The sequence below is a fragment of the Mesorhizobium sp. WSM4829 genome, from assembly GCF_055811475.1.
The window spans coordinates 55,276-166,116 of sequence record NZ_JBVVQJ010000006.1 but is presented as its reverse complement, the minus strand read 5'-3'; the positions used below and the strand labels follow the sequence as shown (position 1 = coordinate 166,116).

General features: G+C 62.8%; 116 protein-coding genes, 1 tRNA gene and 1 riboswitch (2 of these 118 cut by a window edge). Of the genes, 62 read left to right on the top strand and 55 right to left on the bottom strand.

The features are described from left to right. The 4 genes in view from pstA to phoB are tightly spaced (at most 35 nt apart) and all read left to right on the top strand, a layout consistent with a single transcriptional unit that may run on beyond the window. Positions 1–549, top strand: partial view of a phosphate ABC transporter permease PstA gene (pstA, locus tag AC0L17_RS08445; RefSeq protein WP_473515469.1) — the end only. 1,065 nt of this gene lie to the left of the window's left edge; only the last 549 of its 1,614 coding nucleotides appear in the window; its start codon lies beyond the left edge, outside the window; the stop codon is at positions 547–549. A 12-nt stretch (positions 550–561) separates the two neighbouring features. Next, positions 562–1,377, top strand: a complete 816-nt coding sequence (pstB, locus tag AC0L17_RS08440; RefSeq protein ID WP_091593253.1) for a phosphate ABC transporter ATP-binding protein PstB — start codon at positions 562–564, stop codon at positions 1,375–1,377. Positions 1,378–1,412: 35 nt separating this feature from the next. Continuing rightward, complete coding sequence (gene phoU / locus AC0L17_RS08435) at positions 1,413–2,120, top strand: phosphate signaling complex protein PhoU (protein WP_023797095.1); 708 nt, start codon at positions 1,413–1,415, stop codon at positions 2,118–2,120. Positions 2,121–2,136: 16 nt separating this feature from the next. Continuing rightward, a complete protein-coding gene (gene phoB / locus AC0L17_RS08430) occupies positions 2,137–2,826 on the top strand; it encodes a phosphate regulon transcriptional regulator PhoB (protein WP_031254097.1) in 690 nt (229 codons plus the stop codon). Between the two features lie 120 nt (positions 2,827–2,946). Here the strand turns inward: phoB and AC0L17_RS08425 are convergent, their stop codons facing one another. Beyond that, entirely contained in the window at positions 2,947–4,194 is a 1,248-nt protein-coding gene (locus tag AC0L17_RS08425) for an ROK family protein (protein WP_473515468.1), read from the bottom strand. Positions 4,195–4,460: 266 nt separating this feature from the next. Here AC0L17_RS08425 and xylF point away from each other — a divergent pair, with 266 nt between their 5' ends. From xylF to AC0L17_RS08405, 4 genes are all read left to right on the top strand, one after another. Then, on the top strand, positions 4,461–5,501 hold the full coding sequence (gene xylF / locus AC0L17_RS08420; RefSeq protein ID WP_473515467.1) for a D-xylose ABC transporter substrate-binding protein: 1,041 nt from the start codon (positions 4,461–4,463) through the stop codon (positions 5,499–5,501). Positions 5,502–5,642: 141 nt separating this feature from the next. Next, complete coding sequence (locus AC0L17_RS08415; protein WP_473515466.1) at positions 5,643–6,962, top strand: sugar ABC transporter permease; 1,320 nt, start codon at positions 5,643–5,645, stop codon at positions 6,960–6,962. A 93-nt stretch (positions 6,963–7,055) separates the two neighbouring features. Next, on the top strand, positions 7,056–7,850 hold the full coding sequence (locus AC0L17_RS08410) for an ATP-binding cassette domain-containing protein (RefSeq protein ID WP_236368827.1): 795 nt from the start codon (positions 7,056–7,058) through the stop codon (positions 7,848–7,850). A 113-nt stretch (positions 7,851–7,963) separates the two neighbouring features. Then, positions 7,964–9,607, top strand: coding sequence for a CHASE domain-containing protein (locus AC0L17_RS08405; protein ID WP_473515520.1), 1,644 nt, complete (start codon positions 7,964–7,966; stop codon positions 9,605–9,607). A gap of 124 nt (positions 9,608–9,731) precedes the next feature. On the opposite strand, the gene AC0L17_RS08400 is transcribed toward AC0L17_RS08405, so the two are convergent. From AC0L17_RS08400 to AC0L17_RS08375, 6 genes are all read right to left on the bottom strand, one after another. Then, complete coding sequence (locus tag AC0L17_RS08400) at positions 9,732–9,974, bottom strand: YMGG-like glycine zipper-containing protein (RefSeq protein WP_027153471.1); 243 nt, start codon at positions 9,972–9,974, stop codon at positions 9,732–9,734. Positions 9,975–10,055: 81 nt separating this feature from the next. After that, entirely contained in the window at positions 10,056–10,382 is a 327-nt protein-coding gene (locus tag AC0L17_RS08395; RefSeq protein WP_473515465.1) for a hypothetical protein, read from the bottom strand. A 199-nt stretch (positions 10,383–10,581) separates the two neighbouring features. Beyond that, complete coding sequence (locus AC0L17_RS08390) at positions 10,582–10,764, bottom strand: hypothetical protein (protein ID WP_473515464.1); 183 nt, start codon at positions 10,762–10,764, stop codon at positions 10,582–10,584. Between the two features lie 176 nt (positions 10,765–10,940). Next, positions 10,941–12,005 (bottom strand): sensor histidine kinase, encoded by a 1,065-nt coding sequence (locus AC0L17_RS08385; protein WP_473515463.1) that lies wholly within the window; start codon positions 12,003–12,005, stop codon positions 10,941–10,943. A 150-nt stretch (positions 12,006–12,155) separates the two neighbouring features. After that, entirely contained in the window at positions 12,156–12,323 is a 168-nt protein-coding gene (locus tag AC0L17_RS08380) for a DUF1328 domain-containing protein (protein WP_023797107.1), read from the bottom strand. Positions 12,324–12,553: 230 nt separating this feature from the next. Continuing rightward, positions 12,554–13,348: a response regulator gene (locus AC0L17_RS08375; protein WP_473515462.1), complete on the bottom strand. Its 795-nt coding sequence runs from the start codon at positions 13,346–13,348 to the stop codon at positions 12,554–12,556. 235 nt (positions 13,349–13,583) lie between these two features. On the opposite strand from AC0L17_RS08375, the gene AC0L17_RS08370 reads away from it, so the two are divergent. After that, entirely contained in the window at positions 13,584–13,781 is a 198-nt protein-coding gene (locus AC0L17_RS08370) for a NepR family anti-sigma factor (RefSeq protein ID WP_027153467.1), read from the top strand. A 3-nt stretch (positions 13,782–13,784) separates the two neighbouring features. Beyond that, the gene (locus AC0L17_RS08365) at positions 13,785–14,336 is read left to right on the top strand and encodes an RNA polymerase sigma factor (protein WP_023797110.1); all 552 of its coding nucleotides are present in this window, start codon (positions 13,785–13,787) and stop codon (positions 14,334–14,336) included. A 68-nt stretch (positions 14,337–14,404) separates the two neighbouring features. Here the strand turns inward: AC0L17_RS08365 and AC0L17_RS08360 are convergent, their stop codons facing one another. Further along, positions 14,405–14,725 carry a response regulator gene (locus tag AC0L17_RS08360; RefSeq protein ID WP_473515519.1) on the bottom strand — a complete coding sequence of 107 codons (321 nt, stop codon included), beginning with the start codon at positions 14,723–14,725 and terminating at the stop codon, positions 14,405–14,407. Between the two features lie 260 nt (positions 14,726–14,985). Here AC0L17_RS08360 and AC0L17_RS08355 point away from each other — a divergent pair, with 260 nt between their 5' ends. From AC0L17_RS08355 to AC0L17_RS08345, 3 genes are all read left to right on the top strand, one after another. After that, positions 14,986–15,747 carry a Crp/Fnr family transcriptional regulator gene (locus AC0L17_RS08355; RefSeq protein ID WP_128175417.1) on the top strand — a complete coding sequence of 254 codons (762 nt, stop codon included), beginning with the start codon at positions 14,986–14,988 and terminating at the stop codon, positions 15,745–15,747. 126 nt (positions 15,748–15,873) lie between these two features. Then, on the top strand, positions 15,874–16,200 hold the full coding sequence (locus AC0L17_RS08350) for an ElaB/YgaM/YqjD family protein (protein WP_091593226.1): 327 nt from the start codon (positions 15,874–15,876) through the stop codon (positions 16,198–16,200). An 11-nt stretch (positions 16,201–16,211) separates the two neighbouring features. Beyond that, positions 16,212–16,676, top strand: a complete 465-nt coding sequence (locus AC0L17_RS08345; protein ID WP_473515461.1) for a hypothetical protein — start codon at positions 16,212–16,214, stop codon at positions 16,674–16,676. 108 nt (positions 16,677–16,784) lie between these two features. On the opposite strand, the gene AC0L17_RS08340 is transcribed toward AC0L17_RS08345, so the two are convergent. Continuing rightward, positions 16,785–18,317, bottom strand: coding sequence for a sensor histidine kinase (locus tag AC0L17_RS08340; protein WP_091593222.1), 1,533 nt, complete (start codon positions 18,315–18,317; stop codon positions 16,785–16,787). Between the two features lie 182 nt (positions 18,318–18,499). Between AC0L17_RS08340 and AC0L17_RS08335 the strand changes: the two genes are divergently transcribed. Continuing rightward, on the top strand, positions 18,500–18,700 hold the full coding sequence (locus AC0L17_RS08335; RefSeq protein WP_023797117.1) for a hypothetical protein: 201 nt from the start codon (positions 18,500–18,502) through the stop codon (positions 18,698–18,700). Between the two features lie 29 nt (positions 18,701–18,729). Here AC0L17_RS08335 and AC0L17_RS08330 read toward each other — a convergent pair whose 3' ends face one another. Next, positions 18,730–19,650, bottom strand: a complete 921-nt coding sequence (locus tag AC0L17_RS08330) for a diacylglycerol/lipid kinase family protein (protein WP_473515460.1) — start codon at positions 19,648–19,650, stop codon at positions 18,730–18,732. Between the two features lie 284 nt (positions 19,651–19,934). On the opposite strand from AC0L17_RS08330, the gene AC0L17_RS08325 reads away from it, so the two are divergent. After that, entirely contained in the window at positions 19,935–21,452 is a 1,518-nt protein-coding gene (locus tag AC0L17_RS08325; protein ID WP_473515459.1) for a PRC-barrel domain-containing protein, read from the top strand. Positions 21,453–21,501: 49 nt separating this feature from the next. Here the strand turns inward: AC0L17_RS08325 and AC0L17_RS08320 are convergent, their stop codons facing one another. Next, the gene (locus AC0L17_RS08320; RefSeq protein WP_473515458.1) at positions 21,502–23,079 is read right to left on the bottom strand and encodes an alkaline phosphatase family protein; all 1,578 of its coding nucleotides are present in this window, start codon (positions 23,077–23,079) and stop codon (positions 21,502–21,504) included. A 232-nt stretch (positions 23,080–23,311) separates the two neighbouring features. Between AC0L17_RS08320 and AC0L17_RS08315 the strand changes: the two genes are divergently transcribed. The 6 genes from AC0L17_RS08315 (at position 23,312) to AC0L17_RS08290 (ending at position 28,579) form a co-directional block, all read left to right on the top strand. After that, positions 23,312–24,244 (top strand): VOC family protein, encoded by a 933-nt coding sequence (locus tag AC0L17_RS08315; protein WP_473515457.1) that lies wholly within the window; start codon positions 23,312–23,314, stop codon positions 24,242–24,244. A gap of 9 nt (positions 24,245–24,253) precedes the next feature. Next, positions 24,254–24,877: an alpha/beta hydrolase gene (locus AC0L17_RS08310; protein ID WP_473493779.1), complete on the top strand. Its 624-nt coding sequence runs from the start codon at positions 24,254–24,256 to the stop codon at positions 24,875–24,877. Between the two features lie 3 nt (positions 24,878–24,880). Next, entirely contained in the window at positions 24,881–25,180 is a 300-nt protein-coding gene (locus AC0L17_RS08305) for a GNAT family N-acetyltransferase (RefSeq protein WP_023797123.1), read from the top strand. A 245-nt stretch (positions 25,181–25,425) separates the two neighbouring features. Next, positions 25,426–26,484, top strand: coding sequence for a dipeptidase (locus tag AC0L17_RS08300; RefSeq protein WP_023797124.1), 1,059 nt, complete (start codon positions 25,426–25,428; stop codon positions 26,482–26,484). A gap of 132 nt (positions 26,485–26,616) precedes the next feature. Further along, positions 26,617–27,903, top strand: coding sequence for a flavin monoamine oxidase family protein (locus tag AC0L17_RS08295; RefSeq protein ID WP_473515456.1), 1,287 nt, complete (start codon positions 26,617–26,619; stop codon positions 27,901–27,903). 265 nt (positions 27,904–28,168) lie between these two features. After that, a complete protein-coding gene (locus AC0L17_RS08290) occupies positions 28,169–28,579 on the top strand; it encodes a hypothetical protein (RefSeq protein ID WP_091593207.1) in 411 nt (136 codons plus the stop codon). Between the two features lie 130 nt (positions 28,580–28,709). Here the strand turns inward: AC0L17_RS08290 and AC0L17_RS08285 are convergent, their stop codons facing one another. After that, on the bottom strand, positions 28,710–30,794 hold the full coding sequence (locus tag AC0L17_RS08285; RefSeq protein WP_473515455.1) for a GAF domain-containing sensor histidine kinase: 2,085 nt from the start codon (positions 30,792–30,794) through the stop codon (positions 28,710–28,712). Positions 30,795–30,860: 66 nt separating this feature from the next. Beyond that, positions 30,861–31,643: a response regulator gene (locus AC0L17_RS08280; RefSeq protein WP_473512176.1), complete on the bottom strand. Its 783-nt coding sequence runs from the start codon at positions 31,641–31,643 to the stop codon at positions 30,861–30,863. Between the two features lie 46 nt (positions 31,644–31,689). On the opposite strand from AC0L17_RS08280, the gene AC0L17_RS08275 reads away from it, so the two are divergent. Next, a complete protein-coding gene (locus tag AC0L17_RS08275; protein WP_473515454.1) occupies positions 31,690–32,376 on the top strand; it encodes a winged helix-turn-helix domain-containing protein in 687 nt (228 codons plus the stop codon). 30 nt (positions 32,377–32,406) lie between these two features. Here AC0L17_RS08275 and AC0L17_RS08270 read toward each other — a convergent pair whose 3' ends face one another. Together AC0L17_RS08270 and AC0L17_RS08265 are read right to left on the bottom strand one after the other, a co-directional pair. Next, the gene (locus tag AC0L17_RS08270) at positions 32,407–32,574 is read right to left on the bottom strand and encodes a hypothetical protein (protein ID WP_473515453.1); all 168 of its coding nucleotides are present in this window, start codon (positions 32,572–32,574) and stop codon (positions 32,407–32,409) included. Positions 32,575–32,598: 24 nt separating this feature from the next. Further along, on the bottom strand, positions 32,599–32,898 hold the full coding sequence (locus AC0L17_RS08265) for a hypothetical protein (RefSeq protein WP_473515452.1): 300 nt from the start codon (positions 32,896–32,898) through the stop codon (positions 32,599–32,601). A gap of 322 nt (positions 32,899–33,220) precedes the next feature. Between AC0L17_RS08265 and AC0L17_RS08260 the strand changes: the two genes are divergently transcribed. Beyond that, positions 33,221–33,706, top strand: a complete 486-nt coding sequence (locus AC0L17_RS08260) for a L,D-transpeptidase (protein ID WP_473515451.1) — start codon at positions 33,221–33,223, stop codon at positions 33,704–33,706. An 84-nt stretch (positions 33,707–33,790) separates the two neighbouring features. On the opposite strand, the gene AC0L17_RS08255 is transcribed toward AC0L17_RS08260, so the two are convergent. Further along, entirely contained in the window at positions 33,791–36,874 is a 3,084-nt protein-coding gene (locus AC0L17_RS08255; RefSeq protein WP_473515450.1) for an efflux RND transporter permease subunit, read from the bottom strand. Beyond that, on the bottom strand, positions 36,871–38,136 hold the full coding sequence (locus AC0L17_RS08250; RefSeq protein WP_473515449.1) for an efflux RND transporter periplasmic adaptor subunit: 1,266 nt from the start codon (positions 38,134–38,136) through the stop codon (positions 36,871–36,873). The genes AC0L17_RS08255 and AC0L17_RS08250 overlap by 4 nt, the downstream gene beginning before the upstream one ends. Before the next feature lie 151 nt (positions 38,137–38,287). On the opposite strand from AC0L17_RS08250, the gene AC0L17_RS08245 reads away from it, so the two are divergent. After that, positions 38,288–38,824 (top strand): TetR/AcrR family transcriptional regulator, encoded by a 537-nt coding sequence (locus tag AC0L17_RS08245; protein WP_091593200.1) that lies wholly within the window; start codon positions 38,288–38,290, stop codon positions 38,822–38,824. Between the two features lie 148 nt (positions 38,825–38,972). Then, on the top strand, positions 38,973–39,188 hold the full coding sequence (locus AC0L17_RS08240; RefSeq protein ID WP_473515448.1) for a hypothetical protein: 216 nt from the start codon (positions 38,973–38,975) through the stop codon (positions 39,186–39,188). On the opposite strand, the gene AC0L17_RS08235 is transcribed toward AC0L17_RS08240, so the two are convergent. The 16 genes from AC0L17_RS08235 to AC0L17_RS08160 form a co-directional block, all read right to left on the bottom strand. Next, positions 39,163–40,284 carry a Gfo/Idh/MocA family protein gene (locus AC0L17_RS08235; protein WP_473515447.1) on the bottom strand — a complete coding sequence of 374 codons (1,122 nt, stop codon included), beginning with the start codon at positions 40,282–40,284 and terminating at the stop codon, positions 39,163–39,165. The genes AC0L17_RS08240 and AC0L17_RS08235 overlap by 26 nt on opposite strands. Before the next feature lie 79 nt (positions 40,285–40,363). Then, positions 40,364–41,128, bottom strand: coding sequence for an ATP-binding cassette domain-containing protein (locus tag AC0L17_RS08230; RefSeq protein WP_473515446.1), 765 nt, complete (start codon positions 41,126–41,128; stop codon positions 40,364–40,366). Continuing rightward, positions 41,125–42,126, bottom strand: a complete 1,002-nt coding sequence (locus AC0L17_RS08225) for an ABC transporter permease (RefSeq protein WP_473493790.1) — start codon at positions 42,124–42,126, stop codon at positions 41,125–41,127. Before AC0L17_RS08225 ends, AC0L17_RS08230 begins: the two co-directional genes overlap by 4 nt. Continuing rightward, the gene (locus AC0L17_RS08220; RefSeq protein WP_473493791.1) at positions 42,123–43,112 is read right to left on the bottom strand and encodes a sugar ABC transporter substrate-binding protein; all 990 of its coding nucleotides are present in this window, start codon (positions 43,110–43,112) and stop codon (positions 42,123–42,125) included. Before AC0L17_RS08220 ends, AC0L17_RS08225 begins: the two co-directional genes overlap by 4 nt. 434 nt (positions 43,113–43,546) lie before the next feature. Next, on the bottom strand, positions 43,547–44,584 hold the full coding sequence (locus tag AC0L17_RS08215) for an ROK family protein (RefSeq protein ID WP_473515445.1): 1,038 nt from the start codon (positions 44,582–44,584) through the stop codon (positions 43,547–43,549). Further along, positions 44,584–45,306 carry a ribulose-phosphate 3-epimerase gene (locus tag AC0L17_RS08210; RefSeq protein ID WP_473515518.1) on the bottom strand — a complete coding sequence of 241 codons (723 nt, stop codon included), beginning with the start codon at positions 45,304–45,306 and terminating at the stop codon, positions 44,584–44,586. Before AC0L17_RS08210 ends, AC0L17_RS08215 begins: the two co-directional genes overlap by 1 nt. 11 nt (positions 45,307–45,317) lie before the next feature. Then, the gene (locus AC0L17_RS08205; RefSeq protein WP_473515444.1) at positions 45,318–46,151 is read right to left on the bottom strand and encodes an alpha/beta fold hydrolase; all 834 of its coding nucleotides are present in this window, start codon (positions 46,149–46,151) and stop codon (positions 45,318–45,320) included. Further along, positions 46,151–46,969 carry a sugar phosphate isomerase/epimerase family protein gene (locus tag AC0L17_RS08200; RefSeq protein WP_473515443.1) on the bottom strand — a complete coding sequence of 273 codons (819 nt, stop codon included), beginning with the start codon at positions 46,967–46,969 and terminating at the stop codon, positions 46,151–46,153. Before AC0L17_RS08200 ends, AC0L17_RS08205 begins: the two co-directional genes overlap by 1 nt. After that, positions 46,969–48,045, bottom strand: a complete 1,077-nt coding sequence (locus tag AC0L17_RS08195) for a Gfo/Idh/MocA family protein (RefSeq protein WP_473515442.1) — start codon at positions 48,043–48,045, stop codon at positions 46,969–46,971. The genes AC0L17_RS08200 and AC0L17_RS08195 overlap by 1 nt, the downstream gene beginning before the upstream one ends. A 10-nt stretch (positions 48,046–48,055) precedes the next feature. After that, entirely contained in the window at positions 48,056–48,871 is an 816-nt protein-coding gene (locus tag AC0L17_RS08190; RefSeq protein WP_473515441.1) for a sugar phosphate isomerase/epimerase family protein, read from the bottom strand. A 188-nt stretch (positions 48,872–49,059) separates the two neighbouring features. After that, entirely contained in the window at positions 49,060–49,902 is an 843-nt protein-coding gene (locus AC0L17_RS08185; RefSeq protein ID WP_023797144.1) for a carbohydrate ABC transporter permease, read from the bottom strand. A gap of 5 nt (positions 49,903–49,907) precedes the next feature. Next, the gene (locus AC0L17_RS08180) at positions 49,908–50,804 is read right to left on the bottom strand and encodes a carbohydrate ABC transporter permease (RefSeq protein ID WP_027153440.1); all 897 of its coding nucleotides are present in this window, start codon (positions 50,802–50,804) and stop codon (positions 49,908–49,910) included. 139 nt (positions 50,805–50,943) lie between these two features. Further along, complete coding sequence (locus AC0L17_RS08175) at positions 50,944–52,188, bottom strand: ABC transporter substrate-binding protein (protein ID WP_473515440.1); 1,245 nt, start codon at positions 52,186–52,188, stop codon at positions 50,944–50,946. Positions 52,189–52,305: 117 nt separating this feature from the next. Next, the gene (locus AC0L17_RS08170; RefSeq protein ID WP_473512084.1) at positions 52,306–53,451 is read right to left on the bottom strand and encodes an ABC transporter ATP-binding protein; all 1,146 of its coding nucleotides are present in this window, start codon (positions 53,449–53,451) and stop codon (positions 52,306–52,308) included. 90 nt (positions 53,452–53,541) lie between these two features. Further along, a complete protein-coding gene (locus AC0L17_RS08165) occupies positions 53,542–54,492 on the bottom strand; it encodes a PfkB family carbohydrate kinase (RefSeq protein ID WP_473515439.1) in 951 nt (316 codons plus the stop codon). A 3-nt stretch (positions 54,493–54,495) separates the two neighbouring features. Beyond that, entirely contained in the window at positions 54,496–55,296 is an 801-nt protein-coding gene (locus AC0L17_RS08160; RefSeq protein WP_023797149.1) for a beta/alpha barrel domain-containing protein, read from the bottom strand. Between the two features lie 158 nt (positions 55,297–55,454). Here AC0L17_RS08160 and AC0L17_RS08155 point away from each other — a divergent pair, with 158 nt between their 5' ends. From AC0L17_RS08155 to AC0L17_RS08145, 3 genes are all read left to right on the top strand, one after another. After that, complete coding sequence (locus tag AC0L17_RS08155; protein WP_473515438.1) at positions 55,455–56,216, top strand: DeoR/GlpR family DNA-binding transcription regulator; 762 nt, start codon at positions 55,455–55,457, stop codon at positions 56,214–56,216. Between the two features lie 267 nt (positions 56,217–56,483). After that, the gene (locus AC0L17_RS08150) at positions 56,484–57,632 is read left to right on the top strand and encodes a Gfo/Idh/MocA family protein (protein WP_473515437.1); all 1,149 of its coding nucleotides are present in this window, start codon (positions 56,484–56,486) and stop codon (positions 57,630–57,632) included. 16 nt (positions 57,633–57,648) lie between these two features. Further along, positions 57,649–58,626, top strand: coding sequence for an alpha/beta hydrolase (locus AC0L17_RS08145; RefSeq protein WP_473515436.1), 978 nt, complete (start codon positions 57,649–57,651; stop codon positions 58,624–58,626). Here AC0L17_RS08145 and AC0L17_RS08140 read toward each other — a convergent pair. After that, on the bottom strand, positions 58,614–59,636 hold the full coding sequence (locus AC0L17_RS08140; protein WP_473515435.1) for a LacI family DNA-binding transcriptional regulator: 1,023 nt from the start codon (positions 59,634–59,636) through the stop codon (positions 58,614–58,616). The two genes, AC0L17_RS08145 and AC0L17_RS08140, sit on opposite strands and share 13 nt — an antisense overlap. Before the next feature lie 130 nt (positions 59,637–59,766). Here AC0L17_RS08140 and AC0L17_RS08135 point away from each other — a divergent pair, with 130 nt between their 5' ends. From AC0L17_RS08135 to AC0L17_RS08100, 8 genes are all read left to right on the top strand, one after another. Continuing rightward, positions 59,767–60,711: a sugar kinase gene (locus AC0L17_RS08135; RefSeq protein ID WP_473515434.1), complete on the top strand. Its 945-nt coding sequence runs from the start codon at positions 59,767–59,769 to the stop codon at positions 60,709–60,711. Further along, positions 60,708–61,994, top strand: a complete 1,287-nt coding sequence (locus AC0L17_RS08130; RefSeq protein WP_473515433.1) for a D-tagatose-bisphosphate aldolase, class II, non-catalytic subunit — start codon at positions 60,708–60,710, stop codon at positions 61,992–61,994. Before AC0L17_RS08135 ends, AC0L17_RS08130 begins: the two co-directional genes overlap by 4 nt. Before the next feature lie 149 nt (positions 61,995–62,143). Beyond that, positions 62,144–63,028: a dihydrodipicolinate synthase family protein gene (locus AC0L17_RS08125; protein WP_473515432.1), complete on the top strand. Its 885-nt coding sequence runs from the start codon at positions 62,144–62,146 to the stop codon at positions 63,026–63,028. 23 nt (positions 63,029–63,051) lie between these two features. Then, positions 63,052–63,711 carry a GntR family transcriptional regulator gene (locus AC0L17_RS08120; RefSeq protein ID WP_473515431.1) on the top strand — a complete coding sequence of 220 codons (660 nt, stop codon included), beginning with the start codon at positions 63,052–63,054 and terminating at the stop codon, positions 63,709–63,711. Between the two features lie 63 nt (positions 63,712–63,774). Beyond that, complete coding sequence (locus AC0L17_RS08115; protein ID WP_473515430.1) at positions 63,775–65,112, top strand: ABC transporter substrate-binding protein; 1,338 nt, start codon at positions 63,775–63,777, stop codon at positions 65,110–65,112. Further along, on the top strand, positions 65,112–66,050 hold the full coding sequence (locus AC0L17_RS08110) for a carbohydrate ABC transporter permease (RefSeq protein WP_473515429.1): 939 nt from the start codon (positions 65,112–65,114) through the stop codon (positions 66,048–66,050). Before AC0L17_RS08115 ends, AC0L17_RS08110 begins: the two co-directional genes overlap by 1 nt. After that, the gene (locus AC0L17_RS08105; RefSeq protein WP_023797160.1) at positions 66,051–66,872 is read left to right on the top strand and encodes a carbohydrate ABC transporter permease; all 822 of its coding nucleotides are present in this window, start codon (positions 66,051–66,053) and stop codon (positions 66,870–66,872) included. A gap of 44 nt (positions 66,873–66,916) precedes the next feature. Further along, positions 66,917–67,975, top strand: coding sequence for an ABC transporter ATP-binding protein (locus AC0L17_RS08100; protein ID WP_473515428.1), 1,059 nt, complete (start codon positions 66,917–66,919; stop codon positions 67,973–67,975). A 147-nt stretch (positions 67,976–68,122) separates the two neighbouring features. Here AC0L17_RS08100 and AC0L17_RS08095 read toward each other — a convergent pair whose 3' ends face one another. Both AC0L17_RS08095 and AC0L17_RS08090 read right to left on the bottom strand, forming a co-directional pair. Further along, positions 68,123–69,217, bottom strand: a complete 1,095-nt coding sequence (locus AC0L17_RS08095) for a helix-turn-helix transcriptional regulator (protein ID WP_473515427.1) — start codon at positions 69,215–69,217, stop codon at positions 68,123–68,125. Between the two features lie 115 nt (positions 69,218–69,332). After that, positions 69,333–71,078 (bottom strand): alpha/beta hydrolase, encoded by a 1,746-nt coding sequence (locus AC0L17_RS08090; RefSeq protein WP_473515426.1) that lies wholly within the window; start codon positions 71,076–71,078, stop codon positions 69,333–69,335. Positions 71,079–71,476: 398 nt separating this feature from the next. Between AC0L17_RS08090 and AC0L17_RS08085 the strand changes: the two genes are divergently transcribed. From AC0L17_RS08085 to AC0L17_RS08070, 4 genes are all read left to right on the top strand, one after another. Beyond that, positions 71,477–72,136: a hypothetical protein gene (locus AC0L17_RS08085; protein WP_473515425.1), complete on the top strand. Its 660-nt coding sequence runs from the start codon at positions 71,477–71,479 to the stop codon at positions 72,134–72,136. Continuing rightward, positions 72,136–72,615 (top strand): hypothetical protein, encoded by a 480-nt coding sequence (locus AC0L17_RS08080; protein WP_473515424.1) that lies wholly within the window; start codon positions 72,136–72,138, stop codon positions 72,613–72,615. Before AC0L17_RS08085 ends, AC0L17_RS08080 begins: the two co-directional genes overlap by 1 nt. A gap of 121 nt (positions 72,616–72,736) precedes the next feature. Next, on the top strand, positions 72,737–73,555 hold the full coding sequence (locus AC0L17_RS08075) for a sterol desaturase family protein (protein ID WP_473515423.1): 819 nt from the start codon (positions 72,737–72,739) through the stop codon (positions 73,553–73,555). Then, positions 73,539–74,204, top strand: coding sequence for a methyltransferase family protein (locus AC0L17_RS08070; RefSeq protein ID WP_473515422.1), 666 nt, complete (start codon positions 73,539–73,541; stop codon positions 74,202–74,204). The genes AC0L17_RS08075 and AC0L17_RS08070 overlap by 17 nt, the downstream gene beginning before the upstream one ends. A gap of 427 nt (positions 74,205–74,631) precedes the next feature. Here AC0L17_RS08070 and AC0L17_RS08065 read toward each other — a convergent pair. Beyond that, positions 74,632–74,708, bottom strand: a tRNA-Arg gene (locus AC0L17_RS08065). A gap of 150 nt (positions 74,709–74,858) precedes the next feature. On the opposite strand from AC0L17_RS08065, the gene AC0L17_RS08060 reads away from it, so the two are divergent. Together AC0L17_RS08060 and AC0L17_RS08055 are read left to right on the top strand one after the other, a co-directional pair. Further along, positions 74,859–75,158: a hypothetical protein gene (locus tag AC0L17_RS08060; RefSeq protein ID WP_473515421.1), complete on the top strand. Its 300-nt coding sequence runs from the start codon at positions 74,859–74,861 to the stop codon at positions 75,156–75,158. 72 nt (positions 75,159–75,230) lie between these two features. Beyond that, entirely contained in the window at positions 75,231–75,377 is a 147-nt protein-coding gene (locus AC0L17_RS08055) for a glycine zipper domain-containing protein (RefSeq protein ID WP_236368745.1), read from the top strand. Between the two features lie 102 nt (positions 75,378–75,479). Here AC0L17_RS08055 and AC0L17_RS08050 read toward each other — a convergent pair whose 3' ends face one another. After that, positions 75,480–76,643, bottom strand: a complete 1,164-nt coding sequence (locus tag AC0L17_RS08050) for a M20 aminoacylase family protein (RefSeq protein WP_473515420.1) — start codon at positions 76,641–76,643, stop codon at positions 75,480–75,482. A gap of 230 nt (positions 76,644–76,873) precedes the next feature. On the opposite strand from AC0L17_RS08050, the gene AC0L17_RS08045 reads away from it, so the two are divergent. Then, positions 76,874–78,040, top strand: a complete 1,167-nt coding sequence (locus tag AC0L17_RS08045; RefSeq protein WP_473515419.1) for a D-alanyl-D-alanine carboxypeptidase family protein — start codon at positions 76,874–76,876, stop codon at positions 78,038–78,040. Between the two features lie 4 nt (positions 78,041–78,044). After that, positions 78,045–79,157 carry a CobW family GTP-binding protein gene (locus AC0L17_RS08040; protein ID WP_473515418.1) on the top strand — a complete coding sequence of 371 codons (1,113 nt, stop codon included), beginning with the start codon at positions 78,045–78,047 and terminating at the stop codon, positions 79,155–79,157. Positions 79,158–79,326: 169 nt separating this feature from the next. Here the strand turns inward: AC0L17_RS08040 and AC0L17_RS08035 are convergent, their stop codons facing one another. The 5 genes from AC0L17_RS08035 to AC0L17_RS08015 form a co-directional block, all read right to left on the bottom strand. Further along, positions 79,327–79,608: a sulfurtransferase TusA family protein gene (locus AC0L17_RS08035; RefSeq protein ID WP_473515417.1), complete on the bottom strand. Its 282-nt coding sequence runs from the start codon at positions 79,606–79,608 to the stop codon at positions 79,327–79,329. Between the two features lie 5 nt (positions 79,609–79,613). Further along, positions 79,614–80,942, bottom strand: coding sequence for a L,D-transpeptidase family protein (locus tag AC0L17_RS08030; protein ID WP_473515416.1), 1,329 nt, complete (start codon positions 80,940–80,942; stop codon positions 79,614–79,616). A 293-nt stretch (positions 80,943–81,235) separates the two neighbouring features. Beyond that, the gene (locus AC0L17_RS08025) at positions 81,236–82,186 is read right to left on the bottom strand and encodes an acetyl-CoA carboxylase carboxyltransferase subunit alpha (protein WP_287235647.1); all 951 of its coding nucleotides are present in this window, start codon (positions 82,184–82,186) and stop codon (positions 81,236–81,238) included. A 117-nt stretch (positions 82,187–82,303) separates the two neighbouring features. Next, positions 82,304–83,221: a site-specific tyrosine recombinase XerD gene (locus AC0L17_RS08020; RefSeq protein WP_473515415.1), complete on the bottom strand. Its 918-nt coding sequence runs from the start codon at positions 83,219–83,221 to the stop codon at positions 82,304–82,306. A 22-nt stretch (positions 83,222–83,243) separates the two neighbouring features. After that, a complete protein-coding gene (locus tag AC0L17_RS08015) occupies positions 83,244–83,396 on the bottom strand; it encodes a histidine kinase (protein WP_091593135.1) in 153 nt (50 codons plus the stop codon). A 274-nt stretch (positions 83,397–83,670) separates the two neighbouring features. Here AC0L17_RS08015 and AC0L17_RS08010 point away from each other — a divergent pair, with 274 nt between their 5' ends. The 4 genes from AC0L17_RS08010 to AC0L17_RS07995 all read left to right on the top strand — a co-directional run bounded on the left by AC0L17_RS08010 (position 83,671) and on the right by AC0L17_RS07995 (position 87,236). Beyond that, positions 83,671–84,276: a shikimate kinase gene (locus AC0L17_RS08010; RefSeq protein WP_027153418.1), complete on the top strand. Its 606-nt coding sequence runs from the start codon at positions 83,671–83,673 to the stop codon at positions 84,274–84,276. Continuing rightward, complete coding sequence (gene aroB, locus AC0L17_RS08005; RefSeq protein ID WP_473515414.1) at positions 84,273–85,457, top strand: 3-dehydroquinate synthase; 1,185 nt, start codon at positions 84,273–84,275, stop codon at positions 85,455–85,457. Before AC0L17_RS08010 ends, aroB begins: the two co-directional genes overlap by 4 nt. After that, positions 85,454–86,347 (top strand): HlyC/CorC family transporter, encoded by an 894-nt coding sequence (locus tag AC0L17_RS08000; RefSeq protein WP_473515413.1) that lies wholly within the window; start codon positions 85,454–85,456, stop codon positions 86,345–86,347. The genes aroB and AC0L17_RS08000 overlap by 4 nt, the downstream gene beginning before the upstream one ends. 85 nt (positions 86,348–86,432) lie before the next feature. After that, entirely contained in the window at positions 86,433–87,236 is an 804-nt protein-coding gene (locus tag AC0L17_RS07995; protein ID WP_473515412.1) for an alpha/beta hydrolase, read from the top strand. A gap of 129 nt (positions 87,237–87,365) precedes the next feature. Here the strand turns inward: AC0L17_RS07995 and AC0L17_RS07990 are convergent, their stop codons facing one another. After that, a complete protein-coding gene (locus AC0L17_RS07990) occupies positions 87,366–87,668 on the bottom strand; it encodes a BolA family protein (RefSeq protein WP_091593128.1) in 303 nt (100 codons plus the stop codon). Between the two features lie 191 nt (positions 87,669–87,859). Between AC0L17_RS07990 and AC0L17_RS07985 the strand changes: the two genes are divergently transcribed. The 4 genes from AC0L17_RS07985 (at position 87,860) to AC0L17_RS07970 (ending at position 92,567) form a co-directional block, all read left to right on the top strand. Further along, a complete protein-coding gene (locus AC0L17_RS07985) occupies positions 87,860–88,489 on the top strand; it encodes a J domain-containing protein (RefSeq protein ID WP_127211936.1) in 630 nt (209 codons plus the stop codon). 117 nt (positions 88,490–88,606) lie between these two features. Next, positions 88,607–89,593, top strand: a complete 987-nt coding sequence (cobS, locus tag AC0L17_RS07980) for a cobaltochelatase subunit CobS (protein WP_128246076.1) — start codon at positions 88,607–88,609, stop codon at positions 89,591–89,593. A gap of 47 nt (positions 89,594–89,640) precedes the next feature. Further along, a complete protein-coding gene (gene cobT, locus AC0L17_RS07975) occupies positions 89,641–91,539 on the top strand; it encodes a cobaltochelatase subunit CobT (RefSeq protein WP_473515411.1) in 1,899 nt (632 codons plus the stop codon). After that, the gene (locus AC0L17_RS07970; RefSeq protein WP_473515410.1) at positions 91,536–92,567 is read left to right on the top strand and encodes an esterase-like activity of phytase family protein; all 1,032 of its coding nucleotides are present in this window, start codon (positions 91,536–91,538) and stop codon (positions 92,565–92,567) included. Before cobT ends, AC0L17_RS07970 begins: the two co-directional genes overlap by 4 nt. 32 nt (positions 92,568–92,599) lie before the next feature. On the opposite strand, the gene AC0L17_RS07965 is transcribed toward AC0L17_RS07970, so the two are convergent. The 3 genes from AC0L17_RS07965 to rpmB all read right to left on the bottom strand — a co-directional run bounded on the left by AC0L17_RS07965 (position 92,600) and on the right by rpmB (position 94,446). Then, entirely contained in the window at positions 92,600–93,301 is a 702-nt protein-coding gene (locus tag AC0L17_RS07965) for a spermidine synthase (protein WP_473515409.1), read from the bottom strand. A gap of 30 nt (positions 93,302–93,331) precedes the next feature. Next, positions 93,332–94,012 carry a queuosine precursor transporter gene (locus AC0L17_RS07960; protein ID WP_287329162.1) on the bottom strand — a complete coding sequence of 227 codons (681 nt, stop codon included), beginning with the start codon at positions 94,010–94,012 and terminating at the stop codon, positions 93,332–93,334. 137 nt (positions 94,013–94,149) lie between these two features. After that, entirely contained in the window at positions 94,150–94,446 is a 297-nt protein-coding gene (gene rpmB, locus AC0L17_RS07955) for a 50S ribosomal protein L28 (RefSeq protein ID WP_023797188.1), read from the bottom strand. Positions 94,447–94,700: 254 nt separating this feature from the next. Here rpmB and AC0L17_RS07950 point away from each other — a divergent pair, with 254 nt between their 5' ends. The 3 genes from AC0L17_RS07950 to AC0L17_RS07940 are packed head-to-tail and all read left to right on the top strand — an operon-like array spanning position 94,701 to position 97,073. After that, entirely contained in the window at positions 94,701–95,489 is a 789-nt protein-coding gene (locus AC0L17_RS07950; protein WP_128246078.1) for a DUF3108 domain-containing protein, read from the top strand. A gap of 28 nt (positions 95,490–95,517) precedes the next feature. After that, positions 95,518–96,405, top strand: a complete 888-nt coding sequence (gene yddG / locus AC0L17_RS07945) for an aromatic amino acid exporter YddG (RefSeq protein WP_473515408.1) — start codon at positions 95,518–95,520, stop codon at positions 96,403–96,405. Beyond that, a complete protein-coding gene (locus AC0L17_RS07940) occupies positions 96,405–97,073 on the top strand; it encodes a lysoplasmalogenase family protein (RefSeq protein WP_473515407.1) in 669 nt (222 codons plus the stop codon). The genes yddG and AC0L17_RS07940 overlap by 1 nt, the downstream gene beginning before the upstream one ends. Before the next feature lie 139 nt (positions 97,074–97,212). On the opposite strand, the gene AC0L17_RS07935 is transcribed toward AC0L17_RS07940, so the two are convergent. From AC0L17_RS07935 to AC0L17_RS07925, 3 genes are read right to left on the bottom strand one after another with little or no spacing between them, the layout of a single operon-like run. After that, entirely contained in the window at positions 97,213–97,641 is a 429-nt protein-coding gene (locus AC0L17_RS07935) for a cupin domain-containing protein (RefSeq protein ID WP_473515406.1), read from the bottom strand. Between the two features lie 40 nt (positions 97,642–97,681). Then, on the bottom strand, positions 97,682–98,449 hold the full coding sequence (gene gloB / locus AC0L17_RS07930; protein ID WP_419694887.1) for a hydroxyacylglutathione hydrolase: 768 nt from the start codon (positions 98,447–98,449) through the stop codon (positions 97,682–97,684). Then, positions 98,439–98,669: a hypothetical protein gene (locus AC0L17_RS07925; RefSeq protein WP_473515405.1), complete on the bottom strand. Its 231-nt coding sequence runs from the start codon at positions 98,667–98,669 to the stop codon at positions 98,439–98,441. Before AC0L17_RS07925 ends, gloB begins: the two co-directional genes overlap by 11 nt. Here AC0L17_RS07925 and AC0L17_RS07920 point away from each other — a divergent pair. From AC0L17_RS07920 to AC0L17_RS07910, 3 genes are all read left to right on the top strand, one after another. Next, positions 98,668–99,444, top strand: coding sequence for a class I SAM-dependent methyltransferase (locus AC0L17_RS07920; RefSeq protein ID WP_091593108.1), 777 nt, complete (start codon positions 98,668–98,670; stop codon positions 99,442–99,444). The two genes, AC0L17_RS07925 and AC0L17_RS07920, sit on opposite strands and share 2 nt — an antisense overlap. Positions 99,445–99,559: 115 nt before the next feature. Beyond that, positions 99,560–101,386, top strand: coding sequence for an ABC transporter ATP-binding protein/permease (locus tag AC0L17_RS07915; RefSeq protein WP_473515404.1), 1,827 nt, complete (start codon positions 99,560–99,562; stop codon positions 101,384–101,386). Between the two features lie 194 nt (positions 101,387–101,580). Next, entirely contained in the window at positions 101,581–102,351 is a 771-nt protein-coding gene (locus tag AC0L17_RS07910; protein ID WP_245277581.1) for a DUF1194 domain-containing protein, read from the top strand. Positions 102,352–102,422: 71 nt separating this feature from the next. Here the strand turns inward: AC0L17_RS07910 and metW are convergent, their stop codons facing one another. Both metW and metX read right to left on the bottom strand, forming a co-directional pair. After that, complete coding sequence (metW, locus tag AC0L17_RS07905) at positions 102,423–103,037, bottom strand: methionine biosynthesis protein MetW (protein ID WP_023797197.1); 615 nt, start codon at positions 103,035–103,037, stop codon at positions 102,423–102,425. 172 nt (positions 103,038–103,209) lie between these two features. Continuing rightward, entirely contained in the window at positions 103,210–104,379 is a 1,170-nt protein-coding gene (gene metX, locus AC0L17_RS07900) for a homoserine O-acetyltransferase MetX (RefSeq protein WP_473493832.1), read from the bottom strand. Between the two features lie 120 nt (positions 104,380–104,499). Continuing rightward, positions 104,500–104,577, bottom strand: a riboswitch (SAM riboswitch). A 172-nt stretch (positions 104,578–104,749) separates the two neighbouring features. On the opposite strand from metX, the gene hisC reads away from it, so the two are divergent. Together hisC and AC0L17_RS07890 are read left to right on the top strand one after the other, a co-directional pair. After that, a complete protein-coding gene (gene hisC, locus AC0L17_RS07895; RefSeq protein WP_473515403.1) occupies positions 104,750–105,859 on the top strand; it encodes a histidinol-phosphate transaminase in 1,110 nt (369 codons plus the stop codon). Between the two features lie 6 nt (positions 105,860–105,865). Continuing rightward, the gene (locus AC0L17_RS07890) at positions 105,866–106,801 is read left to right on the top strand and encodes a prephenate/arogenate dehydrogenase family protein (RefSeq protein ID WP_419694883.1); all 936 of its coding nucleotides are present in this window, start codon (positions 105,866–105,868) and stop codon (positions 106,799–106,801) included. 36 nt (positions 106,802–106,837) lie between these two features. On the opposite strand, the gene AC0L17_RS07885 is transcribed toward AC0L17_RS07890, so the two are convergent. Both AC0L17_RS07885 and AC0L17_RS07880 read right to left on the bottom strand, forming a co-directional pair. Further along, a complete protein-coding gene (locus AC0L17_RS07885; RefSeq protein WP_473515402.1) occupies positions 106,838–107,761 on the bottom strand; it encodes a sugar kinase in 924 nt (307 codons plus the stop codon). Between the two features lie 53 nt (positions 107,762–107,814). Beyond that, positions 107,815–108,813, bottom strand: a complete 999-nt coding sequence (locus tag AC0L17_RS07880; protein ID WP_473515401.1) for a DUF2125 domain-containing protein — start codon at positions 108,811–108,813, stop codon at positions 107,815–107,817. A gap of 117 nt (positions 108,814–108,930) precedes the next feature. Between AC0L17_RS07880 and AC0L17_RS07875 the strand changes: the two genes are divergently transcribed. Continuing rightward, complete coding sequence (locus tag AC0L17_RS07875; protein WP_473515400.1) at positions 108,931–109,494, top strand: gamma-glutamylcyclotransferase; 564 nt, start codon at positions 108,931–108,933, stop codon at positions 109,492–109,494. A gap of 51 nt (positions 109,495–109,545) precedes the next feature. Here the strand turns inward: AC0L17_RS07875 and AC0L17_RS07870 are convergent, their stop codons facing one another. Beyond that, positions 109,546–110,526 carry a quinone oxidoreductase family protein gene (locus AC0L17_RS07870; protein ID WP_473515399.1) on the bottom strand — a complete coding sequence of 327 codons (981 nt, stop codon included), beginning with the start codon at positions 110,524–110,526 and terminating at the stop codon, positions 109,546–109,548. Between the two features lie 170 nt (positions 110,527–110,696). Here AC0L17_RS07870 and AC0L17_RS07865 point away from each other — a divergent pair, with 170 nt between their 5' ends. Continuing rightward, positions 110,697–110,841, top strand: the start of a protein-coding gene (locus AC0L17_RS07865; protein ID WP_473515398.1) for a GlxA family transcriptional regulator. 824 nt of this gene lie beyond the right edge of the window; 145 of the gene's 969 nt are visible here — the first part of the coding sequence; its start codon is at positions 110,697–110,699; its stop codon lies off the right edge, out of view.

Sequence of the window (110,841 nt, the reverse complement as noted above, 5' to 3'; positions counted from 1 at the left end):
ATGATCGAAGTGAATATCAACAATCTGGCGGCGGTGCCTTCGATCGTCTTCGGCCTGCTTGGACTTGCCGTATTCCTGAATTTCTTCGGCATGCCGCGCTCAGCCCCGGTGGTCGGCGGCATGGTGCTGGCGCTGATGACCCTGCCGATCATCATTATCGCCTCGCGCGCTTCGCTGCGTGCCGTGCCGCCGTCGATCCGCGAGGCGGCGCTTGGCATCGGAGCGTCCAAGGTCCAGACCGTATTCCATCACGTCCTGCCGCTGGCGATGCCGGGCATCATGACCGGCACCATCCTCGGAATGGCGCATGCGCTCGGCGAAACCGCGCCGTTGCTGATGATCGGCATGGTCGCCTTCATCGTCGACATTCCCGGCGGCTTCACCGATCCCGCAACGATCCTGCCGGTGCAGATATTCATGTGGGCGGATTTCCCGGAAGCGGGGTTCCAGCAGAAGACTTCGGCGGCGATTTTGATTTTGCTGGTGTTTTTGGTCATCATGAATGCCATCGCGGTGATACTGCGCAGGCGCTTCGAGCGGCGCTGGTAAGGAGTAGAGGATATGAACATCATGACGGAAGCCGGCGTCGAGCAGAAACTGAGCAGCGCAACCAACGCCCCTTCGATCAAGATGAAGGGCGAAAAGGTCTCCGTTCACTACGGCGAGAAGCGAGCACTGTTCGACGTCGATCTCGATGTCCGCGAGCATCAGGTGACGGCGTTGATCGGCCCATCGGGCTGCGGCAAGTCGACGTTCCTGCGTTGCCTGAACCGAATGAACGACACCATCGATATCGCGCGGGTGAGCGGCAAGATCACGCTCGACGGCGAGGATGTCTACGACCCGAAAATCGATGTCGTCGAGCTGCGAGCTCGCGTCGGCATGGTGTTCCAGAAGCCGAACCCGTTTCCGAAGTCGATCTACGAAAACGTCGCCTACGGTCCGCGCATTCACGGCCTGGCCAGGACCAAGGCCGAGTTGGACGGCATCGTCGAATCGAGCCTGAAGAAGGCCGGCCTGTTCAACGAGGTCAAGGATCGCCTGCTCGAGTCGGGAACCGGTCTGTCCGGCGGACAGCAGCAGCGTCTGTGCATTGCGCGCGCCATCGCCGTGTCGCCGGAAGTGATCCTGATGGACGAGCCCTGTTCGGCGCTCGATCCAATCGCCACCGCTCGCGTCGAGGAACTGATCGACGAACTGCGCCAGAACTATACGATCGTCATCGTTACCCATTCGATGCAGCAGGCGGCGCGCGTGTCGCAACGCACGGCGATGTTCCATCTCGGCTACCTAGTCGAGGAGGGCGCGACCGACAAGATGTTCACCAACCCCGACGACAAGCGCACCCAGGACTACATCACCGGCCGGTTCGGCTGAGCGGTCCGGCGAATTTCGAACACGAGGACAGCACCATGGGTGAACACACCGTCGCATCTTTCGACGAGGAACTGGAGCACATCGACCGGCTGATCCGCGACATGGACGAGCTCGCCGCCGCGATGGTCGCAGCCTCGATCCGCGCGTTGCTTGCGTCGGACAATGCGATGGCGCAGCGCGTCGTCTCGGACGACGCCATCATGGATGCGCGGCAGCGCGAGCTCGACGACAGCGCCATCACGCTGATCGCCAAGCGGCAGCCGATGGCGCAGGATCTGCGCGCCGTGGTTGGCGCAATCCGCATGGCGGGCGATCTCGAGCGCATCGGCGATCTGGCCAAGAACATAGCTAAGCGGGTTAGCGCAGTCGGGCAGAGCGCGACGCCGCGGAATCTGTCGCACGGTATCGATGCGATGGCGGATCTCGTTCTTGTGCAGCTGCGCGGCGTGGTCGAGCACTATGTGTCGCGCGATGCCGGCGCGTTGAAGGAACTGCGCGCCGACGACCAGAAGATCGACGTGAAATACACGGCGGTTTTTCGCGAGCTCCTGACCTACATGATGGAGGATCCGCGCAACATCACCGCCTGCACGCACCTTCTGTTCTGCGCCAAGAATCTCGAGCGTATCGGCGATCACGTCACCAACATCGCCGAAAACGCCTATTTTGTCGTGACCGGGCAGCAATTGCCGGCGGATCGCCCGAAGCTCGACGAAACGACGATGTCGGCGCCAGCGACATGACAGGAGTGACCGGCCGATGATCGCGCCGCGCATCATGGTGGTGGAGGATGAAGAGCCGCTGGGCGTCCTTCTCCGTTACAATCTTGAATCCGAAGGCTATCAGGTCGAGGTGGTGACGCGCGGCGACGAGGCCGAAATCCGGCTGCAGGAAAACGTGCCCGATCTTTTGGTGCTCGACTGGATGGTGCCGGCGGTTTCCGGCATCGAGCTTTGCCGGCGCCTTCGGGTGCGCCCCGAAACCGAGCGGCTGCCGATCATCATGCTGACCGCGCGCGGCGAGGAGAGCGACCGGGTGCGCGGCCTTTCGACCGGAGCCGACGACTATCTGGTCAAGCCGTTCTCGACACCGGAATTCATGGCCAGGGTCAAGGCGCTGCTGCGCCGCGCCAAGCCGGAAGTGCTGTCCAGCGTGCTCAAGGTCGGCGACATCATGCTCGATCGTGAATCGCACCGGGTCTATCGCAAGAAGAGCGAGATCCGGCTCGGGCCGACCGAATTCCGGCTGCTCGAATTCATGATGCGGCACCCGGGCCGGGTCTTCTCGCGCAGCCAGTTGCTCGACAATGTCTGGGGCGAGACGATCTACATCGACGAGCGCACGGTGGACGTCCATGTCGGCCGGTTGCGCAAGGCGGTCAACAATGGTCGCATGCCCGATGTCATCCGCACCATCCGCGGCGCCGGCTATGCGATCAGGGAAGACTAGCTGATACCTGCGCTTCCGGCGTACCCCAAAGTACGCTCCGCTCCGGATCTCGGAACCCACCATTCTCGACTCGGCCTGACCTGAATCTCAACACACCCCAAGTCGCGACCCGGGAATCCTTCAAGCCACGTTCTTTCCGACCGAGCCGGCTCGTGCCTGGATGCTCGGCGCGAAAATCTCCTGGTCGACGAAGCTTAGCGCCCGCATGGCGCAGCCTTCGCGGATCAGCGGCAGCTCGTTCGGCTCGGTGTCGAAGGAAATCGAACCCGAATGCTGGCCGCCGGCGGTCTGGGCGATGGCCTCGCGCAGCGCCGGCTCGATCAGGTCGAAGGCGGTAGCGCTGGCGCCGACCATGGCCACCGGCGCCGGATCGATCAGCGCAAACAGGCTGCCGAGCCCGAAGCCGAGCGCCTCGCCGGCCTTGCGGTAGGCTTCGCGCTCCGGTCCGTCCGTCTCGCGCGCCCGGGCCGCCAGTGCCCGCATCTCGGCGTCGCTGACATCGGCGACCGGCTCGGCGTTCTCGCTCAACAGCCTTGCGTTGCGCCAGATGGCGTAGTTGCCGGCATAAGCCTCGACGCAACCGCGCCGCCCGCAGCGGCAAAGCGCGCCACCCGGCCGATGGATCATGTGGCCGAATTCGCCGCCTGAGGAGTGGGTGCCGGTGAACAGCTCGCCCTTCAGCACCAGCCCCATGCCGATGCCGTGCGAGAGCAGGATGGCGATGAAGTCATCGCGGTAGCGATCCGGGTGGCGCCAGCGCAGCGCCACGGCCATCATGTTGCAGTCGTTCTCCATGATGGCCGGGATGCCGAACTCGCGTTCCAGAATGTCGGCGAAGGCGATGTTCGTCTGCGGCGTGATCGGCGACCACAACATGGCGCGCGCGTGGGAATCGGTGATGCCCTGGATCGCCAGCGCGATGCGGGCGACGCTTTGGACATCGAGGTCGGGATCTTCGAGCCGGCGCCGGACGATGGCGACACATTCGCCGATCAGCGCGTCGCGCGACATGGTCAGCGTGTCCAGCCGGCGCTGGTCCTCGGCGACCACTTGTCCGGCATAATCGATGACGGCGACCGACAGGAAATTCAGCGACAACACGACGGCCAACACCGCAGCGGCTTGCGGATTGAGGCTGAGGCCGACCTGCGGCCGGCCGCGTTTCAGCGAAACCGTCTCGCTCGCCTTGCTCTCGGCCAGGATGCCTTCCTGGATCAGGTCGGCAGAGATCGCCGATATGGTCGAATGGCTGAGGCCGGTGGTCGCGGCGATCTCGGTCCGCGACGGCTGGCCTGCCCGGCGCACGGCCGAAATCACCATCGCCCGGTTGCGCCGGCGCAGATCGTCATGACGGATTCCCACCGACATTTTTGTTTCCTCCTCATCGCCGCGGCCGCTCATGAATCGGAAGCCGTCGGTAATGTGCGACAAATACTGGCAGAAGCAGAAGGGGCTGTCATTATTTATTCCGAGGCTCGAAAAAAAGCCCCGACAGGACGTCAAAATCCCTCAGAATTGGTGTTGACAGTGCTTCGGCGTTGGACCAGTATTTTTTCGAGGCTCGAAAAAATAGAGCCTTTGTGCCGGCCTTCGGGCCAGTTGGTCGCGCCCTACGCGGCGCAGGGAGGAATATCATGAAGAGATTCGCAGCCGCCATTCTGGCGGGGGTCGCCATGTCGCTGACGCTCGCGTCGGCCGCTCAGGCCAAGGACAAGGTCATTGGCGTCTCGTGGTCGAACTTCCAGGAAGAGCGTTGGAAGACCGACGAAGCCGCCATGAAGGCGGCGATCGAGGCCGCCGGCGACAAATATATTTCCGCTGACGCACAGTCCAATCCCGGCAAGCAGCTGACCGACGTCGAGAGCCTGATCTCGCAGGGCGCCAACGCGCTGATCATCCTTGCGCAGGATGCCTCGGCCATCGGTCCGGCGGTGCAGAAGGCGCTGGACGAAGGCATTCCGGTCGTCGGCTATGACCGGCTGATCGAGAACAAGGACGTGTTCTATCTGACCTTCGACAACCAGGAAGTCGGCCGCATGCAGGCCCGCGAAGTGTTCAAGGTGGCGCCGGAAGGCAATTACGTCTTCATCAAGGGCTCGGGCGCCGACCCGAATGCCGATTTCCTGTTCGCCGGCTCCATGGAAGTGCTCAAGGATGCCATCGACAGCGGCAAGATCAAGAATGTCGGCGAGGCTTATACGGACGGCTGGCTTCCCGCCAACGCCCAGAAGAACATGGAACAGTTCCTGACCGCCAACGACAACAAGGTCGATGCGGTGGTTGCCGCCAATGACGGCACCGCCGGTGGCGTCGTCGCGGCGCTGACGGCGCAGGGCCTGGCCGGATCCGTCCCGGTTTCGGGCCAGGACGGCGACCATGCCGCGCTGAACCGCATCGCGCTCGGCACACAGACCGTATCGGTGTGGAAAGACGCGCGCGAGCTCGGCAAGAACGCCGCCGAGATCGCCTCGCAGCTGGCCGACGGCAAGCCGATGACAGACATTGCCGGCGTCAAGGATTTCACCACGCCGGGCGGCAATGTCGTCAAGTCGCTGTTCCTGACGCCGATTGCCATCACCAGGGACAATCTCAACGTCGTCATCGACGCCGGCTGGATCAAGCAGGAAGAGGTCTGCGCCGGCGTGGCGGCGGGCACCGTCGCGGTCTGCAACTGATCCGCCTTCGCCAAAAAAACCTGAAACGCCGCGGCTTCACGCCGCGGCTTTTTTTTCAAAAGAGTTGTTTTTCCGCGTCTCGCGGGTAATTTCTAGGCTGCTTCCGGCATCCGCGGCAGACGGCAACGGTGGGAGGACATCATGACCGACACGACTTCCAACACGCCGGCTGCCGATCGGGCGCGTGAATCCGAGCTCAGCCCCTTCGGCCGCTTCCTCAAGGCAACCGAGCTCGACATACGCATGTTCGGCATGGTCGGCGCGCTGCTGATCATCTGGGTTGGAATCCACATCCTGTCGGGTGGGCTTTTCCTCACGCCGCGCAATCTCTGGAACCTGTCGGTGCAAACTTCCTCGGTCGCGATCATGGCGACCGGCATGGTGCTGGTCATCGTGATGCGCAACATCGATCTTTCGGTCGGCTCCGTCGAAGGCGTGATCGGCATGGTGATGGGCGTTGCGCAGGCAGAATTCCTCATCCGCGTCATGGGATTCCAGCTTGGAAATCCCTGGATATGGGTCATCGCACTGGCTGCCGGCGTGGTGCTCGGCCTCATGATCGGCGCGCTTCAGGGCTTCATCATCGCCTATCTCGAGGTCCCGGCCTTCATCGTGACGCTGGGCGGCCTGCTGATCTGGCGCGGCATGGCGTGGCTGATGACGAGCGGGCGCACCGTCGCGCCGCTCGATGCCACGTTCCAGCTCATGGGTGGCGGGCCGCGTGGCTCGATCGGGGCGACCGCGAGCTGGATCGTCGGCATTCTCGCCTGTGTGGCCGTCGCCTTGATGCTGCTCAACGGCCGGTCGCAGCGCAAGCGCTTCAAGTTTCCGTTGCGCCCGGTCTGGGCGGAGAGCCTGCTTGGTGTTGTCGCCTGCGCCGCCATCCTCGGCGCCGTCTGGATCGCCAATTCCTATCCGTGGCCGATCGGCATCGTTCGCCAATATGCGCAGCGGACCGGCATCACCGTCCCCGAAGGCGGGCTGTTCATCGCCCATGGAATCGCCATACCGGTGCTGATCGCGGTCGCAGTCGGCATCGTCATGACCTTCATCACCCGGCGCACCCGTTTCGGCCGCTACGTCTTTGCCATTGGCGGCAACCCGGAAGCGGCGGAACTCGCCGGCATCAACACGCGCTGGGTGACCATGAAAGTGTTCATGATCATGGGCGTTCTGGCCGCGATCAGCGCGGCAATTGCTTCGGCCCGCCTCAATGCGGCGACCAATGCGCTGGGCACGCTGGACGAGCTCTTGGTCATCGCAGCAGCCGTCATCGGCGGCACGTCGCTGGCCGGCGGCTCCGGCACGGTGCTCGGTGCCATGCTGGGCGCGCTTCTGATGCAGTCGCTGCAGTCCGGCATGGTGTTGCTCGGCATCGATTCGCCGCTTCAGAGCGTCGTCGTCGGCGCCGTGCTGGTTGTCGCCGTCTGGCTCGACACCGTCTACCGCAAGCGGGTCTGAGCATGATCCCGAGCCGAAGGTCTGCGTCAGCGAAAAGTGGACATCCGTTTCGGTCCAACATCATGTTCGGCAAAACCATAGAGAGGAACGATCATGGCTGACACGACTGCTCCCACGCCACTGATCGATATGCGCAACATCTCGATTGCCTTCGGCGGCATTCGCGCCGTCGACGATGCGTCGATCGATCTTTTCCCGGGCGAGGTCGTGGCGCTGCTCGGCCACAACGGTGCCGGAAAGTCGACGCTGATCAAGATCCTGTCCGGCGCCTACAAGCGCGATTCGGGCCAAATCTTCGTCAATGGCGAGGAGGCTTCGATCGCCAATCCGCGCGACGCCAAGAAATACGGCATCGAGACGATCTACCAGACGCTGGCGCTCGCCGACAATGTCGACGCCGCCGCCAACCTGTTCCTCGGCCGCGAGCTGATGACCGGCTGGGGCACGCTCGACGATGGCGCCATGGAGGCCGAGGCGCGCAAGGTGATGGGCAGGCTCAATCCCCGCTTCCAGCGATTCAAGGAGCCGGTGGTCAAGCTTTCGGGCGGCCAGCGGCAGTCGGTGGCGATCGCGCGCGCCATCCTGTTCAACGCCCGCATCCTGATCATGGATGAGCCGACGGCGGCGCTGGGACCGCAGGAAACGGCGCAGGTCGGCGAACTGGTCATGCAGCTCAAGGCCGACGGCATCGGCATCTTCCTGATCAGCCATGACATCCACGATGTGTTCGAGCTTGCCGACCGCGTCTGCGTCATGAAGAATGGTCGGGTCGTTGGCACGGCGCGCACCGGCGACGTGACCCAGGACGAGGTGCTCGGCATGATCATTCTGGGCAAGTGTCCGCCAGGCGCCATTCCGGGACCAGGCGCGCTGAAGATCGCCGCCTGAAGCGTCAAATACCTGTCACGTGATATGCCAGCCGTCATGATGGTTTGGCCGCGCCATTGTGTTGCCACGGGGACTTGCCCATAAGATGGGGAACCATGGGTCGCAGCCGCAGCTTGAAGAAGTTCTTCCCGATCGTCGCTTTCATCGCCGTCGCGCTGATCAGCCTGACAATGGCGGGATTCGCCTATTTCGCCACGCAGGAAGCGGCGCGCATCAAATTCGAGGCGACGGCGGACGACGCCCTCAACCGGATCGATAGCCGCATCGACCTGCATCTGTCGATGCTGCGATCGACACACGCACTGTTCGAGGCTCGCAATGGTGACATTTCGCGGAGCGAGTTCAAGGCGTTCTTCGATGCGCTGGGTATCAACGACAATTTCGCCGGCCTGCGCGGCATCGGCTTTCTCCGGCTGGTGAGAGCCGGCGACGAGGCAGCGGTCGAGCGTGCCATCCTGCACGACTATGGCGTCAGCGATGCGATCTATCCGGCCACGACAACGCTGCCATGGCGTGCGCCCATCACGCTGTTCGAGCCGCTGGACCCTTCCAATCAATCCGGCATCGGCTACGACATGTTCACCGAACCGGTGCGGCGCGAGGCGATCGAAAGGGCGATGGCCGACAACCAGCAGCACGCGAGCGGGCGCGTGCAGTTGGGCCAGGAAACAGGTGCTGCGCAGACCTTCACCGGCTTCCTGGTTTTCGTGCGGCTCAACATCGAAACCGCGGCGGACGGCATCGATGCGTCGAGATCGTCGACAACAGGCTTTCTCTATGCGGCGTTCCGCGCCCGCGACCTGTTCCAGACCGCGCTCAGCCGGACGCCGCTGCTGCCGGTCAACATCGAAATCTATGACGGCAAGGTGGATGCCGACCATCTTTTGTTCCAGTCGGAAACGCCGCCGGCGTCGAGCTTCGGCGACAGGTTGCTGGTTTCTCGCGAACTCACCATCGCCGGACGTCCATGGACGGTCCTGTTCAGGCCGACAAGCGCCTTCTCGCAACCTTCCTCGCGCGCCATTCCGGTGATGCTCGGCCTGTTCGGGCTGCTGCTCGCGGGAACCATCGCGCTGGTGGCGCGCTATCAGGAGCGGGCCTATGACGCGGTCTCGCTGCTTCATGAGACGACGGAAAAAAGCCTGCTCGAAAAAGACCTGATGCTGCAGGAGATGAAGCACCGCATCAAGAACTCGATCACGCGGGTGCTGGCGATTGCGCGCCAGACGGCGTCGCACGCCACCGACGTCCACGAGTTCTCGTCCTCTTTTTCGGCCCGGCTGCAAGCGATGGCGGCGTCCCAGGACATGCTGACGCGCTCGCGCTGGCAGAAGGCCGATCTTGGCGATCTCTTGCGCATCGAGCTTGGCCAGGTGTTCGGCAAGGAGCTTCCCGACGGGATATTGTCGGGGCCAGAGGTGTTGCTCGACGAGACGACGACGCAAGCGCTCGGCCTGACCTTTCACGAACTGGCGACGAACGCGCTAAAATACGGCGAAACCGGCAATTCGGCCATTACCAGGAACGGCGACTGGTCGCTCAAGGTCGACTGGTCGGTCGAAGGCCACAGGAGCGACCGAACGCTGGTTCTCAACTGGCGCGAAGCCGGCAAGAAGAAGCTCGAACCACCGGTCAAAACAGGTTTTGGCACCAAGCTGATCGATCTGAACGTGACGCGCGAATTGCGCGGTACGATCAATCGCGATTTTCACGATAGCGGGCTGAGGGTGGAAATCAGGATCCCGCTGTCGGACTGAAAGGCTGCCGCAAACCGAACGTTTTCGAAGTCGCCCAAATGCAGCGCCCCAAATAAACCGGCCAAGTAAACAGAGACCGGCTCGTCCGGTCTCCGCGTCCAATGCCTCTTGCGTTTGAAACGGATCAGCAGCGCGCCGTAAACAGACGGCCACGGTTGTCGCGGTACTGGCAATAGCCATTGCGCAGGTTGCGCACCAGCAGGCCGGTACCGGCACCGATGGCTGCGCCCACCAGCGCACCCTTGCCGCCGTCAATCAGGCCGCCGGCCAGCGCGCCGACACCGGCGCCGACGCCCACATCCTGCTCGGTGGTGCTGCAACCGCTGACCGCGATTGCGGCAACCATGGCAATAATCATCTTCCGCATAGGGTCACTCCTCGCCTTTGTCCTCACTTGTAGCTCCGCCCGTCATTTATCACGCGAAAAAGTGTTTTGCCCTGCTCGATTTCATTGTTGGCTAAGAGAATCTTTTTCGGGGCGCGCGCCGCTCGAGGCAAGCTCGAGGTCGGAAATCTCCACGGAAGCGTCGAGGGTGCCGTCCGGGCGCACGTTCCAGACGATCTGGTCGTAATCATCCTCAAGTGCCGGGTCGACGGAAAGGCATTTGGAAATGATGCGCGGAGCCTGACCCTGCACATCGCCCATGGCAAACGGACGCGCGGCGGCACACTCCTGAGCGGTTTCGAAAACGCTCACCGATACGGGCAGTTCGCGGCACTCGGTCATCGTGTTCGAACAGCCGATGACCAGCAGCACGGCAGCGATATGTTCCATGGCGACGGTCCTCCCGCCATAGAACGGGCTACATCCGCCAAAGTTCCGGTCATGCGGGCTGGCGCGACCATGGAGGACAGGCATCAGGCAAGCCCAAGCCGCCGGCCACTTGCGACCGACGCTTTGCTTCAAATTGTTATCGCAAACCGCTGCACACCCCCGGTTCAAGCCCGAGGGCATGCTTTTCGCGTGACATGCATTAGACCAACTGGAACGCGGCGGCCATGACGACCACTGCAGCCAGCCCGATTGCGGCGAGGCCGGGGATCGGCAGGGAAGCACGGGGCGACCGCATTGCGGATGCTTCGGGATCCTGGAACCCGCTCATCGAAACGCGTGCGGCCTGTTCCAGCCTGTTGATGTCGGCAACCGTCAAAGCCATTTCTCCCGTACTGCGCAGCAAACTGCGACGAAAACGTCATGCGGAGTGGTGCCTGAGAAAAACAGCATCGAACCTTATGGTGAACAGATGGTTAAGCCGGCGCGGCCGGTATCAATTCCCCACCCCTCTTGGCCCCAACCCCTCGGCCAGTTCTCTTGGGCTCGGCTGTTGCCAGTTCAATCCGTCTCGAAATTGCTGCGAGGAACGACGAGATGGTATTCGAGACGATCCCCGCTGATTTCAAGTCTCGCCGTGCCGTTCAACGACGCAGGCACGACGCGCTCGAGCGCGACGCTGCCAAAGCGCTTCTCGCTGGGCTGATTGTCATTGGCTCCGATGGCCTCGGCCCATGTCAGCGACAGCGCGGTCTCGCCAGCGGCAGCCGCCGTCAGGTCGGCCGTCACCTCGACGAACCCGTCGGCTCGCGACAGAGCGCCGTAGCTGACAGAATTGACGGCAAGCTCGTGCATGGCCAAGCCGATATGCAGGGCGGCATTGGGATTGAGGTATGGGTTTGCACCGCGAAAACGCAGGCTGCGCACAGGGTCGGCGCCATAGCGGCCGACCTGGCCGGACACCAGTTCGCGCAGTGCCGCTCCCCGCCAGTTGGACGAGGTCACCAGGTCTTGGGATGAGGCAAGCGACTGCAGCCGGCCGCGAAAGCGCGTCAGGAAATCACTGAGCGTGTCCGAATAACGGCTGGTCTGGGTGGCGATGCTCTGGATGATGGCCAAAAGGTTCTTCGACCGGTGGCTGACCTCGCGCAGCAGCGTCTTCAGGGTTTGCTCGCGACGTTTCTGCTCGGTCGTTTCGACCATTGTAGTGACGACGCCCTGCACGGCGCCGCCGTCGTCATGATCCGCGTCTATCCATATTTGGAACCAGCGGACGCCATCGTCGGCGGGAATGCTGAGCTCAAGATGTTCCGGATTGCCGGATGCGACGACCTTGCGTTTGGCTGCGCCGATGCGCTCCGCCTGCGCAAGCGGCAGGATGCCGTTACCGTCGCCAGTGTCGGAAACCTCCGTGTCGGAAACAACTGTGTCGGAAATCCAGGGCGGGCGCATGTTGCGGGCCCAGACGGTTTTCATCTCGCGATCCTGATAGAGAACCGAAATGCCGGCATTGTGCAGCGCATGGAGAAGGGCCCGGCCAAGCTGCATTCCACTCTCAGCGGACTGCAGAGCGATGATCTCATCGCTCCGTCCGCTGTCTCTCATGTCTCCGGCTCTGGATTGCATCGTTCACTTCACCCGCCCGATGCAGGCTGAACGGCTGACGGAAAATTGGGTTCCAAAAAGAAGTCCGCCGAGCGACGTCCGGCTAAGGACACCGCCCGGCGGTGGCTGGAAACCGCTTGAGGGGTGCGGCTCCCAGTGTTCGATCGCAGTTCACGACGCGCGTTTGAACAAGCCCGCAATAAGCGAAATGATCAGGAAAGCGAGAAAGATGAAAAACAATATCTGCGCTATACCAGCCGAGGTGCCGGCGATGCCGCCGAAGCCAAGAGCGCCTGCAATGATCGCAACGACGAGAAATACGAGGGCCCAGTAAAGCATGGTCCATCTCCTTCAAATAGTATGCCAAAAACGTCTTTCGCTGCCGTTTGTTCCAGCATTTCCCGAAAAAGACGAGCCCCGGAAAGCTTTCCCGCTCGAATTGGATCGTCATGCGCAGGTGAGTTGCAAGTGGCGTGTGCCGGCCGCAAGCGGCCAGCGTTACTCATCTGTGGAAAACGGGCGATCAGTGAAACTGTGGAAAGGGCCGCTCAGGGCCGGGCTGCCCGGCCCTATGCAGCGGCTTTCGCCTGCCGGTCGAAGAAGAGCGCCTGGCTGATCAGGGCCTTGACCATCTCCGGATTGAACGGCTTGGTGACGAGGAAGGCCGGCTCCGGCCGCTCGCCGGTCAGGAGGCGTTCGGGAAAAGCGGTGATGAAGATCACCGGCACCGGGGTGGTCGACAGGATCTCGTTGACCGCTTCGATGCCCGAGCTGCCGTCGGCAAGCTGGATGTCGGCCAGCACCATCTTCGGCCGCATCTTGGCGAACATCGCCACCGCCTCGGCATGGGTACGCGCCGTTCCGACAACGCGATGGCCTAGGCTCTCGACCATTTGCTCGATATCCATGGCGATCAGCGGCTCGTCCTCGATGATCAGCACATCGGTTGCCACCTGGCGGGAAATCTCGTTGCTGGCCTCGGCAAGAAGCTCGGAGAACTCCTGGTCGTCGACGTCGAGAATCTCCGCCGCCTCGTCTTCGCTGAAACCTTCGACGGCGACCAGCAGGAAGGCCTGGCGGGGACGGGGTGAGATCGCGTTCAGATTGGCGGCGGCGCGCTGTTCCCACGCCGATTGCGGGTGTTCCTGCGGAACGCGGATGGCGACCGAGGTGAACAGCCTGGCGAAGACCTTGTAGAGTGCGATGCGGTCATTCGACGCGTTCGGAAAGATGTCGACGTCGGCGATGATGGCTTCGAGCATCGCGGCGACCAGCGCGTCGCCACTCTCCTGCGATCCGGAGACGGCCCGCGAAAAGCGGCGCAGGAACGGCAGGTGTGGAGCGATGGTTGCGGACAGGCTCATGATGGACGTCTCCCTCTGACGTAATTGCATAGATTGGAAGCCAAGCTGATAACAAGCCCTGAAACAAACCCTGAAAATACAAACGCCGGCCTGCCGAAAAAGTTCCGACGGCCCTGGAACTAATATAAGAGGAAGGCGTTTGAGATCGGGACGGGCAACCAGACGAGGGGGTCGCCTGCTTTGCGTCGTGTATTGAAGGGCGGCAGGTACTGGGAACGAAGGGCGAAATGACGACATGAGGAAAGACAACACGGCTGGCGCTGCAACGAACAGGCGCCGGGCTGCTTCCGGCGACCCGCTCGGGCCAAACTCGGAAATCGGCCGCAAACTCAAACAATATTACGACGAGCTGGTCTCCGACAGCGTGCCGGATCGCTTTGCCCAATTGCTCAGCCAGTTGGAACAGGCCCAACCTGCACGGAAAAAGGACTGAGGCATGGCGGCCGTGTCCCAGAGCTTCAAGACGGATCTGCTCGCCTCGATTCCGAGCCTGCGGGCCTTTGCCGTGTCATTGACACAAAATGCCGACAAGGCCGACGATCTGGTGCAGGAAACGCTGGTCAAGGCGTGGGACAAGCATGAGAGCTTCGAGCCGGGCACCAATCTCAAGGCATGGCTGTTCACCATCCTGCGCAACGAATTCTATTCGCAGATGCGCAAGCGCGGCCGCGAGGTGCAGGATAGCGACGGCATCATGACCGCCAGGCTAGCCGTCCATCCGGCCCAGCACGGCCAGCTCGACCTCAAGGACTTTCGGAGCGCGCTCGAGCAATTGCCAGAGGACCAGCGCGAAGCCATCATCCTCATCGGCGCGTCGGGCTTTTCATACGAGGAAGCCGCCGAAATTTGCGGCTGTGCGGTCGGAACGATCAAGAGCCGCGTCAGCCGCGCCCGCACGCGGCTGCAGGAAATCCTGAAGATTTCCGGCGACGACGAGTTTGGCCCGGATGCGATATCGGCTCAGGTGACGGGGTCGAACGCCGCCTGAATACGGATCACCGGTAATGTAGGACCTGGTAATCGGGCTCCGGTTTGCGGACATCACACAACCGGACATCAAACAACAGGTCTGCGCCCGCACGCTGACGCCACTGCCTCCACGAGATCGTCTCCCGAATAGGGCTTGGTGACCAATCTGACATCGGGAAATGTCACCTTGATTTCGTCCATGTCGGAATAGCCCGAGGCGAAGACGAAAGGCACGCCCGATTCGCGCAGCCGCGAAGCGAAATCGAGTGTCGAAGTGCCGCCCAGCATGAGGTCGACGATGGCCGCGTCGAATCGCGAGGCAATGCTCTGCCGATCGATCTCAGCCAGATCGCGGGCGACGACCACATCGCCGGCGCCATAGTCGCGGCAAAGCTGCTCGACATCCATGGCGATCAGGAATTCATCCTCCAGAACTAGAATCCGCAATCCGTCCAGCAATGGGGGCACGTGGCAATGTCTCCGTGGGGCGCAGGGAACAGGGAGCGCAAGGGATAGAGGAGTCATGATCCCTATTTGGCTTCCTGTCATTTAAAGTTATTTCGCATCCTGTCATTTAAAAAAGACATGCCGCCGCAGATGGCGGAACCTCGACGCCGGCAGGGCGTTTGCTATCGCCCTCCGGAAGAGGGCTTCGAAGAGGGATTGAAATGTCTGGCCAGAACGGCCGTTCCTTGTCCGCCCGCCGGTATTCATGTGAGAACTGCCCACTGCGGCCGTTGCCGGCGTTCCGGGCGTTCGAGAAGCAGGAACTCGTCTTCGTCAATGGCTTCAAGAAGGGCGAACTGGCCGTCGAGAAGGGCGACACGGTTCTGGTTGAGGGAAGCCGCAGTGCCCATCTGTATACAGTGCTGTCGGGTTGGGCCTTCCGCTACAAATTGCTGTCGGATGGCCGCCGGCAGATTCTGAATTATTCCATGCCAGGCGACCTCATCGGTCTGCAAGGCAGTCTGATGGGCGAAATGCAGCACTCCGTGGAAGCTCTGTCGCCGATGCTGCTCTGCCTCTTCGAGCGGGAGGCCCTCCCCGAACTCTACCGCAGCCATCCGGGCCTCGCCTACGACATCACCTGGATCGCCGCGCGAGAGGAGCGCATGCTCGACGAGAACCTGCTCAGTATCGGCAGACGCACCGCGCTCGAGCGTGCTGCCTATCTCATCGCCTTCATCTCCACTCGCGCCAGGGTGGTCGGGTTGAACGGCAGGACGCCCGTGCAGATTCCGATCACCCAGCAGCACCTCGCCGATACGCTCGGCCTGTCGCTGGTCCACACCAACAAGACAATCCGCAAGCTGATCGATCGCAAGCTTATCTTCTGGCGCGACGGCGGCTGCGAGGTGGTCGACAACGAAAGGCTCAAGGACCTCGCCCGCTGGGAAGGGTTGAGCGAAGGTCGCCGACCGCTGATCTGAGCGGCTAGCGGAGACGTGCCGGGCTGGACTCGGCTGCGTAAACACCCTTTCATGGCAGTTGTTCCGATTTCGGAACCTTGGGGTGGGTCGAACGTTTCGACCCGAGCAAACGCAAGGAGTCAAGCAATGGCGACTGCCGCAGGAAAGTCCCCGAACGAAAGCCGGCCAAATTCGGACCTTGAAGAAGACATCAGGCAGCTGAAAGTCGACATTCAGAAACTCACCGAACAGCTGGCCGAGACCGGCCAACACGGTTACGGGGCTGCTCGTCGGGTTGCTGCGGAAGGGGTCGAGCAATTGCGCGCCCAAGGCGAAGCAGCCTTTGAAAATATGCGCAGCAACGCCAAGGATATCGAAGCTCAAGTGGTGGCGAGCGTGCGCGAAAAGCCGGTGACGTCGCTGGCAATCGCGGCAGGCGTCGGCTTTCTGTTTGCGCTTCTCGCACGCCGCTAGTCTCAGCCCAGATGGGAATGCTGGCATCGTTGATCTCGGCTCTTGCCTCGGGTGAAGTCGTTGCAGCCGTGCGCTGCGCGCGCACGGCTGCGATCGTCTATGCGCTCGCAGCACTTGCCGCACTGTGCGGCCTCGGTTTCCTCGTCGGAGCGGCCTATGTCTGGGTGGCGGGTCGCTATGGGCCGATGGCAGCCTGCCTTGGTTTCGGGGTCGGCTTCCTGCTGATCGCAGGGCTCCTCCTGCTCATCCATCAGCTGTCGGCTGGCGCGCGCGCCCGACGCCGGGCGCGGAGGCGCAATGCCGATATGAAGGCGGTCGGCATCACGGCAGCGCTCGCCGTGCTGCCGGCGCTACTCAAGGGGAAAGGCGGCTTGGGCACGATACTCGCCCCGGCGATTGCACTCGCCGCCTACGCAATCTACCGCGAGAACACAAAGCCCGATGCCGACGATCCGGATGCCGGCGAAGCGAAATAGCTCGAAGTGGTTCTTCTTCGGGTTGGCATCGTGTTGGCAATGATCCGAAAAACCGGGTTCCACTTTTCGCTGACATGGACCTTTGGTTCGAGATCCATGGTCGAGCCGTCACTTCGGCAGATCCTCCAGCGGCATCGATATTTCGGCGAATACGCCTTCCGGCCGGAATTCGTGGGTCACTTCACTGGAGATGACCTTGGCCAGGCTGCGGCGGATCAGGATCGAGCCGAAGCCGTGGCGTTCGGGCGAGGCAACTTCAGGCCCGCCGCTTTCGCGCCAGGTCAGGACCAGGCGCCGAGCGCCTTTCCTAACCTGTGCCTTCCAGTCGAGATCGACCTTGCCCGAGGCCGCCGACAGCGCTCCGTGTTGCAGCGCGTTGCTGGCCAGTTCATGCAGGATCAGGCCAAGCCCGACTGCCTGGTCAGGCGAAAGCAGCAGATCGGCGCCTGAGATCGTCATGCGCGGCTGATCGGCGGTGTCGAACGGCTTGACCTCGATCTGCACGAGTTCGCGGATGCCAATGCCGCGCCACTCGCGGTCGGACAGCAGGCTGTGCGCGGCGCCCAGCGCCTGAAGCCTGGCGCTGAAGGCGTCGAGGAAATCCCTCGGCTGGCGGGCATGGCGAACTGTCTGCGTCGCCAGCGCCTGGACGGTGGCCAGCGTGTTCTTGACGCGATGGTTCAGCTCGCGCAGCAACAGCCGCTGCCGCTCATCGCCGAGCTTGCGTTCGGTGATGTCGTAGTTGACGCCGAAGATCAGCGTCGGCTTGCCGTCGCCGTCACGCTCGATGACCCGGCCGCGCGTAGCGAGCCAGCGCGGGGGGCTGAGGCCCTTCACGCGGTATTCGCCAAAATAATCGTCGCCGCCGCTCAGCACGTCGCGAAAGCGCGTCTCGGTCTGGTAGGCGTCACGCGGGTCGATGGCGGCGAGGATATCGCGTGCTCTCAGCCGGGTCGAGCGCGGCAGGTCGAACAGCTCGGACAATCGGGCATCGCATTCGATCATATCGCTATGGATATCCCATGCCCAGCTCGCGAGCGATGCGGCATCGAGCGCAATGCCGCGCCGCTTTTCCTCGCGCGCCAGTGCCGCAGCGGCGCTGGCGGCGTTGCGGGTGGCGTCCTTCAATGCGAACAGGCTGGCAGCGAGGCTGGCGAGCGCCGTCAATTGTTCGAGCTGCGCGGCAGACGGCGACCCGCGCGGCCTCCGGTCGAGCACGCAGAGCGTGCCGATCCGGGCGCCGGCCACCACAATCGCCGCACCCGCATAGAAACGGAAATGATGCTCGCCAGTGACCAGCGGGCTGGCGTTGAAGCGTGAATCCATGGTCGCATCCGTCACCACCATCGGCTGGTCGCCGGCAGCAATGGTGTGGGCGCAAAAGGATGTATCGGTCGCGGCCTCGGTCTCGTCCAGGCCGACACAGGACTTGAACCACTGCCGCTCGACATCGACGACCGTCACCAGCGCGACAGGTGTTTGCATCACCGCGGCGGCGAGCCCACTGATAGTGTCGAAGTCAGGATCGGCCGCCGTGTCGATTGCATCGAGATCATGGAGCACGGCAAGCCGATCCTGCGCCGTTACCACGCTAAGGACATCGACCGGCAGATTCGGCTTTGTCACTACCCTGCTATCCACAAGTCCCCCAGATGCATCGGCTTGCAGCCATCCGCGCTGGGCCCAGTTGCCGGGCCCTGAAACCGGAACCTTCGCCCTGAGGAACCGTTACCCAACCACATTTTGCCAGCCGCGCCGCCAGCCGCCAACCGACATGCCAGCGCCAAACGAAATGCCAGCGCCAACCGAAATGGAGGCCGATCATGCCCAAGATCGTTCCTGAAGACAAAGCCCGGCAGGGACGCTGGGGGTGGCACACCTTCCGTATCTTGATCGCTGCGCTGCTTTTGGCGTTTATCGCCTGGGGCATCGCCGAGATCTACGGCAACATGATAGACCGGACGCCGACAACCGAACAGGGCGAGCTTCCCAGGAACGAGCAGGGCGAGATTCCCAGAGGCTGAAGCCTTCCGATCGACTGTGCCGGGATGCATCACGCTGCCCTCGCTTGGACGGCGCGCGCCGGGACGAGAACGTTCAGCGCACCAGGATGAATTTCGATCGTCGTTTCGCGGTCAAGCCTGACCAGTTCGCCATCCATGACGGCGCGAAATTTCTTCGCAGCCGAGTGGAGTTTCAAAACGGCCCGGTCAGCCTGGTGGATCTCCACATGCTCGCTGTCGCGCCATTTGCCGCGCGCCATGTCGAAGAGGACCCTGACCAGTTCGCCACGCCGCCGCGCCACCGTGACATAGATGCCGAGCACGCCGCCGGCGGGATTGTCGGCATAGGGCAGATGACCCTCACCGAACAGATTGTTGGTGATGCCGATGCCAGTGGTGCGCGTCACGATCTCGGCCTCGCCGATGGTCAGCGTCACCTTCATCGCCGAAGGGTTGTTGATCGCCGCCCAGGCAGCCTTTGCCGAGGCCCGCATCTTTCCCAACCGCGAGCCATACTCCATGGCTTGGCGAAGCTGGACCATCCTGGCATGCATGCCGATCGAGAATTGATGCACGAATGGCTTGCCGTTGGCGGTTGCCATATCGACTGCAATAACCTCACCGTCGGCAAAGGATTTCACGGCCGCGTCAAGGGTTTGTGGAATGCCGAGCCCGCGCGCGAACAGGTTCATCGTGCCAGCCGGTAAAATGGCAAGCGCTTTCTTGCTGCCCATCACCCGAGCCGCCGCGGCCGAAATGGTGCCGTCGCCGCCACCGGCCAGCACAATGTCGACACTATGCCTGGAAGCGATGCGGTCCAGCGTTGCGACAATGTCCCTGCCGGCAACGATTTCGATATCGATGCGGTGGCCTGCTGCCTCCAATGTCTGGCGCATTCGGTCGGTGAAGGCGGAGAGATCAACCGTTCGCAGGGTGCCGCCCTCCTGGTTCAGCACCGCCGCAAATCGCATTCCCCCGCTCCGATTTTTCTTGGCTACCATTGGATAATCATCGGCCGTAACAGACCGAGCCATGGGCCGAAACGGGGCGGTTGAAAAAAAGTTCCGCAGCTCTAACGAAAATACAGGAGCCAATCTCACCCGGCCAAACGCATAATTGAGCGCGATTCGGGTGGTTTTTTCACAACGCTCGCCCTGGTGTCGGAACAACGGCGCGGTCACGACGTTGTGAATGTGTAACGCCGCGACCGAGCTCCCTTGCTCGCGGCCAGAGATAACGCACGAGGAGGATTACGATGATCCGCACCCTTTTATCCACCACCGCACTGGCAGCGTTGATTGCGACCGGTGCGTATGCGCAGGAAGCCACAACACCGGCGCCCACCCAGGAGCCGGCGGTCCAGGAGACCGCTCCGGCGGCTCCCGTTGCGCGGGCCGAGGGCAGCCTGATGACCAATATCATTGGTGAATCCGTCTATAACGGCACCGGCGACGATGCCGAGAACATCGGTGAGGTCAGTGATGTCGTCTTCGATGAAAACGGTCAGGCGAAATCCGTCGTCATCGGCGTCGGCGGCTTTCTTGGCGTCGGTGCCAAGAATGTCGCTTTCGACTACAACAAGCTGCAATGGGCCGAACGGAATGGCGACCGCTGGCTGATTGCCGAAACCACAAAAGATGAGTTGACGGCTCAGCCGGACTTCGATCGCAAGCCCTATGATCCGGCTCCTGCGGCCACCGACACCACGGCTACGGCTCCCGCTCCATCGACCTCGACGGATACAACGGCGCAGAATGCTCCGGCGGCTCCAGCCGATAGCGCCGCAGCTCCGGCCGAACCTGTGAAGAGTGCCGACGGCAACCTTGCCACGAATATCATCGGCGAAACCGTCTATAACGGCACTGGCGACGACGCTCAAAACATCGGCGACGTGAACGACATCGTTCTGGCCAAGGATGGCAAGGCCGAGTCGCTGATCATTGGCGTCGGCGGCTTCCTCGAGGTTGGCGAAAAGAATGTCGCCTATCAGTTCGACAAGGCCAAGTGGGCGGAGAGGGATGGCGATCGCTGGCTGGTGGCCGAGACCACGAAGGAAGACCTGGAGGCGCTGCCGGAGTTCGACCGCAGGCCTTATGATCCCGCCCCGGCGACAACCGCATCGACTGACGCGGCGACGCCGGCGCCAGTAACCACCACCCCTGCTGTCACTCCAGCCCCGGCGGAGAAGACCGCGGAAGCTCCGGCGGCAACGCCTGAACCCGCTGCTCCGGCACCGGCAGACAAGACGGCCGAGGCCCCGGCGGCAATGCCTGACACGACTGCTCCGGCACCGGCGGACAAGACGGCCGAGGCTCCGGTTGCAGCAACGCCTGACACCACTGCTCCGGCACCGGCGGACAAGACGGCCGAGGCTCCGGCTGCAGCAACGCCTGACCCAACCCCCGACCAGACGAAGACCGCGGCGATCGACAAGTCGGCGCTGACCGAAATGCCGATCAACGAAATCCGCTCCGAGGATTTGGTTGGAACCACCGTCTATGGCGCCAACGATGTCAATGTCGGTGAGATTGGTGACGTCGTGCTGACGGGCGACAAGAAGGTCGACGCCGTCATCATCGACGTCGGCGGTTTCCTCGGGGTTGGCGAGAAGGAAGTGGCGATCGGCATGGACAACCTTAAATTCATGACCGACAAGGATGGCAATCGCTATCTCTACACGAACTTCACCAAGGAGCAGCTCGAGGCGCAGGCACCCTATGACAAGGCCACATATGCGCAAAACCGCGACACCCAGCGCATGATGATGCGCTAGCTTGCGCCAACGACGAAAAAGACCCGCGCCGGCAACGGCGCGGGTCTTTTCATGATGGGAAAGATGGCAGGCCTGCGACGTGGCCGGCAACCCCATCCTCGGTCAGTTCGGCAAGCGCCAGCGACTGATCAAGATGTTCTGCCCGCCAGGCAAGCAGCCTTTCGGCAAGCTCCAGCCGGACCGGCAGATAGGCCGGATCGGCAGCGACATTGGTCAGTTCGTCCCGATCCTGCTCCAGGTCGAATAGCAGCGGCGGCAGGCCGCCGCCGAAATGTACATATTTGAATTGTTTCGTGCGGATGACGGCCAGATTGCACTGGCGCGGACCGATGCCGAAACGGCGCTCGGCATCACCGTCGGCGACCGAGCGGAAATCGAACTCCCAATGCGCGGCCTCGCGCCAGTTGCCCGGCTCCCCGGCATCCAGGAACGGCTTCAGCGATTGTCCGTCGAGGTGCGGCGGGGGTTCCTCGCCAAGCAGATCGAGCAATGTCGGCGCTATGTCGACCGCTTCGGTGAAGCGGTCGACGCTGGCGCCGGCCGCCTTGCGGCGACGCGGGTCGCGGACGATCAGCGGAATATGAAAACTGCCGTCGAAGAAGCCGCCCTTGCCTAGCATGAAATGGTCGCCCATCATCTCGGCATGGTCAGAGGTCAGCACGACGATGGTGTCGTCCCAGGCATCCGCCGCCTTGACCGCCTGCCAGATCCTGCCAAGCTGCGCGTCGACTTCCGAGATCATGCCGTAATAAAGCGCGCGGATGCGGCGAAAATTGTCGTCGCCCCAGGTGCGCACCTTGCCCTCGGCACCGGGGCGGAAATTCGCCCGCTGCTGCTGGTCAAGTTCATAGGCGAGGTAGGGGTGGCTCTGCGCCTCGGCCTGCCAGCTCGCGGCGCGGCGGAAGGTTGTTCCATCGGCTGAGTCATACATGCTGTTGTAAGGCTCCGGCACGATGAAGGGCGGATGCGGGCTGAGGAAGGAAAGATGCGCGAACCACGGTGTATCGCGCTCCTGCTCGCCCAGCCAGCGGGCGAATTCGGCGGTCAGAAAAGCGGCTGGGGTCTCGTCCTTCGAGTAGACGGGCGGCGCGCTTGTCACCGCGCTGTCGGCCCTGCCTCCAAGCTTGTCAACTGGGCGATGGATATCGGGAAAACCGGCGCTGCTATCGATGCCGCGCGCCTTGAGCCATGACAGCCACGGTTTCTGGTGCTCCGGCAGGAGTTGGCGCATGGTGAAGCCGGGCAGGACGCCTTCATAGCTTCTCAGCCGCGGGTCGCCTGGCGCCAGCGTGCGCGGATCGGGTGACACATCGGTAAAGCCGAACAGCGTCGGATCATAGCCGAGACTGCGTGCCGAGAGCGCGATGTTGCCATGGCGAGCGTCGAGCGGCGTGCCGTTGCGGCAGACGCGGTTGTTCATCTGGTAAAGGCCGGTGTAGAGGCAGGCGCGTGCCGGCGAGCAGGGCGCCGCCCCGCCAAAGTGCTGTCGAAACAGCACACCCTCGGCGGCGAGCGCATCGGCATTCGGCGTTCGCACCACCTTGTGGCCTGCCGCCGACAGGCAGTCGCCGCGCCACTGGTCGCAGGTGATCAGGAGAACATTCGGGCGTCTGTCTTTTCTGACCAATGCGGGTGTCCTTCATTGAAAACCTGTCGCGAATACCTGCCGATCACGGGAGCCGAATTTTTGTTGCGACACAAGCCTCAGGTGTTCGCAAAATGGTGAACAAAAGTCGCTTTATTGTTCACTTATAGAGCACAGTCTATTCTGTGTTTGCGGCCTTTGCCGCCGGCTGGCGGCTCCTCATATTGGCGTGGACCGCGGCATGGGCCGCACAGGACAAGGAAGGAGCAGGAAAATGCTCAACCAGATCAGGGGCCTGCATCACGTCACCTCGATGGCCAGGGATGCGCGCCAGAACAACGAGTTCTTCACAAAAAAGCTCGGCCTGCGCCGGGTCAAGAAAACCGTCAATTTCGACGCGCCGGATGTCTACCATCTCTACTATGCCGACGAGCTCGGCACGCCCGGTTCGGTGATGACCTACTTTCCGTTCCCCAACATCGGCAAGGGCCGCCACGGCGTTGGCGAGGTCGGCACCACGGTCTATTCGGTGCCCGAAGGCACGCTTGCCTATTGGGAAAAGCGTTTTGCCGATGAGGGCGTCGCCGGGCTGTCGCGCGAAGAGCGTTTCGGCGACAAGCGCCTTGGCTTCGCCGGTCCCGATGGCGACGGGTTTGCGCTGGTCGAGAACAAGGCCGACACCCGTGCGCCATGGGCGAAGGGCGATGTTCCGTCCGACGAGGCGATCCGCGGCTTTCACTCGGTGTCGCTCAGGCTCAGGGATGGCGGCGCCACGGAAGAGCTGCTGAAATTCATGGGCTATGAGGAAGTCGACACGTCCGGAACTGTAAAAAGGCTGGCGCTGAAGGACGGCAACGGCGCCGACATCGTCGATATCGAATCGCTGCCGGGCGCCGCTTTTGCCGATCTCGGCGCCGGCTCGGTCCACCACGTCGCCTTCGCTGTCGAAAACCGCGCCAAGCAGCTCGAAATGCGCAAGGCGCTGATCGACACCGGTTACCAGGTGACGCCGGTGATCGACCGCGATTATTTCTGGGCGATCTATTTCCGCACGCCGGGCGGCGTGCTGTTCGAAGTCGCCACCAACGAGCCGGGCTTCGACCGCGACGAGGACGCAGCCCATCTCGGCGAGGCGCTGAAGCTGCCGTCGCAGCACCAGCATCTGAGGCCATATCTCGAGCAACATCTGCAAAAGCTGGAAGACTGAGGATAAGTCATGAGCAAGGACGCTTACACCTACAAGACACTGCCGGGTTCGCCTGATGGATCGCTGCTCTTCGTCTTCCACGGCACCGGGGCCGACGAGAACCAGCTTCTGTCGCTCGGGCGTGATCTCGCGCCGCAGGCGACCATCGTTTCGCCGCGCGGCGATGTCTCGGAAGACGGTGCTGCGCGCTTCTTTCGCCGCACCGGCGAGGGCGTCTACGACATGGACGACCTGGCGCGGGCGACGGACAAGATGATTGGCTTCGTCAAGGCGCATATCGAGGCGGCAAAGCCCGCGTCGGTGCTTGGCCTCGGCTATTCCAACGGCGCCAACATCCTGGCCTCGGTGATGTTCGCGGCGCCCTCTCTGTTCGATGCGGCGGTGCTGATGCATCCGCTGATTCCATTCGAACCGGAGGTGAAGGGCAGCTTGGCCGGCCGCCGCATCCTGGTCACAGCAGGCAGGCGCGATCCGATCTGTCCGCCCAACCTGACGTCGCGGCTGGAAGCCCATTTGCGCGCCGATGGCGCCGATGTCACAGTGGAGTGGCACGACGGCGGCCATGAGGTGCAGTCGAACGAGATCGAGGCGGCGCGGCGGTTCCTGTCCGCTACGCCGGCAGAAGGAGCGTAAGCAATGCCTGACCAATTGCCGGAGGTCGAACTGGAGGATCGCGGTTCCAAGGGCCGTTATCTCCTGCGCGGGCCTGACGGCGCCGAGGCGGAGATGACTTTTACCAAGGTCGGCGAGCACCAGATCATCATCGACCACACCGAAGTGCCGGATGCGTTTCGCGGCCAGGGCGCAGGACTCAGGCTCGTTACCCGCGCCGTCGAGGACGCGCGCGCGGCGGGCAAGAAGATCATTCCGCTCTGCCCGTTCGCCAACGCCCAGTTCCGGCGTCACCAGGAATGGGCCGACGTGCTGAAGCAATAGTCGGTCGTGGCTCCCCCTTCTCCCCTTGTGGGAGAAGGTGGCCGCGAAGCGGCCGGATGAGGGGTGTTCCAGCTTGGCACCAACAGCACTCCGTGCAGCACCCCTCAACCGTCTTGGCGCTACGCGCCAATCCACCTTCTCCCACAAGGGGAGAAGGCAAGACCGCGCTCGACTTGCCTAGTGGGTATTGCCTTGCCTAAGTAGGATATTGCCCGCCCGACCAATCGAACCGAAATGATCCCTTGATGACCGAAACCGATCTTGTTCCCGTTTTCGACGGCCACAACGACACGCTGCTCAGGCTCTATCAGTCGAAAGACGCGGATGTCGAAAAGCTGTTCATCGAGGGAACATCGGGTGGCCACATCGACCTGCCGCGTGCGAAACAGGGCGGCTTTGCCGGCGGCATGTTCGCAATCTTTCCGCCGCCGGTCGAGAAATCCAAGCGCAGTGCGGTTCCTCCCGCGCCAAGCGATATCGAGCCCTTGCCGCCCGAAATTCCGCGCGCCGACGCGCTTGCTTCCACCATCGCCATGGCCTCGATCCTGTTCAGGCTGGAACGAGCGTCGGCGCTCACCGTCTGCCGCAGCGCCGGCGATGTGCGAAACGCGATGGCGCAAGGGTCGATCGCAGCGGTGTTCCATATCGAAGGCGTCGAGGCGATCGACCCCGAACTGACCATGCTCGACGTGCTGCATGCGGCCGGCTTGCGCTCGCTCGGCATCGTCTGGAGCCGCCCGAACGCTTTCGGCCATGGCGTGCCGTTCCGGTTCCCGTCGACGCCCGACACCGGACCTGGCCTGACCGATGCCGGCAAGGCGCTGGTCAAGGCCTGCAACCAGCTCGGCATCATGGTCGATCTTTCGCACCTCAACGAGAAGGGGTTTCGCGACGTCGCCGAGATCAGCGACGCACCACTGGTCGCGACCCATTCCAATGTCCATGCGATCTGCGGCCATTCGCGTAACCTCACCGAATGGCAGCTCGGCGCGATCCGCGACTCGGGCGGCATGGTCGGGCTGAATTTCGCGACCGGGTTTTTGCGCGAAGACGGCAGGATGAATGCCGATACCAGTCTCGACGTCATGGTGCGCCATGTCGATTCACTGCTGCAGGCTTTGGGCGAAGACGGCGTCGGGCTCGGGTCCGACTTCGACGGCGCCATGATCCCGGCTGTGGTCGGCGACGTCACCGGCCTGCCGAAGCTGCTCGACGCGTTCGCCGCGCGCGGCTTCGGTCGCGCGCTGATCGAGAAGATCGCCTACCGCAACTGGATAAGCATGCTGGAAAAGACCATTGGCTAAAGCGGGTCGCCCGGCGGAGCAGCCAGCAACCTGCAATTCGATCGAGCGGGGTTTGATGATCTCGACAGGACCGTTGTCTCCGAAGCACAAGCCGCGGATGATAGCGGACTTCGAGACCTTCAGGGCCGGCTCTTGAAGCGCCAGACCGTGCGAACCGATGTCGCCATCGTCGGCGCCGGCTTTACCGGCCTGTCAGCCGCGCATGAATTGAGCAAGGCCGGCATCGATCTTGCGCTGCTCGAGGCGCGCGGCCGCGTCGGCGGGCGGGTCGAGTCCCAGTGGAACGGGCTTGGCGAGCGGATCGACAGCGGCGGTCAGTTCCTGTGCGAGGACATGCCGGAACTGATGGCCCTGGTGCGAACGCGCGGCAAGACGTTGGTCGAGACCTATGCTAAGGGCGAGTTCGTTGCCCAGCCGCTGACCGGCGCAAAGCAAGTCGAGCGAATCTACCACGCCTCGATGTCGATCCGCGACCGCATGAACGCGATCGCACCGGGCGATCCGGCTATCGCCGGCTTGACCGTCGCCGCATGGCTCGATCGCCAGAACGATCCCGGCGAGGCCAAGGCGGCTTTCCGCTCGATGATCGAGGGCTTGTGGTGCCAAGCGCTCGAAAAACTGCCGCTTTGGCACCTCATCGACAATGACCGGCGTATCACCAACGAGGTGTCGGAACTGCAGTATTTCGTGCTCGAAACCATGCAGTCTCTGGCGGATGATCTGGCTGGCGATCTCGGCGACCGCCTGCGATTGAACACGCCGGTCAGAACGATCGACCGCAGACCGGGAGGCGTTCGTCTCGCGTCGAGGACGGGCTCGATCACGGCTCGAATAGCGCTGATCGCCATGCCGCCGATGATGGCTTCGAAGCTGGACTTCGCGCCGCCGCTGCCGACTGTCTTGCAAAAGGCTCTCGGCGTCTGGCAAAGCGGCGCGGTGATCAAAATACAGCTGCGCTATGCCACCGCCTTTTGGCGCGCCAAGGGCCTGAGCGGCATGGTGATGTGGCGCGATCCGCCGGCACTTTTTGCCTGTGACGTCAGCAAGGATTGTGGCCACCCTGCCTTGGTCGTCTTCGTCGGCGGGCCGCTTGCCCTCCGCTGGCGGGAACTGGGAGATGCCGCGTTGCGCACCGAGGTTATGGCGCGGCTGAGGCAGGCGCTCGGCACGGACGCGGACGACTTCATCGACTTCAGCTGTCGCGACTGGACCGACGATCGCTGGAGCGGTGGCGGCTACGCCGATCTCATCATCGATACGAGCGCCACCGAGGCCGAAAAAACCATCCTGGCCGGCGCGCCGCCGGTGTATTTCGCATCCTCGGAATTGTCGCCGTCGTTTCCGGGCTATGTCGAAGGCGCAATCGTGGCTGGGCGCATTGCGGCACAGAAAATCCTGAGGGAATTTAATCCGCAGTAATCACCAGCGCCTCATCGTCGCAGGCGGGGGCGTCTCAAGGTGACGACCGGACGTCGCCGGGCCAGAGCGGCGGCGCGATTTGATCCCGTGAACACGCATCTGGACGAAAACAGTTCGGCAACGAACGCCATCGCCCCTGCATGACCGCCCGCCGAATTCCCGTTTCAAAGCTGTTACACGGTCAGTTTGCGTGCGTCGTTCGTACGTTACAGGGTGCGGCTATGTTCGTTTCCACAGAAAAAGAAGATCGACGAAGGGAAGCACGATGTATACGAAAATCCGGACTGCCGGCAATGACCGCCGCCTGCAGGCGCCGGAGCGCAACGACCGGCGGCCGAAGCTGGCGCTGCGCCAGCGCGCCAACGACCATCCGATGGCGCTGTTCGTGGTGCTGGGCGCCGCCGCATTCGTCGGCATGGCGTTCGCGCCGACGGTTGGTCCCGCCTTTGCTTCGCTGAACCCGCCGGCAAACATCGTCAAGGGCGCGCCGACCACGACCAAGACCGCGCGGCTGCCGATGCCGGAGATCGATTTTGTCTGCAAGGGGCAGGCCTGGGGCGCCGAGAGTGCGGACTGCCTGCGCGTCATTGCCGAGCAATCCGGCATTCACAAGGCCCGCGCGGTTCGCGTGATCGCCAATGCCGCGCCGCTGACCGATATCCCGAACGTTTTTTGATGCCCGAGCGACCCCTCCAGCGCTCCAGGCAGGCTCCCGCCGCATCCTCGGCCGGGAGTCTTTTTTCTCTGGAAAGCCCTTTGTTGAGCATCGGATTTTTTCAAAAATCGATTTCCACCGGTCCGAAGTCCTAGCTGCCCAATGCGGCCTGCTCGGCGATGGCCGACAGCACCCCGCGCACGTCCAGCGTGCTGAACGGCTTTTCCAGGATCTGCGGCCGCTGCGGCGCCGGCAATGCCTCGATTTCGGCTTTCGCGCCGATCAGGTCGCCGGTGACCAGAACGAAGCGCCGCGCCAGATCAGGCTTTTCGGCGAGCAGTTCGCGATAGATCGATATGCCGCTGGTGCCGGGCATGCGCAGATCGGAAAAGACGATGTCCGGCGACATATGGCCCGACAAGGTCGCGGCGGCCGACGCCCAGGCCGGCACGATCCGCGACTTGATGCCCATCAACTCCAGAATGTCGGACAGCGAGGCGGCGACATCCGGCTCGTCGTCGATGATCAGGGCATGGCGCAATCCGCTCGAGCGCGACGGGCTTTCGCCGGCGGCGGCCGCGCCGCCGGCGATCGCCGGCAACTGAACGACGAAACGGGCGCCTCTCGGCAGAACTTCCTCGAACCAGACATTGCCATTGTGCCGTTCGATGATCGATTTCGAGATCGACAGGCCGATGCCGGTGCCGACGCCGACCGGCTTGGTGGTGAAATACGACTCGAAGATGCGAGAACGTATCGCTTCCGGCACGCCCGGCCCGTTGTCCTCGACCGAGAAACAGGGATTGCCGCGATCGCTGCGAAACGTGCGAACCTTGATCAGCCGGTCGCCGCCGATGCCGGCCAGAGCGTGCTGGCTGTTGATGAGGAAGTTGGCGGCCACTTGCGTCACATGGTCGGCGTCGGCCATGGCCAGCAGCGGGCCGCTGGCGAAATCGGTGTCGATAATGATGCCGGTCGACCTGGCGCCGTAGGCGGTCACTTCGAGCGCCGCGCGGACCACCTGGTTGAGGTCAGTCTCGGCCTGCGACGCCGGATGCAGGCGGACCATCGAGAGGAAGCTCTTGACGATGCGGCCGCAGCGCTCTGCGGCGGCGCGCACCTTTTCGGCGCGCACCTTGGTCTGCGGGTCTGAAGCGAACTCGTGCAACAAAGTCGATTGGGCGACGACCACGGCAAGCGGGTTGTTGAGCTCGTGTGACACGCCGGCAAGCAGCGAGCCCATCGCCGCCATCTTCTCGTTCTGGTGCAGCTTTTCGCGCTGGCGGCCGATCTCCTCCTCGGCACGCAATTTGTCGCGGAGGTCGCGGATCGAGCCGAAGATCAGGCGGCGGTCGGCGACCCGCATCTCGGTTGCCGTCAATTCGATCGGAAAGACCTCGCCGGCAGCGTTCTGGGTGACGGTCTCGATCCGCTGCCCGACCATCGGCGCGCCGCGGCCCGACATGTATTCGGCGCCCGACACATAGCCCTTGCGATAATAGTCCGGAACGACGGTGTCGAGCAGGTCCTTGCCGAGGATGGTGCTGCGCTGGTAGCCGAACATCTTTTCGGCGGCCGGATTGAATTCGATGATCGAGCCGGTCTCGTCGATGACGATGATGGCGTCGAGCGAGGCCTGCAGCATGGTGCGGCGGATGACTTCGCTGGCGTGGGCATCGGAAAGCGATCGTTCGATGGCGTCGCCGATGGCCAGCGCCACGATGTGCAGCGTTGCCTCTTCCTCGTTGGTCCATTCGCGCTCGTTCACGCAGTCGTTGACCGCCAGCGTGCCCCACAGATGGCCATGCGCAAAGACCGACACCGACAGGAACGATTTGATGTGCTGCTTTTCGAAGTCGGTTCTCAGAAAGCCTTCGAGGTCGCGCGTGTGTCCCGCGAAGATCTTGCCTTGCCGCTCGTCCTCCGCCAACCGTTCCAGCAGTGGGTCCGAATTGACAACCGACTGCATGATCACCGTCGGCGATGCCAACTCGCCACCATATCGGGGGTCGATCCAGTAGGCCGCCACCGATTGGGCAAAGCCTTGGCCGGGCAGCTCGCGCAGCCGAAACAGGATGCCGCGCTGGCAATCCATGGCCCCGCACAGCGTTTCAAGGATGCTACCCATGTCGCGCTGCCAGTCGCCAGCTTCGTGAAGCCGGCGAACGATGTGAACAGCGGCCATCGCCGCGCTCTGCCTGACGCCGTGCCTATCGCTGCGTGCTTCAGCCGTCATGGTCAACCGTCATGGGGTCAGCCGTCATTTCACAGTCGTGCCACCGAGAGTGGTTGGTCGCGCCGCTCAGTTGCCTTCGCCGGTCGGCAGCGAGAAGATATAGCCTTCGCCGCGGACTGTGCGCAGGAATTTCGGATTGGCCGGGTCCGCCTCGATCTTCTTCCTCAGCCGCATGATGCGGATATCGACCGCGCGTGAGGAGTCAGGATCTTCCACGAAGCCGATCGCCTCGGAGATCGCCGCACGCGTCAGCAAGCGGTTGGCACGCGTCAGGAAGACCTCCAGCACGTCGAACTCGCTCTTGGCCAGGTCGATGACCGTCCCATTGGCGCCGGTGACGAACCGACCGTCGAGATCGGCATGGAAAGGGCCGAAGCTCATGGAACGGCGGTTGTTGGCAGTTGTTTCGGCCTTGGCGGCCTGCGGCTCGGCCGGCGGCGGCACGCGGCGCAGCACGCTGCGGACCCGAGCCAGCACCTCGCGCAATTCGTAAGGCTTGACAATGTAGTCGTCGGCGCCGAGTTCCAGCCCGACGATGCGGTCGAGCGCGGTGCCGGCGGCAGTGGCATAAATGATGCCGATCGGCGTTTTCGAGCGCATCCAGCGGCCAAGCGACAGGCCGTCCTCGCCCGGCATGGCGATGTCGAGGATGGCCAGTTGAAACGACTGCGTTTCCAGCAAGGTTCGAGCAGCGCTGGCGCTCTCGGCCGTAGCGACATCGTAGCCGCTGGCGCCGAGATACTCGGCGACCGCGTCCCTCAGATCCGGCTCGTCCTCGACGACGACAATTCGTGCCCGCACTATGTTTTCGCTCCCGCTTTCAGCGGAAAGTAGATTGGGTATAAACATCATGTCCAGCACTCATCTTGGGTTGCCGGTTGCAGGGTGGAAAAAAATGGCTGCACGATCCATCATCGCGCTTGTTTCCGTCGCCGAAGTGGTCGCGACCGATCTCGCCGACCATCTCGAACGGCGCGGTCATGACGTGCGCGCAGTGCGGCAGCCGTGGGAGGCCGAATCCTTGCTTTCCGGAAACGGCATCGATGTCGTCGTCGTCGGCGACAGCCTCAGCCAGGCGGAAGGGCGTGATATGCTCAAGCGCCATGGCGGCGAGGGCGGGCCGGATTTCATCTTGATCTGCCGGCCGGCCGATCTCGTCGACAAGGTGCTGGCGCTCGAGCTCGGCGCCGCCGACGTCGTCGAGAGCCCGCTCAACGTCAGGGAACTCGCCGCCCGTATCGGCGGCTTGCTGGCACGGCGCGGCCGGAACGCCGGGGAATTGGTCGTGCTGGAGAACGCGACGGTCGACCTCCGGTCGGCCATGGTCATGCATCGCTCCGGCACGGAAGAACAATTGTCGCCGGGCCAGGTGGCGCTGCTCAGATTGTTCCTGGCCAGTCCGCGCAAGGTCTTGACGCGCGACGACATCATTGCCGCCGCGCCAGCCGAAAATGCCGATGCCTTCGATCGCTCGATCGATTCGCGCATTGTGCGACTGCGCCGCAAGCTCGACACCGAAACCATCACCACCATAAGGGGTGCGGGCTACCGGTTCGACCCGCCGACGCAGTTCGCCGACTGAGGCTGGGGCTCTCACCGCAGGCCCAGGCGTTCAGCGCACCACGAGAAGAGATGGACCTGACGGCATTTCGCTGGCCGCGACGAATTCACTCGCATGGGCACGATCCCTGAGAAGCACGGTGGCGAGGCCGGCAAAGCCGAGCAGGCCCTGTGCGTAGAGCAGTGCGGAAAGCACCGAAGCTGCAAATTTCGCGTCCATCGTTTTCGTCCCCCAAATTTGGTTTCAGGTTCGCTTCAGGGAAAACCCCGAAGTGCCCGCGCCGCCTGCGGAGCCCCCCGTCGCGGCGCGGGCCTTCGGTCCTCTCGGCTGCAAGTTGCCGGAGGTGCCGCGCATCTTCTTCAGCCCAAAACCGACCCGCCAGAGGGCCTTGAGCCGGTTATGCGCAGGCTGGACACGATCCAGACCGTGGCGAAAACAGTGCGGCATGCAAATCAACGCTGCTTCTATGCTTATCCTGAACCAGGAGATCACGTTCGATTGCATGTTCATCTTGGTTTGTGCCGGCTGTTTTCGTTGGGTCAACTTTGCCGGTGGCCTGTATCAACATCATGCCGCTCGAGTCCGCGCTTTGTTGCCGATTGGTTTCGAGCTTTCTTTCATGTGAGGGAAGACCGCGCTTCCGCCAGGAGATGGCAGTAGCTTTTCCGGTCTGGGCTCGACCGGGCAGACCGTCCTGTTCTTGCTTTCACCCTTGCAAACGCCTCGGAATGGGCCTGCGGCCGTTAACCAGAGGAAACAGATTCGAAACAGAAAAATCCGCCGTGCGAAATCAATTCGAAACGTGACCCGACGACAAGCCAGTCATCGAATTGGAGCCGGCCATGCCCGGCAGACAGGGGACAACATGCACACGGCCATTTCCGCCAAGCTCATCAACATCGCCGCCGCCGTCACCGCGGGCACGGCTCTTTTGTTCGGCGCCGGCAACGGCGTCGCCGATGCCGCCAATGGGGCCGCCAATCGGGCCGCCAATCAGATCGTGGCGCGGATTTCGCTCTCGCAGCAGACGATGGAAGTCCTCGTCGACGGGCGGCCGACCTTCGCGTGGAAAGTCTCGACCGGCGGCAAGGGGCATGTCACCCCGATCGGCTCGTTCAAGCCGACCCGCATGCACCAGATGTGGTATTCGAGGAAGTATGACAACGCGCCGATGCCGCATTCGGTCTTCTTCAAGGGTGGCTACGCCGTGCATGCGACCAATTTCGTCAAGCGCTTGGGACAGCCGGCCTCGCATGGCTGCGTGCGGCTGCATCCGGACAATGCCGCCGACTTCTACCAGCTTGTCGATATTTTCGGTCCGGCCAACACCAGGATCCTCATCGTCAAATAGAAAGCTAGACGATCCGCTTCCAAATACGTTGCGGTAGGACATTTCTGCCCAAGAAAAAGGCCGGAAATTCCGGCCTTTTGTCAATCAATCAACCGGCGCCGGCATCAGCTTCGGGTCCGGCTTCTCGGCGTGATGCGGCAGGTCCTTGCTGGCGATGAAGGTGTAGAACATCGGCACCACGAACAGGGTGAACATGGTTCCCACCAGAATGCCGGTGAAGATCACCAGGCCCATCGAATAGCGCGCTGCGGCGCCTGCGCCGCTGGAGACGATCAGCGGCACCACGCCGAGCGCCATCGCCGCGGTCGTCATCAGGATCGGCCTCAGCCGCACCCTGGCCGAGGCGACGATCGCATCGCGTCGCCGCATCCCGTGCAGTTCGCGCTGCTGGTTGGCGAATTCGACCAGAAGAATGCCGTGTTTGGTGATCAGGCCGATCAGCGTGATCAGCCCGACCTGCGTGTAGATGTTGAGCGTTCCCAACCCCAGATTGAGCGGCACGATTGCGCCGAAGATCGACAGCGGCACCGACATCATGATGATCAACGGATCGCGGAAGCTTTCGAACTGCGCCGCCAGCACCAGATAGATCACAAGAACAGCTGCCGCGAAGGCGATGATGATCGTGTAGCCCTGTTCCTTCTCCTGCCGCGACTGGCCGGTATAGTCGATGAAGAACGTGTCGGGCAGGCTTTCCCTGGCGATGTCCTCGATGGTCCTCAGCCCGTCGCCGGTGGTGATGGTGGGCAATGGCAGAGCGGAAATCGTGGCGGAGTTCAACTGATTGAACTGCTCGATCACGGCCGGCGAGGCGTTCGTCGAGATATTCACCACCGCCGAGAGCGGCACCATCTCGCCCGACGCGCTGCGGACGAAATACTCGGCCAGCTTTTCAGGGTTGTCGCGGAAGTTCTGCGGCACCTGAGGGATGATGTCGTAGCTGTTGGATTCGCGGTCGAACTGCGCCACTTCGGCGCCACCGACCAGGAGGGTCAGCGTCCGGCCGATGTCGGCGATCGGCAGGTTGAGGGCCGCGGCGCGGTCGCGGTCGATCGTCACCGTCACTTGCGGCGCATCGAAGGACATCGAATTCTGCACGGCGAGGAAGCGACCGGAGGCCTGCGCCTTGTTCTTGATGTCCTCGGCCGCCTCGAACACCTGGGAGGCATCGCCGGTCGAGCGCACCACCATGGTGACCGGCAGGCCGCCGCCGGAGCCGGGCAGCGTCGGCGGTGCGAAGACGAAAGCCTCGACGCCCGCCACCTTGGCGAGGCGGGCGGTGATGTCTTCCTGAAGTTCCTTCGAGCTGCGCGCGCGCTCGGCCCAGTCCTTGAAAGCGAAACCGACGAAGGCGCTGTTCGTCGGGCCCCCGAAGGCGACGGCGGAGAACCGCGCCCTGGTTTCGGGGATGTCATTCACCAGCCCGAGAATCTGGTTCACATAGGTTTCGGTGTAGTCCGACGTGGCGTAGCGCGGCGCGTTCACAAGAGACAGCAGGAAGCCCTGGTCTTCTTCGGGCGCCAGTTCGCTCGCGGTCTTGGTGAACATGAAGCCGGTCGTGGCGACCAGTGCGATGACGATCATCAGCGTCACTGGGCGGTATTTCAACGAGCCGCTGACCAGCCGCTCATAGACGTTTTCGACGCGCCTGAACGTGTTGTCGACAATGCGCTGGAAGCGGCTGTGCGAGCCGGCCCTCAGGATGCGTGCCGACATCATTGGGGTGACGGTGAGGGCGACGACACCCGAAAGCACCACCGAGCCGGCAAGCGTCACCGCGAATTCGCGAAACAGGGCGCCGGTCAGGCCGCCGGTGAAGGCCAGCGGCGCGAACACGGCGGCCAGCGTTATCGTCATGGCGATGACGGCGGACGAGATCTCGCGCATGCCGTTGAAGGCCGCCTGCATCGGCGACAAACCGTCTTCCTCCATGTGGCGGTGAATGTTTTCCACCACCACGATGGCATCGTCGACGACGAGGCCGATCGCCAGCACCATGGCCAGCAACGACAAGAGATTGATCGAATAGCCCAGCGTAAACAACAGGAAGCAGACGCCGATCAGCGACAGCGGAATGGTCACGATCGGCATTAGCACCGAGCGGAACGAGCCGAGGAAGAGCAGGATGACGACGATGACGATGGCGACCGCCTCGCCGATGGTCTTGAACACCTCCTCGATCGAAGCGCTGATCTGCTCGGTCGAATCGTACACGATCTCGATCGTCATGCCTTGCGGCAGCGTCTCCTGGATCGTCGGCACGATTTCGTGGATTGCCTCCGCCGTCGTCAGCGGATTGGCGGCCGGCGTCGGGAAGATGGCGAGAAAGATGCCGGGCTTGCCGTTGAAAGTAACCCTGGTGTCGGTGTTCGCCGCGGCGAGTTCGACGCGCGCCACGTCGCGCAGCCTTACCACATTGCCGTCTGTGGAACGAAGCGGAAGAGCGGCGAAAGCCTCCGGCGTCTGCAGCGTCGAGCGGACGGTGATCGAGGAGGCGACGTATTCGTTTTCGGTATTGCCGGGTGCTGAGAGGAAATTCGATGCGTTGATGGCGGTCAGCACGTCCGACGCCGTCACGCCGCGCGCCGCCAGTTTGATCGGGTCGATCCAGACGCGCATCGAATATTCGGCGGCCCCGAAAATCTGCACGTCGGCGACACCCTCGACCGTCGACATGCGCGGTCGCACGACGCGCTCGATATATTCGGTGAGCTGTTCCGGCGTCATGTTCGGATTCTGCATCGAGATATACATCATCGCGAACTGCTCGCCGGTGCCCTTGACGATCACCGGGTCTTCGGACTCGTCCGGCAGGTCGCCGCGCACGCTTTGTACCTTCGACAAGACTTCGTTCAGCGCGACGTCGGGGTTGGAGCCGAGTTTCATCTGCACCGTCACGGTGCTTGAGGACGGCCGGCTCGCCGACGTGACGTAATCGATGTTTTCGGTCGAAGCGACGGCACGGGCGATCGGCGCAGAAATGAACCCCTGGATCAGGTCGGCGCTGGCGCCGGGATAGGCCGTGGTGATCGTGATGGCCGTCTCTTCGACCTCCGGATACTGCCGGATCGAGAGGCTGAAGATGCCCTGGAAACCCAGAAGCAGAATCATCAAGGCGAGCACGGTCGAAAGGACCGGACGGCGAATGAAGATGTCGGAGAAGCTCATTTCTGGGCTGCCTGCTGGTTTGCCGGCTTGGTCGGGTCGATGGTGTTGTCGACGGCAACGGACATGCCGGCGGAAAGGCGGTTCTGGCCGGCGGTAACGACTTCGTCGCCGGGCGCAAGGCCCTCCAGGATCTCAACCAGGCCGTCATTGCGACGGCCTGGCTTGACGAACACCTGGGCAAGCACGAGCTGCGGCTTCTGCTCTTGCGCCGTCGGCTCGGCCGGCGCAGCAGTGGGTTTTTCCTCGGGTTTTGCCGCGGGCGCTTCAGCCGCGGGCTTGGCAGTATCCGTGGCCGGCTTTTCTTCCGGCTTCGCCGCAGCAGCAGGGGCGGCGCCACCGTCGGCGGCGGGCTTTGCCGGACGCACCACGAAGACGAAGTCGCCGTAGAGGCTGGAGGTCAGCGCAGTCTGCGGCACCGTCAGCACGTTGTTTTCCTCGGGCAGTTCGACGCGCACCTGCACGAACTGGCCAGGTGTCAGCTTGCCTTCGGGGTTGGCGACCTCGGCCCTGACCGTCACCATCCGGCTGGTCGGATTGATCTTCGGGTCGATACCGCGGATGGTGCCGGCGAACGGAAGCTCGCCGTCGCCAATGCCCAGCCGCAGCGTCTGGCCGATCTTCAGCAGCGGAAGCTGCTGTTCGGGAACCGAGAAATCGGCTCGCATCGTCTCCAGATCCTGCAGGGTCGCTACGGAAGTGCCGGGTGAGAGATACTGGCCGAGATCGATCCTGGGGATACCAATGGTGCCGCTGAAGGGCGCTGTCAGCAGCTTCTGCTCGAGCACCGCCTGCAGCCTGTTGACCCGCGAAGCGGAAGCCAATGCGGCTGCCCGCGCTGAATCGAGCGTCGATTCCGAGCCGACATCGCGTTTCTGCAATTCAAGGGCGCGTGTCAACGCCGTCTGGTCGAGCGCTGCTTGCGCCTTCGTCGCATCGAGATCGGCGCGCTCTGCGGCATCGTCGAGCTGAAGCAGACCCGCGTTGGCTTCAACCTTCTGATTGGCCTGAAACAGGATGTCCTTGACGATGCCGGCGGTCTCGACGGTCAGGTCGACGCCGCGGACCGCACTGACAGTGCCGATCGCCTCGACGCCCGGCGTCCACCCCGTCGGCTTGACGGTCATCGTCGACACGGTCGCCGCCGGCGGCTTCATCGTGGCGAAGAATTCCTGCATTGCATTGTCGCGGAACAAGTTGAAGCCGACGATGCCGCCGCAGACCACCACGAGCAGAATGAAGGCGATGATGAAACGCTTGATCACGAACAGTCCCCTTGGCCATGGCCCGGCACAACAGTCGGATGACCCAAACACATAGCTGTGACTGGTCCCGATATCAAATGACGGCGACCTTACTGTACCGTCTGGACGGTCTTGTCAATTCCGCGTAGGCTAATGTATGGGGGAGCGATTGATGAAAGCCCGCAGAGCAAATTCGCGTGATAAAATTCTCGCCGCCGCCGCCGATGTGGCACGCGAGACAGGACCCGGCAGCCTGTCGCTGGACGCCGTCGCCAGCCGGGCCGGGGTGTCGAAAGGCGGCTTGCTGTACAATTTCCCGACCAAGGCGAAGCTGATGCAGGCGCTGGTTGAGGATTATCTGCGCGCCTTCGAGCAGGCGCTGGACGCCGCCCGCACTGCCGGCGTCGCGGGCGAGAGCCCGCTTGCAACCTACATCAAGCTTTCGGCCGAACATGCCGCGGAATCGAAACCGTCGGCTTCCTGGATATTTTCGGCGATCGCCGAGGATCCCGATTTCCTGACGCCGATAAAAGCGTTCAGGCGGCAGGTTTTCGAACGGCTCAAGGGAGAAACGCCGGACCTCAAGGCGCTGCTGGTCTGCTACCTCGCCATCGAAGGACTTCGCAGCATGAATCTCTTCGATTCGGATGTTCTTTCGGTCGACGAACGCCGGTTGCTGATATCGTCCTTGTTGGAGATTGCGGGATAGATTGCCGCGCAGGAGTGCCGTTCAGGGAACCTTTGTCCGCCTCGCGATTTTGGATGTATGGTGAGAAGCCGAACGGCCAGAAAGGCATTCCCCGATGACAACAAAACGTTTTGCGATCCGCGCTCTCGTTTTCGCAATGGGGTGCAGCATGTCTGCCGCGGCCTTGGCTGGAGATCGCGATGATCAGCCTGACCGTGATCGCTACGTCCCCGCCGAAGGCAACATCATCGACATTCTGTTCGGCGGCCCGCGCTACTATGATCGGCAGTTGTTCACGACAGCCGCAGGAGCCTGCTCCTACCACAGGGTCGGACCCGACGCGAACGCGTTGAACAAGATCAACGATCACCATTGCGGGAAGTAGACGGCAGGCCGCGGCGGTCGCCAGCCTTCTTCATCTGCTCGATAATCTCGGCCATCAGCGCCAGGTCGCGGCGGGAGTCCGCTAGGTCGGTCAGCGGCTTCGTCCCGGCGGTGATGTGGCGGTGGAAGGTTTCCAGTTCGTTGGAGAAGGCGTCGCCATACAGCGGCCCGAATGTCCGCGTCACCGGGCCGGCTGCCCCGGCTTCCGTCACTTCGAGTCGCGTCGGCAGGCTGCGGATGTAGGGGGTGTCGTAAATGATGCGGACCCGCTTGGTATTCGAGCGCACCTCGATCATCGCGTCGAACAGGCCGAGATCGTCGACCACTGCGTCGTAGCAGCAGGCGAAATGGCCGTAGTCGAAGGTCACGCTCGTGTTGGCCCCGCCATTGGTGCGGTGCGCCGCCAGCACACGGGCCGGTTCGCCGAGGAGCCCGCGCATCGCCGAAATATGGTGCGAGCTCAGCGCCGTCAGGCCGCGATAGGCGCGTACGAGATCGGCGGGCGCATCGCTGCCCACCACTTCGCGAATCAGCGCCTCGCGCTCCCCGGCGCCGCGTGCCAAAAGGGCCGGATCGATGTCGGTGGGATAGAGGACGTTCTGGCTCTTCTTCAGGAAATGCCGGCCCTCGGAGATCAGGTCGAAGATGCGGACATGGGTTATGTCGGCGAAGTCAGGCAGTTCCTCCATCGCTGCAAGATAGGCCGGAGCGTAGCGGCGCATGTAGCCGACGAAGATCGTCTTGGCGTAGTTTGGCGTCAGTGCCAGAAGCTCGTCGATCTCGCGCACCGTCAGGCAGGCGGGCTTTTCCAAGAGGACATGCTTGTTCGCCTGGACGGCGGCACGGACGAAACGGCTGTGGGTCTCGTCTGACGAGAGGATGAAAACCGCGTCGATATCCGGCGAGTCGATTAGCGCCTCTGCCGTTTCGAAGGCTTTGGCGGTCGGGTATTCGGATGTGCACAGCGCCATCAGGCTCGGCGACACATCATAGATGCCTGATACCAGCCAGCTGTCGCGCTGATCGCTCAGCACCGGCAGATGGATTGATTGCGCGACCTCTCCAAGACCCACTAGCCCGACACGGATCACCGCCACGGCACACTCCCTTCGCAAACCAATTGTTTCCAGCCAACAGCTCGTTATAGCTACAGGTGCGGCTCGACCCGGCCGTCCGTCATGCAGCGCCGGTGACGAGCGCGACGAGTTCGTTGCCGGTCGTCTCGGATGAACGGACGGTCGCCACCATCCGTCCCGCTCGCATCACCCAGATCTGGTCGGACAGGCGCCGCACCTGATCGAAATTGTGGCTGACCAGGATGACGCTGACGGCCTGTTCGCGCAGCCGCCGGATCAGGGCTTCGACATTGGCCGTCTCCTGCACGCCGAGCGCTGCGGTTGGCTCGTCCATCACCACCAGCTTGGCGCCGGAACCTGCGGCGCGGCAGATCGAGATCGCCTGTCGCTGTCCGCCCGACAGGCGCCGCACGCGCTGGCTGACCGAAGGCATGTTGATCGACAGGCGTGACAGCATGGCGCGCGCCTGCTGCTTCATCGCCTTGCGGTCGAGCAGTGCGAAGGGGCCGATCCGGCGCACGATCTCACGGTTGAGGAACAGGTTCTGGGCGACGGTCAATTCATCGATCAGCGCGAGGTTCTGGTGCACCGTCTCGATGCCGGCCTTGCGCGCCTCGTCGGGATTGGCGAAGGGGTGCGGCCGGCCGTCGAAGAAAATGTCTCCAGCGTCCGGCACATGCACGCCGACTAGGCAGCGTATCAGCGTCGACTTGCCGGCGCCATTGTCGCCGATCACCGCGGTGACCTCGCCACGGCGGGCTTGGAAGGCGACATCGGTGAAGGCGCGGATGCCGCCGAAATGCTTGCTCAGTCCTTCGCAGGCGAGGATCGCGTCGGCCGACGGGGAGTGATTGACGGCGCTCATTTCTGATACCGCATGATCAGTGCCGCCAGCACCACGATGGCGCCAACGGCCAAGGGCTGGTAGAAGGCCGAAACGCTGAGCAGCGTCAGCCCGTTGACGAGAGCGGTTAGCATCAGCGCTCCGATCGCCGGGCCGAGAATGCTGGCGCGTCCACCAAACAGGCTGACACCTCCCAAGACGACTGCCGCCACCGAATTGAGCAGAAGGCTGGTATTGATCTGCGGTTCGGCCGAGCCGATGCGCGCCACCAGAAGCAGTGCGGCGATGCCGGCGCAGAAGCCTGAAATCGTATAAGCGACGATCTTGACCCGGTTGGTGTGGATGCCGAGCGCGCTGGCGCTTTCGACCTGGCCGCCGGTCGCCAGCAGATGCACGCCGAAGCGGGTGTGGAAGAGCGCGATATGCGCCACCAGAACGGCTGATATCGCCACCCAGACGGGATAGCCGAACGGTCCAAGGGAGCCCGAGGCCAGCCGCAGCAGGAAGGTCGAGCCGACCATTATCGGCTCGCCGCCCGACAGGATCAGGCCGAGCCCGGTGACGCCCGAAAGCGTGCCGAGCGTTACCACGAAGTCGGGTATTCGCCCGGCTGTGATGAGCGCGCCGTTCAGGAAACCGACCGCGCTGGTGGCGGCTACGGCGAGCACGCAGGCGAGAAAGATGCCATAGCCCGCGGCATCGACGAGCCCGAGGATGATGGCGCCCAGCATGACGGCTGCCGCCAAGGAGAGATCGATGCCGGCGGTCGCGACGACGAAGGTCTGGCCGATCGACAGCACGACCAGGATCGCCGCGGCCAGCAGCAGGGCCTGCAAGTTGGCGATGCTGAGGAAGACCGGCTGACTAATGCCGAAGACGATGACGAGGCCGACAAGACCGACGACCGATGCCCAGTCGGCCCAGAAGGAAGGATCCAGGAGGAGAGCCGACAGGGAGGGGCGGCTCTCCTCCGCCGCGCCCGCAGTATGCACGGGCGCGTTTTGTTCAGGAATGCTCACTTCAACATCTCGCGGAAGGGATCGGGATAGTCGTCGCCTGGACGCGGGAAGTTCTTCAGCGAGGCTTCGGCATTGTCCTTGTTGATCAATAGAACCGGCGCCGGCACGTTGGCGGGCAGTTCCTTGCCCATGGCCGCTGCCTTGCAGGCTTCCACGCCCATGGCACCGACGACATAGGGATATTGCGCGACGGTCGCGGCGAGTTCGCCGGCCGCCACCGATTTCAACGCGTCGACGATGCCGTCGAGGCCGATCACCTTGACGTCCTTGCCCGAGGTCTGGACGGCGCGCTGAACGCCGAGCGCCATGATGTCGTTGGCGGCGAAGAAGCCGGCGAGATCGGGATGCGCGGCCAGGATGTCGGTGGCCGCGGTAAGCGCCTTCTCGCGATCCCAGTCGGCGCTGACCATCACCACGACTTCGAGCTTGCCTTCGACAGCCTGCTTGAAGCCCTTGATGCGGGCGTTGCTGCCGACATCGCCGACAATGCCGGCCACCAGCGCGACCTTGGAGCCTGCAGGAACCAGCTTCAGCATCTCCTCGCCCGCCAGAACGCCGGCGGCAACGTTGTCTGTGCCGATGTAGGTTGAGATGGTGAAGCCGGCGGCCTTGGCCTGCTCGGCGTCGATGGTGCTGTCGATGTTGACGATCGGCTTGTTCTTCTGGGCGACAGGGACAAGTGCCTGGACGAGGTTGCTGACGCTGATCGGATTGACCAGATAGCAGTCGAAATCCTGCATGGCCATGGCGGTCAATCGATCGGCCTGCCCGGTAGCGTCGCCCATATTGGCGGCTGCCTGGATAGTGACGGCCACGCCGTCGGCCTTGGCCTGCTCTTCGATGCCTTGGTGCATGTACTGGAAGAAGGGATTGTCGAGACCCTTGACGATCGCCGCGACGCGGGCCGCGTCCTCGGCATGGACCGGCACTGAAATCACGATTGCAAACAGGCCTGCGCCAAGCGTCAGGCAATTGAACATACGCATGCTCTTCCTCCTCCTAATTTGTTGGTGGTGTCGCAATCGACCCGTTGCCCGGCCAACGGAATGGCTGTGTGCAGGCGAAGGCCAGCCCGGTGCTTGCGATGACAGGCGACCGACCGACCGGCGATCGCCGCACGGCGGTTTCCGAGCGCCCGGTCGGGCCATTTTCGTGTCAGGCATTTCTCCTCCCGGAGCGCTGACCGATGCCTTGTCAGCATTTCCGCATGTTTTAGAAAAAATTAACATGCGTCAACATTTAAAATGGTATGCAGAGGTTTTGATGTCCTGCGGTGCAGCAGAAATTGACGCTGCGGGGGCGAAGCAGCTTGATGCCGGCGTCGTCAGTTGTGTGGCTTCAGCCTATGAATCCACCGCGAACGCCGAATGCAGCGGCACCAGCGCCCGGGCCACAGGTGACCGGCGCCAGCAGCTTGAGCTCAGCGATGGATTGCCTCCCTGCCGGCGACACGTTCGGTCCGGCCGCCTTTGCTGTCCTTGTCCTGCGCCATCGCCAATGGCGCGCCCGGTTCGCCTTCCCACAGGATCAGGCTGGCCGCGCCGATCAGTCCTGCGCGGTCGCCAAGCCGCGCCGGCACGATCGGTACATCCCTGTAGGCCGGCATCGCCCGCTGCTCGACGGTTGCCCTGATGGTTGGAGCCAACAGGTCGAAGCCATTGGCGAGGCCGCCGCCCATGACGATCAGGTCCGGCGAATAGAGGTGAAGCAGGTTGGTGAAGCCGATGCCGAGCCACTTCGCCTCCGCCTCGATCAATTCGAGCGCGCTGATATCGACGGCACGTGCGGCTTCGACGACCTGCCTGGCCGAAACGTCGCCGTCAGCCGAAAGGCGCCTAAGCAGGGAGCCGTCGCCCGGCGCGGTCAGCGCCGTGGCACGCCGCCCGAGCGCGGTACCGGAGGCGACCGCCTCGAAACAGCCGACGGCGCCGCAGAAGCAGCGGTCGCCCTCGCCGGTGATGGTCATGTGGCCGATCTCGGCGGCCAGCCCGCGCCGGCCGTGATAGATGTGGCCGTCGGCGACGACGCCGCCACCAATGCCGGTCGATACGGTGACGAACACGAGGGATCCGGTACCTTGGCCGGCGCCGAAGCGCCATTCGCCAAGAGCGGCCGCGTTGGCGTCGTTTTCCAGCCGCACCGGCAGGCCGAAATGCTTGCCAAGAATGTCGATCAACGGCACGTCGTGCCAGCCGGCCAGCGTCGGCGGCGCGATCACGATACCGGCCTTGGGATCGAGCGGTCCCGGCGCGCCGATGCCGATCCCGGCGACCTCCGCCTGTGGGCGCTGTGTCAGAAGAGCCCCGGCCAGTGCGATGATCTGGCCGATCACCGCATCCGATCCCGCAATCGCCATCGTCGGCGCCGAGACCTGCGCGACAACGCCGCCGTCGCTCTCGACCAGCGCGCCGCGCAGCTCCGTTCCGCCGAGATCGAAGGCGAGGGCCAGTCTTGTCATCAGGCGGCGACCTCCAGCCGATGCAGCCAGCGAATGCGCTGCGCGAGGTCGGGGTCGCCGAACGCCAGCGATCCGAGCACCACCGTCTCGGCGCCAGAGGCGCGCAGGCGCGGCACCGTCTCGTGACGGATGCCGCCGTCGGCAGCCAGGATGATGTCGGTCTCGCGACCGGCTTTTCTCATCAGTGCGCGCGCTTCGATCAAACGTGGGCAGGCCTGCTCGGAAAGGCTCTGGCCCTTGACGCCGATGGATGTGCCGAGAAGCGTAAAAAACGCGACTTGCGACAGGAAAGGCGTGACCGCGGCCACCGGCGTTTCCAGCCTGAGCACCACGCCGGCCTCGGCGCCGAGCGCATGCGCCAGCCGCACGGCGCGCAGGCCGGCTTCGCCGTTTTCGGCGTGGACACTGACCAGATCGGCGCCGGCCTCGATGAACTGACGCGTCTGCTCCTCGACGATCTCGGCTTCGACCATCAGGTGCACATGGATAGGCCTTGCCGTCAGCCTGGCGATCCGCGCTACCAGGTCCGGGAAGAACAGGAAGCCCGGAGTGAAGCGGGCGTCCGCGACATCGAGGTGGTGGAGGTCGACATGAGGTTCTATGCGCTTCAGGTCGCGCTCCATATTGGCAAGATCGGCCGACCACAGCGAAAACTCGCCGAGCAGCCGGTTGCGCGGCAGGGCGGCGATGGCGGCGGGGCCGGACAGGGATTTGCCGGACAGGGATTTGATGGTCATGACGGAATGAGGCTCCGAAAATTCGAGTGGGTGTGAAGGAAGGTCGTGATCTCGGCCTGCAACTCGGCGAAATGCCTGACGCTGTCGAGCGCCTTGGGATGGATTTCTGCAAAGGTCGCGCCGGGAATGGCTGCGGCGAGCGTTAGGGCCGCCGAGAGCGGATGCACCGCATCCATGGCATTGCCGATGACCAGCGTGGCAATGCCAAGCACGGCGGCGTCGCTCGCCGAAACGCCCGGGCCGTCGGCGGCAATGTCGGCGAGGACCTGCGCGAATGGCGCGGCGTCCGGCCGGTCGAAATAGCCGAACAGCGAGGCAAAATTGTCGGGTGCTACACGCTGCAGGCGCGCGGCGGTTTCCGATTGCGCGAAGATCGACCTCGCCTTGTCGGGCCCGTGGTCCAGGATGAGCCTGGCAACCTCGGCGATCGGCAGCAGGTTCACCGGCGCGTCGTCGAAAATCCAGGCCGGCCGCACCAGGAGAAGACCCGCGACGCGGTCCGGATGACGGCAGGCCAGGCGCGTGGCGATAGCGGCGCCCATCGAAATGCCGCCGGCGACGAAACGATCGAGGCCGGCCTGATCGGCGGCGGCAACAACATCGTCCGCGAACATCTCCAGGGAAAACGGCCGGCGGCTGCCCAGTCCGGAGGCGCCGTGTCCGCGGCATTCCAGCGTGATGCGCCGCAAGCCCGGCCCGGAAGGGAAGGCTTGGGCAACCTGCGCGTCGCCACCGCCCAGCCCATGCTGAAAGATGACCGCAATGCCGTCGCCACTATCGGAAATCCGAAGCGTGGCGTCATCGCGAAGCAGCGTGGCCAGGCGCGCCATCACACCAGCCCTTTGAGGAAGCGGGCAACGCCGGGGGCCTCTTCGGCCGAGAGGCCATGCGTGACCAGCGCCCCGTCAAAGCCCGATGCTTTCAGCCTGGCGACGAAATCCGCAAAGTCGACGACACCCCGACCGGCGGTGGCAAAGCGGCCGTCAGCAAAGCGGTCCTTGGCATGCACCATGGCGACGTGGTCCGCTGTGCGTTCGACGGCGGCGGCGACGATGGCGCGTGCTTCCTCGGGGCTCGCCTGCTCGAACAGGTTGGCCGGATCGAGCACGATGCGCAGCCGTGTCGAGCCCATCTCGGCGATCAGGCGCATCGCGTCCGAGGCCGAGGTGACGATGTTGGCCTGTTCGGGTTCGATGCCAAGATCAACGCCGTGACGCTCCGCGAGCTGCAACGCCTTTTCCATCTCGCCCGCCATGTCGTCCCATGCCGAGGGCTCGCTATTGTCGGGATGGTATGCCCACTGATCGTCGGCGTTGCGTGTTCCCGTGCACAAGGTGACCAGCGGAACGGAAAGCTCTGCCGCGGTCTTGATGACCACGCCAAGCCGGCGCAGGCCGTCGTCGCGCACGGTCCTGTCGGGATGGGCCATGTTGTAGGTTCCCGAGAGCGCTGCCAGGGCGACACCGCAGGCCTTCGATGCATCCGCGATGGCATCAATGGCGTCTTTTTGCACCGCCTCCGGCATCGACGGCAGCCCGGCGCAGGCAAGGTTGAACTGGGTGACGGCAAATCCCGCGTCGCGGACCGCTGCCAGCACGCCAGCCGGCTCGCTGCCCGGGAAGGTCTTGGCGAACACCCCGACCTGCATCAGACCGCTCCCGTTGCGGAAGCGATCTCGACGCGATCGCCCGTTTCGACCGAACGGGCGATCGCCACCATGGCGCGGATCGAGGCAAGGCCGTCCTCGACGTTGGCGCCGCGCATCGGCTTGCCGTCAAGGATTGTCTCGGCGAGGCCTTCGAGCTGGCGCCTGAAGAAATGCCCGTCGGCGCCGAGCGGCTTTCGTGACGTTGCATCCTTCTCGTGAAAGATATCGACCTCACTCGCCCGGAAATACCAGGGATTGAAGGTCTTCGCGATCACCGAGCCGTTTTCGCCATAGAGCTGAAAACCCTCGTGCCAGTCCATGCGGACAGCCACGGTGAGGTCAAGGTGGCCGAGCGCGCCATTGGCGAATTCGGTTTCGACGAACCAGCAATAGGCGCCGAAACGCTCGTTGAGACGGGCGCGCACGGCAACGATCTCGCCGCACAGGAAGCGCGCGGTGTCGACAAGGTGCGAGCCGTGCGCGAGCATGAAATACTGCCTGAGATCGGCCTTCGGATTGCCGCCCGGCTTGCGCGCCAGCTTGCTGGTGACCGGCAGCGGCTGGACCGCGTCGGTGTTGGTGTAGCGGTGCGTGGAATCGCAATACCAGGCTTTTAGCGCCAGGATCTCGCCGATCTCGTCGCGGACGAAATCGCGCGCCGCTTCCAGTGCCGGGTCGAAGCGCTTCATATGGCCGACTTGCAGCACCTTGCCGGAGCGCCGGACCGCATCGGCGAGCATCTCGCCTTCCTCGACCGAGACGCCGATCGGCTTTTCACACAGCACGTGCTTGCCGGCCTCGAGCGCCTTGATCGACATCGGCACGTGATAGGCGTCGGAGGTCGCCACGATCACCGCTTCCAGTTGCGGGTCGGCGAGCATCTCATCGTAATCGCCATAGATTTTTTCGGGTTCATAGGTCGCGGCCATGCGCGCCAGAAGATCGGGGGCGGCATCGCAGATCGCATAGAGATCGGCGTTGCCGGCCTTCACGCAGGATTCGAGATGCGCGAATTGGGCGATCGGCCCGCAGCCGAGCACGCCGACACGAAGGCGACGGTCTTGCTTCCGGATCATGGTCTCTTCCTCACGCGCCGTAGCCGCGCATCGTCTGGCGGTTGGTCTTGACCGCGGCGGCCGGATCGCCGGCGGCGGTCTCGGATTCCTCTTCCAGCACCAGCCAGCCGTTGAAACGAGGTGCGGCGCTGGCGATATCGATCACCACTTGGGTGTCGCAGACGCCCTTGCCGAGCATGGCCCAGGTGCCGCTGGCGTCGACGTCTTTCAGATGCACGTAGCGGATGCGGTCGCGGTAGGTGGTGAGCGTATCGATCATGTCTTGATGGCCGCGCAAGATGTGTCCGGTGTCGGGCACCCAGCCGACAAGCGCGGGATCGATCAGTGCGAAGATCCGGTCGTAGTCGGCACGGTTGAACAGCAGCGTGTTGTGGTGGGAGCTGGGATGGACAGCGATTTCGACGCCCGCCTTGCGTCCAAATTCGCCGGCCTTGTTGTAGAACTCGGCAGCAATAGGGAACTTGTCGTCGCGCGGGCCGTCGGACACGACGGTGGCCGAGCCCATCGAGACCAGCGCGCCTGGAAAGGCAGCGGCAAAATCGATCCAGCGTTTCGCTGTCTCAAGGTCGGCGCCGATGCTCTCCTTCAGCGTAAAGCCGCTCTTCGAGCCGAAGGCGAAAGAAACAAGGGTGAGGCCGGCCGATCTCAGCGCCGCGGCGAATTCCGCCGGCCTGTCGGCATAGCGGCCGATCATCGTGTCGGTGATCTCGATGCCGGCATAACCGCCATCGGCGATCGCCTTGAGCAGATCGTCGGGACCACCGGCAAACCGGTCTCCGAGCATTTCCCAGGTGAAGGTCTGGCAACCGACTTTCAGGTCTTTCATGCTTTCATTCCTTGATGCCGCCCTGCGTCAGCCCTTTGTTGATGTGGCGCTGGATGAACAGCACGAGCACGATTCAGCGGCGCTATGAAGACGCCCGAGGCCGCGGCGTATCGCCTGCCAGCAGAGAAGGTCCAATCCATCGATTTCGACGCGCGGACTTCCCATCGGTTCTCCGTGGGAGGGACATCCTACTTGACCGAGCCCGCGGTCATGCCGGCGAGGAAGAACCTCTGGGCAACGAGGTAGATGAGCAAGAGCGGTAGCGAGCCCAGCACGCTCATCGCCATCATCTGGTTCCATTCGAAGGCGTGCTGCCCCATCAAAAGTTGGATGCCGATCGGGACGGTGCGCATGGACGTTGACTTCGTCAGTGTCAGCGCAAAGAGAAATTCGTTCCAGCACAACAGGAAGGTGTAGACCGACGTCGCCACGATTCCAGGCAGTGAAATCGGGACGATCACCCGCCAGAGTGCGGTCCAGCTGGTGCCGCCGTCGACAGCCACCGCTTCATCGAGATCGCGGGGCAAGGTGTTCAGATATCCCGTCATCAGCAGGATCGCGTAGGGCAGCGTAAACACCAGGTAAGTCAGGATCAGTGCGACGTAGGTGTCGAAGATGCCATACGAGACGACAAGCCCGAAGAAGGGGATCAAAAGCGTGATCGGCGGAATCGTCTGCGTGCTGATGATGAGTGTGTTGAGGCTGCCCTTTCCGCGGAAATTGAAACGACTGAACCCATAAGCCGCCAGCAAGGCGATCAGAACCGTCAGCACGGTCACCGCTCCGGCCACGAAGTAGCTGTTGAAGAAGAAGCGCAGCTTTACCGGGTCGCCAAGGATGGCCGCATACGCTTCCAGCGTGAAGGCCTTCGGCAGGACGGTTGGTGGCAGGGCAAAGATTTCGGTATTCGACTTGAACGAGCTGCTCAGCATCCAGTAGATCGGGAAGGCCGCGAAAAAGAGCCCTGCGGCAAGCGCGACATGGAGCGCGACGGTGATCAGTCTGTCTTTCGGTGTGTGCCTTTTCCTCATGGTGACTACCGAGCCTTTTGATAGCGGATGTAGAACAGCGTCAGGCCGAGAGAGATCAGCAGGATGACCACGGCGCTCGCCGACGCCTGCGACAGGTTGTAGCTCGAAAACGCCAGCTTGTACGTGTAGGTGCTGAGGACCTCGGTCGAGTAGATCGGACCGCCGCCCGTCGTTATCCAGATCAATGGAAAGACCTGCATGGTCCAGATGAAGTCGAGCAGCGAGATGCTGATGATGATCGGCATCAGCTGCGGGATGGTGATGAAGATCAGCTTCTGGTAGGCCTTCGCCCCGTCGATATCGGCGGCCTCGTAGAAATCCTTGGGAATGCCCTGCAAGCCTGCGAGCAAGCTGACCATGAAAAGCGGGTAGCCCGCCCAGATATTGGCGAAGGTGACGGCGTGCAGCGCGGTCGCCGTCGAGGAAAACCACTCGACCTTGGAACCGATGATGCCCATCTGCATGAGAACGCTGTTCACGACACCGTTCGGCTCGAGCAGGAGGCGCCAGATCACGGCGATAATCACCGCGGTGAACAGCCAAGGCAGTATGTAGAGCACGCGCAGAATGTTGCGCAGCGTCGGATTGATGCGGTCGCTGTTCAGCATGAGTGCGAAGACCATGCCGATGGTCATATGGAAGATGACACTCATGCAGGTGAAGTAGAGCGTGTGCCACAGCGAGGCCCAGAACACCGGATCGGCAAAGATCGCGTGGTAGTGTTTCAGTCCGGCAAAGGATGGGTCGCGACGCAGCACCGCGCTGTTCTGGAACGAATAGCCAATCACCGTCACCATCGGCAGTAGCATCAGAAGGCCGATGATGAGGAGCGAGGGTGACAGATAGAGATAGGGTGCGACCGCTCGTTTCAGTCGATGGTGGGAGCGCTTCTGCCGAGTCATGTGCCACCCTTGGGATGTGCCTTCAAGAGGAAGGTGCGCTTCGGAAAGAGGTCCATCTCAAATTGCCGATCCGTTGTTGACGGGTGGCCTGCCCTAAGTCAGGCTACCCGGTGGAAGATAGCAACGGGGAACAGGTCGCTCAGAATTTCGCCATCCAGCCCTTTTGAGCGTTGGCTGCGGCTTCTTCCGGAGACTGCTCGCCGGCGAGCATCTTCTGGGCTTCCACGTCGAACTGGGTCATCAGGTCTTCAGCCACCGGCAGACCCGTGAACTCGTTGGCGAGATAGCCGGTCTTGAAGATTTCGAAAGCCTTGGCGAAAGCCTTGTCCGAGGTCACGAAATCGGGCTTGGCATTGACGTTGCCCGGGAAGGCGTTTGCAAGCGTCACGAGCTTGGCGTTCACCTTTTCACTCATCAGATATTGGACGAGCTTCCAGGCTTCCTCCTGATGTTTTGAGGCCGCAGAGATGCCGATGCCCCAAGAGGCATAGGGAAGGCCGCGCTTGCCGTTGTAATTCTCCACGACCGGGACGGGGATGAGGTCGAAGTTCAGCTTGGGATTGCGTTTGCGAATGAGGTTCACATGCGCGAGCGAGTCGATCATCATTCCGACCCGATCGTTCACGAATTCCTCGACCTTTTCCTGCTCGGTCTTGGTGGCAATGCCGGGCGAAATGACGCCGGCGTCGTTCAGCGATTTGACGAAGGTGAGCATATCGACGACCGGCTTGCCCTCGAGAGCCGGCTTGCCGTCAGCCATCATCGATTGACCCGAGGCCCAGACCCACGACATCAGGTCGTTCTGGACACCGGACGGCGTTTGCAGCGACAAGGGCAGCACCCAGCCATACTGGTTCTTGTCGGCATGGGTCATCTTCTTGGCGGCTTCGAGAAACTCCGCGCGGGTCGACGGCAGCTTGGTCACGCCTGCCTGGGCGGCGAGATCCATGTTCACGAAGACCGGATAGACGAACGAAGCCACGGGAAACATCACCGCCTTGCCGTCCACCTTGATGATATCCGCGACCTGCGTCTGGTCGAACTCGCTCGCATCCATCATCGGGTTCATGTCGGCCAGCGCATTCTGCGCGTTCAGATTGTTCACCCAGGCGCCGTCGAGACCGACGACGTCGCTAAGCGTTCCAGTTGCAGCACCAACCGAGATCTGGTCTCGCGTGGTCGCATAAGGGCCGCTGACCAGCGTCACCTTGATTCCGGGGTTTGCAGCCTCGAAGTCATCCATGATTGCCCTGAGCGAGCCGGCCGGCAATTCGGGCTCCCACCATTGGGTGAATTCCAGCGTCGTGTCCGCCATGGCGCCGGTTGCGCCAAGCAACCATGCGGCCGCGGCTATTTTCAGCATCACGGGTTGTATCCGAAACATGATTTTCTCCTCCTTCTTTAAGATCGACCGCACAATGCGGACGATCGTCTGCTCTACTCAGAAGCCTTCTTGCGTTTCGCAGGCGCCTCGCTCTCGCCTGCGGTCTGCCGCAGATCTTCAGATCGCCAGATGCGTCTCGGGATCGAAGAAATGGAACTTGGCATCATCCAGGGCCAACCGGATTTCCGAGCCGGAGTGGACGGCGCTGATCGGCTCGAATCTCGCCACCGCGTTCGATGCCAGGCCAAAATCGTCCACCGCGTCCGGATCGCCGGAGTCCACCCGGACCGCGTCGATGTTCAGATGGACAATATGTTCGGATCCGAGTTCTTCGATCGAGGTCACCTTGGCCGGTATCGTCTGATACTTGCGGCCGGATTCGAGGCTGCTGTCATAAAGATCCTCCGGTCGTATGCCGAACACGACCTTGCGCCCCGCAAACGACCTCAAGCCCGGCCTGCGCACGAAGGCTGCCTCCTGCAGCCGGATGGCGAAGGTGCCGGACATCAGTTCGTCGCCCGTCAGGGTCGCCTCGAAAAGGTTCATCGAAGGAGAGCCGATGAAGCCGGCAACGAAGGCGTTCACCGGCGATTCATAGAGCCTCTTGGGTGTATCGACCTGCTGCAGCACGCCGCCTTTCAACACCGCGACCCTGTCTCCCATCGTCATCGCTTCGATTTGATCGTGGGTCACGTATATGGTCGTTACGCCGAGCTGCTTTTGCAGGCTGGTGATTTCGGCGCGCATTTGCACGCGCAGTTTCGCGTCCAGATTGGAAAGGGGTTCGTCCATGAGAAAGGCGGCCGGCTCGCGCACCATGGCGCGGCCCATGGCAACCCGTTGACGCTGTCCGCCTGAAAGGTTCGCGGGTTTGCTGTCCAGCAAAGACGTCAGCTGAAGGGTTTTGGCGATCTCATCCACGCGCATCTTGCGCTCGGCCTTCGGCTTGCCTGCCAGCCGCATCGAAAAGGCGATGTTTTCGAACACCGTCATATGCGGGTAGAGCGCGTAGCTTTGGAAGACCATCGCGATGTCGCGGTCCTTGGGCGGCATGTCGACGACGTCGACTCCGCCGATCCGAAGGCTGCCGCTGGTGATGTCCTCCAATCCCGCGATCATTCGCAACGCGGTGGATTTGCCGCAGCCGGACGGCCCGACGAGAATCAAGAACTCGCCGTCCTCGACCGATAGGTTCAATTGGTCGATTGCGCGAAAATTGTTACCGTAGGTTTTGCAGATATTCTCAAGAATGACTTCTGCCATATTCCTCCCTCCGCAAGTATAAGCCGCTGATTTTTATAACCCTCCTCGGAGCATGTTCACCTGCGAAATATTTCATCGTATAGTTTCTAGCTATGTTCCAGTATTGACATGCGTTTTTTTCAATTCGACTGCTGACGGCGCGTTCGTCGATGCCAGGAGTTCCGTAACCTGGTCGTCGGTCGGAAGCGCCTCGCGCCCGCCACGGCCCGTTATCGAAAGGGCTGCCGCCGCGGCCGCGAATGCCACCCGGCCTGCGGTGCCGGCTCCGCGCGTCAACGCATGGGCATAGGCGCCATGAAAGCAGTCACCCGCACCGGTCGAGTCGACGACCACAATCCTGTGCGGGGGCAGGTGCCAGAGACCTGTCTCTTCACGCCCGCGATAGTACACGCCCCTGCCACCGTCGGTCAGAACCACTGCGGACCGCGACGGCAACCACAATGTATCGAGCATCTCGGCGGGCGATCGGCACCCCGTGGCAGTCCGCGCAAAGCCGAGTGGAAGAATGAGATGGTCGCAGAGCGCGATCAGCCGCTCCGTGGCTGGGCCGCTGCTCCATTCGATATCGCCGAGAATCGCAAGGCCGAGATCGCGAGCCCGAGCCACGACATCCAGGGACCGGATCGCGTAGCTATCGACGATCAGGACGGTCGCGCGGCTGAGGATATCGTCCGGAAAATCCGGAGCGGTGCCCAGCATCGCATCGTCGTCATACGCGATGAACCGTTCCCCGTCCGAGCCGACGGTGATCCGCGAGCGCACCGGGCGCGCGTCGGGGTGGCGCGGCGCGAATGCGGTTTCAACGCCGCTCGCAACGAGATCGCACAACACGGCGTCGTCGGCGGCACTGCCCAGCCATCCGGCGAAGCCGGCGGTTCCGCCGAGCCGCGCGACGGCGGCAAGTGCCGTCGCGACATTTCCCCCGAAAGCGCGGGCACTTTGCAGAACCTTTCCCTTGCCCGCCGACAACGGCTGATCGACATAGACGATGTCGTCGATCGCAATAGCGCCGAAGCCGAGGATTGAAGGGACGGTGGGCATCGTTCAGGCACCCGCCTTCGCCAGGGCGTCTTGCGCCGAAAGGCCGTCATGGATGACGCCCCGAAAGGCAAGCGCTGCCTTCTCCGGATCGCCATGCCCCCAGAGATTGCGGCCTACCACGGCGCCGCGTGCGCCGGCACGGATGGCGTCCGCCGTCTGCTGAAGCGCGCCGAGCAGCGTATCGGTCTTTGGACCGCCCGCGATCACAACCGGCACCGGGCAGGTCCGGACGGTCTCTCGGAACGACTCGAAATCGCCCGTGTAGCCGATCTTGATCACGTCGACGCCGGACTCGTAGCCGATGCGCGCCGCATAGGCGATCTCGTCGGGGGTGAAGACGATTTTTGCTCCGTCGGTGAAATCGCGAGGGTAGATATGCGCCACCACAGGCATGCCGTAGCGGGCCGCTGCATTTACCGAATCGGTCAGCCAGCGTATGTATTTGCCCTCGGTCGCGCCGCGTACCGGAATGGCCACGGCCAACGCATCGGCCCCCGCGCGCACCGCATCCTCGGGCGTTGCGATCAACTCGCTGATGCGATCGTCCGGAGTGAAGCAGCCCGCCTGAATCACCAGGGAAGCTTTGCCCGCATATTGCGGCCACAGATGGCGCGCGGTGCCAGGCTGGATGCTGACGTAGTCGGGTTTGCCCACCATGACGCGTGCGAGCGCACCCGGCAGGTCGGCAAGGCCGCCTTTGCGCACGTCGCCATAGCCGACGAAGTGGTCGACCGCGCCGCCAAAAAGTTTCCCCGATGGATGCGAGAAGAGGCGCGCAAGACGCACCTTGGTTCCTAGGCTCATGAGTGCAAAATTCCCCAATCGTTTGATTTCAAAATCCTGGACCCAGTGTTTCCGAAAGAAACAAGAAATACAATCTTTCGAAAGCTTTCGAGTTTGCATATTTTTGGTAAGCTGAGCCGAGGCCAGAGCGGTTGCTTGGCGCAGGGAAGGGCAGGGCAATGTTGTCGGAGCAGAGACGCCAATCGATCCTGGGTGAGGTGCAGCGCAGCGGACAGGTGCGCATCAAGGACCTGTCAGACGGGTTTGGCGTGTCGGAAGTCACGGTGCGCTCCGACCTCGAGATACTGGACCGCAAGGGACTGCTGACCAAGACCCGTGGAGGGGCGGTGACCCGGACCACCGATTCGACTACGGCCGCGTTCGCCCGGCGGATGCAAACGAACCTCGACGCAAAGAAGCGCATCGCCCGGGCGGCGCTAGACCTGTTCGAGGATAACCAATCGGTCATCTTCGACGGCGGCTCGACATTGATGCAGGTTGCCATGCAGTTACCGCCGCTCAGCAATGTCGTGGTCGCGGCCACGGCCATGAATATCGTGCAGCATCTTATGCATCGTCCCGGGCTCGACGTTCATATGATCGGCGGCCGGGTCTATCCCGACACGGTGAGCACGCTGATCACCGATGCCGATACGGCTCTCGGCGGCTTGGTAGCGCATCAGGTCTTTGTTGGAGCGCATGCGATAGACTCGTCACTGGATGTGGTCGACGTGAACGAAGACATGGCGCGAACGAAGCGAAACCTCGTTCGCATGGCCCGGCGCGTTGTCCTCCTCGCCGATTCGAGCAAATGGGGCATCAGCGGGACCTCCAAGGCATTTTCGCTGTCGGCCGTCGATGTGGTGATCACCGACGATGGCCTGCCCGGTCCAATACGCAGCCAGCTTGAGATGACCGGGGCCAAGGTGATCTATGCCTGAACCCATCTCGGTCCCTGACCGCGACGGAAAGATCCAATGCGCATGACCCACGGAATTCGCATCTGCTGTTGGCCGCTTTTTTCATGTCAGTCATGTTCTCCTCCTCAGGGCTGGCGGCCTCCAATGTTGCGCCATCATTTCCGCATGTTCTATAATAATTTTACGCGCGTCAATATTTAAAATATTGTATAGCGGCTTTCGACTGTGATCCGTTGCCGACGCAACGGCTGAGGCAGACCATCACCGCGTTGGGAGGTACGATCTAAAATGCACGGGAGATCAAAGACAAAGCTTGGCATTGGCGTCATCGGCTGCGGCAACATCTCGATGACCTATCTGCGCAATGCGGCTTTGTTCGACGGGGTCGAGCTCAGCGCCTGCGCCGACATTTCGCCCGATTTGGCGGCCCGGCGCGCCAGCGAATACGGCATCCGGGCGGTCAGCGTCGATGCGCTTCTGGCCGACCCGGAGATCGATCTCGTCCTCAACCTGACCATCCCGGTGGCGCATTTCGACGTTTCGCTTTCAGCGCTTACGGCGGGCAAGCACGTCTTCACCGAAAAGCCGCTGGCGACCTCGGCCAAGGACGGCAGGCGGCTTGTCGCCGAGGCGGCGGAGCGCGGGCTGCTGCTGGGCTCGGCCCCGGACACCTTCCTTGGCGCCGCCGGACGGCGGGCACGCCGCCTCATGGACGAGGGTGCGATCGGCCGGCCGGTGACCGGCACCGCTTTCATGATGGGGCGCGGCATGGAGCACTGGCATCCCAATCCGCAATTCTATTATCAGCCCGGCGGCGGACCGGTCTTCGACATGGGTCCCTACTACCTGACGATGCTGGTCAATTTGCTCGGGCCGGTGGCCCGCGTGATGGCGATGGCGACGCGGGGCCAGGAGGAGCGGCTGATCACCGCCGAAGGCCCCTACCGGAACACCAGCTTCAAGGTCGGCACACCGACCAACATCCTGTCGCTGCTGGAGTTCCGCTCAGGCGCCACCGTCACCTTCGGCGCCTCGTGGGATGTCTTCAGGCACTCCAACCACCCGATCGAGCTGCATGGGACGGAAGGCTCGCTCCGGCTGCCCGATCCGGATACGTTCGGCGGCACCGTCTCGCTGTCGGAACGAGGGGCCGACTGGGCCGACTTCCACAGTGAGAGCGAACTCTATGGCGCGCGCAATTGGCCCTTCGCCGCGCCCGACCGCGCGAATTACCGCATGCTCGGCGTTGCCGATCTTTCGCGCGCGCTGACAACAGGAAGAAAGCCGCGGGCGTCCGGCGACCTTGCGCTTCATGTGCTGGAAATCATGGAGGCGATCCTCGCTTCGGGTGAGAGTCGCGAGTCCGTCGCCGTCAACGCAACGGTCGATCAGCCGCCGCGCTTCCAGGACGCCGAAGCGGCGAGCCTGCTCGCCTGATATCGGAGGGCTTACGATGACGACATTGCTTTCACCCTTGCTCGATCCGGAGGCCCGGCATGTGCTCGACCTTGACCGGCAGGCGGCCGCCCCGCCATTCGAAGCCGGCACGCCTGAAGAGGCGCGCCGCGCCTATGAGGAGGGCTTTCCGGCACTCCAGGGCGAGCGCGAGCCGGTCGGCTCATTGACCGAGCGCACCATCACCGGACCCGGCGGCCCGTTGACGCTCAGAATCTATCGCGGACAGGGCGCGGTCGGAGCCGCTGCCCCGGCGCTGCTCTATCTGCATGGCGGCGGCTGGGTGATCGGCAATCTCGAGTCGCATGACGAGATCTGCCGCTGGCTTGCGAATATGGCGGCCTGCGTCGTCGTCTCTCCCGACTACCGGCTGGCGCCGGAACACAAATTTCCGGCGGCCATCGAAGATTGCCGCGCCGTACTTTCCTTCATGCAGGACGGCGCGGGCGATCTCGGCATCGACGCCGGACGGATCGCTGTCGCCGGCGACAGCGCCGGCGGCAATCTCGCTACCGTGCTTTGCCTGCTTGGGCGCGGCGACAAGAAGCCGCCGGCGGCGCAGTTGCTGTTCTATCCGAACACGGACGCCTCGCAGGCGGCGGACAGCTATCGCCGCTTTGCCGACGGTTATGGCCTGACTTTGGCGACCATGGCCTGGTTCCGCGACCACTATATCAACCATGCTGGCGATATTGATGACTGGCGCGTGTCGCCGCTCAAGGCCGCAAGCCTTGCCGGCGCAGCGCCGGCTTTTGTCGCAATCGCCGGCCATGATATCCTCGCCGACGAAGCCGAGGCCTACGCGAAGCGTCTGGAAGATGACGAGGTGCCGGTCGTCCTGCGGCGCTGGCCCGGCCAGATCCACGGCTTCGTTTCGATGGGCCGCCATGGTCCGGCGGCGCGGCAAGCGGTCGGCGCGGCAGTTGCCGCATGGCGCGGCTTCGATCCTGTGTTTGGAAACGCTCAGGCCGACTGACGCATGACCAGCGTTGCGTCGAGACTGACCCTGGGGGCAACTGCCGCGTCGTCCTCGTCAAGCAAGGCCAGCAGCGTCTCGACGCTGCGTCCGGCCATGGAAGCGAAGTCCTGCGCCATGGTGGTGAGGGCAGGACAGGTGTAGCGGCTCAGCGGATGGTCGTCATGGGCTGCGATCCGCAGGTCGCAATCGCCCTTGCGGCCGACCTTGCGGCCTTGCGAGTAGGCGGCAGCCATCACGCCGAAGGCGAGACGGTCGTTGGCGCACAGAATGGTCTTGCCCGGCAGACCGCCACGGGCGAGCATCGCTTCCATCTGCTCATAGCCGATCCGTTCGAAATCCCAGGTGTAGTCATAAGGGGTGCCGATGAGCACCGGCTCATGCCCGAGCCGCTGCATGGCGCCGACATAGCTGTTCAGGCGCTCGCGCGAATTGTGGTTGACGTGCGGGATATCGAAATAGACCGGAGCATCGCCGGAGCGGCAGAGATAATCGACGATGGTCGAGACGCTCTGGCTGTTGTTGTTGCCGACGAATGGCGTGTCGCCCTCGAGATAAGTGTCGAAATAGACGATCGGTATGGTCTGTGTCAGCTTCTCCAGCGTGCGCTCGTCGGAGCGCAGGCCGAGCGGCGCGATCAGCGCGCCGGAAACTTTTAGCGAAAGAATGGTTCGCGTCGCTTCCACTTCGAGCTCACGCGAGCCGTGCGAGGAGATCACGATCGGCCAATAGCCTTCGTCGCGCAGCCTGAGTTCGATGCGGCTGACCATTTCCGAATAGAAGGGATCGGCGAGCGTCGGCACGACGATGCCGATGCTGCGGGTCCGCTTGCGGTTGAGGTTGCGTGCAAACAGATTGGGCTGGTAGTCGGACGAGCGCAGCGCCACTTCGATCCGCTGACGTGTCGCCGGCTTGACGCTGCTCGGATCGTCGAAATATTTCGACAGTGTCGGCCTGGAGACACCACAAGAGCGAGCAAAATCCTCCATCGTCTTGTGCGTCATCGACATCAAAGCCCCCGAATGCAAGGCGAAACTTTACACATAAATTGCATAGTTTCCATGCGTAAATTTATTAATTGACGCGAAAAAGCACAAGCCTTATTCACTTGAAGTAGGCGAATTCGAGGGATTCCGCGAGATGAAGAAGCTGGTCGGTGCCGGCGAGATTCTGGTCGAGATCATGGCCGAGCGGATTGGTCAGAGCTTTCTCGAGCCTGGTCCGCTGCTTGGGCCCTACCCGTCGGGCGCGCCCGCGATCTTCATCGGCCAGGCGGCGGCGCTCGGCCAGCCGGCAGGCCTCATCGGCGCCGTCGGCGACGACGATTTCGGCAGGCTGAACATCGATCGGCTGCGGGCACTGGGGGCCGACGTGTCGGCGATCGCGGTTCACACGGGCCATGCGACGGGCACGGCCTTCGTCACCTACCGGGCCGACGCGAGCCGGCATTTCGTCTTCAACATCCGCAACAGCGCCGCCGGCCTGATCGAGACAAACGCGGCGGCGACAAAGCTGCTCGCCGGTGCCGATCACGTCCATGTCATGGGCTCGTCGCTGTTTTCCGACCGCGCCATCACGGTGGCGCTATCGGCGATCGAGACGGTCAAGGCCAGAGGGGGAACCGTGTCCTTCGATCCGAACATCCGCCGTGAGATCATGCAGGCATCCGGCATGCGCGAAGCACTCGACCAAGTGCTGGCGCGAACCGACATCTTCCTGCCGAGCGGCGAGGAGCTCTTCCTGTTTTCATCCGCCAGGGACGAGAAGGGCGCAGTCGACGAACTGCTGGCCCGCGGCCTGTCCTGCATCGTCCTGAAGAAGGGCGCCGCCGGCGCCGTCTATCATGATCATCACGGTGCGGTCGCCTCGTCAGGCTTTGCCGTCGACGAGGTCGATCCGACCGGCGCCGGCGACTGCTTCGGTGCAGCTTTCGTCTCGTTCTGGCTGCGCGGGGCGGCTCCTGCCGAAGCCCTGCGGATCGCCAATGCCTGCGGTGCGCTTGCCGTCACCCGCAAGGGGCCGATGGAGGGCATTTTCCCGCTTGAAGCGGTCGAGGCATTCATCGCCACGGGGACACGCCAGTGAGTGACGCGACGCGAAGGTTTGCGAACATTGCGGGCAGGCGCGCTGCAGGCGAGAAAAGCGGCATCGCCTCGGTCTGCTCGGCGCATCCGCTGGTCATCGAGGCTGCCCTGCGCCATGGCGCGGCGCGGCACGCGGATGTGCTGATCGAGGCCACCTGCAACCAGGTCAACCACGAGGGCGGCTACACCGGGATGACGCCTGCGGGGTTCCGCAGCTTCGTCGAGGCGCATGCGCACAAAGCCGGTTTCCCAATTGATCGCCTGATCCTTGGCGGCGATCACCTTGGACCCAATCCGTGGAAGCACATGGCTGCCGCCGCCGCGATGAAGAAGGCTGCGGCGATGATCGATGCCTATGCGAGCGCCGGCTTCACCAAAATGCATCTGGATACGAGCATGGCCTGCGCCGACGATCCAGCCGTGCTTGCCGATGAAACGATCGCCGCGCGCGCGGCCGAACTTGCTGAAATCGCCGAGGCGGCGGTCGAGCGCGCCGGCGGCGAAAAACCCGTCTACGTCATCGGCACCGAAGTACCGGTGCCGGGCGGGGCTCTGGAGGCGCTCGACCACCTGCATGTGACGGCGCCCGGCGATGCCTTGCGCACCGTAGAAATCCACGCGCGAGCGTTTTCCCGCGTCGGCCTCGAAGCCGCTTTTGGCCGTGCGGTCGGTGTCGTCGTCCAGCCCGGCGTCGAGTTCGGCAACACCGAGATCGTGCCCTATGCACCGGCCAAGGCGACTGAACTGGTGGCTGTGCTCGACCGTATGCCGCAATTGGTTTTTGAGGCGCATTCGACCGACTACCAGCCGGCCGAAGCGCTCAATGCTCTCGTTCGCGACGGTTTTGCCATCCTCAAGGTCGGCCCCTGGCTGACCTTCGCGGTTCGCGAAGCGCTGTATGGGCTCAGCCATATCGCTGATATCCTCGCGCCGGACTTTTCGCGCGAAAGGCTGCCTGCCGCGATGGAACGCATCATGCTGGCGTCGCCGGACAATTGGCAGCAATACTATCCGGGCACGCCGGACGAGCAGCGCATGCAGCGGCATTTCTCGTTCAGCGACCGCATCCGCTATTATTGGCCGACGCCGGAGGCGCAGCGCGCAACACGGACGCTGCTGGACGTATTGGGCGAGAAGGATATACCCCGGCCGCTGATCAGCCAGTATCTGGGGCAGCTCGACGCCGAGGTTGCCGCACGCCGGGTCAAGCCCCTCGCTCACGAGCTTCTGATCGGCAGCATCACCCGTGTCCTCGATATCTACGCGGACGCGACGGGACAGTAGGGATCGCGCTGCCGGAAAGACGGCAGCCGCCCAAATCCGCATCATATATTCGTCCGATGTCGACGCCGTGTTCGAAAGGCCCCCTCCGCAATTTACAACTAACATGTTAGTGTGCTAGGAGTGCTGTACATCGACATCTGGAGAGAATAGTGGTCTCGCGCTTTGGTCTTTCGGTTGCCCTCGCCACGCCTTTCGATGCGTCCGGGCAAATCGCCATCCTTCCCATGGTCACGCAGGCCCGGGCTTGCCTTGGCGCCGGCTGCAGCAGCGCCACGCTGTTCGGCACCACCGGGGAAGGCGCTTCCGTGGGCACGGCAGAGCGGCGGATTGTTACCGAGGCCATGCTGGCCGCCGGCATTCCGGCGCATCGGCTCGTTGCCGGCGTGCTGGTCGATGCGGCCGAAGACGCCGCTGAACAGGCGCGGCATGCCTTGCAGTGCGGCGTCCGCAACATCCTGCTGGCTCCGCCGAGCTACTTCAAGAATGTCGGCGAGGACGGGCTGTTCGGATGGTTTTCTGCCGTCTTCGCTGCGCTCGGGCCGCTGGCTCGCGGCATCCTCCTCTACAACATCCCCTCTGTCACCATGGTGCCGCTCCCGCTTGCCCTGATCGGTCGGCTGTGTGCGGCCTTCCCCGGCGTGATCGCCGGTGTCAAGGATTCGGGTGGCGACTGGAGTTACAGCGAGGCGCTGCTAAGAGCCCATGGCGACATGGTGATCCTGATCGGCGACGAGCGGCACCTGGCCAGAAGCGTGCGCCAGGGCGGGCAGGGCGCCATTTCCGGCATGGCCAATTTCGTCACCGGCGAAATCCGCGCCATGGCCGAGGATGGGCGCGACGATGCCCGTGTCGAGAGCTTCGTGCTCGAATTGCTTGAGTTTTCGGTCATCCCGGCGGTGAAGGTCATGGTGGCGCGCAAAACCGGCGACGAGCGCTGGCTGACGGTCCGTCCGCCGCTGGAGCCGATCGGTTCGCAGGGGCGGCAACAGCTTGCTGCCGCCTATGACAGGCTGTTTGCGACAGAGCCGGCCTGACCGGCAAAGGGAAGCGCGCTGAAATGGACGACAGCAGCGAACCGGCAACCCTCAGGGAAAGAGCTTATGCCAGCTTCACGCGGCATTTGCTGGCCCGCGATCTCAAGCCGGGACAGTTCGTGTCGCAGCGCGAACTGGTTGCCTTTACCGGGCTGCCGCTAGGCGCCATCCGTGAGATCGTGCCGCGTCTCGAGGCCGAGGGGCTTTTGACGACCATCCCGCAGCGCGGCATGCAGATCGCCCATATCGACATCAACCTGATCCGCGAGGCCTTCCAGTTTCGCCTGTTCATGGAGCGTGAGGCGGTGGCGCTGTTCACCGTCAACGCCTCCGACGCCGTGCTCGCCGGCCTGCGGCGCGAACATGAGGACATGCTGGCTCAAGCCTTGTCGCAGACGCCCACGCCGGAAATGGAAGCCAAGGCCCAGAACATCGATTGGGCCATGCACGACACCTTCATCGATGCGCTGGGCAACGAGATCATCGCCAAGGCGTATCTGGTCAATTCGGTAAAGATCAGACTGATCCACCAGGAGCGTTTCCGCATCGATGGGCGCGTCGTGCCGGTGATGCAGGAGCACCTGACGGTGATCGAAGCGCTCGAGAGCCGCGATCCGCAAAAGGCGGTTGAGGCGATCAGTCGGCATATCGACAATGCGCGCCGGTTGGCGCTCCAGATCTGAGGACGTATGGTTCGCGGCTGCCGCGACACTATCCACAACGACAGCAACCCAAGGGAGGAAGAAATGTCGTCCAATCCGTTCAAGCCAACGAGAAGGCAAGTCCTTGCAGGAACCACGGCGCTCGCCGCCGCCGGCCTTGCCGGCATTCGCCCGAGCTTTTCCGCCAGCGTCGACTGGAAGCGCTTTGCCGGCACCACGCTCGACGTCAATCTGGTGAAAAGCCCGCGCAGCGACACCATCCTGAAATACATCGCCGAATTCGAGGAACTGACCGGCATCAAGGTCAATGCCGAGGCGACGCCGGAACAGCAGCAGCGGCAGAAGACGGTGATCGAGCTCAGCTCCGGCAGGCCGAGCTTCGATGTCGTGCATTTGAGCTATCACGTGCAGAAGCGCCAGTTCGAAAAGGGTGGCTGGCTGGCCGACATCGCCGGCTATCTCGCCGATCCGACGCTGACCGATCCCGGCCTGGTCGAAAGCGATTTCGCCGAGGCCGGCATGCTTTTCGCCAAGGACAACCAGGGCGTGCTGCGTTCGCTGCCGTTCTCGGTGGACTACTGGATCGTCTACTGGAACAAGGAGCTGTTCGAGGCCAAGGGCGTAAAGTACCCGGAATCATTCGAGCAGCTGGTGGCCGCCGCCGAAGCGCTGACCGATCCATCGACCAACACGTTCGGTTTCGTCGCCCGCGGCCTCAAGAATGCCAACACGCCGGTGTGGACGTCGCTGATGCTCGGCTACGACATGACGCCGCTCGACGACAAGGGAAAGCTGCGCACCGAAACGCCCGAGGCGATCGAGGCCGCTGCCCTCTACCAGAGGCTGATGACCAAGTCCGCCCCTCCGGGCGTCACCGGCTTCAATTGGGCGGAAGCGCAGTCCGCCTTCCTGCAAGGCAAGATCGGCATGTGGTTCGATGGCGTCGGTTTTGCCCCGCCGATGGAAAATCCCGAAAAGTCGCGCGTGGTCGGCAAGGTCGGCTATGGCGTCATGCCCAAGGGGCCCAAGGCGCATGCCTCCGGGACGTTTGGCGACGGCCTCGGGGTGACCGCCTCCAGCGAAAAGAAGGAAGCCGCCTATCTGTTCTGTCAGTGGGCGGTTTCCCCGGCGATGGGCGCACGCCTGCTCCAGGCCGGCGCCGGCGTGCCGTTCCGCAAGTCGGTGCTGGAAGATCCCAAGGTGCGCGAAGGCGTCACCATGCCGGCAAGCTGGCTCGATGCGGTGGTTCAGTCCGGCAATATCAGCAGGCTGGCGCTGCCGGTGATCATCCCGGTCACCGAGTTCCGTGACATCTACGGCGTGGCGTTGACCAACATGATTGCCGGTGCCGATCCTGCCGAAGAACTGAAGAAGGCCACCGCGCAGTTCCAGCCGGTTCTCGACAGGAGCGAGCAGGGCTGATGTCCGCCATCGCCCCTGAACGCACCGGGGTGACGACGCAAGCCATCGAAGGGAGCCAGACGATCCGGCTGGCTCCCAACTACTGGCCCTTCGTCGTTCCGGCGCTCGTCGTCGTTAGCGCCGTGATCGTCTTTCCGTGGGCGTTCACGCTCTGGATGAGCGTCAACCGCTGGACGCTCGGCCAGTCGCGGAGCTTTGCCGGGATGGAAAACTATCTCCGCCTGGCCAGCGACCCGCGATTCTGGGAATCGCTTGTTCATACATTGACCTACACCTCGCTGTCGGTGGCAGCGCCGATGTTGTTGGGCACTGTCGCCGCCCTGGTCTTCGACGCCAGGTTTCCGCTGCGCGGCCTGCTGCGCGGCGTCTTCGTCATGCCGATGATGGCAACGCCGGTTGCCGTGGCGCTGGTCTGGACCATGATGTTCCATCCCCAGCTCGGTGTGCTCAACTACCTTCTGTCGCTGGTCGGCATCCCGGCGCAGGAATGGATATTCAACGCGAACACGGTCATCCCTTCGCTGGTCGCGGTCGAGACCTGGCAGTGGACGCCGCTGGTGATGCTGATCGTGCTGGGCGGGCTGGCCTCGGTGCCGCGCGAGCCGTTCGAGAGCGCCGAGATTGATGGCGCCAATGCCTGGCAGCAATTCCGCTACCTCACTTTGCCGATGATCGCGCCGTTCCTGATGATTGCGTTGATCATCCGCACCATCGATGCGCTGAAGAGTTTTGACATCATCTATGCGATGACCCAGGGCGGGCCGGGCACGGCGTCCGAAACCATCAACATCTATCTCTACAACACCGCCTTCTCCTATTACGACATCGGCTATGGCTCAGCCATGGCCGTGGTGTTCTTCATTGTCATCGTGGCGCTGTCCTTCATCCTCCTGATGCTGCGCCAGCGCTCGCAGTGGAACGACGCGGAGGGCAAATAGATGAGCTCACGATTGCTCAACCAGATCGGCCTGTTTTTCGCGGCACTGGTCATCGTCTCGCCGGCGATTCTTTTCTTTCTCTGGATGATCTCGCTTTCGCTGAAATTCGAGATCGACAACGGCGCCTATCCGCCGATCCTGATCCCCGAACGCTTCGCCTGGTCGAACTATGTAAAAGTGTTTGAGGAGAACAATTTCCTGCTCTATCTCTGGAATTCGGTTCTGGTCACCGGCACGGCGACACTGCTGGCGCTGCTGATCGGCGTACCGGCCGGCTATGGCATAGCGCGGCTCAAGGCCGAAAAATCGGCGGTCGTCATCATGATCGCCCGCATGACGCCGGGGCTGTCCTATCTCATCCCGCTGTTTCTGCTGTTCCAATGGATCGGGATACTCGGCACGCTCTGGCCGCAGATCATCATCCATCTGGTGGTGACGGTGCCGATCGTGGTCTGGGTGATGATCGGCTATTTCGAGACCACGCCGATGGAACTGGAAGAGGCGGCCAACATCGACGGGGCCAGCTCCTGGCAGGTGTTCCGGCTGGTCGCCCTGCCCATCGCCAAGCCGGGCATCGTTGTCGCCTTCATCCTGTCGGTTATCTTTTCGTGGAACAATTTCGTCTTCGGCGTGGTGCTCGCCAGCCGCGAGACGCGGACGCTGCCGGTCGCCGTCTACAACATGCTTTCCTATGAGCAGGTGAGCTGGGGGCCGCTCGCCGCCGCCGCACTGGTGGTGACGCTGCCGGTGCTGGTGCTGACCATGTTCGCGCAAAAGCAGATCGTCGCCGGGCTGACCGCCGGCGCGGTCAAGGGCGGCTGAAGACGCATTCCAGCTCGACATCACTCTTCTCCCGGAGAAATCCAATGGCATCGGTAACCATCAACAACGTGCAGAAGGCTTTCGGAGCCACCAAGATCATTCACGACGTCAGTGTCGATATCGCCGACGGCGAGTTCGTCATCCTGGTCGGCCCGTCGGGATGCGGAAAGTCGACGCTGCTGCGCATGATCGCCGGACTTGAAACGATCTCGGGCGGCAAGATCACCATTGGCGAACGCATGGTCAACAATCTGCGGGCGCGGGACCGCAACATCGCCATGGTGTTCCAGAATTACGCGCTCTATCCGCATATGACCGTGGCCGACAACATGGGCTTTGCCCTCAAGATCAAGAAAGCCGATCCTGCCGATACCGCTGGCCGCGTCAGGAATGCCGCCAGCATCCTTGGCCTGGAAAAGCTGCTAGAGCGCTACCCGCGTCAGCTCTCCGGCGGCCAGCGCCAGCGCGTCGCCATGGGCCGCGCCATCGTGCGCGACCCGCAGGTCTTCCTGTTCGACGAGCCGCTCTCCAATCTCGACGCCAAGCTGCGCGTCCAGATGCGCGGCGAGATCAAGGCGCTGCACCAGCGGCTCGGCACCACCACGATCTACGTCACACATGACCAGATCGAAGCCATGACGATGGCCGACAAGATCGTCGTGCTGCATGACGGCCTGGTCGAGCAGATCGGCGCGCCGCTCGATCTCTACGACCAGCCGGCCAATCTCTTCGTTGCCGGCTTTATCGGCTCGCCCGCCATGAATTTTATTGCCGGCCGCATCGAGGAAGGCCTGTTCCGCAGCGCCGGCGGACTGATCCTGCCGCTGCCGGAAGGCGCCCGTCCGACCGACGCTGCAGGACGCGAACTTGTCTACGGCATCCGTCCCGAGCACATCCGCGCAACTGCCCAGGGCACGCCGGGCACGGTCACGCTTCTGGAAGCCACGGGTTCGGAAATCTTCGCCAAGGTCGACTGCGCCGGCGAGGAAATTGCCTGCTTGTTCCGCGAGCGTCTGCCGCTCAAGCAGGGCGCGGCGATAGGGATCGAAGTCGATCGCGCCTGCGCCCACCTGTTCGACGCGAAAACAGGTCGGCGTATGTGATGGCGTGGCCTGCGCGGCGGGTGCGCTGACGCGAAGACGATATTCACGCAAAAGCGCCGTAGTACCAATTTGCGGCGCCTGTCGCCAAACGCGTTTCCACCGACAATAACGTGCCCGATGGCACCTGACAGAACGGTCACGCCCGAACTATCGGCCGCTCGAGAGCCTTGTGAGAAGCGCGACCAGCTCCGACTGCCGATGCGTCTGCGTCTTCGCGAAGACCGATTTCAGCTGGTTGCGCCCGGTCTCATAGGAAACGCCAAGTTCGTCGGCTGCCGCTTCAACGCCGTGTCCCGAGCAAATCTTTCTCGCCAGCCTCGCTTCGGACGCTGTCAGCCTGAAGCAGGACTGCAGCACGGCTTCGGCAGGAGGAGGTCTCGCGTCAGGATCAATGAGGATGACGATTGCCTGGCACGGCGCCAGCGCGTTGTAGGAGACTGTCGGCAGTCGCAACGGATAGGCAAGGAGCGGCCGCCCTTGCAGTCTGGGCAGTGGCACGGGTGGCATCGATGCGGCCGTGTCCGGCGAACACAGCAGCGCTTTCAGCGATCGGTCGAGAGCATCGGTCGCGGTTCGGTCAAAGGAGACCAAACGCCGGCGCGTAATCTGCAGGCCTCGCCCCACAAGCCTTTCCGCCGGAGCATTGGACCGGAGGACATTGCCGCTCCTATCCAACATGACGGCAGGCGTTTCGGTGGCGCTAAACGCATCCAGTGCCGCGTCGGCCCTCCCGAAACCTATTGCCCGCGCAACTGCGGCCACAGAGCCCAGCTGTTTCGAAAGGTCCGCGAGCTGTCTCATCTCGTCTGGCGTGAACGGGCCCTGTTGGATCGACCGTTGCAGCGACAGCGCCCAGAAGTCGTCGCCTGCAGCGATCTTGACGGCCGCGCACCATCGCAGGCCGAAAGGCGCGAGGAATTCCTGGTAGTAGGGATGCTTGGCGATATCGTCTGACGTCAGGAGGTCGAACTCCGAGGTGACCCCTTTCCGATCGAGGAAGTTGATGAGGCGATACCGCTCGTCGCGGTCAATCCAACCATCGCGGACATAGGTGTCGAGAGCAGGGGCCATGGTGCGGCTGTAAGGCACGAGTGGCAGATGCCCTTTTATGTCGAAGAGCAGCGCGCCGGCGCTCCCGGTGGCCTTTTCTGCCACCTCCATCGCGGAATCCCAGCGTGATGGATCGAGGGCTGCCTCGACAAAGGCAACACCGATCGCGTCAAAATCGAAAGCAGCGCCCACCGCCAGCCCCTTGGTAGGCACCTATACAAACATACTGAATCTTGGATAGCGAGTCGGACCGTCTCGGGGCCGCCCGCGATCGTGATGCAGATTGGCGGCGCTTGCCGCCAGGGAATTAGTGTTTTTTGGGCGATGTTGAAGAGCGATGCCTGAACCGGAACGGCGACCTCATCTGCTTTGGCGACCTTATCGCCGCAGCCCGCTGCATTTCTGGCCCTCGCCACTGCTCCTCCGCCGCCGCGGTGAACTGCGGGGCCTGCATCCGTCCAATGCACCCAGTCTTCAGCTTGCGTCTGGGGTTGGCCAGGAAATCGGTGACAACCTCCGATCCGCAAGGGTCGGAATCGATCACATCGTGCCCAATCCCGCGAAGCACGACGACCTGCCCAAAAGGAAGGCTTTTGGCCGCACGATATGCCCAGTGAGTCGGTGTTGCCGGATCATACTCTCCCGACAACAGCAGGGTCGGGATATCCAGGCGGCGAGGATGCTTTTGCGAAACCGTCATTCCCTGGGGAAACCAAAGCGGGCAAACCCAGGTATAGTCGGCCTCTCCGATCCACTTCGTCCAGTATTCGAGGCGCTTGTCAGGCAGCTCGGATCTGTTGGTCTCGGAGCAGGTGACTGAAAAATCCATGCCCTGAGCAATCTCGGTATCGTCATGCTCAAAGATCATATCCGCGAGCGGTCTGAAATCGTTTTCGTATGTTTTCTCGACTAGCTTTGGAATGTCTTCGATAGCGTAACGATCGTATAGCAACCCGAATATAAGCTCAAGAAAATCCGCGCCGGAGACATATCTGTACTGAGCGGGAGCGTTTTCTCCGTCATCGCTCCGCAAAAGCACCGGCTGTTTGTCCAGCTGCTTTACGATCGCTCGCACTGCGTCTCCTAGTCCGCGCATGCAATTTTTTGATTTTTGGCAATCTCGTTCCAGCAGTCGCAAAGAACGATCCAGATTTCGCCCATCTTCCTTGAGGTAGTCGATATCAAGGGGAAGAACGGAATCCAGAATGCTCGCCGAGACGCCCTCTGGATGCTCGTTCATCACTTCCAAGGCAACTCTTGTGCCGTAAGAGACGCCGTAGAGCACCCACTTCTTTATGCCAAGCGCCTTCCGAACGTCGTTGACGTCTGCTGCATTTTCGGCGGTGTTGTAGGCGAAGAGGTCAATGCCCTTTGCTATCAGCGCGCTTCGGCACGCGACCACCTCATCTCTCATGAGCTTGTCAAAGCTGATTTCACCGTCGACGCTTAGTGAAATGGAGTTCCAATGATCGGCCTTGAAGTATCGCGAACAGCTCAGCCTGGGAATTGACTTTCCTATCCCTCGTTGGTCGACCACGACCACTCGGCGCCCGATCATCCAATTTTGATCACTTATGAACTGCCACCATGCCTCGATGTCTTCCCTGTCGCCAATATCGGTGGGCTGGCCAGGCCCGCCCGTGAGAAACACAATGGGCTCATGCCGCTCGCGGTCGGGTTCGAAGACCACCACCGATAGAGTGATTTCAGTCCCAGAAGCTTTTTTGCGGTTTTCAGGGACATTGAGAGTCCCGCACGTCATTCCACGGTCGCGCGGAACCTCGAACCAGCAATTCGTTTTCTTGAACTCTCCGGCATGGATATCCCCGCTCCACGCGCAAAAGAGAAGTACAGCTGACGCGAGCTTAAGGAGTACTCGATCCAGATTGATGAACATACGTCGAAAAGAGGCGCGCATGTTGCCCTCCAGCATGAAACAAGGCCTGAGGCATTCGCTCGCCACCCACTGAGCTTTGACATCAGCGCGGTCGTAGGAATGATCGTAGTTTCCCCCTGCCCCACCAATTGCCAAGTGCGATTTTGCTCGCAGCAAGCTACCCCTCATCGATAATAGAGTGGTTCCATGGGCCGCGCATGACCCATTTGGGTATAGGATCATGGCGACCGTGGCGTCAGGGCAGTTGTCACCGTTGCCGTACCCCTGAGCCTGTGGAGCGCGCCGACTTACTCCGTCGGGCCGCGGCAGCAATCCAGGACTATCGTGACGAGATCGCCATCGCATTCGGGTTGGCGCATGCCGACGAGATCGTCGGCAAGCACGCGATTGCGAATCCCACAATGCGCTTTGCCTGGAACGCTATCGCGACGGGCGTAAGAAGAAGAAATGCCGCAGCGATGGAACGACCAACAATTATCGTGATCACAACCGTTTCACGTTAACCGTTAGGAAACGACGGGCTTGTTAAATGAGTTTCCCCACGGGGCATAAATATGGCACTTCACCTTTCGGCGGATGCAGTTCCTGTGGCGGCGGCCCCACAGAAGTATCTTTTTGGTCCGGTCGCTGACTTTCTCATGCTTGGCGGGAGCGCGTTGCTCATCCTGCCGGTCTTGTCTTTTGTCCCTCTTAAGTACGAAGATTTCGTGGGCGCAACGATGTTGTTGCTGGCTCATCTGATAAATCATCCGCACTTTGCCCACTCGTATCAACTTTTCTATCGCAATTTCGGGCGGAAGGTGCGCGGAGACGGATATGACAAGAACCTTCAGGTCCGTTACATCTTCGCGGGCATTGTCGTCCCGCTGATCATGGGCGGTTTTTTTGCTTACGGTTCAATAGCGGGGAATGCGCGCCTGCTGGGGTATGCTGGCAATGCGATGGCCTTTTTTGTGGGCTGGCACTATGTCAAGCAAGGCTACGGCATGCTGATGGTGGACGCCGTATTGAAGCGCAGGTTCTTCAACGAGCAAGACAAGAAAGTGCTGCTGTTCAACGGCTATGCCGTATGGCTGTTCGCTTGGCTTCAGACAAACGCGGTGATCACCGAAAGGCAATTCTGGGGCTTGGACTACTACACATTTGCCGCCCCTCATGGGTCACCAATATTGCCGTATTTGCCGCCGCTGCTTCCACGGCAGCCACGGTTGTGATGCTGATCAATCGCTGGCGCAAGCATGGTGGCACGCTACCGTACAACGGCGTCGTCGCTTACGTCGTGTCTCTATACGCCTGGATTCTATTTGTGAGGATAAACCCGCTCTGGCTGCTTGTGGTGCCGGCGCTCCATTCGTTGCAGTACCTGGCGGTGGTCTGGCGTTATCAGACCAATGTAGAGCTCGACCGTTCAGATGCTGTTATAGAACCCGAATTCAAGGTCCTGTCCATTATTGGTCCGATGTATAGGTTGCGAGTGCTGGGCTTTATCATCATTGGTAGTGTTCTTGGGATTCTCGGTTTCTGGCTGGTGCCGATCGCGTTGTCTGCTTTGATTCCTTATAATAAAGAGGTGCTCGGCTCGTCGCTGTTCCTCTTCATAGCTTGGATATTCATCAACGTGCACCACTACTTTCTGGATAACGTTATGTGGCGACGAGGCAATCCAGAGGTGTCAAAATATCTGTTCCGCTAGTCACTTGCCGCGGCAATCCTGTGATGGCCACAGATAGTCGGCCGGACCGCTCGCCACGCGGCGGCCAGCGTCGGAAAACGGTTCGGCCATACCTGCGTCAGCCGCTTGGTGGGCTTCAATAATGTTCGAGATAATCGATCTGAAAGCGATTCTGATCGTTTTTATGATCTTCGTTCCGCTGGAGCATCTGGTGCCGCTGCATGATGGGCGACGGTACCTGCGACGGGCGTTCGTAACCGACCTCCTTCACCTGCTGGTGACCGGACTGCTGTTCAAGATCGGATTTCTGATCTTTGTCGGCGCCTGCATGATGGCCATCAATTCAGCCGTGCCGAGTATCATCGGCGAGACGGTGCGGACGCAGCCCATATGGCTCCAGACGATCGAGGTGATCGTTATCTCGGACGTTGGTTTCTACGTCGCCCACAGGACGCTCCACTCTGTGCCGTTCCTTTGGCGTTTTCACGCGATCCACCACAGCATCGAAGAACTGGACGCCCTGGCTGCCCACCGTGTTCATCCCCTCGACCAACTCTTCGTCAAGGCGACGTCGCTCCTACCGATCTACGCCCTCGGCTTTTCGGTCTGGCCAATCATCATCGCTGGGCTGATCTACCAATGGCAGGCGCTACTAATTCACTCGAACATCAGGATCGGGTTTGGGCCGTTCAAGTGGGTGGTCGCCTCACCGCTCTTTCATCATTGGCACCATGCTAACGAGCCAGCGGCCATCGACAAGAACTTCGCCGGCCAGCTTTCTATCATCGATGCGATATTCGGCACGATGTACATGCCCGAAGCGATGCCGACGAAATACGGGACCGACGAGCCGGTGCCAGATGCCTATTTGGGACAACTCGCCTATCCGTTCACCACGCCTAAAAGGCCCATCGCATCAGACTTGCAAATGGCGGAGCTGAATCATGACCAGTCGAATTGAAGACTTCGCCGGCCAGGCCGCGATCCTGGCTATTTTCTCGGCGCTGGTGGTGCTGGAAACAGGTACAATTGGCGGCATATTCAATGCGCGCGAGAGTCTCGAAGGATGGTCGCTAGTATTGATCTCTCGGATCGCTGCCTTGATCTTCATGGCTATGTCGCTCTTTTTCACGCTGGTGAGGCTGCCGGCCAAGGCCAGCGCGTCGGGCCTTGCACCGCGCATAGTCTCGATCGCGGGAACCTTTGTGATGTTCTTGCTGGTCGTACTCCCGGTCGGAACCGTTCCAACAGAAGTTCGACTGTTTGGAACCGCGATGATCGTGGTGGGCACGATCCTTTCAGCCTACTGCCTGCTTTGGCTTGGACGGTCATTTTCTATAATGGCGACAGCTCGAAAGCTCGTGATCGCCGGCCCCTATAGCATCGTCAGACACCCGCTTTATGTTGCGGAGGCGATCACAATCAGCGGTGTTATCATCGCCAACTGGTCGAGCTCGTCGGTTGCGGTCGGTGCCTGCTGGTTTATGCTTCAGTTCCGGCGGGCCGTGAACGAAGAGCGCGTGCTGCGCGCCGCGTTCCCCGAATACCAGGAATACGAACGGCGAGTGCCAATGCTGCTACCATTTCGAGTGGTCAAGGCAGCCCGCTGATCGTTTCCGGCGCCACCTGGTTAGGATCGAGATAGAGTATCTTGTCGGGCAATGGCGTCAGGCCATATGCCGTGCGGAATTTCCCGTTGTGGCGCTTCTTTCGACGCTCGCCTGAGGACATGAGCTACAAGGCGTTCCCTTCTAGTTCTTCTGACGAATTGACAGTGTTGCGACCGGAACGGAAACAGGCGTGATGACGTAGCGTGTCTCGAAGCAGGGCGTGGTCCAGGAGCCAGGGGTTTGGCAACTATTTGGTCTCGTCATCTGTTTGTCTTCTTCCTGAGTGCACTGCACGTTGCGTATGAAAACGGTGTCTGGCTGGCACCAAGCGCACACCAAGCGCGCTACGACCACAACGTGTACAAAGTTCGCCATACAAAATCGCAGAAAAAAGTACGGCGATGGCTCCCTAAGTAATTGAAAACTATGGTGATCCCGACAGGAATCGAACCTGTGACCTACAGATTAGGAATCTGCCGCTCTATCCTACTGAGCTACGGGACCACGCGGCCCGACACATAACTGCTTCGGACCGTTTCGCCAAGAGGCAAGCTTGACGCAATCGGCCGGTCGCGAGTGGACCGCAAAGATGAGCCGGAAATACCGGAACTTCGGACCACCGCCGCGCTTTAGTGTGCCGAAGGAGAGACCCGCATGAGTGCCACGAAAGAGTTCTTCGAAACCTGGCTCCAGGAGAACGTCGGTAACCTGCCCGCGGAAAGCGAAGTGAGCGTGGCCGTCCTGGTTCAGCAATTCGAGCAGGATGCCGATGCGGCCGGCTATGGTCACGAGGTGCGCCAAGACGAGATCGGCGACATCGAAGAGGCCATTGAGAAAGCTCTGAACAGGGCCCGGACAGGCGAACAGCCGCAGGCTGACGATCCGGCCGGAGAGAGTGATCTGGCGCCCGTCATGGAGGCGCTGGAGGTCGACGACCCGAAGAGCGGGCCGTAGCGGTCCCAGGCAACATCGGATGGCAGCCTACCAGCGGTTGCAGCTCTCCCCTTCCACCCTAAATGACCTGGCATGATGGATGCCAAACACATCACACTCGGCGTTGTGATCGGCGTGGCTATCGGCGTCGCGTCGGACAATATTATTGCGGGTATCGGAATCGGTATCGCCCTGGGCATTGCCTTGGGTCTTGCGCGGAGGCGGTCCGGTCGGAAGTGACGATCGGAGCATCGCCACGTCCCGGGCCCGACCGCCTTGTAGCCATCCCAGTCGCAGCGCACCCCTCGGATCAAGCCGCAGGGCGGTTTTACGGCCGATGCATCAAGCGGCCAGCGCCGTCTCCGCGAGTTTCACCCAATAGCTCATGCCGTGCGGGATGACCTCGTCGTTGAAGTCGTAGGCAGGGTTGTGGAGACCGGCGGTGTCGCCATTGCCGATGAAGATGAAGGCGCCCGGCCGCGCTTCCAGCATGTAGGAGAAATCCTCGCCGCCCATCACCGGCTGGATGGCGCGTTGCACCTGTGCCTCGCCGGCGATTTCAGCGGCGACATCGCTGGCAAAGACCGTCTCCTCCGGATGGTTGAAGGTGACGGGATAATTGGCTTTGTAATCGACCTCGATCGTTGCACCGAAGGCCGCGCCGACGCCCTCGCAGATGGCGCGCACACGCTGCTCAGCCTTCCTGGCGACCTCCTTCTTCAGCGTGCGCACGGTGCCTGCGATCTCGGCGCTCTCGGGAATGACGTTGTAGGCGTCGCCGGCGTGGAATTTCGTCACCGACACCACGACAGCCTCAACCGGATCGGTGCTGCGCGAGGCGATCGTCTGCAGAGCGCCGACGAGCTGGCTGGTGATGACGATCGGGTCGATCGTGCCGTGCGGCATCGCCGCATGCCCGCCCTTGCCCTTGACGGTGATGGTGAATTCGGCTGTCGCCGCCATGATCGGGCCCGGCTTGATGGCGAATTGTCCGACCGGCAGGCCCGGCATGTTGTGCATGCCGAACACCTTGGAGATGCCGAAGCGCTCCATCATGCCGTCCTTGACCATCTCGTTGCCGCCGCCGCCGCCTTCTTCGGCCGGCTGGAAGATCACTGCGACGGAGCCGGCGAAATTGCGCGTCTCGGCAAGATATTTGGCGGCACCGAGCAGCATCGCGGTGTGGCCGTCATGGCCGCAGGCGTGCATCTTGCCCGGAATGGTCGAGGCGTAGGGTTTGCCGGTGATCTCGTTGAGCGGCAGCGCATCCATGTCGGCGCGCAGGCCGATGCTGGTGCCTTCGCCAAGGCGGCCGCGGATGATGCCGACGACACCGGTCTTGCCGAGGCCGGTCACCACGTCGTCGCAACCGAAGGCGTTGAGCTTCTCGGTGACGAAGGCGGCGGTCTCGAAGACGTCGAAATTCAGCTCTGGCGTCTGGTGCAGATGGCGGCGCCAGCCGGCGACCTCGTCTTGCATTTCGGCGGCGCGGTTCAGGATCGGCATGATGTTCCATCTCGCTGTTGGAGCAGACGGATTCAGCCTGCTGCTTTGCAATTGTGCCTGCTGTATTAGAATTGTCATTCAGGCACTTTGCCATCTTGACGTCACATAGGCTAAATAGCACCGCAAGATAGTGATCCGGATAGAGGGACCGGATCACCATGCTGGCGATCGCGTAACAAATCTTACGGAGCCAGAGGCGACTGCGGCAAGAGGCGATTTCGGATTCCACCATGCGGTACAGGCGTTTCCTCAAATTGTTGCTCGCGGGCGCCGTGGCGCTTGCGGCGCTGGCCGGCCCGGCTCTCGCCAATCCGACGATCGTGTTCGACCTGGAGAATGGCAAGATCCTCCAGCACCAGGAGGCATTCAAGCGCTGGTATCCTGCCTCGCTGACCAAGCTGATGACCGCCTATGTGGCGTTTCGTGCGATTGCCGCCGGCGAGGTCCAGGTCGATTCGCCGATCAAGGTGACGAAGCGTTCCGCCAGCGAGCCGCCGAGCAAGATGGGCTTCAAACCCGGCTCGGTCATGCGGCTCGATAACGCGCTGAAGATGATACTGGTAAAATCGGCCAACGACGTCGCCATGGCCATCGGCGAGAACATCGCCGGTTCGCAGGCCGCTTTCGCCGAGCGCATGAACGCCGAGGCGCGCCGGCTCGGCATGACCGGAACGCATTTCGTCAACCCGAACGGGCTGTTTTCGCCGGACCAGTATACGACTGCGCGCGATCTCGGCTTGCTGGTGATGGCGATCCGCACGGAATTTCCACAATATGCCCCATGGTTCTCGATCGAGGGCCTGGCCGTCGGCAAGAAGAAGATCTCGAATTACAATCTTCTGATCGGCCGCTATCCCGGCGCCGACGGCATGAAGACCGGCTTCGTCTGTCCGTCGGGCTTCAACATGATCGGCTCGGCAACACGCGACGGGCGCACGCTGGTGGCGGTGGTGCTTGGCGAGAAGTCGGCCATCACCCGCGCCGAGACCGTCGCCAGGCTGCTCGACCAAGGCTTTGCCACGCCGACACCGGGCTGGCTGACGGTGGCGGCGCTGCCTTCCTATGGCGACACCACATCGGTCAACGACATGAACGACGAGATTTGCAGGAAGAAGCCGGCTAAGGAGCAGTCGGAAGCTGCCGCCCCCGTCGGCGATAAGAATGCGGCAAAATCTCCCTATCGAAAAAAACTCGATCACGCGCCGACATTGGTCGCAGTCGGCCTTGGCGGCGCCACCGGGCCGATACCGAAAGCCATGCTCGATGCATCGGGCCAGGAGTATGCCGACGTGCCGCTGCCGAGTTGGCGGCCCGACCTGCCGCCGCCGCCCGGCGCCGAGCCGGCAGTGATCGGTTCCGCCACTGCGGCCCAGGAGCCCGCCAAGGCGGTGAACTAGGCTGATGAGCAGCGGCTTTCCCATCGCCGTCTCGGTGCTGACCGGTTTTCTCGGCGCCGGCAAGACGACGCTGCTCAACCGGCTGCTCAGGGATCCCGCGCTCGCCGACACCGCGGTCATCATCAACGAGTTCGGCGAGGTGGCGATCGACCATCTCCTGGTCGAACAGGCCTCCGACGGGATCATCCAGCTTTCCGACGGCTGTCTCTGCTGCACGGTGCGCGGCGAACTGGTCGACACGCTGGCCGATCTTGTCGACCGGCTGCAGACCGGCCGCATCGCCAGGCTTGCCCGCGTCGTCATCGAAACCACCGGCCTCGCCGATCCGGCGCCGGTGCTGCAGTCGATCATGGCCCATCCGGCGCTGGTCGAGGCCTTCCGGCTCGACGGCGTCATCACGCTGGTCGACGCGGTCAACGGCGATGCGACGCTAAACGCCCATGTCGAGGCAGTGAAGCAGGCGGCGGTCGCCGACCGCATCGTGCTGACGAAAACCGATCTGGCCACCGATCCGCGCGACGTCGAGGCCTTGCGGGCGCGGCTGCGGCAGATCAATCCGGGTGCCGAACTGCTCGATGCGGGTGACAGAAGGACCGATGCAGCGGCGCTGTTCGATTGCGGCCTCTACAACCCAGCCACCAAGTCCGCCGACGTGCGGCGCTGGCTGGGCGAGGAAGCCGGCCATGATCACCACCACCATGACGACCATGACCACGGCGACCACGACCACGATCATGACCATCGGCACGATTCCCGGGTGCGCTCCTACTCGCTCGTTCATGAGGGGCCGGTGCCGTTTTCGGCGATCGAGATGTTTTTAGACCTGTTGCGATCAGCACATGGCGAGCGCCTGTTGCGCATGAAGGGCGTCATCGAATTGCTGGAAGACCCGTCGCGGCCACTGGTCGTCCACGGCGTCCAGAAGATCCTGCATCCGCCGGCGCGGCTGCCGTCCTGGCCGGACGGCCAACGCGGCACAAGGCTGGTGCTGATCACGCTCGACATGCCGGAAGATTACGTCCGCCGGCTGTTTGCCGCCTTCACCAACCGGCCGTCGATCGACTCACCGGACCGCGCAGCGCTGGAAAACAACCCGCTGGCCATCGCCGGGCGGTGAAGCGGCTGATCTCCCCCCTCGAGGGGGAGATGTCCCCGAAGGCGACAGAGGGGGTCGTCTCGGCTGGTGCGACGCCCCGTAGGAACGAAAGATAAGGTTGGCGCTTCACGCGCGGCAACCCCCTCTGGCCTGCCGGCCATCTCCCCCTCAAGGGGGGAGATTATCCCGCTCAGCCGCCGCCGCGCTCGACCAGAAAGCGATGGCCGCCTGAGATCGCTGCCGTTTCGATCAATCGATGGCCGCTCTCGGTGCAGAAGGCGGGAATGTCGATGACGGCGAGGGGGTCAGTGGTTTCGAGCCATAGCCGGCTGCCCGGCCGCATTGTGGCCAACCGCTTTTTTGCCTTGAGCACGGGCAACGGGCAGTTCAGGCCTTTGAGGTCGTAGACAGGGGCGGGGGCGGGGCTGGTTGAGGGCCTGTCTTCCTGGGCCCCATCTCCGTGTTCAGGCATGAAGCTCAGCCGCCGAACATGCCGAGCAGCTTCTTCTTCAGCCTTGTCGTCCTGCTTTCACCGGCATTCGCCGCCTGCGTTGCGGCCGGGGCGGCATCGGGGGACGAGGCGATTGTCGCGGTAGCGACAGGCGCTTCGGCAGCGGCCCTGGCCTCCTCCTCTTCGGCCAGCGAATTGATCCTGGCGGTTTGCTTTTCGGCCAGAGCCTGAGCCTTAGCCGCCTCTTTCGCGGCCTTGGCCGCTTCTATCGCGGCAAGCCTTTGCTCCTCGGCCTTCTGCTTGGCGGCCTTCTCCGCGTCGAGCGCGGCCATCTTGCGGCCCGCCGGCGAATCGATGCGGCCCATGCGCGCCGTCTCGGTCACCGAGCCGTCGGCGTTGAACGACGGCGGATCGATCGGCACGCGTTCGCCACGGGCGCGTTTCTTCGACCACTCGGAAACGATGCTGGCTTCCTTGATCCCGCCGATGGTCGGCTTGGGCGCCGGCACGCTGGCCTTGACCGCGCCGCTGAAAGCCGCCTCGTAGGTGCTCTGGTAGGCATTGAAGGCGCTCTTCAGCGAATCCGGCTGCGTCGTCGCGGGGCAGGCGCCGGTCGGATCGAAGGTCTCGCCGTCAGGCGCGACCTGGTTGAAGACATAGCGCTTCTCGCAGACATCGACCTTCGGCGGCACTTTCGTGATCTCGAAATTGTCGTAGCCGACCTTCAGCATCTTCCAGAATTCGTAGTTCGGATCTTTGCGATAGCGCGCCATGTTGGCGGCGGTCATGCGGAACGGAAAGGCCTGGATCTGGAACTCGGTCTGCCCACCCTGGAAAGCGTCGCGGCCGAAGGCGTAGATCTGCTCGATCTGCGCGTCGGTCATCGAATAACAGCCCGACGACGAGCAGGCGCCATGGACCATCAGATGGGAACCGGTGCGGCCATTGGCGCGGTCGTAGACGTTGGGATAGCCGATGTTGAAGGCAAGGTGGTAGCTCGACCGCGGATTCATCTGCGCCGGACGGACCGTATAGAAGCCCTCCGGCGCCTGGCGGTCGCCTTCGGTGTATTTGGGGCCCAGCTTGCCCGACCATTTGCAGATGTCGTAGCTGGCGACCAAGTCATAGCGACCGTTGGTCTTGGCCTTCCAGATTTCGAGCTTGCCCTCTTCCTTGAAGATGCGGGCCATCACCGGCGAGGTGCGGGTCATGCCCTTGGCCTTCATGCTGGCCAGGATTTTTTCGGGCAACGGCTTGTTGGCGTGGGGGGCAAAATCCTTCATCGAAGAATCGTTGCAGCCAGCGACGCCTATCGCGGCAATCACAAGTGCGGTGCGGGCAAGCTTGGCAAACATGGCTATGTCTTTTCTTTCGGACCGCAGGCATCAGGGCAGACAGGCCCAACCCTAAGCCCGTTAACCTTGAAAATTCCTTACCGCAGCGCCGGGCCTTACGGCAATCCGATTGAAACGAGCGCAGCGGCATTTTTGTGGCGAAGGTGCTTAATCTCGCCACATTGCGGCGTCGAAACCGTCCGGCGGTCCGTCCGACTGAAATCGGCCGGCCTGAATCCTCTTGTTCGACCACGCCTTTTGCGAAAACCGGTACCCACTTTTTGCTACGCTGAGCCCCGGTTCGGGATCATAGTCTAGAGGTTTCGCCCCATAGCCAGATATTTCTCGCGGCGCTGCTCACGAAAATCGGTGTTGGCGCCGGAGAATTCCTTCATCGTTTTGGCGATGAGATCGCCGGTGGCGGCAATCACCGTATCCGGGCCACGATGGGCGCCGCCGAGCGGTTCGGGAACGATGGCGTCGATGATCTTGAGCTCCAGCAGATCCTGAGCGGTGATCTTCATGTTGGTCGCCGCATCCTTCGAGCGGGTGGTGTCGCGCCACAGGATCGAGGCGGCGCCCTCCGGCGAGATCACCGAATAGATGGCGTGCTCGAGCATGTAGACGCGGTTGGCGGTGGCGATCGCGATGGCACCGCCCGAGCCGCCTTCGCCGATGACCACCGAGATCGACGGCACCTTCAGGCGAAGACAGGCCGAGGTCGAGCGGGCGATGGCTTCGGCCTGGCCGCGCTCCTCGGCATTGACGCCGGGATAGGCGCCGGCCGTGTCGACCAGCGTCAGCAACGGGATATTGAAGCGGTCGGCGAGTTCCATCAGCCGCACCGCCTTGCGATAGCCCTCCGGCCGCACCGAGCCGAAATTATGCCTCAGCCGGCTGGCCGTGTCCGAGCCCTTTTCCTGGCCGATGATCGCCACCGGCTCGCCGCGGAAGCGGGCGAAGCCGCCGACGATCGCCTGGTCCTCGCCGAAATTGCGGTCGCCGGCAAGCGGCGTGAAATCGTTGAACAGGCCCTTGATGTAGTCGACGCAATGCGGCCTGTCCGGATGGCGCGCCACCTGCACCTTCTGCCACGGGGTCAGTGCCTTGTAAGTGTCGCGCAATGCGTCGCGCACGCGTTTCTCGAGACGGCTGATCTCATCGCCGACATCGACCGCCTCGCCATTCTCGGCGAGCTTCTTCAGCTCGAGGATCTTGCCTTCGAGATCGGCGACCGGCTTTTCGAAATCGAGGTAATTGTACATTCTTGAGCGGACCGATAAGCCGGAAGGCAATGACAAGCCGGGAGGCAATGACTGGCGGAACCTGGGAAATAGAGGCTCCGGGCGGTGGAACGTCGTCCTCACATAGCGATATGACGCCTAGTCGGCAAGCGGATGATGATCGTTGACCAGCCGCACCAGCCGCTCCTCCAGAACATGCGTGTAAATCTGCGTTGTTGAAATATCGGCATGGCCAAGCAACTGCTGCACCGCCCTGAGATCGGCGCCGTTCTGCAGGAGATGGCTGGCAAAAGCATGGCGCAGCACATGCGGCGATATTTTCGCCGAGGCGATGCCGGCCCGCGCGGCAAGGCCCTTCAGGTCGCGGGCGAAGACCTGCCTGGAGAGATAGCCGCTGTCGCTTGCCGCCGGAAACAGGAACGGGCTGTCTGCCAAAGCCGGCACCGTTGCCCGGGCAGCGAGCCAGGCCCGCATGGCCACGCGCGCCTTTGCCGATAGCGGCACCATGCGTTCCTTGTCACCCTTGCCGCGCACCATGAAGAAACGATCGTCGCGCAGCGCCACCGTCACCGGCAGGCCGACCAGTTCGGAAACCCGCAGGCCGGTGGCGTAGAGCACCTCGACCAGCGCATGCAGGCGCAGCGCCGCCAGGCCGTCGCCATCGTTCAGCGAGGCGCCAGCTGCCTCCTGCGCCGCTCGGTCGATCAGCCGGCCGGTGTCGGCCTCGCTCATCGTCTTCGGCAGCGGCCGGCCCTTCTTCGGACTGTCCAGGGTGCCGGTCGGGTCGTCGCCGCGCAGACCCTCGGCGTAGAGGAACTTGAAGAACTGGCGCATCGCCGACAGCTTGCGTGCCTGCGAGGTGGCGGCAAAACCGCGTGCGGCTATCTCGTCGAGATAGTTGCGGATATCGGCAGCGGCGGCACCAGCGAGCCCGCCGTCGATCTCCGCTGATGCGTCTTCGAGGTCGCGGCGATAGCTGGAAAGCGTGTTTTCGGCAGCGCCGCGCTCGGCGCTCATCATTTCCAGAAAGGCTTCGATGCGGGCCGCGCTGTGCATGTCTCTCAGTTTTTCTTATTTCTCAGTTTTTCTTGGGAATGAGCTTTTCGGGAGGGATGCGCACGCTCATTTCGGCCTTTCTCGGCTCGACGAACATCGCCAGAGCGAACATCGCGCCATAGACAATGCCGGCCAGAATCGTGAGCGTCACGACAAAGCGGAACAGTGTCGGCATCAATTCTCGCCCGTCTTGTTGTTCTGCGTTTCCAAACCCAGTGCCCTTATGAGACGCCAATCCGGCCAATTCAAGGGCGAAGCGCGGACGACGTGCGGCGGCGCCACGCTTGACGCAATCAGGCTTTTGATGTCGATACGCCGGCAAAGAGGGGTCTAAGCAGGCATTCGTGGGCTAGCCCGAAAATGCCTGCCTGGATTCTTTGGCTTGTCGCAGGTTCTGTCGCAAAACCTGGGATAGATTTGCGGAACCTGCTTAGAAACATCATGGTGTCATGAACGCGTTGCCAGCCAATCCTCCCGATGAGAGCCATGCCGCGCTGCTCGGCCGGCTGGGCAGCCGTTCCATTGTCTTTGTCGGCCTGATGGGCGCCGGCAAGACGGCGATCGGCCGCAAGGTGGCGGGGATGCTGGGACTGCCTTTCATGGACAGTGATCAGGAAATCGAAAGCGTGTCGCGGATGAGCGTCCCGGAACTGTTCGAACGCTATGGCGAGCCCGAGTTCCGGGCGCTGGAGCAGCGCGTCATCCTGCGCATATTGGAACACGGCCCGCAGGTGCTGTCGACGGGCGGCGGCGCCTTCATGAGCGCGCCGACGCGGGAGGCCATTGCCGGCCATGGCGTGTCGGTATGGCTGAAGGCCGAGATCGACCTGTTGATGGACCGCGTTTCCAAGAAGCAGAACCGGCCGCTCCTGAAAAGCGCCGATCCCCGTGCCGTGATCGAGCGGTTGATGGCCGAGCGCTATCCGGTCTACGCAACCGCCGATGTTACCGTGCCGACCCGCGACGATCGCAAGGAGGTCATCGCCGCCGAGGTGGTGAACGCGCTTTGCGGGTATTTCGGCGTGGCAGCCGCGACAGGCGAGGTGGGCTCGTGAAAAGCAACGCGACAGTCACCGTCGAAGTCGGGCTCGGCGATCGCGCCTATGACATATTGATCGGCTCCGGCCTGCTGTTGCGCGCCGGCACCGAGATTTCGCGCCGCCTGCCCGGCACGCGCGCCGCGGTGGTCACCGACGTCAATGTCGCCGCCGCCCACCTCGAGACGTTGAGGGCCGGCCTTGAAAAGGGCGGCATCCGGCCCGCCGTCATCACGCTGCCGGCGGGGGAAAAGACCAAGAGTTTCGCGCATCTCGAAGAGGTGGTGGACGGCGTGCTCGCCGCAAGACTGGAACGCGGCGATGTCGTCGTCGCGCTCGGTGGCGGTGTCATCGGCGATCTGGCCGGATTTGCCGCCGGCATCGTGCGCCGCGGCATGAATTTCGTGCAGATCCCGACCTCGCTGCTGGCGCAGGTCGACTCTTCCGTCGGCGGCAAGACCGGCATCAACAGTGCGCGCGGCAAGAACCTCGTCGGCGTCTTCCATCAGCCGAAACTGGTGCTGGCCGACACCGAAGTGCTCGACACGCTGCCGATACGGGAATTCCGCGCGGGTTATGCCGAACTCGCCAAATACGGGCTCATCGATCGCCCCGACTTCTTCGCCTGGCTGGAGGAAAACTGGGGCAAGGTGTTCGCCGGCGGCCCGCAGCGGGCCGAGGCCATCGCCGAGGCCTGCCGCGCTAAGGCCGATGTCGTCGGCCGCGACGAGTTCGAGACCGGCGACCGCGCGCTGCTCAATCTCGGCCACACGTTCGGCCATTCGCTCGAGGCCGCCACCCAATATGACAGCGCCCGTCTCGTCCACGGCGAGGGCGTCGCCATCGGCATGGCGCTGGCCTATCGCTTTTCGTCACGCCTCAACCTGGCAAGTCCCGACGATGCGGCGCGCGTCGAGGCGCATCTTCGCGCCGTTGGCCTGCCCTGGCGCATGGCCGATATTCCGGGTGAATTGCCTGACGCCGAAGCGCTGCTTGCCTTTATCGCCCAGGACAAGAAGGTGTCGCGCGGCGCGCTGACCTTCATCCTGACGCGCGGCATCGGCCAGGCCTTCATCGCCAAGGACGTGCCGGCGTCGGAAGTGCTGTCGTTTCTGAGGGAGAACCATCCGGGTCAGCCGAGAGGCCGACCGGGTCAGCCGAGAGGCCGACCGGGTCAGCAGAACAGCCGACCGGGATGAGCGAGGCCGGCTGGATTGTCGCTGCTGTCCTTGCCGGGCTCGGCCTGCTCGCCTGTGCCTTTCGCGCGCGCCTGCTCGCTGCATTCGGCTATGAATTGCAGCGCAGCGAGCCGCAGCATTCGAACCATGATGAATCGCGCGGCGCCGTCGACGATTTTCGTCGCGACGGCCAGGTGGTGCGCGAGGATCGCGCCCGCATCGGCCGCCTGTCCGATCTCGACGAACTCGAAGTGTCCGATGTCATGGTCCATCGCACCAACATGCGCTCGGTCAATGCCGACAATCCGCCGGAGGCGGTGGTGCGCGAGATCCTGCAGAGCCCGCATACCCGCATGCCGTTGTGGAAGGGCTCGCTCGACAACATCGTCGGCGTGCTGCACGCCAAGGACCTGCTGCGTGCGCTGAACGATGTCGGCAACGACTTTTCCAAGATCGACGTGATGAAGATCGCTTCAAAACCGTGGTTCGTGCCCGATACCACGACGCTGCAGGAACAGCTCAACGCCTTCCTGCGGCGCAAGGCGCATTTCGCTATTGTCGTCGACGAGTATGGCGAGGTCGAGGGGCTGGTGACGCTGGAGGACATCATCGAGGAGATCGTCGGCGAGATCGCCGACGAGCACGATATCGACATGCAGGGCGTCAAGCAGGAAGCCGACGGCTCCGTCGTCGTCGATGGCACTGTGTCGATCCGCGACCTGAACCGGGCGCTCGACTGGGACCTGCCGGACGAAGAAGCCACCACCATTGCCGGTCTCGTCATTCACGAGACGCAATTGATCCCGGACGAGAAGCAGGCTTTCACCTTTCACGGCAAGCGCTTCGTCGTCATGAAGCGCGACAAGAACCGGATTGCAAGGCTGAGGATCAGGCCGGCCGGCGAGATTTAGTTCTGATAGGTTCTTTCGCGGCTAATCAATCCTGGACGTTCGCCGCGCCGGCGTGCACTTTCGACCGGGCTGTCTGGAGGTGACGGTGATCGATCGGCGAACCCTGCTTTTGATGTCGATGGCTTTGTTGACGGCCAGCGCTTCGGCGGCGTCGCGCCGGCTTTCGCCATCTCCGCAAACTGTCGACTACGGTCCGGCCAGGCTCGACATCTACGCGCGCGCCGGCGCCAGCTCCCTGCCTGTGATCCTTTTCATCCATGGCGGTGCCTGGCGAGCCGGCAATCGCACCAACGTCGACGTCAAGTCGGACTTCCTGCTCGACAATGGCTTCTGCTTCGTCTCGATCGACTACCGGATGCTGCCTGAGGCTGATGTCGCCACCCAAGCCAACGACGTTGAGCAGGCCTATCGCTATGTGCGCGCCAACATCGCCGGATATGGCGGCGATCCGAACCGGATTGCGGTGATGGGCCATTCGGCCGGCAGCCATCTCGCCGCACTGACCGGGCTGCGCGGCGGTCTGCCCGGCGTCGCGGCGCTGGTTCTGAACGATACCAGGGCTTATGACCTGGAGGCGCTTGCGAGGAGCGGCGGCATGACACGGGCCTATGCAAAGGCCTTTCCCGACCCGGCGCAGTGGCGAACGCTGTCGCCTGCCACCCATGTCGGGAGTCGCAAACATCCGGCGACCTTCATCGCTTATTCGCGCGCAGCGGGTCGCGCGGCAGCCTCACGGGCCTTCGCCGAGCGCCTGCGGGCGACTGGAACGGAGGTGACACTGTTCGATGGCAGCGCCTATTCGCACATGTCGATCAATCGCGATTTCGGCGACGAAGGCGACGCCTTGACCGGTGCGGTGATGATTTTCCTGAAGGCAGCGCTCGTATAGAGCGGTTCATCGTTTCACGGAAACGCCGAACCGCTCTATCTCTTTGTTTTTGCGCAATTCCCTAGGGAAAGCGCTATGCGCTTTTCCCGGGAAAACCGTTTCACACTTTTCCTGGAATTGCTCTGAGGCCTACCACCTGGTCTTTTCGTCCGGCGCGGCCGGCTCGATCGCCAGCGCATGGACACCAGCCTTCAATTCGTCGGCCAGCAAGGCGTTGACCGCGCGGTGGCGCTCGATGCGACTCATGCCGGCAAAGGCTGAGGAGACGATGCGGACGCGGAAGTGCGTCTCACCGGTGCCGTCATAGGTGCCGTGATGATCGGAGTCCTGATGGTGATGGCCGGCATGGAGATGGCTTTCGTTGATGATGACCAGTCGCTCCGGCAAAAACGCCTTCTTCAACTTGCCTTCCATCGTCGACTGTATGGACATTCGTACTTCCCTTCACCACATATGGCGGGCGCAACCCCCGAAGATCGGCGGCCTTTGCGCGTCCGGAACGACGCGCGGCGCCGCCGTCGCGACAAAATTCGCCGATCGCCCGCTTTATGCCGCGATTCAGCGGTTAGGGCGATCATCGCGAAAATGTCAATTCTTGTTTCGCACCGGCGAACAGCCCATAAATGGGTAAGATGAAACCGTACCCCAAATATTTCGAGAAAATTCGCATCCGCCCGGAAAAGGATGCGGAGCTGAAGTCTCGTTCGCCGATCTGCCAGTGGGACGGTTGCAAGGAGGCCGGCACCCATCGCGCGCCGGTCGGGCGCATGAAGGAGGGCGAATATTTTCAGTTCTGCTTCGATCATGTGCGCGAGTACAACAAGGGCTTCAATTATTTCTCCGGTGTCCCCGACACCGAGATCGCCCGCTTCCAGAAGGAAGCGATGACCGGCCACCGACCGACATGGAAGATGGGCGTCAACGGCGCCTCGACGCGCTCCTCGCCCGATTTCGCCCAGCAGCGTTCCGGCCGCGCCGGCTACTACAACCGCATGCGCGATCCGTTCGACCTGTTCAAAGGCCCAAAAGATCCGCGCGAGGCGCGTGAGCGCAAGGCCAAGCCGCTTGAGGCCAAGGCGCTGGAAACGCTTGGCCTTGATACAAAGGCGACTGGCAAGGACATAAAGGCGCGTTATAAGGAACTGGTGAAACGCCACCATCCGGATGCGAATGGCGGCGACAGAGGTTCGGAAGACCGGTTCCGCGATGTGCTCCAGGCCTATCGCGTGCTCAAGCAGGCAGGATTGTGCTGAGCGACCTCCGTGTCGTTTTCCAACTTTCATAAGGTTGGAAAAGGCTCTAAGACCGCCCCCGGACAAAATCGATTGCCGGCGAAATCAGGCGCTTCGCCCGTGGAGACGTTGATAAAGATGAACAAGGTCGATCGCGACATCGCCAACCTGCCCGACACCACCGTGCCGGTGAAGGAGAAATTCGGCTTCGAGTCCAAGATGGTGGTGCCGGCCTATTCCGTGACGAGCGAGCATGTGCCCGACATCGATCCGGACTATCTGTTCGACAAGAACACAACGATGGCGATCCTCGCAGGCTTTGCCTACAACCGCCGCGTCATGGTGTCGGGCTATCACGGCACCGGCAAGTCGACGCATATCGAGCAGGTCGCCGCCCGCCTCAACTGGCCTATGGTGCGTGTCAATCTCGACAGTCATGTCAGCCGCATCGACCTCGTCGGCAAGGACGCCATCGTCGTCAAGGAAGGGCTGCAGATCACCGAATTCCGCGACGGCATCCTGCCGTGGGCCTACCAGCACAATGTCGCGCTGTGCTTCGACGAGTACGATGCCGGCCGTCCGGACGTGATGTTCGTCATCCAGCGCGTGCTGGAATCGTCGGGACGGCTGACGCTGCTCGACCAGAGCCGGGTCATCCGCCCGCATCCGGCGTTCCGGCTGTTCTCGACCGCCAACACCGTCGGTCTCGGCGATACCACCGGCCTCTATCACGGCACCCAGCAGATCAATCAGGCGCAGATGGACCGCTGGTCGATCGTCACCACGCTGAACTATCTGCCGCACGACAATGAGGTGAACATCGTGCTGGCCAAGGCCAAGCACTATCGCGATGCCAAGGGCAAGGAGATCGTCAGCAAGATGGTGCGTGTCGCCGATATGACGCGTTCGGCCTTCATCAATGGCGACCTGTCGACCGTCATGAGCCCGCGCACGGTCATCACCTGGGCCGAGAATGCCGAGATCTTCGGCGATATCGGCATGGCGTTCAGGCTGACCTTCCTCAACAAGTGCGACGAGCTGGAACGCTCGCTGGTCGCCGAGTTCTACCAGCGCGCCTTCGGCCAGGACCTGCCGGAGAGCGCCGCCAACGTGGTGCTGGGGTAAGCATGGCTCGATTCCGATTTTCGGGGTCATGCTCCAAGGAATGATCGATGGCGGGTCCAGGCGACAACACGCGCAACAAGTCGAAGACGGGGTCTGAAGCCGACAGCTTCAAGCGCGCCGTCACCGTCTGCATGCGCGCGATTGCCGGCGACAAGGAGCTCGAAGTCGGTTTCGCCAAGGATCGGCCGGCGCTCGCCGGCAGCCGCGCCCGGCTGCCTGAACTGCCGAAGAAAGCCACGAAGGCCGACATCGCCATCACCCGCGGGCTCGGCGATTCCATGGCGCTGAAGCGCGCCTGCCACGACACGCGCATCCACACCAGGCTGGCGCCGGAGGGCAAACAGGCCCGCGCCATCTACGATGCGGTCGAGCAGGCCCGCGTCGAGGCGATCGGCTCCCGCGCCATGCAGGGTGTGGCCGACAATATCGGCTCGATGCTCGAGGACAAATACGCCAGGGCCAACCTCATCGATGTCAAGGACAAGGCCGACGCGCCGATCGAGGAGGCGCTGGCCCTGATGGTGCGCGAAAAGCTGACCGGTCGCACTGTCCCGAAGAGCGGCGAGCGGCTGGTCGACCTCTGGCGCCCTTGGGTCGAGGAGAAGGCAAGTGCCGATCTCGACGGACTGTCGGCAAAGCTCGACGACCAGCAGGCCTTCGCCCGTGTCGTGCGCGAGATGCTGGCTTCCATGGAAATGGCCGAGGAACTCGGTGACGACCAGGAGACCGAAGACTCCGAAGACCACGATGAAAACCAGCCGCAAGGCGAGGAGCAGAGCGAGGAGGGCGGCGAGGACGATTCCGGCTCCGAGCAGTCGCAGTCGGACGACACCGAGGCGTCATCCGACGACGAGCAATCGGCCGAGACGGAGGCATCCGATGCTACCGCCGACGACCTGTCCGACGACGACGACGCCGATGCCGAGACGCCCGGCGAGGCGCGCCGCAACGACAATCCCTTCACCAATCTGTCGAAGGAGATCGATTACAAGATCTTCACCACCGCCTTCGACGAGACGGTGGGTGCGGAGGATCTGTGCGAAGAGGAAGAACTGGATCGGCTGCGCGCCTTCCTCGACAAGCAGCTTGCCAACCTGTCCGGCGTCGTCGGCCGGCTGGCCAACCGGCTGCAGCGCCGCCTGATGGCGCAGCAGAACCGGTCCTGGGATTTCGATCTCGAAGAGGGTTATCTCGATCCGGCGCGGCTGGTGCGCGTCGTCATCGACCCGATGCAGCCGCTGTCCTTCAAGCAGGAGCGCGACACCAAATTCCGCGACACGGTGGTGACGCTGGTGCTCGACAATTCGGGCTCGATGCGCGGCCGGCCGATCACCGTCGCCGCCACCTGCGCCGACATTCTGGCGCGCACGCTGGAACGCTGCGGCGTCTCGGTCGAGATCCTCGGCTTCACCACCCGCGCCTGGAAGGGCGGGCAGGCGCGCGAGAAATGGCTGAAGGAAGGCAAGCCGCCCAATCCTGGGCGGCTCAACGATCTGCGCCACATCATCTACAAATCCGCCGACCATCCGTGGCGGCGGGCGCGGCGCAATCTCGGCCTGATGATGCGCGAAGGCCTGCTCAAGGAAAATATCGACGGCGAGGCGCTGCTGTGGGCGCACAACCGCCTGATCGCGCGGCCGGAGCAGCGCAAGATCCTGATGATGATCTCGGACGGCGCGCCGGTCGACGATTCGACGCTGTCGGTCAATCCGGGCAACTATCTCGAGCGGCATCTGCGCGCGGTGATCGAATTGATCGAGACGCGCTCGCCGGTCGAGCTCCTGGCCATCGGCATCGGCCACGACGTGACCCGCTACTATCGCCGCGCCGTCACCATCGTCGATGCCGAGGAACTGGCCGGCGCCATGACCGAGCAACTGGCCTCGCTGTTTGGCGAGGAAAGCATGCGCGACACGCGACGCGGCGGCATGCGGCGCGCCGGATGATTTTTTCGCGGGGCGGCTTTCGGCAGACGCTTTTCGCCGCCACAGCCCTGTTCGTTGCCGGCATCGCCTTGTCGGCTCCCATCGCTGCCGGCACCGTTGCGGTCGAGCCGATCGAAATCTCGGCACGGCTGATAGACCGGTTTCATATCGGCGGTGACGAAAAGCGGTTCGGCCCGCTCGAATTCGTCGGCGGGCTGGAAATGACCTCGCCGTCACGCGATTTCGGCGCGCTGTCGGCGTTTCGTTTCCGCAAGCCCGGCAGTGATTTCATCGGCGTCGCCGACACCGGTTTCTGGTTCTTCGGCACCGTCACCCATGATGCCGACAAGCGCCCATCCGGCATCCGGAATTTCCGTATGCAGCAGATGGCCGACGAGGCAGGCCAGCTGATCGCCGAGAAATGGGAGGTCGACGCCGAAGGCCTTGCGCTCAAGGACGGCATTGCCACAGTCGGCTTCGAGCGCGATCACCGCATTGCACAGTTCAAGATCGAACCGGGTGACATGGAGCCGCCGTTCAGGCAGCTCGACTTCCTGATTCCAGCCGGGGAGCTTCGCCGCAATCGCGGCTTTGAGACCATCACCCACGCCAATCCTGAAGGCCAGCACCAAGGCGGGCTGGTCGTGGTCTCGGAAAAGAGCCTCGACAAGGCAGGCAACATCTATGCGGCCGTTATCGAAGGGCCGCACAAGGGCGTCTTCACCGTCAAGCGCAACGGCAATTTCGACATTGCCGACGGCGCCTTCCTGCCGGACGGCGACCTCTTGCTTTTGGAGCGCAGCTTTTCGATGGCCGGCGGCGTCAAGATTCGGCTGCGGCGCATCTATGGCGAAAGTGTCGAGAAGGGCGCGGTTGCCGACGGGCCGATGCTGATGGAAGCCGACATGGGCTACCAGATCGACAATATGGAAGGGCTCGACGTCTGGACCCGCGACGACGGCGCGCTGATGGTGTCGCTGGTCTCGGACGACAACCACTCGATGCTACAGCGTAATTTGTATCTGGAATTTGTGCTGCACGAGGATTGAGAGGCGGTCGGCAAAGGACGGCCGATAACAAGCTACAGCTTGGCGCCGGTTGCGGCAGGCCGGGGTCCGTTGGTCGCTATCCAGATGATTTGGCGTGCCCCGCGCTTGCCATTGGCTCGCACCTTGGCCTCCTCGACCGCGAAGCCCGCCTGCTTGAGCCGGCGGGTAAAACCGCTGTCGGGTCCCTGCGACCAGACCGCCAGCACGCCGCCGGGCTTGAGCGCTGCTCTCGCGCTGATCAGCCCGGCTACACTGTAAAGGGCATCGTTGGCCCTGTGGACGATCCCTTCCGGCCCATTGTCGACGTCGAGCAGGATGGCATCCCAGGCCGAGGCTTCCGATCGTATGATCTGCCCGACATCCGCCTCGCGAATGGTCACGCGCGGATCGTCGAGACAGCCGCCGAACAGCGAGGCCATCGGGCCGCGCGCCCACGCCACCACGGCGGGCACCAACTCGGCGACAACGATGCCGGCATCGGCGCCAAGCTCGGCAATCGCGGCGCGCAGCGTGAAACCCATGCCCAGCCCGCCGATCAGGATTTTCGGCTGCCTGCGGCCGGCAATCCTTTGGCAGGACAGCCTCGCCAGCGCTTCCTCAGAACCGCTGAGGCGGCTGTTCATCAGCTCGTTCGAGCCGAGCATGATCGAGAATTCGGCGCCGCGTTGTTTCAGGCGCAGCGCGTGGTCGCCGTCAGGCGTTTTCGCGGTATCGAGTTGGACCCACGGGATCATGCTCGAGAACCTGTGGGCATGATCTTTTCTCTATGCCGCCAGTGCCGGCTGGCTCCAGCGGGCGGCAAGCAGCCGGTAGGGGATCAGCGCCACCACGGCGATGATCAGCTTCACGCCGAGGTCGCCGAGCGCCCATGAAACCCAGCGCATGGCCTCGACCGGCAGCACGCCGATCAGCGGCGCGGTTTCGAGCGCAAAGCCATCGTTCGGGCCAGCGAAGGCAAAAGCCGCCGAAAAGGCGATCGTGAAGAACACCGCGGTGTCGAACACCGAGCCGACCAGCGTGCCGACGATCGGCGCCCGCCACCAGCTCTGCCGGCGCAACCGGTTGAACACGGTCACGTCGAGCAGCTGCGCGATCAGGAACGCGGTGCCGGAAGCCGCCGCAATGCGCACCAGCCGGTCGGCAGCCGTCTCGAATTCGATCAGGCCGCAGCGGAACAGCAAGGGCGGGATGACGACCGAGCAGATCACTGCCGCCGTGAAGCCGACAAACACGATCCGGCGCGCCACAGCCGGGCCGTAGCGGCGATTGGCAAGGTCGGTGACCAGGAAGGAGAACGGGTAGGTGAAGGCGCCCCAGGTCAGAATGTCGGCCAGCGACAGGCCGCCGATTGCACCCTGCAGCGGGAACTGCACGAGGACGTTCGACGCCACCACGACAAGCGCCATGGCCGCAACAAAGGGCAGGTATCGGGAGAAAAAGCTCATTTTTTTATCCTGGGTAATGGAACCAGCGGGGTGTCATGCCGAGTTCGGACGACACTCCATTGCTGTTTGGCCATCGGATTTCTCCGAAAACCGCTTCGCACTTTTCGGTCCGATGCCGAAGGCGGTTGCCTGAAAAATCAAGCGGCCGGCTGTTCGGCGAGCTTCTTGGCGATCTGCTTCTTCAGCAGCCGCGCGCGCTGCGACAGCTCCTTGGCGTCGGCCTTGGCCAGGAACGCATCAAGGCCGCCGCGATGCTCGACCGAACGCAGCGCGTTGGCCGAAATGCGCAGGCGCACATTCTGGTTCAACGCTTCCGAGATCAGCGTCACATTGACGAGATTGGGCAGGAAGCGACGCTTGCTCTTGTTGTTGGCGTGGCTCACATTGTTGCCGGACATGACTGCCTTGGCAGTGAGTTCGCAGGTGCGGGACATGGTTCTAAACCTTCAGTTCTCGGTCTGGCCAAACATTCAACCCGCGCCGGGTGGCGCGCGGTTTCGGTCAGGCGGCCTTATGGAAAAAGTTGGCGTTCCATAGTTGCATTTCGGCGATGCGTCAAGCTCCGGCTTGCGCCCGGGTGTGACGACGTCTTTCACATAAAGGCCGAAATTCAGTCTATAAGCGGTCGCACAAGGAGATACCAGGCTGGAGTTGCGCGCTTCTGCTGAAATCGAGGATCGATCCCGCCATGCTTCGTTCGTCTCATGCTCTCCTTGCATCGCTCGCCGTGGCGCTGCCGACGGCAATTTCTGCCGCCACGCAACAATCCTTCAAGGGCGAGTATACGGTTTCGGTCCACGGCTTCTCGGTGGCCAAGGCAAGCTTTTCCAGCAGTTACGAAGGCGATACCTATTCGATCGAAGGCAGCGTCTCCAGCGCCGGCCTCGCCACAATATTCGACGACACGCGTGGCACGGTCTCCTCGAAGGGCAAGATTTTGGGCAAGCAATTGCAGCCGCAGGCGTTCCGCGCCGACTACAAATCGGGCGACAAGGCATCGATGATCGATATCCAGTTCGCCAACGGCACTGTTACCGCGACCAAGGTCGTGCCTGCGCCGAAGAAGCGCAATTCCAAGAAATGGATACCGCTGGCCGCCAGCCATCTCGCCTCGGTGCTCGATCCGATGGCCGCCACCGTCATCCATGCCGATAGTCTCGACAAGGTCTGCGGGCGCACGGTGAAGCTCTATGACGGCGAGATGCGCGCCGATCTGACGCTGACCTACGAGTCGAAAGGCTCGACCTCGGTGCGCGGCTACGAGGGCGATACCGTCACTTGCCGGCTGGATTTTGAGCCGGTGGCCGGTTATCGCAAGAACCGCAAATCCCTGGATTACCTGAGAAAGCGCAGCCGCATCATGGTGACGTTTGCACCGGTCGGCCAAACCGGCGTATATGCGCCCATCCACGCCACGGTCGGCACGAAAATCGGCACCCTCACCGTCAGCGCGGAGCGGTTCGAAGCGACAGAATAGGCGCGATCGCGCGCCGCCGGAGACGGACATGGGGCGCGCAACACTGATCGGCTTCTCGGCGGTCGCCATGTGGGCGCTGCTGGCGCTGCTTACGGACGCTTCCGGCGCGGTGCCGCCATTCCTGCTCTCGGCGATCACCTTCACGATCGGCACTGGCGTCGGGCTCGTCGCGCGGCTGTTCATGCCGGCCACCGCCGGGAGCGAGAAAATACCGCCGCAAGTGTGGCTGATCGGCATTGCCGGCCTATTCGGCTATCACTTCTTCTATTTCACTGCGCTGCGCAACGCGCCGGCGGTGGAGGCGAGCCTCATCGCCTATCTGTGGCCGCTGCTGATCGTGCTCGGATCGGCGCTGATGCCGGGCGAGCGGCTGGCCTGGAACCATGTCGTCGGCGCACTGCTCGGCCTTGCCGGCACTTTTCTGATCGTCACCAAGGCCGGCGGGATTGCCTTCGACGCGCGCTATGCCTTCGGCTATGCGATGGCCGGCGTCTGCGCCGTGCTGTGGTCGTCCTATTCGCTGTTGTCGCGCCGCTTTCCGTCGGTGCCGACCAGCATCGTCACCTGGTTCTGTGCGGCCACGGCAGCGCTTTCGCTTGTCTGCCATCTGATGCTGGAAGAGACGGTGCTGCCAGTCGGCGCCGGCCAGTGGCTGGCCGTGCTCGGCCTCGGCCTGATGCCGGTGGGCGCGGCCTTCTACGCCTGGGATATCGGCGTCAAGCGCGGCAACATCCAGGCGCTGGGCGCGGCAAGCTATGCCGCGCCGCTGCTGTCGACGCTGGTGCTGATATCAGCCGGCTTCGCCGAGCCGTCCCTGCGCATCCTCGCCGCCTGCGTGCTGATCACCGGCGGCGCAGCGCTTGCGGCGAAATCGCTGTTCTTGCGCAAGAGGGCTGCGAGCGAGGCAGGGGCGTGATGCCGTTTCCCGGCGGCATCGACGCCGACGCCAATGCGACGCTGCTGTTTTCGCTGGCCGCCGCGGTGATCTACGCCTTCACCATCGACATGCCACAGACGCTTGCGCGTTCCGCGGTCAAGACGCTGGCCGTGGCAATGCTTGCTGTGCTGGCATCGCTGCAGGGCGGTCCGTGGCTGCTCATCGCGGCGCTGGCGCTCAGCGCTATCGGCGACGCATTGCTGTCGCGCGACGCTGAAAAGGCTTTTGTCGGCGGGCTGGCCAGTTTTCTCGTGGCGCATGGGCTTTACATCGCGCTGTTCCTGCGCTCCGGCGAGGGGGTCGGGCTGCTCTCGGCCGAGCCGTTGCGCGCGGCGATTGCCGTGGCAATGGCCGTGTTGGCGCTCGCCATGCTTTTTGCGCTCTGGCGCCGTGTCGGCCCCGCCCTGCGCCTTCCGATCAGCGTCTATATCGCGACAATTTTTGCCATGGGCATTTCGGCGCTGACCCTGAGCAATTTCTGGGTCGTCGGCGGCGCCGTGCTGTTCATGGCGTCCGACGGGCTGCTCGCCTCGGAAAAGTTCCTGCTGAGCGCCATCTCGCCGCACTGCGATTGGACGCGCCGCGCGGTCTGGGTGCTGTATTATGCCGCCCAGCTGGGGATCACGATGAGTTTCCTGCTGGGTTAGGTATGTCGATATTCAGGTGATGCCGGCCTGCAAACGGCGGTTTCCTGCGCTTCCGGTACTCACGTACCCAAACGTACGCTCCGTTCCGGTTCTCGGAATCCACCATTTTCGGCTCGGCCTGACCTGAATCTCGATATACCTAACGCGTTCCCGGTTGCCAGCCCGGTTCGGCCAGCTCGAAGGCGGCGAAATCGAAGCCCGGCGCCACGGTGCAGCCGGCCAGCGTCCACTCGCCCAGGCTGCGCGCCGACTGCCACCAGCCTGCCGGCACAACGATCTGCGGCCGCTCGCCCGCCGCCAATGCCGTGCCGAGCACCTGCTCGATCACCGGCCCGTTTTCCCGATGCATCGACAGTGCCAGCGGGGCGCCGGCATAGAAATGCCAGACCTCGGCGGCGTCCTTGACGCGGTGCCAGGCCGACACTTGCTCCTGCTCCAAAAGGAAATAGATCGCGGTCGAATGGCCGCGAGCGCCTTCCGCGCCATCGCGAAAGGTCTCGGCATACCAGCCGCCTTCCGGATGCGGTTTCAGGCCGAGCGCCGCGATGATTTCGGCGGAACTGGTCATTTTCCTCAGACCTTCATGGATGCCAGACCATCAACGGTGCTCAGAAATTATCCTTGCGCTTGCGTATTTCGGCGAACACTTCGGCGTCGGAGGCGTTCTCCATGCCGAGATGCTTGCGGATTGCCGGATCGTGCCAGCGCAGGAACGGATTGGTCGACAGTTCCTCACCGATCGTGGTCGGCAGCGTCGGCTTGCCGTCGGCGCGCAGCGCTTCGATTTTCGCGGCGCGCTCCTTCAATGCCGAATTGGTCGGGTCGACGGTCAGCGCGAAGCGGGCGTTGGAAAGCGTGTATTCATGGCCGCAATAGACGACCGTCTCGGCCGGAAGCGCCGCGAGCTTCTTCAACGAATCGTACATCACCGGCGGCTTGCATTCGAACAGCCGGCCGCAGCCGAGTGCGAACAGTGTGTCGGCGGTGAACGCCACTTTCGACGCCGGCAGATGATAGGAGACATGGCCCGCCGTGTGGCCGGGCGTGGCGATCACGTCGATCCTCTCCTCGCCGAGGTGGATGACCGAACCCTGCTCGACGGTTTCGTCGATGCCGGGAATCTTGGCCTGTTCCGCCTCCGGTCCGACGATGCGCAGCTTGTACCGTTGCTTCAACGCCAGATTGGCCTCGACATGGTCGACATGGTGGTGGGTGGTCAGGATCATCGTCGGCGTCCAGCCGGTACGCTCGATCGCGGCCAGGATCGACGCCTCCTCGGGCGCGTCGATGATCGCGGTCTGGCCGCTTTTCGGGTCATGCACCAGCACACCGAAATTGTCGCTGCGGCACATGAATTGTTCGATTTCAACCGGCATCGCATCTCTCCACGAGAGCGCCGCGCGTCCAGTAGGACGCACAAAGGACGCTTCTGACACTTTTTACCTGCTGCATCGTGTCTTCCGAAATCGAAACCGATTTCTGGCCGATGCAGCAGTCGCCGCAGACATAGGGCGCTTGCCCGCGGATGTCATCGTCTTTGTAGAACTTGGCGCCTTTGTTGAACTTGGACAGCATCGAAGATAGCGTGCCGCGCATGCATTCCGATATCGTCGACCTTCGCTCCTTTTATTCGACCACGCTCGGGCGATTGGCCGAACGCTCGATCACCATGGCGTTGTCCTCGATATGGGCTGTCGTGCCCAATGAGCGGCTGGTCGGCCTCGGCTACACCTTGCCGTGGCTGGAGCGGTTCGGCACCGATGCCGAACGTGTCTTTGCCTTCATGCCGGCGACGCAAGGCGCGGTGGTCTGGCCGGCCACCGGGCCGACCGCGACCGCGCTGGTCTTCGATGAGGAATTGCCGCTGGTCGATGCCTCCATCGACCGCATGCTGCTCGTCCATTCACTCGAACATGCCGAGAACCCGCGCGAGACGCTGAACGAAATCTGGCGGGTGCTGTCGCCCGCCGGCCGCGTCGTCATCGTCGTGCCCAACCGGCGCGGTGTCTGGGCCCGTTTCGAGCATACGCCGTTCGGCAGCGGCCGGCCTTTCTCGCGCGGCCAGCTCACCGAATTGCTGCGCGAAGCGAATTTCACGCCCGCGGCTTGGTCCGACGCCCTGTTCTTCCCGCCATCGCGGCGACGCTTCATGATGCGGTTCCACAATGTGCTGGAGCGCGCCGGCCGCAGGTTCTGGCCGATCTTTTCCGGCGTCATCGTCGTCGAGGCGCAGAAGCGGCTCTATCAGGGTGTGCCGGTCGTCCAGCGCGCCTCTCGCCGCGTCTTCGTGCCGGTTTTCTCGCCGCATGGCGCCACAAGGCTCGGCCGGATATCGCCGAGCGGGAAGGCGCCGTCGCCGGGCCGCCGATGACGTTTTCGTGATCGGAATCACGCTTTTTCCCACCTATCTGTCGTGGGCGGGTTTGCTACCCGATTGAGTCGACTTGCTCACCGGTTTCAGCACCGCTTGCGAAGGGTCTTCATCAATGGCTGATCATCCGGATTTCGAGGCCAGCGCCAAGCCGATTGCCGCGTCGGTCAAAGCTAGCAGCCTGCGCGACCAGCTGGCGACAATCAGGCTGGCGCTGGCGACGTCGCCGATCCGCAAACAACTGCTCTGGGCCTGCCTCGGCATCGTCGCCGTCATTGTGGCAACCTCGATCGGGCAGGTTCTGCTCAATCGCTGGAACGAGCCCTTTTACGACGCGCTGGCTCGGCGCGACATGCAGGGTTTCCTGCACCAGCTTCTGGTGTTTTCCGCCATCGCCGGCGGGCTTGTGGTGCTCAATGTCGGCCAGACCTGGCTCGACCAGACGATCCGGCTGAAGCTGCGTGAGGCGTTGACCGTCGATCTGATCGGTGAATGGATGCGGCCGGCGCGGGCTTTCCGGCTCGCCAACGCCGGCGCCATCGGCGTCAACCCCGACCAGCGCCTGCAGCAGGATGCCGGGCATCTCTCCGATCTTTCAACAGGTCTCGGCATAGGGCTATTGCAGTCGTTCATTCTGCTTGTTTCGTTCGTCGGCGTCCTATGGTCGCTGTCTTCCGGCTTCGTCTTCCATGTCGGCGGCTATTCGCTGGCGATTCCGGGCTACATGGTGTGGGCCGCGATCCTCTATGCCGGCACCGCCTCCTGGCTGAGCTGGCTGGTCGGACGGCCGCTCATCCGCTTCAACAGCGACCGCTATACGCGCGAGGCGGAGCTGCGCTCCTCGGTGGTCCGCGTCAACGAGAATGTCGATGCCATCGCGCTTGCGCACGGCGAGGCCGACGCGCGACGGCGGCTTGAGCTCGACCTCGGCACGGTGCTGGGCGCGATGCGGCGCATCTACAGCGCCCAGATCAATCTTTCCTGGGTGACCGACACCTATGGCTGGATCACTGTCGTCGCGCCGATCCTCGTCGCCGCGCCGGTCTATTTCGCCGGTGACATCAGCTTCGGCGGGCTGATGATGGCTGTCGGCGCCTTCAACCAGGTGCATTCCTCGTTGCGCTGGTTCATCAACAATATCGGCGGCATCGCCGATTGGCGCGCCACGCTGATGCGCGTCGCCGATTTCCGCATCGCGCTTGCTGAAACGGATGTGCTCCACCACAGCGAGAGGCGCATCGAGTTCGGCGAAAATCCGGACGGCAGGCTGACATTCGACAAGCTCGAAATTGCGTCGCGGGATGGATGCACCAAGCTCGCCGAGCCCCATGTCGAGATCCGTGCCGGCGAGCGCGTCATGATCACCGGAGATCCGCGCGCCGGCAAGACGCTGTTCTTCCGCGCCATTGCCGGTCTGTGGCCGTGGGGAAGCGGGCGGATCGGCATGCCGGCCGGAGAGGTGCCGGCCTTCGTTCCCCGAAAACCCTATTTCCCGCTCGGCACGCTGCGCGAGGTGCTCGACCACGCCGATGCCGCGGTCAGCGACGCCGAGATCTCGGCGGTGCTTGCCGAGGTCGGTCTCGGGCGGCTGTCATCCTCGCTCGACCGGTCGGCGCGCTGGGAGCGCGAATTGAGCGATGACGAGCAGCGCCTGCTTGCCTTTGCCCGGCTGGTCTTGCGGCAGCCGAAATGGGTGATCATCGATGAGGCTTTGGACACGTTCGACGGCGCGACGCTGCGGCGGGTGCTGTCGATGCTGGAGGCGCGTCTTGCCGACGCCGCGATCCTCAATATCGGCCGTGGCCAGCAGAATATTGAATTCTTCCCGCGCTCATTGGCGATCGTGAAAGATTTCGAGCGACCGGCTCTCAAGCCAGTCCGCGTCAGGGCCGGCGCGATCGAACCACCCCCGGCCGTCGCCAAAGCCCACCAACAGGCATAGCCGGCCGTAAGCTTTATTTTGCCGTGATCGCGGCGAAAGATTGCCGGCATCGTTCGGAAGCCTGCGGCGTTGGATTCATGCGACACGCTTTGAGTCTTTGCTTCGATGCTTGTCGTTACCCCAAAACCGCTGCGCGCTTTTGGGCGACCTGCGTCAGCCTGCTTGCCTGCCTTGCCCGTGCCCAGGCAGCACCTTTGGCCGCGCCTGCCGACACCATTGCCGTGGACGTCGAACTGGTGCTGGCGGTCGACATCTCGCACTCGATGGACGAAAAGGAATTCGCCCTGCAGCGCGCCGGCTATGTCAAGGCGCTGCGCCACCCCGACTTCATCAATGCGGTGCGTTCGGGCGTGAACGGCCGCATTGCGCTGGCCTATTTCGAATGGGCAGGCACCGTCCGCGACGACGCCGTCATTGCCTGGCAGGTCATCGACGATGCCGAGAGCGCCGAGGTATTCGCCGGCAAGATCGAGGCGCGCCCGTTCAGGAGCTTTCGCGGCACCTCGATTTCCAGTGCGCTCGCCTTCGGCGCCAAGCTTTTGGATGGAGCCGCCTTCGACGCGACGCGCAGCGTCATCGACATCTCAGGCGATGGCCCCAACAATATCGGGATGCCCGTCGCCACGACACGCGACGCCGCGATAGCAAAGGGCATCGTCATCAATGGCCTGCCGATCCTGATCAGCCCGTCGCCCAGCTTCAGCCATCTCGACCAATACTATGCCGAGTGCGTCACAGGCGGGCCAGGCTCCTTCGTGCTGCCGGTCTATGCCGCTTCGGAATTCGTGACCGCCATACGCCGCAAGCTGGTCCTCGAGGTCAGCGGTGTTACCGATCCCAATGCCGGTCCCGGGGCCGATCCCGGGTCCGTCCCGGTCGACGCGGCAGCACCGGTCGACTGTTTGCAAGGCGAGCGCGGTCGGCGGTTTTTCTCCGATCCGTATTTTCCGGAACTTGATCGTTAGACCTCGACGAACGGCGATCTGTCCCAGATGTCTCCGGACTCGGGCCGGCTGGCCGAAGCGACGGGTCGCCGTTATCGCTTCAGCAGGAACACCGCCTGCTGGCCAAAGAAATTCCAGAACCACCATGGCATCGACAGGCCGATTTTCTGGCCATTGGCGTCGAGCGCGGTTGCCTTTTCCACCGTTGCGCCGAGCTCTTCGCAGAGATTGACGAAGTCGCGGATGGTGCAGAAATGGATGTTGGGCGTGTCGTACCAGGAATAGGGCAGGTCCTTGGTCACCGGCATCCGCCCTTCGACGAACAGCGAAAGGCGTACCCGCCAGTGGCCGAAATTGGGGAAGGAGACGATGGCGTGCTTGCCGATCCTGAGCAACTCGTCGAGCACCAGCTTCGGGTTGCGGGTCGCCTGCAAGGTCTGCGACAGGACGACGAAATCAAAACCCTTGTCGGGATAGAATTTGAGGTCCTTGTCGGCGTCGCCCTGGATGACGGACAGGCCGCGTGCCACGCATTCGTTGACGCCGCGCTGCGACAGTTCCATCCCACGGCCGTCGACCTGCTTCGTTGCCTGCAGCAATTCGAGCAGCAGGCCATCACCGGAGCCGACGTCCAGCACCCGCGACTGCGGCGGGATGAGATCGGCGACGACTTCGAGGTCGACGCGCTGGGCGTGGTTGACACTCATGATCGTGGCCTTTGACTGGCGCATGACCTTGATCCGAAAAGTCTGCAACTTTTCGGGGCCATGCGCTGATGCCTGGCGCATGACCTTGATCGGAAAAGCCTGCAAACTTCAGGCGTCATGCGCTGCTGCCTGGCGCAAGATGCCGGTTCGAAAAGGCTGTAATCTTTGGGGGTCATGCGCTGAGCCCCCTGGCGCGGGCCGCCGAGGCGATGAAGCCGTTGATGGCGGCGAACAGCTCCGGCTCGTCGAGCAGGAAGGCGTCGTGGCCGCGATCGGTCTCGATCTCGACGAAGGACACCGAGGCGCCGGCCGCGTTCAGCGCGTGAACGACCGAGCGGCTCTCCTCGGTCGGGAACAGCCAGTCGCTGGTGAAGGAGACCAGGCAGAAACGGGTCCTGGTGCCGGCAAAGGCGTCGGCCAGCCGGCCGCCATGATCGGCGGCGAGGTCGAAATAGTCCATCGCCCGGGTCATGTAGAGATAGGAGTTGGCGTCGAAGCGGTCTACGAAGGTCATGCCCTGATGGCGCAGATAGCTCTCGATCTGGAAATCGGCGTCGAAACCGAAGGTGAGTGCTTCACGATCCTGCAGGTTGCGGCCAAACTTCCGGTGCAGGGCCGCCTCCGACAGATAGGTGATGTGAGCGGCCATCCGCGCCACGGCCAGCCCCTTTTCTGGACGCTTGCCCTGCTCGAAATACTTGCCGCCATGCCAGTCGGGATCGGCCATCACCGCCTGCCGGCCGACCTCATGGAAGGCGATGTTCTGCGAGGAATGACGCGCGCCGGTGGCGATCGGCAGCGCCGAGAAAACGCGCTCCGGATAGCTCGACGCCCATTGCAGCACCTGCATGCCGCCCATCGAGCCGCCGAGCACCGAGAACAGCTTTTCGATGCCGAAATGGTCGACCAGCATCAACTGCGCCCGCACCATGTCGCGGATGGTGATGATCGGCAGGTCGAGCCCGTAGGGCTTGCCGGTGACTGGATTGGTCGAGGCGGGGCCGGTCGAGCCAAGGCAGCCGCCGATGACGTTCGAGCAGATGACGAAGAAGCGGCTGGTGTCGATGATCTTGCCGGGGCCGATCAGCACTTCCCACCAGCCCGGCTTGCCGGTCACTGGATTGGTGCTGGCGACGTGCTGGTCGCCGGTCAGTGCATGGCAGACGAGGATGGCGTTGGAGCGGGCGTCGTTGAGCGTGCCGTAGGTCTTGTAGGCGATCTGGAATGGCGACAGCAGTGTGCCGGCATCGAGCTTGAGCGGCTTGTCGGCGCCGAAACGCAACACCGGGCTCGACGGCTCGTCGGCCTCGTTGTTAGTTCTTTTCGTGCGCAGCGCGACCATCGCATCCTCTTACATTAACCCATCGTGTTTTCCGAAAGTCGATTGCGATTTTCGGCTCGATGCGACTGTCCGGCCGGCTGCGGACAACAAAAAAACCGGCATTGCCTTCGCAAAGCCGGTTACAGGATGCAAACGGCCCTTTAGCGAGTTGTTTAACGTGGCTGCAAGCCGACCGGCCAAATCACCACGGGATTTCGCCTTTCTTTAGGACCGGCGCGCCTCGGCGTCAACGGCCAGTCACGCACCGATCATTGCCGCCTCTCGACATTCCAGGCCACGGCTTGTATTTCCGCGGCGGCTTCCAGTGTGGCGGATCCGAAATTCGCATCGCGTTGGAGCAGCGGAAGCGTTCTCGACGGATTTTTGCAATATGAACCAGGCATCGGATCAGGCACGTCCAACGCCCCGCCCGGGGATCATGGAGATCGAGGCCTATGTGCCGGGCAAAAGCACGGCGCCGGCCGGCGTTGCCAAGGTCCATAAATTGTCGTCGAACGAGAATCCGCTCGGCCCCTCGCCGAAGGCGATAGAAGCCGCGCGCGACGTTGCGGCCAAGCTCGACATATATCCCGACGGCACCGCCAGGCGCCTGCGGGAGGCGATCGCCGAGGTGCATGGCCTCAATCCGGCGAATATCGTCTGTTCCAACGGTTCCGACGAGATTCTGGGCCTGCTTGCGCAGACCTATCTCGCACCCGGCGACGAGGCTGTGATCACCGAACACGGCTTCATGGTCTACAAGATCTACATCCAGTCGGCAGGTGCTGTCCCGGTTTCGGTCAAGGAAACCAATGAGCGCGCCGACGTCGACGCGATCCTCGCTGCGGTGACGGCGCGTACCAGGATCATTTTCCTCGCCAATCCCAACAACCCGACCGGCACCTATTTGCCGTTCCAGGAGGTGCGCCGCCTGCATGCCAGCCTGCCTCGAAACGTGCTACTGGTGCTTGATGCAGCCTATGCCGAATATGTCCGCCGCAACGACTATGAAGCCGGCGTCGAACTGGTGGCTGGCGCGGAAAACGTGATCATGACCCGTACCTTCTCCAAGCTCGGCCTCGGCGGCGCGCGGATTGGTTGGATGTACGCGCCGATGCATGTCATCGATGCGATCAACCGGGTGCGGGGTCCCTTCAACGTCAACGCGACGGCGATCGAGGCCGGCATTGCCGCGATCCGCGACCGTGCCCATGTCGAGCGAAGCGTGGCGCATAACGAGACCTGGCTGACCTGGGTGAGCGAGGAGTTGACCAGGCTCGGACTGCGGGTGACGCCGAGCGTCGGCAATTTCGTCCTCATCCACTTTCCCGAAGACAAAAAACATTCGGCGGCAGCTGCGGACGATTACCTCTGTGCGCGCGGCTACATATTGCGGCGCGTTTCCGGCTACGGCTTCCCGAATGCGCTGCGCATGAGCATCGGCACCGAAGAGGCCAATCGCGGCGTTGTCGCCGCCATCGCGACATTTCTGAAAAGCTAGAACACCATGACATCACCGATGTTCGAAAAGATCGCGCTGGTCGGCATCGGCCTGATCGGCTCGTCGCTGGCCCGCGTAATCCATCGCGAAGGCCTTGCCGGTCATGTCGCCATCTCGACGCGCAGCGAAACGACGCTGGCGCGGGCGAAGCAACTCGGCCTCGGCTCCTTCTACACGTCGGATGCGAAAGAGGCGGTCGGCGATGCCGACCTGGTCATCGTTTCGGTGCCGGTCGGTTCTTCGGGCGAGGTCGCCGAGGAAATCGCACCGGCGCTGAAGCAGGGCGCAATCCTCACCGATGTCGGCTCGACCAAGGCGTCGGTCATCGCGCAGATGCAGCCGCATGTGCCTGCCGGCGTGCATTTCATTCCCGGCCATCCACTGGCCGGCACTGAAAAATCGGGCCCGGACGCCGGCTTTGCCGAATTGTTCGAAAACCGCTGGTGCATCTTCACGCCGCTACCCGGCACCGATCCCGAGGCGCTGGAAAGGCTCTCGGAATTCTGGCGCCGCTGCGGCTCCAACATCGACACGATGGATCCCCAGCATCACGACATGACATTGGCCATCGTCTCGCACCTGCCGCACATCATCGCCTATAACATCGTCGGCACCGCCGACGATCTGGAGTCGGTGACCAAGTCCGAGGTCATAAAATATTCGGCCTCCGGCTTTCGCGACTTCACGCGCCTTGCCGCTTCCGACCCGACGATGTGGCGGGACGTCTGCCTGCACAACAAGGATGCCATCCTGGAAATGCTGGCGCGGTTCTCGGAGGATCTGGCCTCGCTGCAGCGGGCGATCCGCTGGGGCGACGGCGAAAAGCTGTTCGACCTGTTCACCCGCACCCGCGCCGTGCGCCGCTCGATCATCGAGGCCGGCCAGGACATCGACGTACCGGACTTTGGCCGGCAGGCAGTCGAGCATCCGGCCAAGGGATAGAGCATCGACCCAAAAGCAACGGTTTTTGGCGCTGTCTCAGTCCGTCCAGTGAGCCGCCATCATCGCCAGTGTCTCGGCCCTGTCCGGCGCGCCCAGCCTGCCGCCGAAGCGCAGGCATTTGAGCGCGGCGGCGGCGCTGGCAAAGCGCAATGTCCGTTCGATCGGCATCGCCTCGGCCAGTCCGACGGCAAAGGCGCCGTGAAAGACGTCGCCGGCGGCAAGCGTATCCACTGCCTTGATCCTTGGCGCCGCGACGTGGCGCACCGACGCCACCGAGCGGTCGAACCACCAGCTTCCCGCTGCGCCGCCGGTCACCGCTACGAAAGCATCGGTGCGTCTGGCCAGCGCTTCACAGGCCAGCTGCGGGCCTTGCTCCTCGCCGCAGAGGATGAACGCCGCCGGCTCCGACGCGACGACATGCGAGGCGAGCGGAAACAGCCGTTCCAGCACGGCCCGTGGCGCGGTGTCGGCGTCAAGTATGGCTGGACGGCCGATTGCGCGCGCCGCCGTCAGGGCCAGAGCTGCCGCGCCCGGCCAGCGCACGTCGACCAGGACGGCATCGAATGCGGTGAGATCTTTTGTGGGGAGCGCTTCGGGGTCGGCCTGGGCGAGCTTGTCATAGAACGGAACGATAATGCGCTCGCCATGCGTGTCGACCAGGATGGCCGACAGCGCCGACCGCGCGCCGGCGACGCGCCGGACAAAGCTGCAATCGACGCCTTCGGCCTCAATGCCTGCGACCAGCTGATCGCCGACGAGGTCGTCTCCCGCGCTCGCCCACAGCGATACCTCCGCGCCGAGGCGGCGTGCGGCGCAGGCAGCGCTCGAAGCCATGCCCGAGGCGATCTGGACGCCGTCGGACGCGATGAACTTGCCCTGACGCGCCGGAAGCTTGTCGACGCGAAGGATCGTATCGAGCGTCAGCGCGCCAACACTCAGGAGCTTCACCGGGCGGTTCATTTATCTACCTGTTTGACCATGGTCTTTCCGAACTGGAGGTTCGCAATCATCGCCTAATCGACCGGCTCGATGCTGCCCAGCGGGATAAAACCGAGCGAGGCCTTGCCCTTGACGATCTTGAGCGGCATCGACGGTTCGTTGCCAAGCAGCGCCAGCCCGGCAAAGCCGGTTTTGATCTGGCTCTTCTGCTCGGGAATGGCCTTGCCGAGGATTTCCGCCACCGCCTTCGGATCGCTGAGCCTGATCATCAAATCGGCGTCGATCAGCCCGTCGGCATCGACCGAGACCGGCCCGGAAACGGTGACGCGCGCGCTTCCCGACGACAGATCGAGCTTGCCGATATCCACCGCCTGGCCGCGCAGGCTCTCTGTTTGTGTCTTGATCAGCGCCACGCCGTTCTTCAGCGTCACGTCGCCGCTGCCGTCGAGCGGCGGCAGCACGCGGCCATCGATCGCGCCCGGATCGATTTCGAGATCGGTAAAACTCCCGGCATAGTCGATGTCCTGGCCGTTCGGACGCAATTCTCCGGCCGCTGTCCCAGCGCTGAACAGCTCGACCGGGTCTGTGCCATCGGCCGGATCGGTCTGGGCTGACAGAGCCTCTGCCTCCAGTGAAACGCGCCGGGGCAGGGGCCAGGACAGGTTGACGTTCGCTCGCAGATCGTCCCAGTCGATCCACAGCGGCGCCATCCCCGGCACGGAGGTCCTGAGCGGCCCCCGCAGGTCGGCGCCAGGGGACAGGATCTGGGTGATGTGCGTGACTGCTTTGAGGCTGCCGAGCGAGGCGGCGACGTTCCTGCTGTCGTCCTGATAAGCCAGGCTGTCGCAGGAAATGGCGAAGCTTGAGGGGTAGCCGCTGACCGTGAGATTGGCGCAGTCCGCCTCGATGCCACTGCCGTTGAGTTCGGCCACCGCTATGTCGGCTTCGCTCTTGACCTTGTCTGCCAGGTAGAACCAGCCGGCACTGTAGAGGCCGAACAGCACGACGATGAAAACGCCGAGCCAGAACAGCCGGCGGAGAAAATTCGGCGGGCGTTCGTCATTTGACGTCATGCTGCGGCTCTCGTTGGCGCGTGTTGCAGAGGTGTCGTTTCCGGCAAGATCGGGTAGACGGAGACGGATTGAAAAAAACACCGATTCCAGTGCGGTGCTGCAACCAGGCTTGGCGATATGGGCGATTTTTGGGTTTTTGGCTACGGCTCGCTGATCTGGCGGCCGGGATTTGCGCATGTCGAGACGCGGCGGGCCCGCCTCCATGGCTATCGCCGCTCGCTGTGCGTCTACTCCTTCGTGCATCGCGGCACGCGCGAACGGCCCGGCTTGGTGCTCGGCCTCGACCGTGGCGGCTCCTGCATCGGGCTGGCTTTCCGCGTCCCCGGCGATCTGCGCAACGAGGTCATCACCTATCTGCGCGAGCGCGAACTGGTCACCAATGTCTATCTCGAGCGCATGCTTAGCATTCGCCTCGACAATGACGCTACGAACGGCGAGACGGATGGGGGGGAGACGGTCTCGGCGGTCGCATATGTCGTAGATCGTGCCCACGAGCAATATGCCGGCGCGCTCCATGCCGCCGATGCAGCGGCCGTCGTTCGCGGCGCCGTCGGCCAGTCGGGAAAAAACGAGGATTATGTGCTCAGCACGCTAGAGCACCTCGAAGCGCTGGGGATCCGCGACCATTGGCTGGAGGAGGTGGCGAAACGGATCGGATCGCGATCTTCTTTCGTTGTTTGACCGTGATCCCGAAAACCGTCGCTTACCTTCGGTTCGGGATCATGGTCCGGGTTACATCCTGAAAATCTGCTTTCCGAGATCGGCGCGATCCAGGCTGGATGTCACGGCGAGTTCGAACTCCGCCAGTGGATGGATGCCACCGACAGGGACATGGAAATCGGGTTGGCCGAAGATGTCGACAATCTCGCGCAACACTGGCCGGTCGGCTTCGACAGGCGGCGAAAAGAAATAGCGGTAGATATTTGCCCTGATCTCGAGGCCGCTCAGCAGCACGTCGAAATTGTGCAGTTCGAAACGCTCGGTGCTCATGCCGCCATTGATAACCACCTGCCCGCCCATCGCCAGGGTGCGGATCAACTCGCCACTGACGGGTCCGCCGACATTATCGATGATCCCGTTCAGCCCGGCGCCGCCGGTCATGTCCATGATCGCTTCCCGGATGTCGACCTTCAAACCCGACAGATCGAGGGTGGCTGTGGCACCAAGCCTCTTCAGGTCCAGCCCGTCGTGAGAGCGTCGCACGAGCGCGATCACGTTGATGCCGCGCCGTTGGGCGAACTGCATAACCATCGTCGAAACCGATGAATAGCCGGCCGTGACGGCCAGCCACTGTCCAGGCTGCACACGGGAATCCGCCAGCAGGTCCCAGGCGGTGATAGGGTTCACCATCTGCCCGGCGCGTTCGACCGGATAGCCGGTGGGCAGCGGGATCAGCCAAGCGGCCGGAACGGCGGCATATTCAGCCCAGCTGTTGTAGTAGCTGAATGCGACAACCGTGCCCGGTTTCAAGGCGACGTTCGCGCCCACGGCCTCGACAATGCCGGCGCCATGGTTTCCGGCGATCTGGCGGGGGAAATGCGGCTTCTTCGGTTCGGGATAGAGGTTCTGGATGAACAGGAAGTCGCCAGGATTGACCGAGGCGGAGACCATCCTGAGCAGCACCTCACCGTCGCCGATTCGCGGCATGGGCACGTCGCCGAGATAGAGCACGTCCTGCGGCGAGCCGATTGCGTCGAATACAACTGCTTTCATGGCGGTCTCCAATAAAGGGCGATCTGGCCATGCAATCTGGACGCGGCCAGATCGCAGGCACCGGTGTTTGCATCGGCGTCGCGGAACCTAAGGCTGCTGGCAAAAAATCGGAATTGGCAGATTTGACAATCTATGTGCTAAACTTGCCATAGCTGTTCAAAGGAGCCATCTTGGACAATCGTCCCGTTCACGCCGTGATCTGGCTGCCGTCGACGTTCTATTCGGCTGTCGCCGCGACGCTTGTCGAAATGTTCGAGCTGGTGAACACCATTCGCGGCGCGCCGGCGATTTCCTTCGAATTCGTGGCACGGCAGG

Excerpts from the sequence above, each read along its gene's own strand:
- AC0L17_RS08255 (WP_473515450.1), bottom strand. The coding sequence starts at position 36,874 with ATGAGCTTCTCCGACATCTTCATTCGCCGTCCGGTCCTTTCGACCGTG.
- AC0L17_RS08025 (WP_287235647.1), bottom strand. The coding sequence starts at position 82,186 with ATGTACAATTACCTCGATTTCGAAAAGCCGGTCGCCGATCTCGAAGGC.
- AC0L17_RS07880 (WP_473515401.1), bottom strand. The coding sequence starts at position 108,813 with ATGACGTCAAATGACGAACGCCCGCCGAATTTTCTCCGCCGGCTGTTC.
- cobS (WP_128246076.1), top strand. The coding sequence starts at position 88,607 with ATGAACAAGGTCGATCGCGACATCGCCAACCTGCCCGACACCACCGTG.
- AC0L17_RS08100 (WP_473515428.1), top strand. The coding sequence starts at position 66,917 with ATGGCATCGGTAACCATCAACAACGTGCAGAAGGCTTTCGGAGCCACC.
- AC0L17_RS08155 (WP_473515438.1), top strand. The coding sequence starts at position 55,455 with ATGTTGTCGGAGCAGAGACGCCAATCGATCCTGGGTGAGGTGCAGCGC.
- AC0L17_RS08140 (WP_473515435.1), bottom strand. The coding sequence starts at position 59,636 with ATGTCGATGACGCACAAGACGATGGAGGATTTTGCTCGCTCTTGTGGT.
- AC0L17_RS08410 (WP_236368827.1), top strand. The coding sequence starts at position 7,056 with ATGGCTGACACGACTGCTCCCACGCCACTGATCGATATGCGCAACATC.
- AC0L17_RS07985 (WP_127211936.1), top strand. The coding sequence starts at position 87,860 with ATGGGTAAGATGAAACCGTACCCCAAATATTTCGAGAAAATTCGCATC.
- AC0L17_RS08270 (WP_473515453.1), bottom strand. The coding sequence starts at position 32,574 with ATGGACGCGAAATTTGCAGCTTCGGTGCTTTCCGCACTGCTCTACGCA.
- AC0L17_RS08330 (WP_473515460.1), bottom strand. The coding sequence starts at position 19,650 with ATGCGATTTGCGGCGGTGCTGAACCAGGAGGGCGGCACCCTGCGAACG.
- cobT (WP_473515411.1), top strand. The coding sequence starts at position 89,641 with ATGGCGGGTCCAGGCGACAACACGCGCAACAAGTCGAAGACGGGGTCT.
- AC0L17_RS08355 (WP_128175417.1), top strand. The coding sequence starts at position 14,986 with ATGTCTGGCCAGAACGGCCGTTCCTTGTCCGCCCGCCGGTATTCATGT.
- metX (WP_473493832.1), bottom strand. The coding sequence starts at position 104,379 with ATGGTCGCGCTGCGCACGAAAAGAACTAACAACGAGGCCGACGAGCCG.
- AC0L17_RS08000 (WP_473515413.1), top strand. The coding sequence starts at position 85,454 with ATGAGCGAGGCCGGCTGGATTGTCGCTGCTGTCCTTGCCGGGCTCGGC.
- AC0L17_RS08020 (WP_473515415.1), bottom strand. The coding sequence starts at position 83,221 with ATGCACAGCGCGGCCCGCATCGAAGCCTTTCTGGAAATGATGAGCGCC.
- AC0L17_RS07890 (WP_419694883.1), top strand. The coding sequence starts at position 105,866 with ATGACATCACCGATGTTCGAAAAGATCGCGCTGGTCGGCATCGGCCTG.
- phoU (WP_023797095.1), top strand. The coding sequence starts at position 1,413 with ATGGGTGAACACACCGTCGCATCTTTCGACGAGGAACTGGAGCACATC.
- phoB (WP_031254097.1), top strand. The coding sequence starts at position 2,137 with ATGATCGCGCCGCGCATCATGGTGGTGGAGGATGAAGAGCCGCTGGGC.
- AC0L17_RS08280 (WP_473512176.1), bottom strand. The coding sequence starts at position 31,643 with ATGTTTATACCCAATCTACTTTCCGCTGAAAGCGGGAGCGAAAACATA.
- AC0L17_RS08150 (WP_473515437.1), top strand. The coding sequence starts at position 56,484 with ATGCACGGGAGATCAAAGACAAAGCTTGGCATTGGCGTCATCGGCTGC.
- AC0L17_RS08335 (WP_023797117.1), top strand. The coding sequence starts at position 18,500 with ATGCCCAAGATCGTTCCTGAAGACAAAGCCCGGCAGGGACGCTGGGGG.
- AC0L17_RS08315 (WP_473515457.1), top strand. The coding sequence starts at position 23,312 with ATGCTCAACCAGATCAGGGGCCTGCATCACGTCACCTCGATGGCCAGG.
- rpmB (WP_023797188.1), bottom strand. The coding sequence starts at position 94,446 with ATGTCCCGCACCTGCGAACTCACTGCCAAGGCAGTCATGTCCGGCAAC.
- AC0L17_RS08010 (WP_027153418.1), top strand. The coding sequence starts at position 83,671 with ATGAACGCGTTGCCAGCCAATCCTCCCGATGAGAGCCATGCCGCGCTG.
- AC0L17_RS07885 (WP_473515402.1), bottom strand. The coding sequence starts at position 107,761 with ATGAACCGCCCGGTGAAGCTCCTGAGTGTTGGCGCGCTGACGCTCGAT.
- AC0L17_RS08395 (WP_473515465.1), bottom strand. The coding sequence starts at position 10,382 with ATGGAACATATCGCTGCCGTGCTGCTGGTCATCGGCTGTTCGAACACG.
- AC0L17_RS08030 (WP_473515416.1), bottom strand. The coding sequence starts at position 80,942 with ATGTTTGCCAAGCTTGCCCGCACCGCACTTGTGATTGCCGCGATAGGC.
- AC0L17_RS08380 (WP_023797107.1), bottom strand. The coding sequence starts at position 12,323 with ATGCTTTACTGGGCCCTCGTATTTCTCGTCGTTGCGATCATTGCAGGC.
- AC0L17_RS08195 (WP_473515442.1), bottom strand. The coding sequence starts at position 48,045 with ATGATCCGGAAGCAAGACCGTCGCCTTCGTGTCGGCGTGCTCGGCTGC.
- AC0L17_RS08170 (WP_473512084.1), bottom strand. The coding sequence starts at position 53,451 with ATGGCAGAAGTCATTCTTGAGAATATCTGCAAAACCTACGGTAACAAT.
- AC0L17_RS08050 (WP_473515420.1), bottom strand. The coding sequence starts at position 76,643 with ATGCCGATCCTGAACCGCGCCGCCGAAATGCAAGACGAGGTCGCCGGC.
- AC0L17_RS08185 (WP_023797144.1), bottom strand. The coding sequence starts at position 49,902 with ATGAGGAAAAGGCACACACCGAAAGACAGACTGATCACCGTCGCGCTC.
- AC0L17_RS07915 (WP_473515404.1), top strand. The coding sequence starts at position 99,560 with ATGGCTGATCATCCGGATTTCGAGGCCAGCGCCAAGCCGATTGCCGCG.
- AC0L17_RS08275 (WP_473515454.1), top strand. The coding sequence starts at position 31,690 with ATGGCTGCACGATCCATCATCGCGCTTGTTTCCGTCGCCGAAGTGGTC.
- AC0L17_RS08220 (WP_473493791.1), bottom strand. The coding sequence starts at position 43,112 with ATGCGTATGTTCAATTGCCTGACGCTTGGCGCAGGCCTGTTTGCAATC.
- AC0L17_RS08290 (WP_091593207.1), top strand. The coding sequence starts at position 28,169 with ATGTATACGAAAATCCGGACTGCCGGCAATGACCGCCGCCTGCAGGCG.
- AC0L17_RS08055 (WP_236368745.1), top strand. The coding sequence starts at position 75,231 with ATGATGGATGCCAAACACATCACACTCGGCGTTGTGATCGGCGTGGCT.
- AC0L17_RS07940 (WP_473515407.1), top strand. The coding sequence starts at position 96,405 with ATGCCGTTTCCCGGCGGCATCGACGCCGACGCCAATGCGACGCTGCTG.
- AC0L17_RS08350 (WP_091593226.1), top strand. The coding sequence starts at position 15,874 with ATGGCGACTGCCGCAGGAAAGTCCCCGAACGAAAGCCGGCCAAATTCG.
- AC0L17_RS07935 (WP_473515406.1), bottom strand. The coding sequence starts at position 97,641 with ATGACCAGTTCCGCCGAAATCATCGCGGCGCTCGGCCTGAAACCGCAT.
- AC0L17_RS08400 (WP_027153471.1), bottom strand. The coding sequence starts at position 9,974 with ATGCGGAAGATGATTATTGCCATGGTTGCCGCAATCGCGGTCAGCGGT.
- AC0L17_RS07960 (WP_287329162.1), bottom strand. The coding sequence starts at position 94,012 with ATGAGCTTTTTCTCCCGATACCTGCCCTTTGTTGCGGCCATGGCGCTT.
- metW (WP_023797197.1), bottom strand. The coding sequence starts at position 103,037 with ATGAGTGTCAACCACGCCCAGCGCGTCGACCTCGAAGTCGTCGCCGAT.
- AC0L17_RS08135 (WP_473515434.1), top strand. The coding sequence starts at position 59,767 with ATGAAGAAGCTGGTCGGTGCCGGCGAGATTCTGGTCGAGATCATGGCC.
- AC0L17_RS08120 (WP_473515431.1), top strand. The coding sequence starts at position 63,052 with ATGGACGACAGCAGCGAACCGGCAACCCTCAGGGAAAGAGCTTATGCC.
- AC0L17_RS08080 (WP_473515424.1), top strand. The coding sequence starts at position 72,136 with ATGCTGATCAATCGCTGGCGCAAGCATGGTGGCACGCTACCGTACAAC.
- AC0L17_RS08230 (WP_473515446.1), bottom strand. The coding sequence starts at position 41,128 with ATGAGCGCCGTCAATCACTCCCCGTCGGCCGACGCGATCCTCGCCTGC.
- AC0L17_RS08180 (WP_027153440.1), bottom strand. The coding sequence starts at position 50,804 with ATGACTCGGCAGAAGCGCTCCCACCATCGACTGAAACGAGCGGTCGCA.
- AC0L17_RS08360 (WP_473515519.1), bottom strand. The coding sequence starts at position 14,725 with ATGGATGTCGAGCAGCTTTGCCGCGACTATGGCGCCGGCGATGTGGTC.
- hisC (WP_473515403.1), top strand. The coding sequence starts at position 104,750 with ATGAACCAGGCATCGGATCAGGCACGTCCAACGCCCCGCCCGGGGATC.
- AC0L17_RS08305 (WP_023797123.1), top strand. The coding sequence starts at position 24,881 with ATGCCTGACCAATTGCCGGAGGTCGAACTGGAGGATCGCGGTTCCAAG.
- AC0L17_RS08365 (WP_023797110.1), top strand. The coding sequence starts at position 13,785 with ATGGCGGCCGTGTCCCAGAGCTTCAAGACGGATCTGCTCGCCTCGATT.
- AC0L17_RS08165 (WP_473515439.1), bottom strand. The coding sequence starts at position 54,492 with ATGCCCACCGTCCCTTCAATCCTCGGCTTCGGCGCTATTGCGATCGAC.
- AC0L17_RS08325 (WP_473515459.1), top strand. The coding sequence starts at position 19,935 with ATGATCCGCACCCTTTTATCCACCACCGCACTGGCAGCGTTGATTGCG.
- AC0L17_RS08375 (WP_473515462.1), bottom strand. The coding sequence starts at position 13,348 with ATGAGCCTGTCCGCAACCATCGCTCCACACCTGCCGTTCCTGCGCCGC.
- AC0L17_RS08035 (WP_473515417.1), bottom strand. The coding sequence starts at position 79,608 with ATGCCTGAACACGGAGATGGGGCCCAGGAAGACAGGCCCTCAACCAGC.
- AC0L17_RS08160 (WP_023797149.1), bottom strand. The coding sequence starts at position 55,296 with ATGAGCCTAGGAACCAAGGTGCGTCTTGCGCGCCTCTTCTCGCATCCA.
- AC0L17_RS07950 (WP_128246078.1), top strand. The coding sequence starts at position 94,701 with ATGCTTCGTTCGTCTCATGCTCTCCTTGCATCGCTCGCCGTGGCGCTG.
- yddG (WP_473515408.1), top strand. The coding sequence starts at position 95,518 with ATGGGGCGCGCAACACTGATCGGCTTCTCGGCGGTCGCCATGTGGGCG.
- AC0L17_RS08215 (WP_473515445.1), bottom strand. The coding sequence starts at position 44,584 with ATGACAAGACTGGCCCTCGCCTTCGATCTCGGCGGAACGGAGCTGCGC.
- AC0L17_RS08385 (WP_473515463.1), bottom strand. The coding sequence starts at position 12,005 with ATGCAATCCAGAGCCGGAGACATGAGAGACAGCGGACGGAGCGATGAG.
- AC0L17_RS08240 (WP_473515448.1), top strand. The coding sequence starts at position 38,973 with ATGTCTGCCGCGGCCTTGGCTGGAGATCGCGATGATCAGCCTGACCGT.
- AC0L17_RS08175 (WP_473515440.1), bottom strand. The coding sequence starts at position 52,188 with ATGTTTCGGATACAACCCGTGATGCTGAAAATAGCCGCGGCCGCATGG.
- AC0L17_RS08085 (WP_473515425.1), top strand. The coding sequence starts at position 71,477 with ATGGCACTTCACCTTTCGGCGGATGCAGTTCCTGTGGCGGCGGCCCCA.
- AC0L17_RS07870 (WP_473515399.1), bottom strand. The coding sequence starts at position 110,526 with ATGAAAGCAGTTGTATTCGACGCAATCGGCTCGCCGCAGGACGTGCTC.
- pstB (WP_091593253.1), top strand. The coding sequence starts at position 562 with ATGAACATCATGACGGAAGCCGGCGTCGAGCAGAAACTGAGCAGCGCA.
- AC0L17_RS07970 (WP_473515410.1), top strand. The coding sequence starts at position 91,536 with ATGATTTTTTCGCGGGGCGGCTTTCGGCAGACGCTTTTCGCCGCCACA.
- AC0L17_RS08045 (WP_473515419.1), top strand. The coding sequence starts at position 76,874 with ATGCGGTACAGGCGTTTCCTCAAATTGTTGCTCGCGGGCGCCGTGGCG.
- AC0L17_RS08105 (WP_023797160.1), top strand. The coding sequence starts at position 66,051 with ATGAGCTCACGATTGCTCAACCAGATCGGCCTGTTTTTCGCGGCACTG.
- AC0L17_RS07875 (WP_473515400.1), top strand. The coding sequence starts at position 108,931 with ATGGGCGATTTTTGGGTTTTTGGCTACGGCTCGCTGATCTGGCGGCCG.
- AC0L17_RS08300 (WP_023797124.1), top strand. The coding sequence starts at position 25,426 with ATGACCGAAACCGATCTTGTTCCCGTTTTCGACGGCCACAACGACACG.
- AC0L17_RS07990 (WP_091593128.1), bottom strand. The coding sequence starts at position 87,668 with ATGTCCATACAGTCGACGATGGAAGGCAAGTTGAAGAAGGCGTTTTTG.
- AC0L17_RS08110 (WP_473515429.1), top strand. The coding sequence starts at position 65,112 with ATGTCCGCCATCGCCCCTGAACGCACCGGGGTGACGACGCAAGCCATC.
- AC0L17_RS08370 (WP_027153467.1), top strand. The coding sequence starts at position 13,584 with ATGAGGAAAGACAACACGGCTGGCGCTGCAACGAACAGGCGCCGGGCT.
- AC0L17_RS07925 (WP_473515405.1), bottom strand. The coding sequence starts at position 98,669 with ATGCGCGGCACGCTATCTTCGATGCTGTCCAAGTTCAACAAAGGCGCC.
- AC0L17_RS08070 (WP_473515422.1), top strand. The coding sequence starts at position 73,539 with ATGACCAGTCGAATTGAAGACTTCGCCGGCCAGGCCGCGATCCTGGCT.
- AC0L17_RS08190 (WP_473515441.1), bottom strand. The coding sequence starts at position 48,871 with ATGAAAGACCTGAAAGTCGGTTGCCAGACCTTCACCTGGGAAATGCTC.
- AC0L17_RS08245 (WP_091593200.1), top strand. The coding sequence starts at position 38,288 with ATGAAAGCCCGCAGAGCAAATTCGCGTGATAAAATTCTCGCCGCCGCC.
- AC0L17_RS08075 (WP_473515423.1), top strand. The coding sequence starts at position 72,737 with ATGTTCGAGATAATCGATCTGAAAGCGATTCTGATCGTTTTTATGATC.
- AC0L17_RS08260 (WP_473515451.1), top strand. The coding sequence starts at position 33,221 with ATGCACACGGCCATTTCCGCCAAGCTCATCAACATCGCCGCCGCCGTC.
- xylF (WP_473515467.1), top strand. The coding sequence starts at position 4,461 with ATGAAGAGATTCGCAGCCGCCATTCTGGCGGGGGTCGCCATGTCGCTG.
- AC0L17_RS08425 (WP_473515468.1), bottom strand. The coding sequence starts at position 4,194 with ATGTCGGTGGGAATCCGTCATGACGATCTGCGCCGGCGCAACCGGGCG.
- AC0L17_RS07920 (WP_091593108.1), top strand. The coding sequence starts at position 98,668 with ATGCATTCCGATATCGTCGACCTTCGCTCCTTTTATTCGACCACGCTC.
- AC0L17_RS08345 (WP_473515461.1), top strand. The coding sequence starts at position 16,212 with ATGGGAATGCTGGCATCGTTGATCTCGGCTCTTGCCTCGGGTGAAGTC.
- AC0L17_RS08310 (WP_473493779.1), top strand. The coding sequence starts at position 24,254 with ATGAGCAAGGACGCTTACACCTACAAGACACTGCCGGGTTCGCCTGAT.
- AC0L17_RS08415 (WP_473515466.1), top strand. The coding sequence starts at position 5,643 with ATGACCGACACGACTTCCAACACGCCGGCTGCCGATCGGGCGCGTGAA.
- AC0L17_RS07965 (WP_473515409.1), bottom strand. The coding sequence starts at position 93,301 with ATGATCCCGTGGGTCCAACTCGATACCGCGAAAACGCCTGACGGCGAC.
- AC0L17_RS08060 (WP_473515421.1), top strand. The coding sequence starts at position 74,859 with ATGAGTGCCACGAAAGAGTTCTTCGAAACCTGGCTCCAGGAGAACGTC.
- AC0L17_RS08205 (WP_473515444.1), bottom strand. The coding sequence starts at position 46,151 with ATGGCGCGCCTGGCCACGCTGCTTCGCGATGACGCCACGCTTCGGATT.
- gloB (WP_419694887.1), bottom strand. The coding sequence starts at position 98,449 with ATGCCGGTTGAAATCGAACAATTCATGTGCCGCAGCGACAATTTCGGT.
- AC0L17_RS08115 (WP_473515430.1), top strand. The coding sequence starts at position 63,775 with ATGTCGTCCAATCCGTTCAAGCCAACGAGAAGGCAAGTCCTTGCAGGA.
- AC0L17_RS08200 (WP_473515443.1), bottom strand. The coding sequence starts at position 46,969 with ATGCAGGTCGGGGTGTTCGCCAAGACCTTCCCGGGCAGCGAGCCGGCT.
- AC0L17_RS08285 (WP_473515455.1), bottom strand. The coding sequence starts at position 30,794 with ATGACGGCTGAAGCACGCAGCGATAGGCACGGCGTCAGGCAGAGCGCG.
- AC0L17_RS08040 (WP_473515418.1), top strand. The coding sequence starts at position 78,045 with ATGAGCAGCGGCTTTCCCATCGCCGTCTCGGTGCTGACCGGTTTTCTC.
- AC0L17_RS08145 (WP_473515436.1), top strand. The coding sequence starts at position 57,649 with ATGACGACATTGCTTTCACCCTTGCTCGATCCGGAGGCCCGGCATGTG.
- AC0L17_RS08015 (WP_091593135.1), bottom strand. The coding sequence starts at position 83,396 with ATGCCGACACTGTTCCGCTTTGTCGTGACGCTCACGATTCTGGCCGGC.
- AC0L17_RS08390 (WP_473515464.1), bottom strand. The coding sequence starts at position 10,764 with ATGGCTTTGACGGTTGCCGACATCAACAGGCTGGAACAGGCCGCACGC.